The organism is Priestia sp. YIM B13490 (genome assembly GCF_042787735.1).
GTDB classification, from domain to species: Bacteria; Bacillota; Bacilli; order Bacillales; family Bacillaceae_H; genus Priestia; species Priestia megaterium.
Map to the genome: position 1 here is coordinate 115,344 of NZ_JBHZOT010000006.1, position 115,343 is coordinate 230,686.

The 115,343-nt window shown below is 38.3% G+C and carries 112 protein-coding genes (2 of these 112 cut by a window edge); 96 read left to right on the forward strand and 16 right to left on the reverse strand.

The features are described 5' to 3' along the window. From ACFX4R_RS18695 to ACFX4R_RS18720, 6 genes are all read left to right on the forward strand, one after another. Positions 1-674: the 3' portion of an acyl-CoA dehydrogenase gene (locus ACFX4R_RS18695; protein ID WP_377570062.1), read on the forward strand. The gene continues 454 nt to the left of window position 1, outside the view; 674 of the gene's 1,128 nt are visible here — the last part of the coding sequence; the start codon falls outside the window, past its left edge; it ends in the stop codon at positions 672-674. An 11-nt stretch (positions 675-685) separates the two neighbouring features. Then, positions 686-1,819, forward strand: coding sequence for an acyl-CoA dehydrogenase (locus ACFX4R_RS18700; RefSeq protein ID WP_013059833.1), 1,134 nt, complete (start codon positions 686-688; stop codon positions 1,817-1,819). Between the two features lie 27 nt (positions 1,820-1,846). Next, the gene (locus tag ACFX4R_RS18705) at positions 1,847-2,491 is read left to right on the forward strand and encodes a TetR/AcrR family transcriptional regulator (protein WP_013085484.1); all 645 of its coding nucleotides are present in this window, start codon (positions 1,847-1,849) and stop codon (positions 2,489-2,491) included. Then, positions 2,488-5,730 carry a fused isobutyryl-CoA mutase/GTPase IcmF gene (gene icmF / locus ACFX4R_RS18710; RefSeq protein ID WP_280560591.1) on the forward strand — a complete coding sequence of 1,081 codons (3,243 nt, stop codon included), beginning with the start codon at positions 2,488-2,490 and terminating at the stop codon, positions 5,728-5,730. The genes ACFX4R_RS18705 and icmF overlap by 4 nt, the downstream gene beginning before the upstream one ends. Positions 5,731-6,080: 350 nt before the next feature. After that, entirely contained in the window at positions 6,081-6,617 is a 537-nt protein-coding gene (gene rpoE, locus ACFX4R_RS18715; protein ID WP_043977497.1) for a DNA-directed RNA polymerase subunit delta, read from the forward strand. A gap of 320 nt (positions 6,618-6,937) precedes the next feature. Then, entirely contained in the window at positions 6,938-8,545 is a 1,608-nt protein-coding gene (locus ACFX4R_RS18720; RefSeq protein WP_043977495.1) for a CTP synthase, read from the forward strand. A gap of 39 nt (positions 8,546-8,584) precedes the next feature. On the opposite strand, the gene ACFX4R_RS18725 is transcribed toward ACFX4R_RS18720, so the two are convergent. Next, positions 8,585-9,115: a DUF2529 family protein gene (locus ACFX4R_RS18725; protein ID WP_043977494.1), complete on the reverse strand. Its 531-nt coding sequence runs from the start codon at positions 9,113-9,115 to the stop codon at positions 8,585-8,587. A 237-nt stretch (positions 9,116-9,352) separates the two neighbouring features. Here ACFX4R_RS18725 and ACFX4R_RS18730 point away from each other — a divergent pair, with 237 nt between their 5' ends. The 40 genes from ACFX4R_RS18730 to fabZ all read left to right on the forward strand — a co-directional run bounded on the left by ACFX4R_RS18730 (position 9,353) and on the right by fabZ (position 45,374). After that, positions 9,353-9,727, forward strand: a complete 375-nt coding sequence (locus tag ACFX4R_RS18730) for a response regulator (protein ID WP_377570123.1) — start codon at positions 9,353-9,355, stop codon at positions 9,725-9,727. Positions 9,728-9,951: 224 nt separating this feature from the next. Then, a complete protein-coding gene (locus tag ACFX4R_RS18735; RefSeq protein ID WP_013059826.1) occupies positions 9,952-10,809 on the forward strand; it encodes a class II fructose-bisphosphate aldolase in 858 nt (285 codons plus the stop codon). 137 nt (positions 10,810-10,946) lie between these two features. Further along, on the forward strand, positions 10,947-11,591 hold the full coding sequence (gene fsa / locus ACFX4R_RS18740; RefSeq protein WP_043977491.1) for a fructose-6-phosphate aldolase: 645 nt from the start codon (positions 10,947-10,949) through the stop codon (positions 11,589-11,591). 207 nt (positions 11,592-11,798) lie between these two features. Next, positions 11,799-13,085 carry a UDP-N-acetylglucosamine 1-carboxyvinyltransferase gene (locus ACFX4R_RS18745; RefSeq protein WP_013059824.1) on the forward strand — a complete coding sequence of 429 codons (1,287 nt, stop codon included), beginning with the start codon at positions 11,799-11,801 and terminating at the stop codon, positions 13,083-13,085. Between the two features lie 525 nt (positions 13,086-13,610). Then, the gene (rho, locus tag ACFX4R_RS18750; RefSeq protein ID WP_013059823.1) at positions 13,611-14,885 is read left to right on the forward strand and encodes a transcription termination factor Rho; all 1,275 of its coding nucleotides are present in this window, start codon (positions 13,611-13,613) and stop codon (positions 14,883-14,885) included. Positions 14,886-15,039: 154 nt separating this feature from the next. After that, positions 15,040-15,240: a 50S ribosomal protein L31 gene (gene rpmE / locus ACFX4R_RS18755; protein ID WP_013085477.1), complete on the forward strand. Its 201-nt coding sequence runs from the start codon at positions 15,040-15,042 to the stop codon at positions 15,238-15,240. A gap of 204 nt (positions 15,241-15,444) precedes the next feature. Then, on the forward strand, positions 15,445-16,059 hold the full coding sequence (locus ACFX4R_RS18760; protein ID WP_226897604.1) for a thymidine kinase: 615 nt from the start codon (positions 15,445-15,447) through the stop codon (positions 16,057-16,059). Positions 16,060-16,197: 138 nt separating this feature from the next. Beyond that, positions 16,198-17,265, forward strand: coding sequence for a peptide chain release factor 1 (gene prfA / locus ACFX4R_RS18765; protein WP_013059820.1), 1,068 nt, complete (start codon positions 16,198-16,200; stop codon positions 17,263-17,265). Beyond that, positions 17,265-18,116, forward strand: a complete 852-nt coding sequence (gene prmC / locus ACFX4R_RS18770) for a peptide chain release factor N(5)-glutamine methyltransferase (RefSeq protein ID WP_043977488.1) — start codon at positions 17,265-17,267, stop codon at positions 18,114-18,116. Before prfA ends, prmC begins: the two co-directional genes overlap by 1 nt. 121 nt (positions 18,117-18,237) lie before the next feature. Next, on the forward strand, positions 18,238-19,128 hold the full coding sequence (spoIIR, locus tag ACFX4R_RS18775; RefSeq protein WP_025752486.1) for a stage II sporulation protein R: 891 nt from the start codon (positions 18,238-18,240) through the stop codon (positions 19,126-19,128). An 85-nt stretch (positions 19,129-19,213) separates the two neighbouring features. After that, positions 19,214-19,660, forward strand: a complete 447-nt coding sequence (locus ACFX4R_RS18780; RefSeq protein ID WP_013059817.1) for a GNAT family N-acetyltransferase — start codon at positions 19,214-19,216, stop codon at positions 19,658-19,660. 192 nt (positions 19,661-19,852) lie between these two features. Beyond that, entirely contained in the window at positions 19,853-20,893 is a 1,041-nt protein-coding gene (locus tag ACFX4R_RS18785) for an L-threonylcarbamoyladenylate synthase (RefSeq protein WP_043977484.1), read from the forward strand. Between the two features lie 67 nt (positions 20,894-20,960). Further along, positions 20,961-21,521, forward strand: coding sequence for a manganese efflux pump MntP (locus ACFX4R_RS18790; RefSeq protein ID WP_013059815.1), 561 nt, complete (start codon positions 20,961-20,963; stop codon positions 21,519-21,521). A gap of 230 nt (positions 21,522-21,751) precedes the next feature. After that, positions 21,752-22,180 (forward strand): low molecular weight protein arginine phosphatase, encoded by a 429-nt coding sequence (locus ACFX4R_RS18795; RefSeq protein ID WP_025752493.1) that lies wholly within the window; start codon positions 21,752-21,754, stop codon positions 22,178-22,180. An 80-nt stretch (positions 22,181-22,260) separates the two neighbouring features. Next, positions 22,261-22,722: a ribose 5-phosphate isomerase B gene (gene rpiB, locus ACFX4R_RS18800; protein WP_013085468.1), complete on the forward strand. Its 462-nt coding sequence runs from the start codon at positions 22,261-22,263 to the stop codon at positions 22,720-22,722. A gap of 35 nt (positions 22,723-22,757) precedes the next feature. Continuing rightward, on the forward strand, positions 22,758-23,309 hold the full coding sequence (locus tag ACFX4R_RS18805; protein ID WP_372482335.1) for a TIGR01440 family protein: 552 nt from the start codon (positions 22,758-22,760) through the stop codon (positions 23,307-23,309). A 117-nt stretch (positions 23,310-23,426) separates the two neighbouring features. Next, the gene (locus ACFX4R_RS18810; protein ID WP_013059811.1) at positions 23,427-24,671 is read left to right on the forward strand and encodes a serine hydroxymethyltransferase; all 1,245 of its coding nucleotides are present in this window, start codon (positions 23,427-23,429) and stop codon (positions 24,669-24,671) included. 213 nt (positions 24,672-24,884) lie between these two features. Next, entirely contained in the window at positions 24,885-25,514 is a 630-nt protein-coding gene (gene upp / locus ACFX4R_RS18815) for a uracil phosphoribosyltransferase (protein WP_013059810.1), read from the forward strand. Between the two features lie 22 nt (positions 25,515-25,536). Next, positions 25,537-26,688 carry a non-hydrolyzing UDP-N-acetylglucosamine 2-epimerase gene (wecB, locus tag ACFX4R_RS18820; protein WP_237075075.1) on the forward strand — a complete coding sequence of 384 codons (1,152 nt, stop codon included), beginning with the start codon at positions 25,537-25,539 and terminating at the stop codon, positions 26,686-26,688. Positions 26,689-26,755: 67 nt separating this feature from the next. After that, the gene (locus ACFX4R_RS18825) at positions 26,756-28,951 is read left to right on the forward strand and encodes a S8 family serine peptidase (RefSeq protein WP_280560587.1); all 2,196 of its coding nucleotides are present in this window, start codon (positions 26,756-26,758) and stop codon (positions 28,949-28,951) included. A 297-nt stretch (positions 28,952-29,248) separates the two neighbouring features. After that, entirely contained in the window at positions 29,249-29,470 is a 222-nt protein-coding gene (locus tag ACFX4R_RS18830; protein ID WP_013085464.1) for an AtpZ/AtpI family protein, read from the forward strand. A gap of 6 nt (positions 29,471-29,476) precedes the next feature. After that, positions 29,477-29,848, forward strand: coding sequence for an ATP synthase subunit I (locus tag ACFX4R_RS18835; RefSeq protein WP_013059806.1), 372 nt, complete (start codon positions 29,477-29,479; stop codon positions 29,846-29,848). 18 nt (positions 29,849-29,866) lie between these two features. Further along, positions 29,867-30,577: a F0F1 ATP synthase subunit A gene (gene atpB, locus ACFX4R_RS18840; RefSeq protein ID WP_013059805.1), complete on the forward strand. Its 711-nt coding sequence runs from the start codon at positions 29,867-29,869 to the stop codon at positions 30,575-30,577. Positions 30,578-30,667: 90 nt separating this feature from the next. Next, positions 30,668-30,880: a F0F1 ATP synthase subunit C gene (atpE, locus tag ACFX4R_RS18845; RefSeq protein WP_013059804.1), complete on the forward strand. Its 213-nt coding sequence runs from the start codon at positions 30,668-30,670 to the stop codon at positions 30,878-30,880. Between the two features lie 102 nt (positions 30,881-30,982). After that, positions 30,983-31,501 (forward strand): F0F1 ATP synthase subunit B, encoded by a 519-nt coding sequence (locus ACFX4R_RS18850; RefSeq protein WP_013085463.1) that lies wholly within the window; start codon positions 30,983-30,985, stop codon positions 31,499-31,501. Next, the gene (locus tag ACFX4R_RS18855) at positions 31,498-32,043 is read left to right on the forward strand and encodes a F0F1 ATP synthase subunit delta (protein ID WP_013059802.1); all 546 of its coding nucleotides are present in this window, start codon (positions 31,498-31,500) and stop codon (positions 32,041-32,043) included. The genes ACFX4R_RS18850 and ACFX4R_RS18855 overlap by 4 nt, the downstream gene beginning before the upstream one ends. Positions 32,044-32,058: 15 nt before the next feature. Further along, positions 32,059-33,567, forward strand: coding sequence for a F0F1 ATP synthase subunit alpha (atpA, locus tag ACFX4R_RS18860; protein WP_013085461.1), 1,509 nt, complete (start codon positions 32,059-32,061; stop codon positions 33,565-33,567). A gap of 105 nt (positions 33,568-33,672) precedes the next feature. Further along, positions 33,673-34,530, forward strand: coding sequence for a F0F1 ATP synthase subunit gamma (locus tag ACFX4R_RS18865; RefSeq protein ID WP_013059800.1), 858 nt, complete (start codon positions 33,673-33,675; stop codon positions 34,528-34,530). Between the two features lie 36 nt (positions 34,531-34,566). Beyond that, a complete protein-coding gene (atpD, locus tag ACFX4R_RS18870) occupies positions 34,567-35,988 on the forward strand; it encodes a F0F1 ATP synthase subunit beta (protein WP_013059799.1) in 1,422 nt (473 codons plus the stop codon). Positions 35,989-36,014: 26 nt separating this feature from the next. Further along, positions 36,015-36,419 (forward strand): F0F1 ATP synthase subunit epsilon, encoded by a 405-nt coding sequence (locus tag ACFX4R_RS18875; RefSeq protein ID WP_013085460.1) that lies wholly within the window; start codon positions 36,015-36,017, stop codon positions 36,417-36,419. A 274-nt stretch (positions 36,420-36,693) separates the two neighbouring features. Next, on the forward strand, positions 36,694-36,930 hold the full coding sequence (locus ACFX4R_RS18880) for a DUF1146 family protein (protein WP_013059797.1): 237 nt from the start codon (positions 36,694-36,696) through the stop codon (positions 36,928-36,930). 160 nt (positions 36,931-37,090) lie between these two features. Further along, on the forward strand, positions 37,091-37,831 hold the full coding sequence (locus tag ACFX4R_RS18885) for a YwmB family TATA-box binding protein (RefSeq protein WP_013059796.1): 741 nt from the start codon (positions 37,091-37,093) through the stop codon (positions 37,829-37,831). 31 nt (positions 37,832-37,862) lie between these two features. Then, on the forward strand, positions 37,863-39,167 hold the full coding sequence (murA, locus tag ACFX4R_RS18890) for a UDP-N-acetylglucosamine 1-carboxyvinyltransferase (protein WP_013085458.1): 1,305 nt from the start codon (positions 37,863-37,865) through the stop codon (positions 39,165-39,167). 162 nt (positions 39,168-39,329) lie between these two features. Beyond that, a complete protein-coding gene (gene spoIID, locus ACFX4R_RS18895; protein WP_013059794.1) occupies positions 39,330-40,352 on the forward strand; it encodes a stage II sporulation protein D in 1,023 nt (340 codons plus the stop codon). A gap of 162 nt (positions 40,353-40,514) precedes the next feature. Continuing rightward, on the forward strand, positions 40,515-41,345 hold the full coding sequence (gene spoIIQ / locus ACFX4R_RS18900; RefSeq protein WP_016765919.1) for a stage II sporulation protein SpoIIQ: 831 nt from the start codon (positions 40,515-40,517) through the stop codon (positions 41,343-41,345). Positions 41,346-41,620: 275 nt separating this feature from the next. After that, positions 41,621-41,884, forward strand: a complete 264-nt coding sequence (gene spoIIID / locus ACFX4R_RS18905) for a sporulation transcriptional regulator SpoIIID (protein WP_013059792.1) — start codon at positions 41,621-41,623, stop codon at positions 41,882-41,884. 186 nt (positions 41,885-42,070) lie between these two features. Continuing rightward, on the forward strand, positions 42,071-43,072 hold the full coding sequence (gene mreB, locus ACFX4R_RS18910; protein WP_013085455.1) for a rod shape-determining protein: 1,002 nt from the start codon (positions 42,071-42,073) through the stop codon (positions 43,070-43,072). Between the two features lie 114 nt (positions 43,073-43,186). Beyond that, positions 43,187-44,011, forward strand: coding sequence for a flagellar hook-basal body protein (locus tag ACFX4R_RS18915; protein WP_162215097.1), 825 nt, complete (start codon positions 43,187-43,189; stop codon positions 44,009-44,011). Positions 44,012-44,034: 23 nt separating this feature from the next. After that, positions 44,035-44,856, forward strand: coding sequence for a flagellar hook-basal body protein (locus ACFX4R_RS18920; protein ID WP_043977466.1), 822 nt, complete (start codon positions 44,035-44,037; stop codon positions 44,854-44,856). Between the two features lie 83 nt (positions 44,857-44,939). Beyond that, the gene (fabZ, locus tag ACFX4R_RS18925) at positions 44,940-45,374 is read left to right on the forward strand and encodes a 3-hydroxyacyl-ACP dehydratase FabZ (RefSeq protein WP_013059788.1); all 435 of its coding nucleotides are present in this window, start codon (positions 44,940-44,942) and stop codon (positions 45,372-45,374) included. A 28-nt stretch (positions 45,375-45,402) separates the two neighbouring features. Here fabZ and ACFX4R_RS18930 read toward each other — a convergent pair whose 3' ends face one another. Both ACFX4R_RS18930 and ACFX4R_RS18935 read right to left on the reverse strand, forming a co-directional pair. Then, positions 45,403-45,825 (reverse strand): helix-turn-helix domain-containing protein, encoded by a 423-nt coding sequence (locus ACFX4R_RS18930; RefSeq protein ID WP_034648293.1) that lies wholly within the window; start codon positions 45,823-45,825, stop codon positions 45,403-45,405. Between the two features lie 523 nt (positions 45,826-46,348). Then, positions 46,349-46,786: a YwpF-like family protein gene (locus ACFX4R_RS18935; protein WP_014457773.1), complete on the reverse strand. Its 438-nt coding sequence runs from the start codon at positions 46,784-46,786 to the stop codon at positions 46,349-46,351. A 96-nt stretch (positions 46,787-46,882) separates the two neighbouring features. Here ACFX4R_RS18935 and ssb point away from each other — a divergent pair, with 96 nt between their 5' ends. Continuing rightward, entirely contained in the window at positions 46,883-47,245 is a 363-nt protein-coding gene (ssb, locus tag ACFX4R_RS18940) for a single-stranded DNA-binding protein (protein WP_016765913.1), read from the forward strand. Positions 47,246-47,781: 536 nt separating this feature from the next. Here ssb and ACFX4R_RS18945 read toward each other — a convergent pair. From ACFX4R_RS18945 to ACFX4R_RS18955, 3 genes are all read right to left on the reverse strand, one after another. Beyond that, entirely contained in the window at positions 47,782-48,828 is a 1,047-nt protein-coding gene (locus ACFX4R_RS18945; protein ID WP_237075071.1) for a C40 family peptidase, read from the reverse strand. Positions 48,829-49,125: 297 nt separating this feature from the next. After that, positions 49,126-51,756 carry a DEAD/DEAH box helicase gene (locus ACFX4R_RS18950; RefSeq protein ID WP_377570066.1) on the reverse strand — a complete coding sequence of 877 codons (2,631 nt, stop codon included), beginning with the start codon at positions 51,754-51,756 and terminating at the stop codon, positions 49,126-49,128. Next, positions 51,749-53,311 (reverse strand): hypothetical protein, encoded by a 1,563-nt coding sequence (locus tag ACFX4R_RS18955; protein ID WP_043977452.1) that lies wholly within the window; start codon positions 53,309-53,311, stop codon positions 51,749-51,751. The genes ACFX4R_RS18950 and ACFX4R_RS18955 overlap by 8 nt, the downstream gene beginning before the upstream one ends. Positions 53,312-53,552: 241 nt before the next feature. Between ACFX4R_RS18955 and galU the strand changes: the two genes are divergently transcribed. The 3 genes from galU (at position 53,553) to ACFX4R_RS18970 (ending at position 56,740) form a co-directional block, all read left to right on the forward strand. Then, the gene (gene galU, locus ACFX4R_RS18960) at positions 53,553-54,437 is read left to right on the forward strand and encodes a UTP--glucose-1-phosphate uridylyltransferase GalU (RefSeq protein ID WP_016765909.1); all 885 of its coding nucleotides are present in this window, start codon (positions 53,553-53,555) and stop codon (positions 54,435-54,437) included. Between the two features lie 245 nt (positions 54,438-54,682). Continuing rightward, on the forward strand, positions 54,683-55,966 hold the full coding sequence (locus ACFX4R_RS18965; protein ID WP_013059780.1) for a nucleotide sugar dehydrogenase: 1,284 nt from the start codon (positions 54,683-54,685) through the stop codon (positions 55,964-55,966). A 66-nt stretch (positions 55,967-56,032) separates the two neighbouring features. Next, positions 56,033-56,740: a WecB/TagA/CpsF family glycosyltransferase gene (locus ACFX4R_RS18970; protein ID WP_013059779.1), complete on the forward strand. Its 708-nt coding sequence runs from the start codon at positions 56,033-56,035 to the stop codon at positions 56,738-56,740. 36 nt (positions 56,741-56,776) lie between these two features. On the opposite strand, the gene ACFX4R_RS18975 is transcribed toward ACFX4R_RS18970, so the two are convergent. Further along, entirely contained in the window at positions 56,777-58,306 is a 1,530-nt protein-coding gene (locus ACFX4R_RS18975) for a flotillin lipid rafts scaffold protein FloT (protein WP_013085445.1), read from the reverse strand. A 20-nt stretch (positions 58,307-58,326) separates the two neighbouring features. Beyond that, the gene (locus ACFX4R_RS18980) at positions 58,327-58,860 is read right to left on the reverse strand and encodes an NfeD family membrane protein (RefSeq protein ID WP_013085444.1); all 534 of its coding nucleotides are present in this window, start codon (positions 58,858-58,860) and stop codon (positions 58,327-58,329) included. Between the two features lie 629 nt (positions 58,861-59,489). Between ACFX4R_RS18980 and ACFX4R_RS18985 the strand changes: the two genes are divergently transcribed. Next, a complete protein-coding gene (locus ACFX4R_RS18985; protein ID WP_013059776.1) occupies positions 59,490-60,542 on the forward strand; it encodes a glycosyltransferase family 4 protein in 1,053 nt (350 codons plus the stop codon). 38 nt (positions 60,543-60,580) lie between these two features. Here ACFX4R_RS18985 and ACFX4R_RS18990 read toward each other — a convergent pair whose 3' ends face one another. Both ACFX4R_RS18990 and ACFX4R_RS18995 read right to left on the reverse strand, forming a co-directional pair. Then, positions 60,581-61,579, reverse strand: a complete 999-nt coding sequence (locus ACFX4R_RS18990) for an LCP family protein (RefSeq protein ID WP_013059775.1) — start codon at positions 61,577-61,579, stop codon at positions 60,581-60,583. A 195-nt stretch (positions 61,580-61,774) separates the two neighbouring features. Continuing rightward, on the reverse strand, positions 61,775-62,410 hold the full coding sequence (locus ACFX4R_RS18995) for a YigZ family protein (protein ID WP_043977446.1): 636 nt from the start codon (positions 62,408-62,410) through the stop codon (positions 61,775-61,777). 439 nt (positions 62,411-62,849) lie between these two features. Here ACFX4R_RS18995 and ACFX4R_RS19000 point away from each other — a divergent pair, with 439 nt between their 5' ends. From ACFX4R_RS19000 to cudC, 15 genes are all read left to right on the forward strand, one after another. Continuing rightward, positions 62,850-63,998 carry a sensor histidine kinase gene (locus tag ACFX4R_RS19000; protein ID WP_013059773.1) on the forward strand — a complete coding sequence of 383 codons (1,149 nt, stop codon included), beginning with the start codon at positions 62,850-62,852 and terminating at the stop codon, positions 63,996-63,998. A 77-nt stretch (positions 63,999-64,075) separates the two neighbouring features. Beyond that, a complete protein-coding gene (locus ACFX4R_RS19005) occupies positions 64,076-64,759 on the forward strand; it encodes a response regulator (RefSeq protein WP_013059772.1) in 684 nt (227 codons plus the stop codon). A gap of 422 nt (positions 64,760-65,181) precedes the next feature. Beyond that, a complete protein-coding gene (fliS, locus tag ACFX4R_RS19010; RefSeq protein ID WP_237075099.1) occupies positions 65,182-65,613 on the forward strand; it encodes a flagellar export chaperone FliS in 432 nt (143 codons plus the stop codon). Positions 65,614-65,723: 110 nt separating this feature from the next. Beyond that, a complete protein-coding gene (locus tag ACFX4R_RS19015; RefSeq protein WP_043977443.1) occupies positions 65,724-66,161 on the forward strand; it encodes a YaaR family protein in 438 nt (145 codons plus the stop codon). A 106-nt stretch (positions 66,162-66,267) separates the two neighbouring features. Next, on the forward strand, positions 66,268-67,113 hold the full coding sequence (locus tag ACFX4R_RS19020) for a DegV family protein (RefSeq protein WP_043977440.1): 846 nt from the start codon (positions 66,268-66,270) through the stop codon (positions 67,111-67,113). A 97-nt stretch (positions 67,114-67,210) separates the two neighbouring features. Then, positions 67,211-68,701, forward strand: coding sequence for an ATP-dependent helicase ComFA (locus tag ACFX4R_RS19025; RefSeq protein WP_162215093.1), 1,491 nt, complete (start codon positions 67,211-67,213; stop codon positions 68,699-68,701). Positions 68,702-68,892: 191 nt separating this feature from the next. Continuing rightward, a complete protein-coding gene (locus ACFX4R_RS19030; protein WP_035335757.1) occupies positions 68,893-69,390 on the forward strand; it encodes a ComF family protein in 498 nt (165 codons plus the stop codon). Between the two features lie 61 nt (positions 69,391-69,451). Continuing rightward, the gene (locus tag ACFX4R_RS19035; RefSeq protein WP_162215092.1) at positions 69,452-69,865 is read left to right on the forward strand and encodes a TIGR03826 family flagellar region protein; all 414 of its coding nucleotides are present in this window, start codon (positions 69,452-69,454) and stop codon (positions 69,863-69,865) included. 159 nt (positions 69,866-70,024) lie between these two features. Continuing rightward, a complete protein-coding gene (gene flgM / locus ACFX4R_RS19040; RefSeq protein ID WP_014457790.1) occupies positions 70,025-70,279 on the forward strand; it encodes a flagellar biosynthesis anti-sigma factor FlgM in 255 nt (84 codons plus the stop codon). A gap of 21 nt (positions 70,280-70,300) precedes the next feature. Next, positions 70,301-70,762, forward strand: coding sequence for a flagellar protein FlgN (locus tag ACFX4R_RS19045; protein ID WP_377570125.1), 462 nt, complete (start codon positions 70,301-70,303; stop codon positions 70,760-70,762). 18 nt (positions 70,763-70,780) lie between these two features. Continuing rightward, positions 70,781-72,304 (forward strand): flagellar hook-associated protein FlgK, encoded by a 1,524-nt coding sequence (flgK, locus tag ACFX4R_RS19050; protein ID WP_377570070.1) that lies wholly within the window; start codon positions 70,781-70,783, stop codon positions 72,302-72,304. Positions 72,305-72,306: 2 nt separating this feature from the next. Further along, complete coding sequence (gene flgL / locus ACFX4R_RS19055; RefSeq protein WP_377570072.1) at positions 72,307-73,188, forward strand: flagellar hook-associated protein FlgL; 882 nt, start codon at positions 72,307-72,309, stop codon at positions 73,186-73,188. 81 nt (positions 73,189-73,269) lie between these two features. Further along, the gene (gene fliW, locus ACFX4R_RS19060) at positions 73,270-73,692 is read left to right on the forward strand and encodes a flagellar assembly protein FliW (RefSeq protein ID WP_043977425.1); all 423 of its coding nucleotides are present in this window, start codon (positions 73,270-73,272) and stop codon (positions 73,690-73,692) included. Positions 73,693-73,717: 25 nt separating this feature from the next. Then, positions 73,718-73,948, forward strand: coding sequence for a carbon storage regulator CsrA (csrA, locus tag ACFX4R_RS19065; RefSeq protein ID WP_013085431.1), 231 nt, complete (start codon positions 73,718-73,720; stop codon positions 73,946-73,948). A 228-nt stretch (positions 73,949-74,176) separates the two neighbouring features. Next, entirely contained in the window at positions 74,177-74,731 is a 555-nt protein-coding gene (cudC, locus tag ACFX4R_RS19070) for a choline uptake/conversion transcriptional regulator CudC (RefSeq protein ID WP_028409671.1), read from the forward strand. 42 nt (positions 74,732-74,773) lie between these two features. Here the strand turns inward: cudC and gbsB are convergent, their stop codons facing one another. Further along, a complete protein-coding gene (gene gbsB / locus ACFX4R_RS19075; protein WP_043977419.1) occupies positions 74,774-75,976 on the reverse strand; it encodes a choline dehydrogenase in 1,203 nt (400 codons plus the stop codon). 21 nt (positions 75,977-75,997) lie between these two features. Next, complete coding sequence (betB, locus tag ACFX4R_RS19080; RefSeq protein WP_176521338.1) at positions 75,998-77,488, reverse strand: betaine-aldehyde dehydrogenase; 1,491 nt, start codon at positions 77,486-77,488, stop codon at positions 75,998-76,000. Between the two features lie 628 nt (positions 77,489-78,116). Between betB and ACFX4R_RS19085 the strand changes: the two genes are divergently transcribed. Then, on the forward strand, positions 78,117-79,829 hold the full coding sequence (locus ACFX4R_RS19085) for a high affinity choline transporter 1 (RefSeq protein ID WP_043977414.1): 1,713 nt from the start codon (positions 78,117-78,119) through the stop codon (positions 79,827-79,829). Between the two features lie 37 nt (positions 79,830-79,866). On the opposite strand, the gene ACFX4R_RS19090 is transcribed toward ACFX4R_RS19085, so the two are convergent. Further along, positions 79,867-81,264 carry an amino acid permease gene (locus ACFX4R_RS19090; protein WP_043977411.1) on the reverse strand — a complete coding sequence of 466 codons (1,398 nt, stop codon included), beginning with the start codon at positions 81,262-81,264 and terminating at the stop codon, positions 79,867-79,869. A 325-nt stretch (positions 81,265-81,589) separates the two neighbouring features. Between ACFX4R_RS19090 and ACFX4R_RS19095 the strand changes: the two genes are divergently transcribed. The 5 genes from ACFX4R_RS19095 to hpf all read left to right on the forward strand — a co-directional run bounded on the left by ACFX4R_RS19095 (position 81,590) and on the right by hpf (position 85,778). Then, positions 81,590-82,276 carry a hypothetical protein gene (locus ACFX4R_RS19095; protein WP_309225837.1) on the forward strand — a complete coding sequence of 229 codons (687 nt, stop codon included), beginning with the start codon at positions 81,590-81,592 and terminating at the stop codon, positions 82,274-82,276. Positions 82,277-82,478: 202 nt separating this feature from the next. Continuing rightward, positions 82,479-84,278: a flagellar filament capping protein FliD gene (fliD, locus tag ACFX4R_RS19100; protein ID WP_377570076.1), complete on the forward strand. Its 1,800-nt coding sequence runs from the start codon at positions 82,479-82,481 to the stop codon at positions 84,276-84,278. Between the two features lie 16 nt (positions 84,279-84,294). Beyond that, positions 84,295-84,696 carry a flagellar export chaperone FliS gene (gene fliS / locus ACFX4R_RS19105; protein ID WP_025752547.1) on the forward strand — a complete coding sequence of 134 codons (402 nt, stop codon included), beginning with the start codon at positions 84,295-84,297 and terminating at the stop codon, positions 84,694-84,696. 2 nt (positions 84,697-84,698) lie between these two features. After that, positions 84,699-85,037, forward strand: coding sequence for a flagellar protein FliT (fliT, locus tag ACFX4R_RS19110; protein ID WP_377570078.1), 339 nt, complete (start codon positions 84,699-84,701; stop codon positions 85,035-85,037). Between the two features lie 189 nt (positions 85,038-85,226). Then, positions 85,227-85,778 (forward strand): ribosome hibernation-promoting factor, HPF/YfiA family, encoded by a 552-nt coding sequence (gene hpf, locus ACFX4R_RS19115; protein ID WP_013059750.1) that lies wholly within the window; start codon positions 85,227-85,229, stop codon positions 85,776-85,778. A 71-nt stretch (positions 85,779-85,849) separates the two neighbouring features. Here the strand turns inward: hpf and ACFX4R_RS19120 are convergent, their stop codons facing one another. After that, the gene (locus tag ACFX4R_RS19120; protein ID WP_043977398.1) at positions 85,850-86,254 is read right to left on the reverse strand and encodes a GNAT family N-acetyltransferase; all 405 of its coding nucleotides are present in this window, start codon (positions 86,252-86,254) and stop codon (positions 85,850-85,852) included. 226 nt (positions 86,255-86,480) lie between these two features. On the opposite strand from ACFX4R_RS19120, the gene secA reads away from it, so the two are divergent. From secA to cccB, 6 genes are all read left to right on the forward strand, one after another. Continuing rightward, complete coding sequence (secA, locus tag ACFX4R_RS19125) at positions 86,481-88,997, forward strand: preprotein translocase subunit SecA (RefSeq protein ID WP_016765888.1); 2,517 nt, start codon at positions 86,481-86,483, stop codon at positions 88,995-88,997. A 99-nt stretch (positions 88,998-89,096) separates the two neighbouring features. Continuing rightward, positions 89,097-90,195 (forward strand): peptide chain release factor 2 gene (gene prfB, locus ACFX4R_RS19130; RefSeq protein WP_114324550.1). Its coding sequence is split into 2 segments (ribosomal slippage): positions 89,097-89,159 and positions 89,161-90,195, totalling 1,098 coding nucleotides; the frame shifts between segments, so codons are not numbered across the junction. 289 nt (positions 90,196-90,484) lie between these two features. After that, on the forward strand, positions 90,485-92,233 hold the full coding sequence (locus tag ACFX4R_RS19135) for an alkaline phosphatase D family protein (RefSeq protein WP_377570127.1): 1,749 nt from the start codon (positions 90,485-90,487) through the stop codon (positions 92,231-92,233). 26 nt (positions 92,234-92,259) lie between these two features. After that, positions 92,260-92,478 carry a twin-arginine translocase TatA/TatE family subunit gene (locus ACFX4R_RS19140; protein ID WP_016765885.1) on the forward strand — a complete coding sequence of 73 codons (219 nt, stop codon included), beginning with the start codon at positions 92,260-92,262 and terminating at the stop codon, positions 92,476-92,478. 59 nt (positions 92,479-92,537) lie between these two features. After that, entirely contained in the window at positions 92,538-93,254 is a 717-nt protein-coding gene (gene tatC, locus ACFX4R_RS19145; protein ID WP_043977394.1) for a twin-arginine translocase subunit TatC, read from the forward strand. A gap of 124 nt (positions 93,255-93,378) precedes the next feature. Continuing rightward, positions 93,379-93,693, forward strand: coding sequence for a cytochrome c551 (cccB, locus tag ACFX4R_RS19150; protein ID WP_043977392.1), 315 nt, complete (start codon positions 93,379-93,381; stop codon positions 93,691-93,693). 25 nt (positions 93,694-93,718) lie between these two features. On the opposite strand, the gene ACFX4R_RS19155 is transcribed toward cccB, so the two are convergent. Next, positions 93,719-94,255 (reverse strand): flavodoxin family protein, encoded by a 537-nt coding sequence (locus ACFX4R_RS19155; RefSeq protein ID WP_377570082.1) that lies wholly within the window; start codon positions 94,253-94,255, stop codon positions 93,719-93,721. A gap of 339 nt (positions 94,256-94,594) precedes the next feature. On the opposite strand from ACFX4R_RS19155, the gene ftsE reads away from it, so the two are divergent. The 7 genes from ftsE to ACFX4R_RS19190 all read left to right on the forward strand — a co-directional run bounded on the left by ftsE (position 94,595) and on the right by ACFX4R_RS19190 (position 101,978). Then, positions 94,595-95,281 carry a cell division ATP-binding protein FtsE gene (gene ftsE, locus ACFX4R_RS19160; RefSeq protein WP_014457812.1) on the forward strand — a complete coding sequence of 229 codons (687 nt, stop codon included), beginning with the start codon at positions 94,595-94,597 and terminating at the stop codon, positions 95,279-95,281. Continuing rightward, complete coding sequence (gene ftsX, locus ACFX4R_RS19165; RefSeq protein ID WP_043977384.1) at positions 95,271-96,161, forward strand: permease-like cell division protein FtsX; 891 nt, start codon at positions 95,271-95,273, stop codon at positions 96,159-96,161. Before ftsE ends, ftsX begins: the two co-directional genes overlap by 11 nt. Positions 96,162-96,321: 160 nt before the next feature. Next, the gene (locus tag ACFX4R_RS19170) at positions 96,322-97,530 is read left to right on the forward strand and encodes a murein hydrolase activator EnvC family protein (RefSeq protein ID WP_377570084.1); all 1,209 of its coding nucleotides are present in this window, start codon (positions 96,322-96,324) and stop codon (positions 97,528-97,530) included. A gap of 173 nt (positions 97,531-97,703) precedes the next feature. After that, positions 97,704-99,143: a S41 family peptidase gene (locus ACFX4R_RS19175; RefSeq protein ID WP_013059738.1), complete on the forward strand. Its 1,440-nt coding sequence runs from the start codon at positions 97,704-97,706 to the stop codon at positions 99,141-99,143. Between the two features lie 163 nt (positions 99,144-99,306). Beyond that, positions 99,307-100,497 (forward strand): PDZ domain-containing protein, encoded by a 1,191-nt coding sequence (locus tag ACFX4R_RS19180; RefSeq protein WP_025752562.1) that lies wholly within the window; start codon positions 99,307-99,309, stop codon positions 100,495-100,497. 20 nt (positions 100,498-100,517) lie between these two features. Next, on the forward strand, positions 100,518-100,748 hold the full coding sequence (locus ACFX4R_RS19185) for a DUF2198 family protein (RefSeq protein WP_029711203.1): 231 nt from the start codon (positions 100,518-100,520) through the stop codon (positions 100,746-100,748). Positions 100,749-101,063: 315 nt separating this feature from the next. Further along, complete coding sequence (locus tag ACFX4R_RS19190; protein ID WP_043977377.1) at positions 101,064-101,978, forward strand: proline dehydrogenase family protein; 915 nt, start codon at positions 101,064-101,066, stop codon at positions 101,976-101,978. A gap of 64 nt (positions 101,979-102,042) precedes the next feature. On the opposite strand, the gene ACFX4R_RS19195 is transcribed toward ACFX4R_RS19190, so the two are convergent. Continuing rightward, on the reverse strand, positions 102,043-103,704 hold the full coding sequence (locus ACFX4R_RS19195) for a sigma-54 interaction domain-containing protein (protein WP_043977375.1): 1,662 nt from the start codon (positions 103,702-103,704) through the stop codon (positions 102,043-102,045). 335 nt (positions 103,705-104,039) lie between these two features. Between ACFX4R_RS19195 and uvrB the strand changes: the two genes are divergently transcribed. The 11 genes from uvrB to ACFX4R_RS19250 form a co-directional block, all read left to right on the forward strand. After that, positions 104,040-106,019 carry an excinuclease ABC subunit UvrB gene (uvrB, locus tag ACFX4R_RS19200; protein ID WP_075421536.1) on the forward strand — a complete coding sequence of 660 codons (1,980 nt, stop codon included), beginning with the start codon at positions 104,040-104,042 and terminating at the stop codon, positions 106,017-106,019. A 6-nt stretch (positions 106,020-106,025) separates the two neighbouring features. Next, a complete protein-coding gene (gene uvrA, locus ACFX4R_RS19205) occupies positions 106,026-108,902 on the forward strand; it encodes an excinuclease ABC subunit UvrA (protein ID WP_377570086.1) in 2,877 nt (958 codons plus the stop codon). 87 nt (positions 108,903-108,989) lie between these two features. Further along, positions 108,990-109,301 carry a hypothetical protein gene (locus ACFX4R_RS19210; RefSeq protein ID WP_013059730.1) on the forward strand — a complete coding sequence of 104 codons (312 nt, stop codon included), beginning with the start codon at positions 108,990-108,992 and terminating at the stop codon, positions 109,299-109,301. 38 nt (positions 109,302-109,339) lie between these two features. Continuing rightward, on the forward strand, positions 109,340-110,431 hold the full coding sequence (locus tag ACFX4R_RS19215) for a DUF4097 family beta strand repeat-containing protein (RefSeq protein ID WP_043977367.1): 1,092 nt from the start codon (positions 109,340-109,342) through the stop codon (positions 110,429-110,431). A 41-nt stretch (positions 110,432-110,472) separates the two neighbouring features. Then, positions 110,473-110,667, forward strand: a complete 195-nt coding sequence (locus ACFX4R_RS19220) for a PspC domain-containing protein (RefSeq protein ID WP_013059728.1) — start codon at positions 110,473-110,475, stop codon at positions 110,665-110,667. 2 nt (positions 110,668-110,669) lie between these two features. Further along, on the forward strand, positions 110,670-111,035 hold the full coding sequence (locus tag ACFX4R_RS19225; protein ID WP_013059727.1) for a phage holin family protein: 366 nt from the start codon (positions 110,670-110,672) through the stop codon (positions 111,033-111,035). Between the two features lie 188 nt (positions 111,036-111,223). Further along, positions 111,224-112,159, forward strand: coding sequence for an HPr(Ser) kinase/phosphatase (gene hprK / locus ACFX4R_RS19230; protein ID WP_013085404.1), 936 nt, complete (start codon positions 111,224-111,226; stop codon positions 112,157-112,159). A 16-nt stretch (positions 112,160-112,175) separates the two neighbouring features. After that, entirely contained in the window at positions 112,176-113,009 is an 834-nt protein-coding gene (gene lgt / locus ACFX4R_RS19235) for a prolipoprotein diacylglyceryl transferase (protein WP_013085403.1), read from the forward strand. 60 nt (positions 113,010-113,069) lie between these two features. Then, a complete protein-coding gene (gene ppaX, locus ACFX4R_RS19240; RefSeq protein ID WP_028409653.1) occupies positions 113,070-113,717 on the forward strand; it encodes a pyrophosphatase PpaX in 648 nt (215 codons plus the stop codon). After that, positions 113,714-114,241 carry an acyltransferase gene (locus tag ACFX4R_RS19245; RefSeq protein WP_097824890.1) on the forward strand — a complete coding sequence of 176 codons (528 nt, stop codon included), beginning with the start codon at positions 113,714-113,716 and terminating at the stop codon, positions 114,239-114,241. The genes ppaX and ACFX4R_RS19245 overlap by 4 nt, the downstream gene beginning before the upstream one ends. Before the next feature lie 175 nt (positions 114,242-114,416). Next, on the forward strand, positions 114,417-115,343 hold the 5' portion of the coding sequence (locus tag ACFX4R_RS19250) for an ATP phosphoribosyltransferase regulatory subunit (RefSeq protein ID WP_043977360.1). It continues 255 nt past the right edge of the window; 927 of the gene's 1,182 nt are visible here — the first part of the coding sequence; the start codon lies at positions 114,417-114,419; its stop codon lies off the right edge, out of view.

The window sequence follows — 115,343 nt, forward strand, 5'->3', positions numbered from 1 at the left end:
AGCTTTTCATTACAAACGGCGGCGAGGCGGATACGTATATTGTATTTGCTAAAACGAACCCCGAACGCGGGTCGAGAGGGATGAGCGCTTTTATCGTTGAAAAGACGATGGAAGGATTTTCAGTAGGAAAAGATGAACATAAGATGGGTCTTCACGGTTCTCGAACGGTTCAACTGCACTTTGAAAATGTGCAGGTGCCTGTAGAAAATCGTCTCGGAGAAGAAGGTGAAGGCTTTCGAATTGCGATGGCTAATTTAAATGCCGGAAGAATTGGTATTGCTGCTCAGGCGGTAGGAATTGCTGAAGGTGCGTTAACGGCAGCTAAAAACTATGCAAATGAACGATATCAATTCGGAAAACCGATTTTATCTCAGCAGGGTATTGCATTTAAGCTGGCTGATATGGAAACGGCTGTTGAATCAGCGAAGCTTTTAATGTATAGAGCGGCTTTTTTATATGATCAAAAACTTCCTTGTAAAAAAGAAGCCTCAATGGCGAAATTGTTTGCTTCCCAAACAGCGATGAATGTAGCAATCGATGCGATTCAAGTTTTGGGAGGCTATGGTTATATGAAAGATTATCCAGTAGAGAGGTATTTTCGCGATGCCAAAGTATGCGAAATCTACGAAGGTACAAGCGAAATTCAGCGCATCGTCATTAGCAATCAATTATAGGGGGAATAATCATGTTTTTTAAACTTTCAGAAGAACACGAAATGATTCGAAAAATGGTGCGGGACTTTGCCAAAAACGAAGTGGCTCCGACAGCTGCACAACGAGATGAAGAAGAACGTTTTGACAGAGGAATCTTTACGCAAATGGCTGATCTAGGATTAACAGGTATTCCATGGCCGGAGCAATACGGAGGAATTGGCAGTGACTATCTAGCTTATTGCATTGCTGTTGAAGAACTGTCTAGAGTATGTGCATCAACAGGCGTTACTTTGTCGGCTCATACTTCTCTTGCCGGCTGGCCAATCTATACATTCGGAACAGAAGAACAAAAACAAAAATACCTGAAACCTATGGCAACGGGTGAGAAAATAGGTGCTTATGGGTTAACCGAACCGAGTGCTGGATCAGACGCAGGAGGAATGAGAACGCTCGCTGTAAAAGACGGAGAAGATTATATTTTAAATGGTTCTAAAATCTTTATTACAAACGGCGGCGAAGCGGATATTTACGTCGTATTTGCTCGCATCGATCCCAATGAAAAACGCACGAGCGCTTTTATTATTGAAAAAGATATGCCGGGATTTTCAGTTGGTAAAAAAGAAAAGAAACTGGGCATTCGCTCTTCACCTACCACAGAAATTATTTTCGAAGACTGCCGTGTTCCAAAAGAAAATTTGCTGGGAAATGAAGGAGAAGGATTTAAAGTTGCGATGATGACACTAGATGGCGGCCGAAATGGCATTGCAGCGCAGGCTGTAGGAATTGCTCAAGGGGCGTTAGATGCGGCCGTAGCTTATGCCAAGGAACGTCAGCAATTTGGTAAGCCAATTATTTCTCAGCAAGGAATTGCGTTTAAGTTAGCCGACATGGCCACGAGTATAGAAGCTGCAAGACTGTTAACCTATCAAGCTGCTTGGTTGGAGTCCCAAGGGCTGCCATATGGCAAAGAATCAGCCATGTCAAAATTATATGCTGGGGATACAGCAATGAAAGTAACGACAGAAGCTGTTCAAGTATTTGGAGGATACGGTTATACAAAAGATTATCCAGTAGAACGTTTTATGAGAGATGCAAAAATCACGCAAATTTATGAAGGCACACAAGAGATTCAGCGTCTCGTCATTTCTAGGTATCTTGCTAAATAAAAAACTTGTTGTAGGAGAGGTGAAAAAATGAAAAAGAGAGAAGTTCTCACATCCATTAAAGATGAAAAGCTGATTGTAGAGCGTCGTAATCAAATGATTAAAGGGGCCGTCACGCTATTTAAGGAAAAAGGTTTTCACCGAACAACAACAAGGGAGATTGCCAAAGCCGCTGGGTTTAGCATTGGTACGCTTTACGAATATATTCAGTCTAAAGAAGATGTTTTATATCTTGTATGTGACAATATTTATGATGAAGTGAGAGAGCGATTAGAAGAGATGGTAGTGGATCGTTATACAATCTCTGAGCTTCAACAAGCGATTCAGCACTATTTTAAAGTTGTGGATGAGCTTCAAGATGAAGTATTAGTCATGTACCAAGAAGCGAAATCGCTGTCTAAAGATGCGCTTCCATATGTATTAAAAAAAGAGCTGGATATGGTTGAAATGTTTAAGGTTATTATCGAAGGCTGCGTAGAAAACAATCAATTTGCACTTACGGATAAAGAAATTTCGCTGTTTGCTCATCATTTATTTGTTCAAGGTCAGATGTGGGCATTTCGCAGATGGTGGCTACAAAAGCATTATTCATTAGAAGAATATACAAATATGCAGTTAGATTTTTTACTTAAAAATTTTTCATTTCAACAACTGTGTGAGGGGGAGACAGTTTGAATACAAGCAAAAGACCGCTTCGTTTTTTAACCGCTTCTAGCCTGTTTGACGGCCACGACGCGTCCATTAATATTATGAGACGAATTCTTCAAGCCAAGGGGGTAGAAGTCATTCACCTGGGGCATAACCGATCTGTTGAAGAAATTGTTAACGCTTCCATACAAGAGGATGTTCAGGGGATTGCCATTTCTTCTTATCAAGGCGGCCACGTAGAATATTTTAAGTATATGTATGATTTACTCCAAGAACAACAGGCTTCTCATATTAAAATTTATGGCGGAGGAGGAGGGGTCATTATTCCGAGTGAGATTCAAGAGCTTCATGATTACGGCATTTCTAAAATCTTTTCTCCGGAAGATGGACGAAAAATGGGGTTAGAAGGCATGATTCAATTCATGATCGATGATTGTTATTACACAAATCCCCCTGCACTGCCGAAGGATCGAACCTTAACGCCGGCTAATGACCGTTTAATTGCCCAGCTTATTACATGCGCTGAAAATGAAGCCTATGAATACACAAAAGAGCACGCAGCCGCTCTTGAAGAAATCCGAGAAAGTGTAATTGAAAGCGAGACGGATCAAAAAATACCGGTTATTGGAATCACAGGAACCGGAGGAGCGGGGAAAAGTTCGCTTACGGATGAATTAGTAAGAAGGTTTATTGAACATATTCCAGATATTCATGTAGCTGTTTTATCCGTCGATCCAACTAAACAAAAAACCGGAGGAGCGCTTCTTGGGGATCGAATTCGCATGAACATCGCAGCGTCTCCTCGTGTGTATATGAGAAGTTTGGCCACGCGCTCATCTGGACATGAGCTATCGGCGGCCATTCGAGATGGAATTGCCGTCGTGAAAAAAGCGGGTTTCGACATTATCATTGTCGAAACAAGCGGCATCGGGCAAGCTGATGCTCAAGTCAAAGATATTGCAAACGTCTCTCTTTATGTAATGACAAGCGAATTTGGCGCGCCGTCGCAGTTAGAAAAGATTGAAATGATTGATTACGCAGACTTTATTGTAATCAATAAATTTGAAAAAAAAGGTTCCGAAGACGCAAAAAAACAAGTGCAGCGTCAATATCAGCGTAATCATCAGCTGTTTGAAAATAATCTTTCTACCATGCCAATTTACGGAACAATTGCGAGTCAGTTCAACGACGGGGGAACAAATATTTTATTTGAAGATCTTGTAAATCATCTGCATCAAACATGCCGTACGTCTTGGCACGTAGAAAAATCATCAGAGCGCGTAAGTGAAAAGAAATATACCATCATTCCTAATGATCAACAGCAATATTTACAGGAGATTGTAAACAGCGTTCGCTCTTATCACCGCAATACGGATGTTCAAGTGCAAACAGCGCGTAAATTTTATCAGCTAGAGGGTGCTCTGGAAGAAGTGGAAACAGAAACAGCTAAGCAAGAGCTCACTCAGCTAAAGGAGAAATATCAAAAACAGCTAACGGCTGAATCAATTGAAAAGCTGGAAAATTGGCCGAAATTAAAAAGTCAGTACGGGCAAGAAGAACTTATTACAAAGATAAGAAATAAAGAAATTAAAACCTCTCTGCAAGTTGGTACCCTATCAGGACTGCGTATTCCGCGCGTGGCCCTTCCAAAAGTCGAAGAATACGGGGAAGTTCTTCGTTTTCTTTATAAAGAAAATGTGCCAGGTGCGTTTCCTTATACAGCAGGTGTTTTTCCGTTTAAACGAAAAGGAGAAGATCCTAAGCGCCAATTCGCAGGCGAAGGAACACCAGAACGAACGAATCGCCGCTTTCACTATTTGTCAAAAGATGATGAGGCCAAGCGTTTAAGTACAGCGTTTGATTCTGTAACGCTTTATGGAGAAAATCCGGATCCAAGGCCGGATATCTTCGGGAAAATTGGCGAAAGCGGCGTAAATGTCTGTACGCTTGATGATATGAAACTCTTGTATAAGGGATTTGATCTTTGCCATCCGTCGACTTCCGTTTCGATGACGATCAATGGGCCGGCTCCAATATTACTAGCTATGTTTATGAATACAGCTATCTGTCAGCAGGTGGAGAAGAAGGAAGAGGAGCTGAAGCGTCCTCTAACAGAAGAGGAATACGAGGACGTAAAATCGGGTACGTTGAAACAAGTGAGAGGAACCGTTCAAGCGGATATTTTAAAAGAAGATCAAGGGCAAAATACGTGTATTTTTTCCACGGAATTTGCATTAAAAATGATGGGAGATATTCAGCAGTACTTTATTGACGAGAAAGTGCGCAACTATTATTCTGTTTCTATTTCAGGCTATCATATAGCTGAAGCAGGGGCTAACCCGATTTCTCAGCTAGCTTTTACATTGGCCAACGGCTTTACGTACGTGGAATATTACTTGAGTCGAGGCATGCACATTGATGATTTTGCTCCTAATTTATCGTTTTTCTTTAGTAATGGACTTGACCCTGAATACACAGTTATTGGACGTGTAGCGAGAAGAATCTGGGCAATTGTGATGCGTGATAAATACGGCGCGAATGAACGCAGTCAAAAGCTTAAGTATCATATTCAAACATCCGGCCGATCGCTTCATGCACAGGAAATTAACTTTAATGATATACGTACGACGCTGCAAGCCTTAATGGCCCTTCATGACAACTGCAACTCTCTTCATACCAATGCGTATGATGAAGCAATTACAACGCCGACAGAGGAATCTGTACGAAGAGCGATGGCCATTCAATTAATCATTACAAAAGAGCATGGATTAACTAAAAATGAAAATCCACTACAGGGCTCTTTTATTATTGATGAACTAACAGACTTGGTAGAAGAAGCGGTATTGGCTGAGTTCCAACGCTTAAATGATCGAGGCGGCGTTTTAGGTGCGATGGAAATGCAGTATCAGCGAGGTAAGATTCAAGATGAATCGATGGAATATGAGATGCAAAAACATACGGGAGATTTACCTATTATAGGAGTAAATACGTATATTAATCCAAATGAAGAGGAAAATTCCTCAGTTGATGACATGCAGTTAGCCCGCGCATCAAAAGAAGAAAAAAATCATCAAATTAATCAGCTTCAGAAGTTTCAACAGCAGCATGAAGAAAAAAGAGAAGATGCGCTGAAAAGGTTAAAGAAAGCTGCAACAGAAGGAGAGAACATTTTCAAAGAGTTAATGGAGACCGTTAAAGTAGCTAGCTTAGGGGAAATTACGCGAGCTTTATATGAATGCGGTGGGCAATATCGCCGAAATATGTAATAATGTATCGTTAGTATATAGTGATATATTAAAAGCCGAGATGACCGTTTGTGGGTCATCTCGGCTTTTATAGACCTAACCCTAGCGGAGTCAGAATAACTGATGGTGAATTCCTTTTGATCAAAGGATGTTATTGGCGTATTAAATAGAATGTATTATAGTGATAAAATGTCTATTTTTTCGTTGTTTTATGCGAAATTCTCGAGAATTTTAGAAACGAGGCTAGCATAAATGTATTGAATTTGTTTATAATGAATGGTATGTATTTATTCGTTTCCATCATTTACACATATGATGAATTGATTTAATAGATTTTCAATATACATAGTCATAGAAAGGATGTGCCAGATTTGAGTTTAGCACAGTACTCAAAAACGGATCTAAAAGAAATGTCGATGATTGAGATTGCTTATGCACTTCTAGAAGAAAAAACAGATCGTCAAGCAATGTCATTCCAAGAAATTATTGCTGAAATTAAAGCAGCAGCTGAAATGTCAGATCAAGAATTAAAAACGAGATTAGCTCAGTTTTATACAGATATTAATATTGATGGTCGCTTTTTAACAGTAGGGGACAACCACTGGGGTCTTCGTGGATGGTATCCTTTTGACCAAGCTGAAGAAGAAGTTATTCCGGTTGCAAAACCTAAAAAGAAAAAAGCGAAAAAAGCTGTTGTTGAAGAAGTTGAAGATTTTGATGATTTAGAAGAAGATTTGGATTATGAAGATGTTGATGATCTAGACGAAGAAGAAGATTTTGAAGACATTGACGAGCTAGAAGAAGATGAAGAAGATCTTGCAGAAGACGATTTTGACGATTTAGAAGATGATCTAGACGATGATGAGGAAGACGAAGAAGAAGATTATGAGGACGAAAAAGAAAAATAATCCTTCTTGACTTTTTCAAGCGAAGTAGGTAGAATCTTTTTTGGGCTCTTTAAACAAGCATTTAAAAAGTTTTTATTTAAAATAGACTATTGCTCCCAATCCAGTTTTGGTATTGGGAGCAATTTTTTTATTTTATCTATCCATGTTTTACACCCCGATATGTTCTTATAAATCCTTGATAGAAACTTTCTTTTGGTTCTTGAACGTTTCACATTCATAAGGTTTCTTATAATTTCGCATGCACAATGAATGAATTGTGATTGTTTATGTGAAAACTTTTAATATTGTACAGTTCAAATTATTTAGAGGGGGAAGTATAGATGACAAAGTATATTTTCGTAACAGGCGGTGTTGTATCATCTCTAGGAAAAGGGATTACAGCAGCTTCTTTAGGCCGTTTATTAAAAAACCGTGGGTTGAACGTAACGATTCAAAAGTTTGATCCATACATTAATGTAGACCCAGGAACAATGAGTCCATACCAACACGGTGAGGTATTCGTAACGGATGACGGCGCGGAAACAGACTTAGACTTAGGTCACTATGAGCGTTTTATCGATATCAACTTAAATCGCTACAGCAACGTAACAACAGGTAAAGTATATTCAACAGTATTGAAAAAAGAGCGTCGCGGTGATTATTTAGGCGGAACAGTTCAGGTTATTCCGCACATCACAAATGAAATTAAAGAACGCGTTTTCCGTGCAGGTAAAGAAACAAACGCAGATGTTGTTATTACTGAAATCGGCGGAACGGTAGGAGATATTGAATCACTTCCTTTCCTAGAAGCTATTCGTCAAATCAAAAGTGATATTGGCCGTGACAATGTTATGTATATCCATTGTACACTTGTGCCATATTTAAAAGCTGCTGGTGAAATGAAAACAAAACCAACACAGCATAGTGTAAAAGAGTTACGTAGCTTAGGCATTCAGCCAAATGTTATCGTTGTTCGTACAGAAATGCCAATTTCTGAAGATATGAAAGACAAGCTAGCTTTATTCTGCGACATTGATCCAAAAGCGGTTATTGAGTGTGCAGACGCTGAAACATTATATGAAATTCCACTATCTTTACAAGAGCAGCACCTAGATCAAATCACATGCGATCACTTGAAATTAGATTGCAAAGAAGCAGAAATGACTGAGTGGAAAGCACTGGTTGAGAAAGTAAAAGGACTTTCAAATACGACAAAAATTGCATTGGTTGGTAAGTATGTAGAGCTTCAAGATGCTTATATTTCTGTCGTAGAAGCAATGAAACATGCTGGATATGCATTCGATGCAGATGTAAACATCAAGTGGGTAAATTCTGAATTTGTAACAAAAGAAAATGCTCAAGATTTACTTGGTGATGTAGATGGTATCTTAGTTCCAGGTGGATTTGGTGATCGTGGAATTGAAGGTAAAATTGTAGCAACACAATATGCACGTGAGCAAAAGGTTCCATTCTTAGGTATTTGCTTAGGTATGCAGCTGGCATCAGTTGAGTTTGCGCGTAATGTATTAGGCTTAGAAGGCGCACATTCAGCGGAAATTGCACCTGGAACAAATTATCCAATTATTGACTTGTTACCAGAACAAAAAGACGTAGAGGACCTAGGCGGTACATTGCGTTTAGGACTATACCCTTGTAAATTGTCTGAAGATACGCTTGCATATGAAGCATATCAAGATGAAGTGGTATATGAGCGTCATCGTCACCGTTATGAATTTAATAACGAATACCGTCAACAAATGGAAGAGAAAGGCTTTATCTTCTCTGGTACAAGCCCAGACGGCCGTTTAATTGAAATTGTAGAGCTAAAAGACCACCCATGGTTCTTGGCTTCACAATTCCACCCAGAGTTTACTTCTCGTCCAACAAGACCGCAACCATTGTTCAGAGAATTTATTCGTGCATCAATGGAGTCAGGCCAAAACAAATAAGTGAAATAAAAAACACGCTGTCTTTAGACAGCGTGTTTTTTATTCATATTCTTCTACGATTTCTTTTAATGTGAAAATTAAACCGTAGTACGCGTATAAAGCGACCATCATTGCTGGAAAACCAAATCTTGAGCCGTCTTCTCCAGGAATAAGCGGCTTTAACAATTTTGTATCAATATGAGCATCTGCGAGTGCTGTTAAAGAAGGTTCGGCTATCTCTTTAGGAACAGCAGCAATGCTAACAAATGGAATATCCCGTTTCTTTAAACGTTCAGCTATTTCCACTGCTTTATTATCTGTTGAAAATCGAGAGATAAGCAGTACGCGATCAACGCTAGTCAGCTGATCTAATTCATGTAAAGGCAAAGCTTTTGCCTGACTTAAAGGTTCTGCACTGCTTAGTGCTTCAAGCGTAATGGCGTGCATTTCTTCTACACCATAAATATAGATAAATCCTTCTCCGACAGAGGCCTGTGCTAAAATACGCGCGGCATCTTCAAATTGGAATTCTTCTTGTTCTTCAATTCGTTTAAAAAAACCTGAAAGTTGAGTTGTGAAAATTTTAAGCATAGAATCTCCCTTCGATTTAAGCGGCTAAAGCCGTCTATCTACACATTATAACGAAAAAAGCTATCTGTATTCTATCTTGAAATGAGCTACAATGAAAGTAAAGTGCAATGAAGTTGGATGGATGACAAAAAAAGCTATGTTTTGTAACAATTTCTCTAATAAGCAGGGATTTTTGTTTTAAAGGCGAAATACATATGTTAGTTTTGTCTGTAGAAGAGGAATATAAAAGGTGGGATTATATTGGCAGAGAAAATTTTAATTGTTGATGATCAGTATGGTATACGTATTTTATTAACGGAAGTGCTGCAAAAAGAAGGCTATACGACATTTCAAGCGGCGAACGGCTTCCAGGCGATTGATATTACAAAAGAGCAAGCACCGGATCTTGTCTTATTAGATATGAAAATTCCAGGAATGGATGGAATTGAAATTTTAAAAAAGTTAAAGCAGCACGATGAAACGATTAAAGTCATTATTATGACCGCTTATGGTGAATTGGATATGATTCAAGAAGCAAAAGATTTAGGAGCATTAACACACTTTGCAAAACCGTTTGATATTGATGAAATCCGAAAAGTTGTTAGGGAATATATACCAGTAAAGTCGAATTAAGGTTTTGGTAGGGTTTTCATCCTAACAAATTTTGAATATCAGCCTAAAAATGTTGCTGTTTTCATTGTTAGTTGGTATCCTAATTACTGTATTCATAATTCGACAATCTATTATGTAAAGATGCGCGTTGTTTCTACATGAAACACTCAATTCAAGAGCATACTATTTGAGTGTGCCTTTTGGTTAGCATCTAATCTAAGGTTGATTTTAAGGAGGATTTCAATATGCCTTTAGTATCAATGAAAGAAATGCTTATTACAGCAAAAGAACAAGGCTATGCAGTAGGTCAATTTAACTTAAATAACTTAGAGTTTACTCAAGCTATTCTTCAAGCAGCAAAAGAAGAAAACTCTCCAGTTATTCTTGGTGTATCTGAAGGTGCAGCACGCTACATGGGCGGTTTCAAAACTGTTGTAGCAATGGTTGAAGCTCTAATCGAAGATTACGACGTTCAAGTACCAGTTGCAATTCACTTAGACCACGGTTCAAGCTTTGAATCATGTGCAAAAGCAATCCATGCTGGATTCACTTCTGTAATGATCGATGCTTCTCACCACCCATTTGAAGAAAACATTGCAATTACTTCTAAAGTAGTTGAACTAGCTCACTTCCACGGAGTATCTGTAGAAGCAGAACTAGGAACTGTTGGTGGACAAGAAGACGACGTTATTGCTGAGGGCGTTATCTATGCAGATGCTAACGAGTGTGAAGAACTTGTTAACCGTACAGGTATCGATTGCTTAGCTCCAGCATTAGGATCAGTTCACGGACCATACAAAGGTGAACCAAACCTAGGTTTTGCTGAAATGAAAGAAATCGGAGATCGTACAGGCTTACCATTAGTTTTACATGGTGGAACTGGTATTCCAACAAAAGATATCCAAAAATCAGTTTCTTTAGGTACTGCTAAAATCAACGTAAACACTGAAAACCAAATTGCTTCAGCTAAAGCTGTTCGTGAAGTATTAGCTGCGCAACCTGAACAATATGATCCACGTAAATACTTAGGACCTGCTCGCGAAGCAATCAAAGAAACGGTTCAAGGTAAAATGCGTGAATTCGGTTCTTCTAACAAAGCATAATTTGAAATCTTCGGATTGCCTGTTTGCAGTTAGTTGAGTCTGAAAAATAAAACCGTCTTATTTTCATTGTAAGGCGGTTTTATTTTTACTATAATTTTCTTATCATTCTGAATACATAACACAGGGGGATGGCATTCATGAAGTTTTTTATTGATACAGCTAATTTAGACGAAATTAAGGAAGCGCATTCATTGGGTTTGTTAGCGGGGGTTACAACAAATCCTAGTTTAGTAGCTAAAGAGAACATCACGTTTGAAGATCGTCTTCGTGAAATTACAGAGTTCGTTGAAGGGTCTGTAAGTGCAGAAGTGATTGCGCTTGATGCAGCAGGCATGATTCGCGAAGGAAAAGAGCTTGCTGCGATTGCGCCGAATATCACAATCAAGGTACCGATGACTCCAGATGGCTTAAAAGCAGTAAAAGAATTTACTAGTTTAGGTATTAAGACAAACGTTACGCTTATTTTCTCAGCTAACCAAGCGTTAATGGCAGCAAGAGCAGGTGCTACTTACGTATCGCCTTTCTTAGGAAGATTAGACGATATTGGTTTTAATGGTCTCGATTTAATCTCAGATATCGCAGATATTTTTGCGATTCATGACATTCCATCAGAAATTATTGCAGCATCTATTCGTCATCCGATGCACGTAACAGAAGCTGCAAAAAATGGAGCACATATTGCGACAATTCCTTACAAAGTTTTAATGCAATTGTTCAAACATCCGTTAACAAACGCAGGAATTGAACAATTTTTGGCAGATTGGGAAAAACGAAATGTCTAAACATGTATAAATTTGTGTGGTGTTTACCATCCTGACAGGTGAATGCCATATTTTTCTTTTATCTTGTCGAAACTATACATGATTTTTTCATTTTCGTGTACACTAGTAGGTAATAGGAAAAATAACCATTCTTTTAGGTATTCTTTGTACCAAAATTTTCCTCAATTACTAGGTGAGAAACTTTCTTTCACTAGAAGGGAGCTATAAATGGAAAAGTTAAAAATACAAGGTGGCTTTACCTTAAGTGGATCCGTCCGCGTCAGTGGTGCTAAAAATAGTGCCGTTGCGCTTATTCCAGCAACAATTTTAGCCGAGTCACCTGTTACAATTGAAGGTCTGCCCGATATTTCAGACGTGCAGTTATTAGGGGATTTAGTTGAAGAAATTGGTGGGAAAGTAACTATTGATAACGACGAATTAACAGTAGATCCATCCGGAATGGTTGCAATGCCTTTACCGAACGGAAAAGTAAAAAAATTACGCGCTTCTTATTATTTAATGGGGGCGATGTTGGGACGCTTTAAAAAAGCGGTAGTTGGGCTTCCAGGAGGCTGTTACCTTGGTCCTAGACCAATCGATCAGCACATTAAAGGCTTTGAAGCTCTTGGCGCTAAAGTAACAAATGAACAAGGAGCTATTTACATTCGAGCTGAGGAACTGATTGGTGCTCGAATTTATTTAGACGTTGTTAGCGTAGGAGCAACAATCAATATTATGCTCGCTGCTGTAAGAGCAAAAGGGCGTACCGTTATTGAGAATGCTGCTAAAGAGCCTGAAATTATTGATGTAGCTACGTTGCTGACAAGTATGGGTGCCCGTATTAAAGGTGCAGGTACGGATGTTATTCGAATTGATGGAGTAGATCAATTAAAAGGATGCCGTCATTCCATCATTCCAGACCGAATTGAAGCAGGCACATATATGATCATGGGAGCGAGTATGGGAAAAGAAGTTGTTGTGGACAACGTTATCCCTCAGCATTTGGAGTCATTAACGGCTAAAATGCGTGAGATGGGTATTCATATCGAAACAAGCTCAGATCAGATTCTTGTAGCGACTCGTCAGCTATTGAAGCCCGTAGATATTAAGACGCTAGTATATCCAGGTTTTCCAACTGATTTACAGCAGCCATTTACGACGCTTCTAACAAGAGCGTCTGGTACAAGCGTTGTGACAGATACAATTTATGGTGCAAGGTTTAAGCATATTGATGAACTGAGACGAATGAATGCATCTGTTAAGGTAGAAGGGCGTTCTGCTATTATTAATGGTCCCATTCACTTACAAGGTGCACGTGTGAAAGCGTCGGACTTACGGGCAGGAGCAGCTCTCGTAACCGCTGGCTTAATGGCCAAAGGGATTACAGAGGTAACGGGTTTAGAGCACATTGACCGAGGTTACAGTCATTTAGTAGACAAGCTATCGGATTTAGGGGCAATGATTTGGCGTGAAGAGATGACTCAAGAGGAAATTGAGCAATTTCAAAATTCATAAAGGCAAATCGGTGCCACAGTCATGAAAGCAAAGTTTAGAAATGAGCTTTTTAATAAGCTACACAGGCGTAGGAGCGTTCTTCTATCTCTGTGTAGCTTATATATTTATGAATAGGGTAAATAGATAAAAAGGGAAGCTAAAAGGTAAATTTCACTTCTTATTTTAACGTCCAGTTTATTTCCTTTAATGTGAAATTATGAAAAGGTTTTCCTCGCTTCTCGTAAGCTATTAAATTTCCTTTTTTTTATTCATCTTCTAAAGTAAAAAAAGATTGATTAAAAAGATAGAAAAAGGTTAGAATATAAATTGCTACGTTAAATTTATCAAGATAATATAAATGGTTTTATGTCGGAATTATTCTTCTAAAAGTGTATAGTTAATCAATTGATTCTACTTATTATACTTCAAAGGTTATATTCTCCATTTTCACAGATTTATTCCATCCATATCATCTCTCAATTTTATATTTGAATTTAATATGGGAGGAACGGTTAAAAATTATTCATTATAAAGCGTGGTGTCCTAATGAACTTAACATTATCCAGTTTAGAAAATATGAAATTAAAAGAGCTGTATGAACATGCTCGTGAGTATAAAGTTTCGTACTATAGTAAATTAACGAAAAAAGAACTTGTCTTTGCTATTTTAAAGGCTCAAGCTGAACAAGATGGGCTTTTATTTATGGAAGGCGTTCTTGAAATTATTCAATCAGAAGGATTCGGTTTCTTACGACCAATTAACTATTCACCGAGTTCAGAAGATATTTATATCTCAGCTTCACAAATTCGTCGCTTCGATCTGCGTAATGGAGACAAGGTATCGGGGAAAGTTCGTCCTCCAAAAGAAAATGAGCGCTACTACGGATTATTACATGTAGAAGCAGTAAACGGAGAAGATCCGGAAACGTCAAAAGATCGCGTACATTTTCCAGCGCTAACGCCAATTTATCCAAATGAACAAATGCTGCTAGAAACTCAGCCAAGAAGTTTCTCTACGCGTATTATTGACTTGATTTCACCAATTGGATTTGGGCAAAGGGGACTAATTGTCGCACCGCCAAAAGCAGGTAAAACGATGCTATTAAAAGAAATTGCCAATAGCATTACAACGAATCATCCTGATGCAGAATTGATTGTTCTTCTTATTGATGAGCGTCCTGAGGAAGTGACGGACATTGAGCGTTCGGTTGACGGTGATGTTGTCAGTTCTACATTTGACGAAGTGCCAGAAAACCACATTAAAGTAGCGGAACTTGTACTTGAACGTGCGATGAGATTAGTTGAACACAAAAAAGATGTTGTCATTTTGATGGACAGCATCACAAGACTTGCTCGTGCTTATAACTTAGTTATTCCACCGAGCGGTCGTACACTATCAGGGGGTATTGACCCGGCTGCTTTTCACCGTCCAAAACGATTCTTTGGAGCGGCTCGTAACATTGAAGATGGAGGCAGCTTAACCATTCTGGCAACAGCCTTAATTGATACAGGCTCTCGTATGGATGATGTTATTTATGAAGAGTTTAAAGGTACAGGTAACATGGAACTGCATCTAGATCGTTCACTAGCTGAAAAACGTATCTTCCCTGCGATTGACATTCGTCGCTCAGGCACACGTAAAGAAGAGCTGTTAATTCCAAAAGAGCATTTAGACCATCTATGGGCAATTCGTAAATCAATGGCAGATGCTCCTGATTTTGCAGAAAAATTCTTAAAACGTTTACGTCAAACAAAGACAAATGAAGAGTTCTTCTCGATGTTAACGGAAGAGAAAAAAACACTTCTAGCAAATAAACGATAAGTTATAAAACATGTGGTTGCAAAAGCATACAACCCTTGTTATAATTTCATCATGTGTGTTGATAAAGTACACAGTGAAATAGTTATTATTTCATCACTATCTTTATCAATAAACTCTGTTTCAGAATGATTCAGGGCGGAAGGAGATGAAACGAATGAAAACAGGAATTCATCCAAACTATAAAACAGTTATGGTTAAATGTACTTGCGGAAACGAATTTGAAAGTGGTTCTGTAAAAGAAGAGATCCGCGTTGAGACTTGTTCTGAATGTCACCCATTCTACACTGGTCGTCAAAAATTCGCTGAAGCTGGTGGCCGTGTTGATCGCTTCAACAAAAAATACGGTCTTAAATAATCACATTGTCGAAACAAACAGGCAAGTAGCTTAACTTCTTGCCTGTTTTTTTGCTTATAAAAGTAGAAAAACAGTGTCTGCTTGATAAAAAAGTGGGTACTTTATCATAGGAATAAGATCTACATAGAAGACGTAGATTAAGTTAGTAGCGGTTCGCTCAGAAACGGAACGAGAAGAAGGGAGAGTCCCGCAGTGGTGTACGTAATGAAACAAAGCGGTTGGATAGAAGTAATTTGTGGCAGTATGTTTTCAGGGAAATCAGAAGAGTTAATTCGACGTGTGCGCCGCACGCAGTTTGCTAAACAAAAAGCACAAGTGTTCAAGCCTGCAATCGATAATCGATATAGCGAAGAAGCGGTCGTTTCACATAATGGTACATCTGTTATGGCTTATTCAATCTCGGCATCGCGCGATATTTTAAAGCGAGTAGATGAAGAGACAGACGTAGTAGCGATAGATGAAGTACAGTTTTTTGACACAGATATTTTAGAAATTGTTCAATCTTTAGCGGATCAAGGCTTTCGTGTGATTGTAGCGGGGTTAGATCAAGACTTCAAAGGTGAACCTTTTGGACAAATGCCGCAGTTAATGGCTATTGCAGAGTCGGTAACAAAGCTACAGGCTGTGTGCGCTTCATGTGGCTCTCCTGCGAGCCGTACACAGCGTTTGATTAACGGTGAGCCTGCTTCTTATGACGACCCTATTATTTTAGTCGGTGCGTCTGAATCGTACGAACCAAGATGTCGTCATTGCCACGTTGTGCAAAAGTCTAAAGGACAAGCTGTGTCTGTGGACTCAAGCGAAATGGTCGAAAAATAAAGCAAGAATTTTATGATGATAAAAACAGAACGCGCAGTTCTGTTTTTTTGTTCATATACGTGTATTAACAAGGTTTTGACTCTATTTTAAAGCTATACTATAATTACAATGTTATGGATAAAGAATGAGGTGAATGACGTGTTTGATCGTTTAGAAGCGGTAGAGGCGCGCTATGAGAAGTTAAACGAACTTCTGAGTGACCCTGAGATCGTAAACAACCCCTCTAAGTTGAGAGAATATTCGAAGGAACAATCAGATATACAACAAACGGTAGCGGCTTATCAGGAATACAAAGATGTAAAAGAGCAGTTATCAGAAGCGAAAACGATGCTTGAAGATAAGCTTGATGCAGATATGCGTGACATGGTAAAAGAAGAAATTGCCGAGTTAGAAACGCAGCAAGAAGAGCTAGTTGAAAAGCTACGTATTTTATTAATTCCAAAAGATCCAAACGATGATAAAAACGTAATCATGGAGGTTCGTGGAGCGGCTGGTGGAGATGAAGCAGCATTATTCGCAGCTAATTTGTACCGAATGTATTCGCGCTTTGCTGAATCACAAGGCTGGAAAACAGAAGTAATGGAAGCAACGACTACTGGAGTAGGCGGTTATAAAGAAATTATCTTTATGATTAACGGTAAAGGTGCGTACTCAAAGATGAAATTTGAAAACGGTGCACACCGTGTTCAACGAGTTCCTGAAACAGAATCAGGCGGTCGTATTCATACATCTACAGCAACGGTAGCATGTCTTCCTGAAGCGGAAGAAGTCGAAGTGGACATTCATGAAAAAGACATCCGTGTAGATACATTTGCTTCAAGTGGACCTGGTGGCCAAAGTGTTAATACGACGATGTCAGCCGTTCGTTTAACGCATTTACCAACAAATACAGTGGTATCATGTCAAGATGAAAAGTCTCAAATTAAAAATAAAGAAAAAGCAATGAAAGTATTGCGCGCTCGCGTGTACGATAAGTTCCAGCGAGAAGCACAAGCAGAGTACGATGCAACGCGCAAACAAGCAGTTGGATCCGGAGATCGCTCCGAGCGTATCCGTACGTATAACTTCCCGCAAAATCGCGTAACGGACCACCGTATTGGTCTGACGATTCAAAAGCTAGATCAAATCTTAGAAGGCAAGCTTGATGAAATTATCGATGCATTAGTCATGGAAGACCAAGCGCGCCGAATGGAAGATTCGAACTAATGAAAGTATTTGAAGCCCTTAAGTGGGCTTCTTCTTTTTTGAAAGAGGCAAAGCGAGATGAAAACGCGGGAGAACTCTTGCTTCGCCATCACTTGCAGATGACGAGAACTCATTTGCTAGGTGCTCTGCAGGAAGAACTAGAAGAAGAAATTCTAAAAAGATTTGAACAAGATGTCCATGCTCATAAAGCAGGTATGCCTGTACAATATCTAATCGGGACAGAAGAATTTTACGGGCGTTCATTTATTGTAAACGAACATGTATTAATTCCAAGACCCGAAACGGAAGAGCTGGTATACGGAATGATTTCTCGAATAAAAAAAGAATTTCAACACCAGCCTATTGAGCTTGTAGATATTGGAACGGGAAGTGGGGCAATTGCTATCACTTTAGCTTTGGAGGTTGACAGAGTGGAAGTTACAGCAACAGATATAGCTATAGAATCTTTAAGCGTAGCCAAAGAAAATGCTCAAAACCTGGACGCTGCTGTCACGTTTATACAGGGAGATCTATTACAACCATTTCTATTATCGAATCAGAAATTTGATGTAATTGTGTCTAATCCGCCTTATATTCCAGCAGATGATGAGTTGTCCACAGTGGTAAAAGATCATGAGCCAAACCGAGCTCTTTTTGGTGGAAAAGATGGCCTGGATTTTTATCGGCGTTTCATGGAAGAGTTGCCATATGTGACGAAGTCAAATAGTATTATTGGATTTGAAGTCGGGGCCGGACAGACAAAAGATGTAGCTGAGATGCTGCAAAAAACGTTTCCGACAGCTTTTGTAGAATGTGTATATGATATTAATGGAAAAGATCGAATGGTTTTTGCACAACTTCGCGAGAACTAAAAAAATCAGAGGGAATGATTTTCCCTTTGATTTTTGAAAATCATGCATTTTTTTACTAAATTACTAGTTTAAGATATCTTGCTTTCGGCCATACTGTTCCTATGAAAGGGCGGTGGCCGAAATGAAGAAATATGCTATCATTTATTTTATTTTATTAATTATTGGAGCAAATGCTCAACTTATATATACACATAACCAAGTGCAGGCAGATCAGCCTGCAGTCATTCCAGACGAGGCAATTCGACTGCGCATTTTAGCAAACAGCGACGGTGAAAAAGACCAGTACGTAAAACGTCTGATTCGTGACCGCGTGAACGAACAAATCACAGAATGGGTAAAAGATTTAACATCTGTAACTGTAGCTCGAAAAACAATTAAAGAAAATTTGCCGGCGCTTGAAACAATTGCGAAAGAAGTGCTAAAAGAAGAAGGCGTAAATGAATCTGTTCATGTTAAATTCGGAAAAGTAGAGTTTCCTACTAAGTTGTACGGTCAGTTTTTATATCCAGCAGGTGAGTATGAAGCCGTGCTTATTACTCTTGGCAAAGGAGAGGGAGCAAACTGGTGGTGCGTACTATTTCCTCCTTTATGCTTCTTAGATTTCTCAAACGGTGAAGCGGTAAAAGCGCCGGAGCCATCTGAAGAAGAGCCAAAGGAAGAAAAAGAGAAACCAGCAGCTTCTGAATCAAAATCTGCAGACAAAACAGATGACAAATCGGCTGAAAGTAAAGAGCCCGCAGTGAAAACAGAAATTCAATCTGCAACTATTACATCAGATTCTATTGAGCAGAAAGCTGAGGAATCTTCTCAACCAACAGTATCTTCTAAAGAAGCAATTGCAAAAGATACAAGCACAGTAAAGGAAGAAACAAGTGCTAAGGCTGAAAAAAAGGAAAGTAAAGAAGCTGAAAAGTCTATTTCATCTAAGAAAAAAGCTGATTCTAAATCAAAAGAAGATTCTGTAGAAGTTAAGTTTTTTGTAGTAGAATGGGTATCGTCAGTATTTAATTAATAGAATCATTAAAAATAAAATTCAGTTCTACTTTTTTTAATCATCTCATAGATTTGTTACTAGAAAACAAGTTGAGGTGATTAAAATGAGAGAACAATTAAAAATTGCCAGTGAAAATGATTATATTCGAATTCAGCAGTTTTTACAAAAAGCGGGCATCAGCACAGCAGGTGTGGAAGAGCATATTCATCAATTTGTCATAATGGAAAATGAAGAAGGCGAGCTGCTAGCAACAGTTGGGTTTGAAAAAGAAGGTGTGGATGGAATTCTCCGCTCCCTTGTCGTGTCTCCTTCTTTAATGCAATCTGATATTCTGCTGCTATTTAAAAGCATCGTCCAGCTGGCTCAAAAGCATGGCGTGAAGCAACTATATTTACTAACAAATAAGGCATCTTCTCTACATTTTTTTCAAATGATGAATTTTCAGCAAACATCTTACAGTGCACTGCCTGAGTTGTTAAAAGAACATTCTTATTTAAAAAAGTTACCAAACCCTCAGGATGTCTATGTGATGTTTTATGCAGCTAGTTAAAAGAAAATGTGGATAAATCATTTTAAAGGGGTATCCACAATGTTATTCACAAAAATATGAGCTTTATCCACATTTTGTGGATAAAGCTTGTTTGTTGATATAATGAATGCAGGTATTTTACTATCTATGATACATATTGTACTTTTAAAGTAAAAAAAACCTAGATATAGAAAGAAAAAGGAGTTGAAGAAGATGGAAACTAAGTTATGGGTTGTGGATAATTTTACGAACGAAAAAGATATTTATCCACAGATAGAAGAAGCAGCAGATTTGCTGCGCAATCACGAAGTGGTTGCTTTTCCTACAGAGACGGTGTATGGATTAGGAGGAGATGCAACATCGGATAAAGCTGTGGATAAAATTTTTGCAGCGAAAGGACGTCCTAGTGATAACCCTCTTATTGTTCATATTGGAGATAAAGAGCAGCTTCATACATTTGTAGAGTCGATTCCTTCAAAAGCAGAGAAAGTGATCGATGCTTTTTGGCCGGGTCCTCTTACAGTAATATTACCCAAAAAAGATCGAGTTTCAGATAAGGTTACGGCTGGTTTAAGCAGCATTGCAGTGAGAATGCCATCACATCCAGTAGCCCTCGCATTATTAAAAAAAGTGGCTTTGCCTATCGCAGCTCCTAGTGCAAACCTTTCCGGCAAGCCGAGTCCCACTCTAGCTCATCATGTGATGAATGATTTAGAAGGGCGTATTAGCGGAGTTGTAGACGGAGGAGCAACAGGGGTAGGAGTAGAGTCGACTGTCCTTGATTGTACCGAAGAGATTCCTATCATTTTACGTCCGGGCGGCATTACTCAGAAAGAGTTGGAAAATGTCATTGGTCCCGTAAAAGTAGATCGAGCGTTACTAAGTGATAAAGAAGCGCCAAAATCTCCAGGTATGAAATACACGCATTACGCACCTGATGCACCGCTTGTCATTGTTGACGGCAGTTCAGATTTTTTCCAATCTATTATCGATCGCTATAAAGATCAGGGTAAGCGAGTAGGGGTATTAACGACATCTGAACATGAAGATGCGTATAAAGCGGATGCGGTTATCACATGTGGATCTCGTTCAAATTTAGAGACGGTTGCTAGCCACTTATACGAGTCGCTTCGTTCATTTAATGAGTGTGACGTAGATGTTATCGTTAGTGAAAGTTTTTCTGAAGAAGGAGTCGGTCATGCCGTTATGAACCGATTAATGAAAGCTGCAGGACATCACGTGATTAAGCAATAAAATTCATCTTCTAAACCTTTTCGAATGTGCATATTTTGAAATAGGAGCACGTCCGAGGAGGGTAAAGATGAATGTATCTCAGTTAATTAGTGAAATGATCACGTTAGTCATTATGGCGTTTGCCTTAGGAATGGATGCTTTCTCAGTTGGTTTGGGAATGGGATTAATTCGTTTACGCTTTCGCCAAATTTTCTACATTGGTGTTGTTATCGGTGTATTTCATATTTGGATGCCGCTGTTAGGCATGTTTATTGGACGACTTTTGTCTGATAAACTTGGAATGTTTGCTACCTATGGCGGTGGAATTTTATTGTTGATTCTTGGGGCGCAGATGATTTATTCCTCCTTTAAGCATGACGATACGCCGTTTATCAAACCAGTTGGCTTTGGACTGTTATTTTTTGCGCTCAGCGTGAGTCTAGATAGTTTTTCTGTTGGACTTAGCTTAGGTATTTTTGGGGCAAGAACGTTTTTGACCATTATTGTTTTTGGCGTAGTGAGTATGCTATTAACTTGGTTAGGACTGCTGTTAGGCAGAAGAGTACAAGGTTGGCTTGGTTCATATAGTGAGGCACTGGGCGGGAGCATTTTATTAGCTTTTGGAATCAAATTGTTACTACCTTTTTAACTATATATAAATAGGTAAAGGATCATGACCATGCAGGTTATGGTCTTTTTTTGCTTCTTTTGGATTGCAGTGATAAAAGAAGGAAAGCGAAGTCGTTTTTTCGAGGTGCATGAAGCGATAATGGATAAAAAATACCCGAAAAAGCTAACTGGATTTATGCAGGCAATAGAGATACAATAGGGTGGAATATCAACATAGTCGAACATAGTGAAAGCAAGGGAGGATGTATCTTGAAAAACATCTTATTTGTATGTACAGGAAACACGTGCCGCAGCCCTATGGCAGAAGCGTTGCTCAAAGCTAAAGAGATAGATGGAATAAACGTGAAGTCTGCAGGCGTATTCGCTTCAAATGGAAGTGAAGCTTCTGTTCATGCACAAGTTGCCCTTCACCAGAAAGGCATAGCTTGTTCTCATGCTTCGGCAGCATTAACGGAAGAACAATTGATGTGGGCTACTTATATTTTTACGATGACGGAGCAGCATAAAATGCTGATTTTGAACCAAGCTCCATACGTAAGTGATAAATTATTTACGCTAAAAGAATTTGCCGACGAGCAAGGTGAAGTATCTGATCCGTTTGGCGGATCATTACAGACGTACGAACAGACTTTAGAAGAGTTAGAGCGTATGATTAACAAAATAGTCGACAAATTATAAAAGGTCCCATAAATTTTTGCTGACTTAAAATGAACAGAAATTTAATATAAGACGAAGGTACGTATGAGGAGGAAACAAAGATGAAAGTAGCTATTGCATCTGACCACGGCGGTATAAATTTGCGACAGGAAATTATCTCTTTAATGGAAGAATTAAATATTGAATATGTGGATTTAGGGTGTGAATGCACAGCGTCCGTAGACTATCCGGATTATGCACTTCCCGTTGCTCAAAAAGTGGCGAGCCAAGAAGTAAGCCGAGGCATTCTTATTTGTGGAACAGGCATCGGTATGAGTATAGCAGCTAATAAAGTAAAAGGAATTCGCTGTGCTCTAGTGCATGATACGTTCAGTGCAAAAGCGACAAGAGAACATAATGATAGCAACATTTTGGCAATGGGTGAACGTGTCATTGGGCCGGGACTTGCACGTGAAATTGCGAAAATTTGGTTAATGACAGAATTTGAAGGCGGCCGACATGAAAATCGCGTGAATAAAATTAAACAGTATGAGCAGCAAAGTGATGCAACATTAACTGTATAATGTGAACGTATTCAATGAAAGAAAGGAAGAAAAACGTGTCTGAACTTACGAAATGGAAAGAGCAGTTGGAAACAGTTTTATCTGATTTTTTAGCACAAGTGCAGTTGTCTTCAGAACATACACTTGTCATTGGATGCAGTACAAGCGAGGTAATTGGTGAAAAAATAGGAACCGCAGGCGCAATGGAAGTCGCAGAAATGATTTTTGATGCGCTATCAGATTTTCGAAAAAAGACGGGTGTTCACTTAGCATTTCAATGCTGTGAACATCTCAATCGAGCACTGGTAGTAGAAAGAGAATTAGCTCGCAAAGAGCGTTTAGAAATGGTTAGTGTTGTGCCTATTCATAAAGCAGGCGGAGCGATGGCTACACAGGCCTATGGCCAGCTTAAAGATCCTGTTTTGGTAGAGTTTATTAAAGCTGATGCCGGTATTGATATTGGAGATACATTCATTGGTATGCATTTAAAGCATGTCGCAGTACCCGTTCGTTGTAAGTTAAACGCAGTTGGACACGCTCATGTTACTTTAGCAAAGACGCGTCCAAAACTAATTGGTGGAATGAGAGCGTTTTACGAACTTTCGTAATTAAATATATTAAAATAATACACATTTTTTCTTTTTTATTCTAAATAAATCATGTTACAATGTAGTTGAATCAACAAATAACGAACATTGCGAATACGAAATGAGGAGAGGATTTTGATGGAGAAACAACTAATGCAACAAGATCCAGCAGTTTATAATGCGATCAAGGATGAATTACAAAGACAACGTACTAAGATTGAGCTAATTGCTTCAGAAAACTTTGTAACAACAGCGGTAATGGAAGCACAAGGTTCAGTTTTAACAAATAAATATGCTGAAGGCTATCCAGCTAAACGTTACTACGGCGGTTGTGAACACGTAGACGTAGTAGAAGACTTAGCTCGTGATCGTGCAAAAGAAATTTTCGGAGCAGAGCACGTGAATGTTCAACCTCACTCAGGTGCACAAGCAAACATGGCTGTATATTTCACAGTTTTAGAGGCTGGAGACACAGTACTTGGTATGAATTTATCGCACGGCGGTCACTTAACGCACGGAAGTCCTGTTAACTTTAGTGGTGTTCAGTACAATTTCATCGAATATGGCGTAGATCGTGAAACACATCGCATTAACTACGATGATGTATTAGAAAAAGCTCGTACACATAAACCAAAATTAATTGTGGCTGGTGCAAGCGCATATCCACGCGCAATCGACTTCAAGCGTTTCCGTGAAATCGCTGATGAAGTAGGCGCTTATTTAATGGTAGACATGGCTCACATTGCTGGTCTAGTAGCTGCAGGACTTCATCAAAATCCTGTGCCACATGCTCATTTCGTTACAACTACAACACATAAAACACTGCGCGGACCACGCGGCGGTATGATTTTATGTAAAGAAGAATTTGCGAAAAAGATTGATAAGTCAATCTTCCCTGGTATTCAAGGTGGTCCATTGATGCACGTTATCGCTGCAAAAGCAGTAGCATTTGGTGAAGCATTACAAGATGAATTTAAGCACTATGCTCAAAATATCATCGACAATGCTAATCGTTTAGCAGAAGGATTAAAGAAAGAAGGATTTGCTCTTGTATCTGAAGGAACAGACAATCACCTTGTGTTAATCGACGTAAGTTCAATGAATTTGACAGGTAAAGTAGCTGAAAAAGCACTTGATGATGTAGGTATTACAACAAACAAAAATACAATTCCTTACGATGAGCAAAGCCCATTTGTAACAAGCGGTATCCGTATTGGTACAGCTGCGGTTACAACTCGCGGATTTGGCTTAGAAGAGATGGATGAAATTGCTTCTATCATCGGATTAACGCTTAAAAATATTGAAGATGAAGAAAAGCTAGCTGAAGCTAAAACACGCGTTGAAGCTTTAACAAGCAAGTTTGAAATGTATAAATCACTGTAAGAGAGACAGGCCTTTGTGCCTGTTTTTTTATGGAGAAAGTGGTAGCAATTCAATCATTTTTTGAATAATGCTTGAACTCAAAAACTTTTTTCTGTAAAATGAATGCAATGTATAAATTTAATTAGCAAGAGATATGTTTTTACTAGTACGTACCATTCAATTCGTTGAATGGTATTTTAATGTGTACATCTTTATATATAAGGAGAGATATCAATGGGCAAAGTATACGTATTTGATCACCCGCTTATTCAACACAAATTAACTTACATACGCGATGTAAAAACGGGAACGAAAGAGTTTCGTGAATTAGTTGATGAAGTGGCAAGCTTAATGGCTTTTGAAGCGACACGTGATTTACCGCTAGAAGACGTTGAAATTGAAACACCGGTTTGCAAAACAAAGTCAAAAGTTATTGCAGGGAAAAAGCTTGGTATCGTTCCAATTCTTCGTGCTGGTATCGGCATGGTAGATGGATTTTTAAAACTAATGCCAGCTGCTAAAGTTGGACACGTTGGCTTATATCGTGATCCAGAAACATTACAGCCTGTTGAATATTATGTAAAGCTGCCTAATGATGTAGAAGAGCGTGACTTTATTGTAGTAGATCCTATGCTTGCAACAGGAGGGTCAGCTGTAGAAGCAATCAACTCTCTTAAAAAAAGAGGCGCTAAAAACATTAAATTTATGTGTTTAATTGCTGCTCCTGAAGGCGTGGAAATCGTAAAAGAAGCACACCCTGACGTAGATATTTACATTGCGGCATTAGATGAAAAATTAAATGACCATGGATATATTGTTCCAGGTTTAGGTGATGCAGGGGATCGTTTATTCGGTACAAAATAATTTGTAGATTCGGGTGATGAACATGAAGCAGCCAATTAAAGTAATGACGATATTCGGGACAAGACCAGAAGCAATTAAAATGGCCCCTCTAGTGCTAGAGCTTAAAAAGCGACCTGAGGAGTTCGAAGCGATTGTGACGGTAACGGCTCAGCACCGTGAAATGTTAGACCAAGTATTGAGCATTTTTGACATTCAGCCTGACTATGACCTTAACATTATGAAAGATCGCCAAACTCTTATGGACGTAACGACCAGAGGATTAGAAGGTTTGGACGACGTAATGAAAAAAGTAAAGCCGGACATCGTACTTGTACACGGCGATACAACTACGACGTTTATTGCCGGACTAGCAGCTTTTTATAATCAAATTCAGGTGGGACATGTTGAAGCAGGTTTGCGCACATGGAATAAATATTCTCCATATCCGGAAGAAATGAACCGTCAGCTTACAGGCGTTCTTGCTGATATGCACTTTGCTCCGACAGATAAGTCTGCAGCTAATTTGCAAGCAGAGAATAAAAAAGAAGAGCGAATCTTTGTGACTGGAAACACAGCTATCGATGCGTTAAAAACGACAGTAAAAGAGACATATGAGCATGAAGTGTTAACGAAATTGGGAGATGATCGTCTTATTTTATTAACGGCGCATCGCCGCGAAAATTTAGGCGAACCAATGAAAAACATGTTCCGTGCGGTTAAACGTATTGTGGATGAACATGAAGATGTGCAAGTTGTGTATCCTGTTCATTTGAATCCGGTAGTTAGAGAAACAGCAAACGATATCTTAGGAAATGACCCACGCATTCATTTAATTGAACCGTTAGATGTAATTGACTTCCATAACTTCGCTGAGCGCGCTCATATTATTTTGACAGATTCGGGCGGTGTTCAAGAAGAAGCTCCTTCATTAGGCGTACCTGTATTGGTACTTCGTGATACAACAGAGCGACCGGAAGGAATTGAAGCAGGAACGCTCAAACTAGCAGGAACGGAAGAAGAAACAATTTATACGCTAGCAAAAGAGCTGTTAATAGATGAAGACGTATATAAGCAAATGTCACAAGCATCGAATCCTTACGGAGATGGCTTAGCTTCTAAACGTATTTGTGATGCTATTAGCTACTATTTCAACCGCCGGGAAAAAAGACCGGAAGCTTTTAATCCGCTTTCGTAAGATTTCTAAACACCTTTCACATGAAAAGTGTCTCTTTGAGACACGATAGTGTGAGAGGTGTTTTTTTATGTGGATTAAATGGTTAATGCTTAGCTTTATATTAGGGAGCGGGGGAGGGCAAACGTCGCTCAATCCGACATTTCCTTCTATAAAACAAGAAATGAATCATCAGGAAAAATCAATAATTGTCATGGTTGAAAAAGAAAAATTCGCGGAATTTAAAAGTCAGCTACAAAAAAATTATCCTAATATAAAGATTAAGAGCGAGTTTCACACGGTATTTACAGGACTTTCATTAAACGGCTCCATCTCGGATTTGGAAAAACTATCTCATAATCCTTCTATTATTGGTTCACATTCTATTAAAAACTACCAGGTTGCAGAAGAAAATAGTGTAACCTTCATTGGCTCAGAACAGGTAAGAGGCTTATTTGATACTCATAATCAGCGCTTAACAGGAAAAGGGATCAAAGTAGGCGTCATCGATACGGGTGTTGATTATTCTCATCCCGATTTAAAACAAACCTACAGGGGAGGGTATGATGTAATAGATAAAGATTATGAGCCGATGGAAACCACTCGGGAGCAAGGAGAGCCTACTCTGCATGGCACTCATGTAGCCGGTATTATTGCAGCAAATGGAAATATTAAAGGTGTAGCACCTCAGGCGGAGATCTACGCATACCGAGCTCTTGGACCTGGTGGAGCTGGAACGTCTGAAAGTGTTATTCTAGCTATCGAAAAAGCAATTCAAGATGATGTAGATATTATTAATTTATCATTAGGAAATGATGTGAATGGCCCTGATTTACCAACAAGCTTAGCGTTAGATCGAGCTGTTGAAAAAGGAATTGTAACGGTTACATCCAGCGGCAATTCAGGTCCAGGTTTATGGACCGTGGGCTCTCCAGGTACAGCGGGAAAAGCTATTTCGGTTGGCGCTTCTGTTTCCCCGACAACAGTTCAATTTCTAACAATTGGATTTAACAAAGAAAAAATTATGATGGCGCCAGTAGAAGGGTCTCGTCCATGGACGTTTAATCAAACGCTGCGTGTAATAAATGAAGAATACTTCAAAGAAGAGCAAAAGCATGCGTTGGGTAACGTCATTTTGCTAAAAGCAGAAGGAAATGTGGTTGAAAAAAAGATTAAACAAGCTGAACAGGCAGGAGCAAAAGCCGTTATTTTATATAGTCCGACTGAAAAAAGCATAATCGGTAAACTACAAGAATCAGTAAATATTCCAGTGATATGGGTAAGTAAAAAAAACGGTGATACCATTAATCAATACATTCAGTCTCAACAACCATACTTACGCACTGGCAAGCAAGTGGTGCAAGACTTGCTCACATCTTTCAGTTCAAGAGGACCTGTAACGACTACTTGGGGAATCAAGCCGGACGTCGTCGCACCTGGTTACTTCATTAATAGTACAGTTCCTGGGGGATATGAACGCATGCATGGAACAAGTATGGCTGCGCCCCATGTAGCTGGAGCGTGCGCTCTTATTTTACAAGCTCACCCGAACTGGTCTCCTGAACAAGTCAAAGCTTCATTGATGAACACAAGTAAAGTAATGCAGCAGCTAAATGGTCAAACGTATCGCGTATATGAACAAGGAGCCGGGAGAATTCAAATAGCAAAAGCTGTCACAGCAGACTCTTTATTTTATCCATCTTCTTTATCTTTCGGTATTTTTACGCGCCCATCAAAGAAAGTCTTATCATTTAAAATTGATAACCAGTCTGATAAAGCAAAAACGTATCGCTTGAACGTTCCGAAAAGGGATGAAGGAGTGAATTGGGATGTTCCATTACCCGTCACGGTGCAGCCCCATCAGACAAAAGAAATAGCTGTCACTTTATCGGTGCAGCCCCGTTTTAAAAATAAAGGTATATATGACGGATATTTGGAAATAAATGATTCACGTGAAACATTTTCGCTTCCTTATATGTACATGGTTAGCATTCCAGATTATCCCCGTGTCATGGGATTGCAAGTAGCAGCGGAAAAAGAGAAAAATACGTATAGCTATGAACTGTTTTTGCCTGAAGGAGCAGATGAGTTAGGCGTTGCTCTTTTTGATAAGCAGTCTTTACAGTTTATATCGTATTTAGATGTTGACGTTGATGTAGAAAGAGGCATGAGAAAACGGAAAATAACGATCGATGAATCGCTTGTACCGGGAGCGTACCAAATATTTGCATTTGTGAAAAAGCATAGACAAGAGCATGTTGTAAACAGTACAATAACGATTGAATGAACCTCTTTAAATGTTTTCATTTGAAGAGGTTTTATGTGTGGCAGAAATGTGAACAATAAGAAGAGATTGTGAAGTTTTTAGCTTAAACACATTGACATTAAATATACGCTATTGTATGCTTACAGGGAATATAAATGATAAGGTTTTCAACCTGTGAAAACCGTTGATATTTCTGCGTATTTTATTAGCTGTTTTTACCTTTTTTAGCAATTTTTTTTGCCTTTCTATCATATATTGAGCTATAAAAACGATAGAGAATTCGGAAAAAAGAAAATTTTGCAAAAGGGGTATGAGCTTATGAAAGATCGCAACCGTCATCCTTTGCAAGCGATGGCATTAGTGTCAATCATTCTATCACAGTTAGCAGGTTCAGTCTTAATTGGCTTATTCTCTGGAAGATGGGCTGATCAATGGCTTGACACCGAACCACTTTTTTTGATTTTAGGCCTTCTTTCAGGGCTAGCAGCAGGTGTTTTTATGATGCTGCGGACAGTCCACCATTTTTTTTCAGGAGATTAATAATTCATGCAGGATTTGCAGCACGTTTTTCCAAGACTTCGTTCATACATATTGTATTTGTTAGCATTATACGTTCTCGGCTGGGGATTTACAAGTTATAAGGCTGTTTTTGCAGGTTTAATTTTAGGAACCGCCCTGAGTTTGTATAATTTGTGGAACTTAGTAAGAAAGTTTGAGCAGTTTGGACAGGCGTTGGATGAGGGGAAAAAGCCCCGTTCAATTGGGACTGTTGTAAGATTTGCAACAGCTGCTCTCGCAGTTGTGATTACCATCTCTTATCCAAAAACCTTTCATATTATTAGTGTAGTTGTGGGATTAATGACGTATTACGTTGTCATTATCATAGATTTAGTTGTTCAAAATATGCGTAGAAGATAGAAAGAGAGGTGAACACAGTTGGGTCATGAATCACCAACTATAGAGTTTCTAGGCCTTACTTTTAGTCAAAGTAACTTGCTTATGGTTACCGTAGCTTCTGTTATTGTATTCTTAATTGCAGTTTTATGTACTCGTACTCTTGCTATGAAGCCAAGCGGTGCACAAAACTTTATTGAATGGGTCTTAGATTTTGTTAAAGGACTCGTTAATAGCAATATGGATTGGAAAACAGGTGGCCGCTTTTTGACGCTAGGTGTAACTTTACTTATGTACATTTTTGTGTCAAATATGTTGGGTCTTCCATTTGCCATCGTGATTGACCATAACTTATGGTGGAAATCGCCAACCGCTGATCCAGCAATTACGCTGACGTTAGCCGTTATGGTAGTTGTACTATCACATTACTATGGTATTAAAATGCGAGGGTTCTCTGCATACACGAAAGATTACTTCAAGCCAATGGCATTTTTATTCCCGCTTAAGATTATCGAGGAGTTTGCCAATACGTTAACGCTTGGCCTTCGTCTTTACGGTAATATTTATGCTGGGGAAATTTTGTTAAGCTTGCTAGCTGGTTTAGCAACAACAGGCTTCCTAGGTACAATTGGAGCTGCTATTCCAATGCTTTTATGGCAAGGATTTAGTATTTTTGTAGGCGCAATTCAGGCCTTCATTTTCACAATGTTAACGATGGTTTATTTATCTCACAAAGTGAGTAGCGACCATTAATTTATAAAGCTTTGTTCAAGTAATACCCAATTTGGACAAAACAAAACTTAGTTAAACAAAATCATATATATTAAGGGAGGACTTTATAAAATGGGTTTAATAGCATCTGCAATTGCGATTGGTTTAGCGGCACTAGGTGCTGGTATTGGTAACGGTCTTATCGTTTCTAAGACGATTGAAGGCACAGCTCGCCAACCAGAAGCACGTGGTACATTAACTTCAATGATGTTCGTTGGGGTTGCCTTAGTTGAGGCGCTTCCAATTATCGCCGTAGTTATTGCATTCATGGTACAAGGTAAATAATAATGTGTTACATGTGGCGAAGATCATTCAAAAGAACCTTCGCCATTACTTTATGTCTTTAATAAGTAAATTATATATGTGGAGTCTCTGAAGGGAGTGAACATGGCCGTGTCGAACATGTTTGTGTTAGGAGCAGCAGGCATTAATGGTGGAGATATTCTTTTCCAATTAGTGATGTTCCTTATCCTACTTGCGTTACTTCAAAAATTCGCGTTTGGTCCTGTAATGGGAATCATGAAAAAACGTGAAGAGCATATTGCCGGTGAGATTGATGAAGCAGAAAAGCAAAATGAGGAAGCGAAGAAGCTTGTTGAAGAGCAGCGTGAAATCTTAAAGCAATCTCGTCAAGAAGTGCAAGTAATGATGGAAAACGCTAGAAAGTCTGCAGAAGATAAAAAAGAAGAAATCATTGCGGCAGCACGCGAAGAGTCTGAGCGTCTAAAAGCTGCAGCAAAACAAGAAATCGAACAGCAAAAAGATCAAGCAGTTGCTGCGTTACGTGAGCAAGTTGCTTCATTATCTGTTTTAATTGCGTCGAAAGTTATTGAAAAAGAACTTTCTGAACAAGATCAAGAGAAGTTAATTCATGAATATATCCAAGAAGTAGGGGATGTACGATGAGTCAACCAGCTGTAGCCAAGCGCTATGCACTAGCTCTTTTTCAATTAGCAACAGAAAAACAGATGATCGATGAAATGCAAGACCAGCTACAAATCGTTGAAGAGGTGTTTGCTAAAACACCTGAATTAATGGATGTATTAACTCATCCAAAAATTACAATTGAGCGAAAAAAACAGTTTGTAAGTGAGGCATTTGCTGAACTTTCACCAACTGTTCAACATACGGTTCTTCTATTATTAGAGCGTCACCGCATTCAAATTGTTAGCGAGATGGTAAAAGAGTATCGTTTCCTAGCGAACGAAGTACGTGGCGTGGCAGATGCAACTGTTTATTCTGTCAAACCTTTAAGTGCAGATGAGAAAAGAGCAATCTCACAATCATTTGCTTCTAAAGTTGGAAAACATACGTTAAATATTTCAAATATAGTAGATAAAAGCCTAATCGGCGGCGTGAAGCTTCGCATTGGTAATCGTATCTATGATGGCAGCATTAGCAGCAAATTAGAAACGATCCACCGAGGACTTCTTGCACACAGATCGTAGATAGGGGTGAAATTCATGAGCATCAAAGCTGAAGAAATTAGTGCGCTGATCAAGCAGCAAATTGAAAACTATCAGTCTGAGATTAAAGTGAGTGATGTAGGTACTGTTATCCAAGTTGGGGACGGTATCGCACGTGCTCATGGCCTCGACAATGTCATGGCTGGAGAACTGGTTGAATTTTCAAATGGTGTCATGGGAATGGCACAAAACTTAGAAGAAAACAATGTAGGTATCATTATTTTAGGACCATATACGGAAATTCGTGAAGGTGACGAAGTTCGCCGTACAGGACGCATCATGGAAGTTCCAGTAGGGGAGCAGTTAATCGGTCGTGTTGTTAACTCATTAGGTCAGCCAGTAGACGGCTTAGGCCCAGTAGAAACAACAAAAACACGTCCAATTGAAGGTGCTGCACCTGGCGTTATGGATCGTAAATCAGTACATGAGCCGCTTCAAACAGGTATCAAGGCGATTGACGCACTTGTGCCGATCGGTCGTGGACAGCGTGAGTTAATTATCGGTGACCGTCAAACGGGTAAAACATCGGTAGCAATCGATACAATCTTAAACCAAAAAGATCAAGATATGGTATGTATCTATGTAGCGATTGGCCAAAAAGAATCAACAGTTCGTAACGTAGTAGAGACATTACGTAAACACGGTGCTCTAGATTACACAATCGTTGTAACAGCATCAGCTTCACAACCAGCTCCACTATTATTCTTAGCGCCATATGCTGGGGTAACAATGGGTGAAGAGTTTATGTATAACGGTAAGCACGTACTTGTTATTTACGATGACTTAACAAAACAAGCATCAGCTTATCGTGAACTTTCATTACTATTACGCCGTCCTCCAGGTCGTGAAGCGTATCCAGGGGATGTATTCTATCTGCACTCTCGTTTATTAGAGCGTGCGGCAAAGTTATCGGACGCAAAAGGTGGAGGTTCATTAACAGCTCTTCCATTTATTGAAACGCAAGCAGGAGACGTATCTGCTTATATCCCAACGAACGTAATTTCGATTACAGACGGACAAATTTTCTTACAGTCAGATCTATTCTTCTCAGGCGTGCGTCCTGCGATTAATGCTGGTCTTTCTGTATCACGTGTAGGGGGATCTGCACAAATTAAAGCGATGAAAAAGGTAGCAGGTACACTGCGTCTAGACCTTGCATCTTATCGTGAGCTTGAATCGTTTGCTCAGTTCGGTTCTGATCTTGACCAAGCAACTCAAGCAAAATTAAATCGAGGAGCGCGTACAGTTGAAATCTTAAAACAAGGTTTACACAAACCGCTTCGCGTAGAAAAACAAGTAGCTGTGCTTTACGCATTAACAAAAGGCTTCTTAGATGATGTTCCGGTATCAGATATTACGCGCTTTGAAGACGAGTACTTAACATGGTTAGAGTCAAACCGTAAAGAAGTACTTGAATCAATCCGTACAACTGGTGGACTTCCTGAAGCTGGCGTATTCGAATCAGCACTTGAAGAATTCAAGAAAACATTTATTGCATCTGAATAATATATTGTCAGCATGGTATGTTAAGACAATCTTTCAATAAGGTGAAGGTGAACATTTGTTCACCTTTCATACCACGTGATCTTCTAAAACAAGGTGGTGAAACCTTTGGCATCATTACGTGATATACAAACTCGAATCACATCGACGAAAAAAACGAGCCAGATTACGAAAGCAATGGAAATGGTTTCAGCTGCAAAGCTGAATAGAGCGGAACAAAATGCAAAATCGTTTGTTCCATACATGGAAAAAATTCAAGAAGTAGTCTCAAGCGTAGCCCTAGGCAGCAGAGGCGCTTCACATCCAATGCTAACTGCGCGCAGTGTGAAGAAGACTGGTTACATCGTAATCACTTCAGATCGCGGTCTAGCAGGAGCATATAACAGTAATATTTTGCGAAAAGTATCTCAAGCTATTGAAGAACGCCATCAATCACCTGATGAATACGGTGTGATTGCAATTGGACGAGTAGGGAGAGATTTCTTCGTGAAACGCGGCATTCCGGTTTTGCTTGAAATCACAGGCTTAGCAGATCAGCCAGCTTTTGCTGACATTCAAGGAATCGCTTCACAAACAGTTCAAATGTTTGCAGACGGTACGTTTGATGAACTTTACTTATACTACAATCACTTTATCAATACGATTTCACAAGAAGTGACGGAGAAGAAGCTATTGCCTCTAACAGATCTTCAACCTTCTGGTAAACTTGTTGGTTATGAATTTGAACCATCACAAGAAGAGATTTTAGAAGTATTACTTCCTCAGTATGCAGAGAGTTTAATTTACGGCGGCCTACTTGATGGAAAAGCAAGTGAGCATGCTGCTCGTATGACAGCGATGAAAAGTGCAACAGACAACGCAAAAGATCTTATCAATAATCTTACATTGTCATATAACCGTGCACGTCAAGCGGCAATTACCCAGGAAATTACGGAAATTGTTGGCGGAGCGGCAGCGTTAGAATAGAAAGTTTAATGGAAAAGCAAGTTAGGAGGGAACACGATGACAAAAGGACGCGTTACTCAAATCATGGGTCCAGTTGTAGACGTAAAGTTTGACAACGGACACCTTCCGGCAATTTATAACGCCCTTAAAATTTCACATAAACCGAGCAGTGCAAGTGAAGTTGCAATCGAATTAACATTAGAAGTTGCGATTCACTTAGGTGATAACACAGTTCGTACAGTAGCAATGTCATCCACTGACGGCTTAGTTCGTGGATTAGAAGTAGAAGATACAGGTGCAGCAATCTCAGTACCAGTTGGTGACGTTACGTTAGGTCGTGTATTTAACGTATTAGGTGAAAAAATCGACTTAGACGCCCCAATCGATGCAGGTGCACGTCGTGATCCAATCCACCGTCAAGCACCAAAGTTCGAAAATCTATCTACACAAGCTGAAATTCTTGAAACAGGTATTAAAGTAGTAGACTTATTAGCTCCTTACATTAAAGGTGGAAAAATCGGTCTATTCGGTGGTGCCGGTGTAGGTAAAACAGTATTGATTCAAGAATTAATCAATAACATTGCTCAAGAGCACGGCGGTATTTCAGTATTCGCTGGTGTAGGTGAGCGTACGCGTGAAGGTAATGACTTATACCATGAAATGACAGATTCTGGTGTTATTAAGAAGACGGCTATGGTATTTGGCCAAATGAATGAGCCACCTGGTGCACGTCAACGTGTTGCATTAACAGGATTAACAATGGCAGAATACTTCCGTGACGAACAAGGTCAAGACGTATTATTCTTTATTGATAATATCTTCCGTTTCACACAAGCGGGTTCAGAAGTATCAGCATTACTTGGCCGTATGCCATCAGCAGTAGGTTATCAGCCAACATTAGCGACAGAAATGGGTCAGCTTCAAGAGCGTATCACGTCAACAAGCGTAGGTTCTGTAACATCGATTCAAGCGATTTACGTACCAGCCGATGACTATACGGATCCAGCTCCAGCGACAACATTTGCTCACTTAGATGCAACAACAAACTTAGAGCGTAAATTATCAGAGATGGGTATTTACCCTGCGGTAGATCCATTAGCATCTACATCTCGCGCTTTATCTCCTGAAATTGTTGGAGAAGAGCACTATGCAATTGCGCGTCAAGTTCAACAAACGTTACAGCGTTATAAAGAGTTACAAGATATCATTGCAATCCTAGGTATGGATGAGTTATCTGATGAAGATAAACTTGTTGTACAACGTGCTCGTCGCGTTCAATTCTTCTTGTCTCAAAACTTCCACGTAGCAGAACAATTTACAGGTCAAAAAGGTTCTTATGTTCCTGTAAAAGAAACTGTTAAAGGATTTAAAGAGATCTTGGAAGGTAAATACGATCATTTACCTGAAGATGCGTTCCGTTTAGTTGGTCGCATTGAAGAAGTTATTGAAAATGCGAAACGTATGGGAGTAGAAGTTTAATTTAAGGGACATAGGAGGTTTTTTAAATGAAGACAATCCATGTCAGTGTAGTGACTCCTGATGGCCCAGTTTACGAATCAGAAGTGGAAATGGTAAGTACCCGAGCACAGAGTGGTGAGCTTGGTATTTTACATGGCCATATTCCGATGGTTGCTCCTTTACAAATTGGAGCCGTCCGCTTGAAGAAAGCAAGCAGTACAGAACTTGTGGCTGTTAGCGGAGGATTTCTTGAAGTAAGACCTGACAAAGTAACAATTCTTGCACAGGCTGCTGAAACAGCTGAAGAGATTGACATAGCTCGTGCAGAAGAAGCGAAAAAGCGCGCTGAAATGCGCCTTGATAGCAAACAAGATGACGTTGATGTTAAGCGTGCTGAAATTGCCTTAAAACGGGCAGTCAATCGTTTAGATATTAGTCAACGTAAGTTCTAAAAAAAGCCCTCTCAAACGAATGAGAGGGCTTTTTTGCTCTATTATACAAAAAGGGAAGAGCAAATAGGATTGATCTATGATTATATATTCCATTTAACTAAGCGCATCTATCTTCTTTATTTTGCTCAATAGTGGAAAAGGATCTTAAAATAGGGAATAAAATAAATGTTTTTCATGTTACCGTTTACGAATTTGCATAAGTGTGCTTTAATATGAAAAGAAGAGACGATGATCGTCTCTTCTTTTCATATGGTGTTTAAAAGGAGTGCTTTTATTGTTTGGAGGAATTGAACAGCAAACGTTACTAACCATGATTTCACATTTGATTTTTATTGTGATTACTTGGTATGCTTTGCAAGGCTTTCAAATTGAAAAGCTGATGAAACCTAATCATGTGTTTCAAGCAAAATTAATGCTTATTTTATTGACCATTACGATTTCATCAACAGTAAGTAATTTCTTTTTGGATTATTTATTTTGGTCACAGCGCATTCCCTCATTTTTTCAATGATTGGCAAGCTATGAGTCTATGATAAAATAGGCGTTCATTCATTGAAGATATACGAATTTATACGCTAATGTATGTCGCTATGTCTAAATATGACGACCCTTTTCATGTATGTATCATCGCCTTCTGGAAAGACTGATGAGTACGGAGAGGGAGTGGCGAAATGTTTAAAAAAATTAGTGTCTTTTTGGCTATTTTCATTACTGGCTTATTCGTATATCATGGAAGTTATGTGAGCAATGCCCAAAACAATGAAACTACTATTGAGAAGATTGTTCACACCTTAAATAAGCAGCATGTTTCGTTAACTGAAGTATCGTTGTATGCAAGAGAAGAAGTAAAAGCTGTTACTGACCAAAAAACCTTTTATTCGCAAGCTAAAAGTATTAAAAGTAATTTTAGAGGTTTTAAATGGGAAGTGAAGAGGGAAAGAGACCTATGGAAAGCAATAGGTACACGCAAAAGTGAAGATGTGAACGAAGTCATTCTGTTAACTTATGCGATCGATGAACACAGCAATGCGTACATATCGTATCATGTAACGGGACAAGGTTTGAAAGAAAAAAATATGACCCATTTTCAAAATGTATTTCAGACAAATTATGAAAAAATTTTCCTATCAGAACCCATAATTTTCTCTTGTGCAACTGGGGAAATCAATGATAAGATGGAAAGTGTTTTGTCTGTTGAAATTCAAGACCTATTACGAGCTTTCAATGCTAAACCAGTGGAATCTCTAGTGGAAGAGTCATTTACCTCTGTTTCAGCATATACTGGACTGTGGAAAGAAGCTCTTCAAACGAAAAAGCAGGAAATGAACTTACAAATTGCATTACGCAAGACAAGAATGGGCGGTCAAACAACCATAGTTGTTGGCACACCTATCATTACGTCTGAATATTAATATAGAGAAAATGGACGCGGAGGGGAATACCTTGGAAAAAATCATCGTCCGCGGTGGAAATAGATTAAGCGGTACAGTTAAAGTTGAAGGAGCAAAAAACGCCGTTTTACCTATTATCACTGCAACCTTATTAGCTAGTGAAGGAAAAACAATTCTAAATGATGTACCAGCTCTCTCCGATGTATTTACGATTGGCGAAGTTTTAAGACATCTGAATGCAGAAGTAGATTTTGAAACAAATCGTGTAGTTGTAGATGCATCAAGAGAGTTAAAAACAGATGCACCTTTTGAATATGTAAGAAAAATGCGCGCTTCAGTACTTGTAATGGGTCCTTTATTGGCGCGTACAGGTGAGGCTCGTGTAGCTTTACCTGGCGGATGTGCAATTGGATCAAGACCGATTGATCAGCATCTTAAAGGCTTTGAAGCAATGGGTGCTAAAGTTCAAGTAGGAAATGGTTTTATTGATGCAAAAGTTGAAGGAAGACTAAAAGGTGCTAAAATTTATTTAGACTTCCCAAGTGTAGGCGCCACAGAAAATATTATGATGGCAGCAGCATTAGCGGAAGGCACTACAATTATGGAAAACGTAGCAAAAGAACCTGAGATTGTCGATTTAGCAAACTTCTTAAACGCAATGGGCGCTAAAGTTCGCGGTGCAGGAACTGGTACGATCCGTATTGAAGGTGTTAATAAATTATATGGTGCAGAACATGCAATTATTCCAGATCGTATCGAAGCTGGAACATTCATGGTAGCAGCAGCTATTACAGGTGGAAACGTACTTGTACGCGGTGCAGTAGCAGAGCACATCAGTTCACTTGTTGCTAAAATGGAAGAAATGGGTGTTGAAATTACTGAAGAAGGCGACGGCTTACGTGTTGTAGGACCTGAAAAGCTAAAATCAGTAGATATTAAAACAATGCCTCATCCAGGGTTCCCTACAGATATGCAATCTCAAATGATGGCATTATTATTAGCAGCAGAAGGCACAAGTATGATTACAGAAACAGTTTTTGAAAACCGCTTTATGCACGTAGAAGAGTTTCGCCGCATGAACGCTGATATTAAAATTGAAGGACGCTCTGTTATTATTAACGGACCTACTCAACTACAAGGCGCTGAAGTAGCAGCAACAGATCTTCGTGCAGCAGCAGCGTTAACATTAGCAGGACTTGTAGCAGACGGCTATACGCGTGTAACGGAATTAAAACACCTTGATCGTGGTTATGTAAATTTCCACAATAAATTAGCCGCTTTGGGTGCTGATATTGAACGTGTAAATGACGAAACAAAGCAAGTAGAACAAACTCAACAGGCTTCAGACGTCAAGTAAATATGTCATAAAAAAAGCATCTCATAGCGAGATGCTTTTTTTGTCGTTGGACGACCCTTATGGCCGGTTTGCTGTCATAAAAGGTTGTCCACCTCCATACATATGGGATATAGGGATATAGGTGTTCCTTGTCAAAATAATAGATATGGAGGCTAGGCGTTCATGAAACAAGCAAAGCCAATCGTCGTACTAGGAGTCATCTTTTTTTTCGTTGTGTTACTCATCCCAACACTTCTCGTTGTTCCTTTTACTGAAAAGACAGATGGAAAGCTACATGAAAATGTCAAACAGACCCCAAAAACCGAAAAACTACAAAAAGTGACAGCGTCTCCTCTTGACGTCAGTGTTTATCGTACGGAAACGAAAAAAGTAGAAAAACTGCCGCTCGAAGACTATCTTGTAGGGGTAGTAGCAGCTGAAATGCCTGCTACTTTTGAGCTTGAAGCACTTAAGGCTCAAAGTTTGGCAGCCAGAACCTATATTGTGCAAACTATGATGAATGGAAATAGTCATCTTCCCCAAGGAGCGGATGTGACTGATACCGTAGAGTACCAAGTATATTTAAATAAAGATGAGCTAAGAAGCAGATGGAACAAAGACTATGATTGGAAAATCAAAAAAATTCAAGAAGCAGTGAAGGACACCCAAGGTCAAATTCTTACGTATAAAAATAAGCCAATTAATGCTACGTTCTTTTCTACCAGCAATGGTTACACTGAAAACTCAGAAGCGTATTGGAAGAATTCCATTCCTTATCTAAAAAGTGTAGCTAGTCCATGGGATAAAAAGTCCCCTGAATTTACAAATCAGAAAGTAATGTCTGTTGCTAGCTTTGAACAGAGGCTTGGAGTGAAATTAACAAACAGTGGATCAGTAGGTGAAATCGTCTCTAGAACGCCGGGGCAGCGCGTAGATTACGTAAAGATAAACGGTAAAGAACTGTCGGGAAAAGATGTTCGGGAAAAACTGGGTTTATCGTCAGCCGACTTTCATTGGACAAAAAAAGGTAATGAAATTATCATCAACACAAAAGGATATGGACATGGTATTGGGATGAGTCAGTACGGAGCAAATGGTATGGCACTAGAAGGAAAAACCTATAAAGATATTGTTACTCATTATTATACAGGTGTTGCGATTACCCCTAACGATCAGTTTGTTGCACAATTGACAGCTAAACGCTAATTCAAAGACCCTTATAGCAGGGTCTTTTTTTATGTTTTTCACTTTTTTTAAATAAAATGTATATTTTAGATTCATCTGTTGAAAAATAATCGAAAAAAATTTTTTATCGCTGTGTATATATTCATTCAATTGTGTTCAGACTGATTGCTGAGGTGATGATATATGAGAGAGGAAGAAAAGAAACGTACTTCTCCAAAATCGAAAGTTCAAAAATTAGTTAGAAAGCGTTGGGTGTTCCCGGCTATCTATTTAGCGAGTGCAGCAATTATTCTTACAGCAGTCCTTTGGTTTCAAGCTAATGGAAACGATATTAGCAAAGAAGACAAAAGCGGCTATAGCCAAGACGGTACGGCTTATCGAGACGACGCTGTAGAGGTAAATGCTTCGCTTGAAAATTTAAAAATGCCAGTTGCTAGTGAAGCATCAGCTATCGTGAAAAAGCCTTTCTACGACGATCAAGCATCTGAAAAACAGCAAGAAGAAGCACTAGTTTTCTACAACAATACGTATCATCCAAACACAGGTGTTGACTTAGCTGTTAAGGGAGATAAATCATTTGATGTTGTAGCAGCAGCTAGCGGTACAGTAACAAAAGCAACAAAAGATCCTTTACTAGGTTATGTAGTAGAAATTGATCACAAAGATGGTTTAGTCACACAGTATCAATCTCTTGAGAAAGCTGATGTAGAAGTAGGAGATATTGTTAAACAAGGCCAAACGATCGCAAAAGCTGGAAAAAGCTTATATAATCAAGAAGCAAAAACACATGTACATTTTGAAGTTCGTAAAGATGGTGTAGCAATTAATCCAAGCAGTTATTTTGGAAAATCTGTTAGTTCTATCAAAGAAGTCAAAGCAGCTGAAGTAACAGAACCAAAAGACGACTCTTCTTCTGAAGAATCAAAGGATAGCGAAAAATCATCTGATGAAAAGACTAAAGAAGATAAAGATTCAAAACACCCTTCAACAGATACGTCTAAACCAAATGCATAAGGCAAGACCCTAAATACGAAAAGAAGCTGGATAAAATCGAGCTTCTTTTTTTATGAATTTTTCTAAAATGAGATGCATTATGTTAAAAAAGTAAATAAAAAACACTAAATTTTCAAAAAAATATAAGAAATCACTTGTCCTTACTGACTTTTCTAGCATATATCTGCACACAAGCTAATAAACTGTTACAAACCTATAAAGAGAATGTTAGAAAAGGGATAATATATACATTCCCTTGGATACTTCTCATATCCAATTTGGGGAGGGCGAGTAGTGTGCACGATTACATCAAAGAGAGAACTATCAAGATTGGAAAGTATATTGTAGAAACAAAGAAAACAGTTCGTGTAATTGCGAAAGAATTTGGCGTTTCGAAAAGTACTGTCCATAAAGATTTAACAGAGCGTCTACCAGAAATAAATCCTGAGTTAGCAAATGAAGTAAAAGAAATTCTTGATTATCATAAATCTATTCGGCATTTGCGTGGAGGAGAAGCAACAAAATTAAAGTACAAAAAGGAAGAAGAAACTGTAAAATGAAAAAATGCCCAATATTGCCTTTTTTATAGAGGTAGTATAGGGCATTTTATTTTTTGGATAAAATAGGTATATAATAAATATTTTTGCTAATAACAACATACATATACAAATTGTGATAAAATAGTAAATTAGGAAAAAAGAATGGTTATCATGCAAAGATATGTAAATAGAAGGAGGATTTAAGGTATGTTAGCAAAAGACATTGGTATCGATTTAGGTACAGCTAACGTCTTAATTCACGTTAAAGGCAAAGGAATTGTGTTAAATGAACCGTCTGTTGTGGCGATTGATAAAAATACAAATAGAGTGCTAGCAGTAGGGGAAGAAGCGAGACGTATGGTAGGAAGAACGCCCAGTAATATTATTGCCATTCGTCCCTTAAAAGATGGTGTTATCGCTGACTTCGAAATTACAGAGTCTATGCTCAAACACTTTATTAACAAATTAAATGTAAAAGGTTTTTTATCCAAGCCTCGCATTTTAATTTGTTGTCCAACAAATATTACCTCTGTTGAACAAAAAGCCATTCGCGAAGCTGCTGAAAAGAGCGGTGGAAAAACCATTTATTTGGAAGAAGAACCAAAAGTCGCGGCAATTGGCGCTGGAATGGATATCTTTCAGCCGAGCGGAAATATGGTCGTAGATATTGGTGGAGGTACAACCGATGTGGCCGTCCTTTCAATGGGCGATATCGTAACAGCAGCTTCTATTAAGATGGCTGGTGATCGTTTTGATGCCGAAATTTTGCAGTACATTAAGCAAAAATATAAGCTCTTAATCGGAGAGCGTACAGCAGAAGAAATTAAAGTGAAAATTGGTACGGTGTTTCCTAAAGCTCGTAATGAAGAGCTGGACATTCGAGGGCGAGATATGGTTTCAGGCCTACCTCGTACGATTACTGTTTATTCTGAAGAAGTAGAGGAGGCACTTAGAGAGTCTGTCAGCGTCATTGTACAAGCTTCGAAAAGTGTATTAGAGCGTACACCTCCTGAACTTTCTGCCGATATTATAGACAGAGGCGTTATTTTAACTGGTGGTGGAGCATTGCTTCACGGTATGGATCAGCTGTTAGCGGAAGAATTAAAGGTGCCTGTGCTAATTGCAGAAAATCCAATGGGTTGTGTAGCTGTTGGAACAGGTATTATGCTCGATAATATTGATAAACTATCTCGTCGCAATATTGTTTAAATAAATGAAGACTCCTCTATTGGCTCGTTTCATACAGAGGAGTCTCTTCTTTTATCTATTATACTCTGTGAGCTGGCTATAACGAGCAACGTTTACTTGTAAGGAGGATGAAGTATGTTTAAAGGGTTTTACACGGCAGCGGCGGGTATGCTGTCTCAACAGCGTCAAACTGACTTATTAACGAATAACATAGCAAATGCTAATACGCCAGGATTTAAAGCAGATCAAGGTACGTTAAAGGCATTTCCTGATATGTTGCTGCAGCGAATGGAATCTGAAGATTTACCTACTGACCGTAGCATCTCTGTTCAGAACAAAAAAGAAATAGGTACGATTAATACGGGCGTGTATATGCAAGAAACAGTTCCAAATTTTACACAAGGTGATCTTCAGCAAACGTCTCAATCAACTGATATTGCATTGATGGAGCAAAATATGCCTACAAAAGAGGGCGGACTATTTTTTGTGGTACAAAGCCCTGATAATACGCCTCAATATACAAGAAACAGTAATTTTACATTAGGTCAGGAAGGGTTTTTAACTACGTCTACCGGAGCTTATGTATTAAATACAAATAATCAACCAATTCAACTAAAAAGTGAAAACTTTACAGTTGATTCACAAGGTAACGTAACGGAAAATAATCAGCAGGTCGCACAAATCGATATTGCTTATGCTAGTGACTTACAAACGATTAAAAAGGCAGGGAATGGATTGTATGAAACGCTGAACAATCAGCCTTTGCCTTCAGCAAGAAATAATCCAGGCATTTCTTATCAGTTAAAGCAAGGATTTGTTGAACGTTCCAATGTAGATGCTGCTCAAAGTATGACTGATTTACTAACGGCTTACAGAGCTTTTGAGGCAAATCAAAAAATAATGCAAGCTTACGATAGAAGCATGGATAAAGCGGCAAATGAAATTGGGCGTGTGCGCTAAAAGCAACAGGGGAGATGAGAAGGATGAACCGTACAATGATAACAGCGGCCAATACGATGGGACAGCTGCAGCAGCAGCTTGATGTCATTGGTCATAATCTATCTAATACAAATACGACAGGATATAAAGCGAGAGATGCTTCATTTAATGATATGCTGTATCAACAAGTAAACAATCAAGAAGATAAGGGAACAGAAAAGCGGCTTACGCCAGCTGGAATTTGGCAAGGCACAGGCGCTTATTTAGATCAAACGAGCTTGAATATGACGCAAGGTGCTTTTCAGAATACAGATAAACTATTAGATGTAGCTGCATCAAATCCAAACGTTTATTTTCAAGTTGCCGTAAACGATTCCCAACAGCCTGTACAATATACGAGAGATGGTTCTTTTCATCTTAGCCCTGAAGGCCCGAACAATGTTAAATTAGTAAACGGTTCTGGTCAGGATGTGCTGGGAGAAAATGGTCAAGCTATTATTTTCAGTAACGCGTTCAAAGATATACAAATTGATGGAAGTGGAACGATAACGGTTACTATGAATAAGGGTGTTGACCAGTTTACACTTGGATTAACAAATGTCCAAAAGCCTCAGGTGCTCGAAGCTAAAGGAGAAAATCTATTTGCCTTTCCAGCAGGGATGAACCAACCGAATATGTTTACAGATTTGACTGGAAAAGCTCGAGAAACAGCAGGCGTAGAGCAAGGGAAATTGGAACAGTCAAATGTAGATTTGAGTAAAGAACTTACTGATATGTCCATTGCTCAACGTGCGTATCAATTTAATTCCCGCTCTATTTCAATTGCAGATCAAATGATGGGCTTAGTTAATGGAATCAGAGCTTAAGCAAGTAGTTGCTTCTCAATTGAGCATTCTGTATATTGATAATAGTATCGTATGTTACATGCGGTTTGAAAGGAGACTTATTTATGCTTGATATTGAACAAATTAAAGAAATTATTCCACACCGATATCCATTTTTATTGGTCGATCGTATTTTAGAAGTGGAAGAGGGAAAAAAAGCAGTTGGTTTAAAAAACGTATCTGCCAATGAAGAATTTTTTAACGGGCATTTCCCTGACTATCCTGTGATGCCAGGGGTTTTAATTGTAGAAGCTTTGGCTCAGGTAGGAGCAGTAGCTATGCTAAAAAAAGAAGAAAATCAAGGACGTTTAGCATTTTTTGCAGGCATTGACAACTGCCGCTTTAAAAAGCAAGTAAGACCTGGTGATCAACTGCGTTTAGAGGTTGAAATTGTACGTGCGCGTGGATCTATTGGCAAAGGAAAAGGTATCGCAACTGTAGATGGAGAGTTAGTCTGCGAAACAGATATTATGTTTGCTTTAGGCGATAAAAAAGAATAGTACATAAGAGCTGCTGATGCAGCTTTTTTTATTGGCGCTGCAAAGCAGAAAAAAGTTTCTTTAATAAAGGTATAATATCCGTTAGCAACTCTTTTTGAAGTGTTGGTGACAGAGATGAAAATTGTAAGAGCACGTGTTTCAATAAGGGCTGTTTATCTATGAGGGTTAAAATGGTCTCGTCGTGTGAATCCGATTCACATTTTCTTGTTAAGTAAAGAAGTTGGAAGTCATGTAAATGATCTTGTTTATAAGAGGAAGGCTCAATAAGTTGGTCCAGCGTAATTTGAAAACAATTACATAGAGATAAAAAATCAAAAATGGAAGGCGTTTGTTTTGAACATTCCCATTTTGAAATAGTTGTACGAGAAACATTCAACTGATTTGCTAATTCTTCTTGTGAAAATCCTCCTTTTAGTCTGAACTGCTTAATTCTTTCTCCAAAATCCTTCATATGCATCACCTGATTTCGTAAAGATAAATATATGTCTTATTGTTCGAATGTAGTTCATATTCTTTGTAATATGCTAAATTCGCACAATATGAAACATATACACTTTAACTTCTGCAATAAAGGGAATAAAACCTGTTTTTATTTCTTTTTTTTCTCTAAAAAGATTCATTTTTTTGCCTGGATATAAAAAAAAGAACAAAAATAAAGGTTTTTATAGTAAAAAAATCCTATTTTTTGTTCGGTATATTGAAAAAAATGGTTGAATAACGGGGAAAAATGCATTAATATACGAATTACAAAGAAAAAGGAGTGAAAAAATGACAAATTTTTATTTGAAAAGGCAAGGCGCTCGCATAAGAGATAATCGCTTCAAACGTTCTAATTGTGCTCATTTATTTTTAGGAAAAAAAGAAAGGTACCTCTCCAGTCAGTTCTCTTTTCTTTACCCTTCTCATGCACCAACGAAAAAGACCGCAAACAATAATCCTCTCTTTTAAATCCAGACACCTTGAGATGACTTGACTTATTTTTTAGATGTACTTTTTATCGGTCTGTTTCGAAGCTGCAGTTTGAACTGTTGAAGTAAATCTTGACCTGATAACCCTTGGTTAATTAAATCCTCTAAGAGCATTTCAGCATAATGAAGTCTCCGTTCTTTTAAAACACCTTTCATCAACAAACTAATACGATTTTCACCAATTGAAGTAATGGAAGCCACGGTAGCTATAAAGGTAGCCGGATCATTTGTTTCTTTCGTAATTTTAGCTTCTACCGTCATTTTTTGTTTATCTTTCAACAAAACATGAAATTCATCGTACCATTTCTTATCGATAACTGCTTCTAAAATCCAGTTATTTTCGCCGTCTTCTTTATTAATAATAAGGCCATTAGTGAGTGAGACAGACTGACGCTTTTCTTGATCATCAACCAATTGAAATGACACAAGTTTAAATGTTTTCATTGATGTTTCCTCCTTTACGTAAATAGTAGGTTATCCATATTATAACATGAATGAGCTTAAAGATTCCCATTATTCAATCAGTTGGAGTGGTAGACTATGATTAACCATATTGTTCTTGTAGGAAGACTGACAAAAAAACCTGAGCTTAGATATACCCATGAAGGGATTGCAGTATCTACTATTACTTTAGCAATTAATCGAACGTTTCGAAATGTTGAAGGTGAATATGATGCTGATTTTGTCAACATTACTCTGTGGAGAAAAAATGCAGAAAATACGGCTGCTTACTGTGATAAAGGAGCGGTTGTAGGTGTAGTAGGGCGTGTACAAACGCGCACATTTGAAAATAATCTTCAGCAACGAGTATATATGACCGACGTTGTGGCTGATGCTGTTAAGTTTTTAAGTGGAAAGCCATCCGGTTTTTCTTCATTTGATTCAAATCAACAAGAAGAATAAAGTTATCTAGTATGAAAGGGGGTGATTAGTTCAGCTAAGGTTTTAATTCCTCTTATCTATCATAATAGAAGATAGATCCTTTTTAAGAGCAAGGCTCTTTCTATGTTATCAAGAGAGAAAATTAAAGTATTCACTATCCCCGAACTATTCCTCTATTTCAGCCGTTAAATCATTTAACGGTTTTTTTCTGTATATAAGAGATTGAGACATAACTGAATTAATGCAATCTAAAGACAAACAAATGGGATGAGCTAGTATGGATCATTTGTTACACCACTGTTGATTTCCGTGCAAGGCTTCGCTTTCCGCGGACGGCTGATGAGCCTCCTCGTCACTTGCGCGCGGTTTCATCTATTCTGCTTTTCTCCCAGGAGTCTTCGCTTTGCCCTCCGCTCAACAGCTAGAAGCACCTACATATATGAAACCTACGTCGACCCTACCAATGAAAAAATCCGAACGAGTTTGATTCTCCATCAAGAATCAAACTCGTTCGGATCTTCCCTCAACTAAAATACTTTTGTTTCAGCTTCTATCAATTATTTAGAAAATCTTTTTGCACCTAAGTAGCGCTTGCTCCAGTAGCTGTTATCTAAGCTTGCAATGGTTACACCCGTAGAAGATCCAGCATGAATAAATTGACGATTACCAAGGTAAATGCCCATATGTGTAGGACCGCTAGAATATGTATTAAAAAACACTAAGTCTCCAGGCTGTGGATTACTGACGGGTGTTGATACACTCCAATAACCAGCCGTCGTATAGCGCGTTGTAGAAATTTGTTGTTTCGTTACGTAATAAATGAATCCGCTGCAGTCAAAACCAGAAGGAGTTGTGCCACCCCATTTGTAAGGAACACCTATATAACGTTTTGCATCTGAAATCATTTGCGATACATTTAATGTTCCGTTAGAAGTTGAAGGTGTGGATGTACTTGGTTTTGTTGTTGGCGTAGTTGTTTGGCTGCTTTTTGATACCTTTAATTGTTGATTTACATAAATCGTATTAGACGTTAATCCGTTTACTTGTTTTAGCTCACTCACGCTCATGTGAAATGTCGAAGCTATTTTAGATAGGCTATCTCCACGCTGAACTTTGTAAGTTCCGTTTGCATCCTTAGAAGGAGTTTCTGCTGGTTTACTCGTAGTTGGAGTCGATGCGCTATTGCTTCCATTTACTTTTAACGTTTGGTTAATATAAATAATGTTAGAAGAAAGAGCGTTCAAACGTTTTAATTCTTCTACGCTCATATTAAAACGAGTAGCAACTTTCCAAAGGGTATCGCCGCTTTGAACTTTATAAGTCGAACCAGTAGCAGGAGCTGAAGGCTTTTCTTCCTTATTAGATGGTTGAGAGGTTGAAGCAGAAGGAATCGATAACGTTTGTCCTATGTGAATTGTATTTGAAGATAACTTATTTACGCTTTTTAAAGCTTCTACCGTTGTATGGTATTTGGTAGATAATGACCAAAGTGTATCTCCAGCTTTTACTTGAACAGTTGAAGCAGATGCTTCAGCTGAAGCTTGATATAAGAATGTCCCGCCAACAATGGCGCCTAGAGATAAAGCGAGCTGCCTTTTTTTCATTAATAAATCCCCCTAATTATGTAAATGTTCCGTGTTTATTTTTCCAATATGTCTATTAAATTACAAAAATATTATATGTATAAATATGCTGGAATTTAAAGAGAAAGTAAAGGGCCTTTTTCGCTATAAAAATACCTTTTTATTCAAAAAAAGCTATTTATTGCGTTTTTTGTATCTTTATCAGTAGCTGGAGATTGATTTACACTTATTTTTTTGTGTCGAATGATCTAATAAAAAAAGAGGACAAGTAAAAAAGTCCTCTTTTTAGTAACGTTGTAACACATTTTATAATTTTTCTTATTCATTTCTGTATGCAAGAAGCTCTTGTAGTTCTTTATTAGAAAGTTCTGTTACCCATTGATCTCCTTGGATGAGTTCATTGTTTAGATGTTGTTTTTGATTGATTACTTCATCAATTTTTTCTTCAATCGTTCCTCTTGTAATAAACTTATGAACATGAACAAATTTATTCTGCCCAATTCGATGGGCGCGATCGGTTGCTTGGTTTTCAACGGCTGGGTTCCACCATCGGTCAAAATGAATAACGTGATTTGCAGCTGTTAAATTCAATCCAGTTCCACCTGCGCGAAGAGAAAGGATAAAGATGGCTTTTTTCCTTGCTTGAAATTGAGCAACCATTGCATCTCGTTGTTCTTTTGACAAACTCCCGTGAAGGAATAAAACTGGCTCGTTGATTTCTTTTTCTAAGGTTCTTTGCAGCATGAGTCCTGTTTCAATATACTGAGTAAAGATTAAACAGCTTTCTTGCTGTGTGCGAATGCTCTCTACGAGTTCAATAATTTTTTGACTTTTATGAGATCGCCGTACCGTTTGTTTAGCTGTACTTTCCTTTAAGTACAAAGCTGGATGGTTGCATAATAATTTTAGCTTATTTAGTGTTTGCAAAATCATGCCTTTTCGTTCAAATCCTGTTTTTTCCTTTGTTTCTTGAAGCATTCCTTGAACTAGCTCCTGGTAAAGTGAAGCTTGTTCCGCTGTCAGCGGGATATATTCTTTTTGTTCTTGTTTATCAGGCAGTGAGCGGGCGATGTTTTTATCTTGTTTTGTTCTTCTCAATAAGAAAGGCTGAATGAGTGCTTTAAGCTCAACAGTTCGTTCAGGTTTCTCGCCTTTTTCAATGCCTGCTACAAATCGGTTTTTAAATGAATTGATTGTTCCTAAGTAACCAGGATTGATGAATTCAAATAATGACCATAGTTCCAGCAGACGGTTTTCAATTGGAGTTCCAGTAAGTGCAATTTTGTGTCTTCCTTGCAGCTGACGGATAGCTCTCGCCTGTTTAGTCTGCGGGTTTTTAACATGTTGTGCTTCGTCTAAGGAAATGCTGTTCCACATAAACCCTTTCAACAATTCGGCATCCAAAAGAGCAACTTGATAAGTCGTGATCACAACGTCAGTACTTTCACATATCTTCTCAAATGCGTATCCGCTGGTTCTTTTCGGCCCGTAATGAACATGAACACGAAGAGAAGGGGCAAATTTCTGTAATTCTTTTTCCCAGTTTCCAATTAAAGAAGTTGGGCAAACGATAAGAGAAGGAGAGCTATGTAACGGATGAATATTTGTTAAATAACTAATTAATTGAATGGTTTTACCTAGCCCCATGTCATCTGCTAGACATCCTCCTAAGTTAAACTTTCTCAAAAACATGAGCCAATTCAAACCTTGCTGCTGATAAGGTCTTAATGTACCTTTAAATTCAGAGGGAGGCAGCACTTCCGGCAGCCGTTCTAAATCCGTTAAGGATGTAATAAATGATTGAAAGGAAGCGGGTAGTTGGAACTCAACTTTTACCTCTTCTTCATCGGTTTTACTGTCTGCCATGTAGGTTAGCTTCGTTTTTAAAATTTCATGAATTGAGACGCCTTTTTTACTAGCTTCTTTAACAATTTTCTGCGCTTGTTTAATTAATCTAGAATCCAGTTGAATCCACTGTCCGTTAATAGATAATAATCGGCGTTTTTGTTCGACTAATTTCCGAAACTCTTCTTCTGAGAAAGTTTGATCGCCAATAGAAAATGACCAGCGGAAGCTGCTGATAGCTTGTTTACCAAATAATGCAGATGAAGTATTTTCTATAGTGCCAGATACTTTGATGGTGGCTTTTTTTAATGATTCCCACCAGCTTGGCAAATGGATAGAGACACCTTGTTTAATCAATGCTGCACTATCTTGAGTTAGAAATTCCCATACTTCCTCATCTGTTAGGACAGACTGAATAAAAGCTCCTTTTTGGTATAAAGTAGGAGCCAATGCTTTCCATCGTTCGTGTTCGTAAGCGATATATGATTCGTAGTGGTTCCACTCTTTAGGAAGCGTTCTTCCAAGTATAAAAGGTTCTTTGGCTTCATCGTGGGGAATCACGAATGTTTCAGCCGTCCATACATCTCCATCGGTCGTTGGCTCTACAATACGCAATGAAAGGTCAAAGGGAGGATTATAGCTCTCGCCTTCTATGCTTATTAAAAAGTCCTTTCCTTCTTTTTTTAACAAGTTCTCTTTAATTTGTGCTCGCCACTCTTGCTCATCAGCTTGTGAAAGCGATCCAGTCATTTGTTTTTTTAAAGGAAGAGAATGAAATTTCCCTTTGATAATCCTCTTTGCCATATCGACTGCAATTTGCTGATAAGCTTCCGCTGAAGCGGACAAAGCCGGTTTCAACACATGCTGTTGAATAGGTAATTGTATGAAAGTGAACATTTGCCATGCAGAAAGAAGAATTCCTTTTTTCCCATTAATCTCAACCTGTGTGGCTTCGCTTCCGTAATAGGTCTGTTCATGCCATAGAAACAGCGCATCTTTCCATGTATCAGGGAGCAAAATTTGGCCGCTAGGTGATACACAGTAGAGAAAAAAGTCACCGTGTACAGGTTCGACTTCAAGTGTTAAATGAAACAAATCAAACATTCAGTAAATCTCCTTTTTCTAATAGTTGTTGAAACGAGCGCTGTTTCTTTGTTTTTATCGCTAATTCTTCCATATAATGTTCCCATAGTAGAGAGCGATTCATTTGTAGATAAAGTCTCTTTAATTCTTGTAAGTAGATATAGGCTTCTTGATAACTGCTTTTCTTTTTTTCATAAATCAGCTTTGAAATCATTTGATGATAAAGAGGAATAACCAGCTTTTCATCTTTTTGTTTTAAGGCTTCTATCGTTTGCTCGTCATATTTGATGCTGTCATATTGAAGAAGCACCTGTAATTCAACCCACTTTTTCAATTGGTCAGAAGCATATAGAAAATCACTGTATTCAATAAAACTATAGGGAAGTAACGTTTGCAATGCTTCAGTATACAAAGTTTGATCGTTCGTTAAGTCTTTATAGTGCTCAAATAAATTTACAATCATGGAGACCATGTTTCGGCTTCCTTGATAAGTAGTCGGAACGGTGCGTACGTAATCTCCTATATAGGTCATTATATAAGAGCCCCACTGAGCAAAGCGGTCAGTTTCTTTTTCATGCAATAAATCATTTAACCAAGGAATAAGATAGGGAATCATTTGTAGTGTTTCATCGCTCAAACGTTCTTTTGCTTCGCCATCTTTTTCTTGAAGGAATAAAAGATAGGAAAGAGCTGTATTGTTTATAAAAGAACCGTACTTAGCTTTTAATTTGCTTTCCTCAATTTTTCGCCACTTTTCTAACGTGAAGATTTTTTGCCAAATAACGCGATAAATCTCAATACGTTCATATTGTAAAGGCATATCTTTATGCAATAATTCTCGGATGTATGGAATGCTGTCCTCTATAATAGATAATGCATCTCCATCGTATTTCATTTGCTTTAACGAATCAGCGGTAGCATAAATTTCATTTGTTATTTTGTAGACGTGACTATATACGAATGATTCCTCGATGTTAGTAGAAAGCTGATGTGCCTGTAATTGAGCTGATAGTTTATAGAATGTATGAACCGCTCCATACATACAAAATAAAGCATAAAGCAATGGGTGCTCAGGAGCCTTTTTCACTAAAGCACGGTAATAGTACTGATAATATTCATGATAAATGGAACGGTCATTTTCGTTCCGCCCCTGCATAAAAAGCGTATACTGCTCCTCAAAAGTTTGTCTCCACTCTTGAAAAGTTGCCTTCGGCTTTTTTAACACTTGTTTGGCAGATAGCATAGTCAAAGCTGCTTTTTCATGGTTTCGCCATTCTTTGAATAGAGGCGCAAGCGGTTCTATTAATGAGTACATATAAAAAAACGCTGCAAAGCAGTGTTCACAAAATCCGTTATGCTGACAAGAACAGGTACTTTCAGGGAGCAACTGCTTGTTTAGTTCCACATAAAACGAATCGATTTTAACGTTTAATATCTGTTCATCATTGTGCAAAATGAAGAATGAATGGGTACGGTAAAGGTCTAGCCCTGCTTGGGCATTTGTGCGATAGCGTGCATCACTGTACGGGAAATGCTGTATAAATTGGTGCTGTAAGTGATCTGAAAACGAACTCATAATCCCATTCCTTTCTATACATAAGTGGAGCATAAAATTATATTTATAAGTGATTAATTTTCTTTTCATTATAAATGATAAAAATAGAATTATACAAAATCTTTTGTTATGATAAAGCAGAATCCAACATGACTCTTTATAAAAAGAAATGGATTCAACATGACTTTGTGTACATACTCAATCGCAGACTTACTATACTATAACCAATAAGCACGATTGACATTGACAGGAGGAAAAGTAAGTGAAAATTCGTAAAGCTATTATTCCAGCAGCTGGATTAGGGACACGCTTTTTGCCGGCTACAAAAGCACAGCCTAAAGAAATGCTGCCAATTGTAGATAAACCAACGATTCAATACATTGTGGAAGAAGCAGTAGCATCAGGTATTGAAGATATTTTAATTGTAAGCGGTCGCGGAAAACGAGCAATTGAAGACCATTTTGATAAATCATATGAGTTAGAAGAAACATTGGCTGCAAAGGAAAAGTGGGACATGCTCGAAGAAGTGCAGGGGATTTCGAATTTGGCTAATGTTCACTACATTCGTCAAAAGGAACCTAAAGGATTAGGTCATGCCATTCACTGTGCAAGAAGTTTTATCGGAGATGAACCTTTTGCTGTTATGCTAGGCGATGATGTAGTTCAATCAGAAACACCTTGTTTGAAACAGTTAATGAACGTATACGAAAAATATGAATGCGCTGTAGTTGGTGTACAGGAGGTGCCTAGAAAAGAAACTTCAAAGTACGGAATTGTAGGTCCTAAAGGAGAGCCTCTTGAAAAAGGGTTATTAGACGTAGAAACGCTCGTTGAAAAACCGAATCCAGAAGAGGCCCCTTCAGGCTATGCAATTATGGGGCGCTATATTTTAACACCGGAAATTTTTGATATCTTGAGCAGAGAAGAGATTGGCGCAGGAGGAGAAATTCAATTAACAGATGCTATTTTACGTCTGAATGAATTCCAACGTGTTCTTGCTTACTATTTTGAAGGAAAGCGTTATGATGTTGGAGATAAATTTGGATTCATTAAAGCAACAATTGATTTAGCTTTGCAAAGAGAACCGCTGCGAGAAGAGTTAGTGAGCTATTTTAGAGAAATTGTCGAAAAAGAAGGGCATATGTAAAATATATTTACTAAGGGAACTATTGGGAATCAAGGAGATTTTCAATAGTTCTTTTGGGTTAGAGCTCGTTGTACAAAAGATGGTTATATCGTTTATTGATGAATTCTCATAAAATGTTACATAATAATAAGTAAAAGAAATTATTTCATGTTTTTATATAAATGCTATCATGAAATGACATTTTTCGATATAATATCAGATAGGTTTTATTTATTAAGCATGTCATATAAAGGAGATTTTCTGCAATGACAAAGAAATTGTGTGTAGTTGGTTTAGGATATATAGGTTTACCGACAGCTGTTATGTTTGCCAATCACGGCTTATATGTACATGGTGTCGACGTAAATGAAAAAGCAGTAGAATTAATTAAAAATAAGCAACTTCATATAGAAGAAAACGGCTTACAAGAACGTTTAGAATCAGCAGTTGACAACGGCCACTTCACGGTAGGCACAACAGCTGAAGAGGCGGATATTTTTATTATTGCTGTACCATCACCAATTAATGAAGATAAAACGGCAAACTTGAACTATGTTCGAGAAGCGACAAAATCGATTGTTCCTTACGTTCGTAAAGGAAATTTAGTAATTTTAGAATCCACAGTTCCTCCGCGTACAGTAGAAGACGTTATGCTACCTGTGCTAAAAGAAACGGGTTTAGAATTAGGCAGTGAGTTATTTGTTTCTCATTCACCTGAACGCGTTATTCCAGGAAAAGTATTTGAGGAATTAGTAAATAATGACCGTATTGTCGGTGGTATTAACGAAGAGTCTAGTCGTTTGACTGTTGAGCTTTATAAAACATTTGTAAAAGGAAATATTCACGTAACGGATGCTACAACAGCTGAAATGGTGAAAGTAATCGAAAACACATATCGTGATGTGAACATTGCGTTTGCAAATGAGCTGGCAAAAATCAGTGAAAAAATTGGTGTGAATGCGTGGGAAGCGATTAAGTTAGCGAACTATCATCCACGTGTAAACATTCATTTACCAGGTCCTGGTGTAGGCGGCCACTGTATTGCTGTTGACCCTTGGTTCTTAACGGAGCTTCAGCCAGAACTAGCAAAAATTATTTCTCTTTCTCGTCATACAAATGATTCAATGCCTGAATATACAGCATTGAAAACGAAAAGCCTACTAGATGAAAAGGGCATTCAACATGGACGTGTAGCTGTTTTAGGTTTAGCTTTTAAAGGAAATATTGACGATATGCGTGAAAGTCCATCAACGGATGTACTTCATCATTTAGAAAAACTGGGCGTTGATTACACAGCATTTGATCCTCATATCAAAGAGAATAAAATCGAACGTCAGACGCAAAGTTTGGATGAAGCTGTTGCACATGCGGATGTGATTCTTATTTTAACAGATCATAATGAGTTCAAAGAGCTTCTTCCATCAGCTGTTGAAAATCACATGCGTACAAAAGTTATTTTTGATACGAAAAACTGCATTCAGCGTGATCAATGGAAAGCAGCAGGCTTTGACGTAGTGTTACTTGGTGATTCAAAAGTTTCTACTTTATAAAAAGACGGGCTGAACAGCCTGTCTTTCGTTTGTAAAAAACTAAAAAATCAACATACGGGTGATTTAATGAAGGAAAACATCTTAGGAATAGACGTTTGTAGCGACACGTACGATGAGCTAGCGGTAAAGTTACTTCAGGATATAGATAAAGGCCGAAAATCATTTATTGTAGCAATCAACCCTGAAAAAATTATGAAAGCACAAGAAGACAGGGAATTAAAGTCACTATTAAATCAAGCGACTTATCAAATTCCAGATGGGATCGGTGTGATTTTAGCTTCAAAGCTCAAAAAGGGACGTATTCGTGAGCGTGTAACGGGTATTGATATGATGCTGAAGCTGTGTAAAGAAGCAACGAATAACGGTAAAAGAATTTTTTTATACGGAGCCAAGCCTGGAATTGCAGATGAAGCCAAAGCTAAGTTGGAAGAGATGTTTCCAGGGATTTTAATTGTTGGAACATTAAATGGCTATGAAAAAAATGAAGAAGTTATTGAACGTACGATTAATGATTCAGGAGCAGAAATTGTTTTTGTGGCTTTAGGCAGTCCAGCCCAAGAAAATTGGATTATTGCTCATAAAGAGAAACTTAATCCTTCTGTTTATCAAGGCGTAGGGGGCTCGTTCGATGTTATTTCAGGACGATTGAACCGAGCACCTGCTGTTTTTCAAAAGTTTGGTTTAGAGTGGCTTTATCGACTGTTAAAAGAACCATGGAGATGGAAGCGTCAGTTAGAATTACCTAGGTTTCTTCTTCGAGTGTTAAGAGGTTAAAAAAGCATGCGGATATAATCCGCATGCTTTTTATTTTTAGATATCTTCTTTCTTGTTTTGCTGCTTGATTTCATCCGTTAGTTCGTGCAAGCTTTGTCGCACATTTCCTTTTCCAGAAAAGTTTTCAATCAATTCCTTCACATCTATACCTGAGGATGCTTTCAGCGATTCTTGAAGAGAAGACATTAAGTTTGTTGCATAGCCAGTCACTTTATTAGCTCCGCTGTTTTCACCGTTGCTACCTGTATCCACAACCGTAATTTTGTCGATATTTGCTAAAGGACTTGCAACTTGTTTTGCATATTCAGGAAGCATCTTGATAATCATATCTAAAATAGCCGCTTGACCGAACTGCTCGAATGCTTCAGCTACTTTTTGTTTAGCTTCAGCTTCAGCTAAACCTTTTAAGCGGATAATTTCAGCTTCAGATTCACCTTGGGCACGCTGAGCTTCAGCCTTTGCTAAACCATCAATTCGAACGCGTTCAGCTTCAGCTTTAGCCATTGCTTCAATTCGATATTTGTTGGCGTCTGCTTCAGCAAGCTGTTTTGCTTTTTCAGCTTCTGCGGATTGCTCAACAGAGTAACGATCTGCATCTGCTTTCTTTTTTACTTCAGAATCGTATTGACGCTCACGACGAAGAATTTCTTTTTCTTCTAACTCAATTTGTTTCTGACGTTCAATGATGCGGATTTGCATTTCTTGTTCTGTTACATCTTGTTTCGCGCGAGCTGTTTCTAGATCATATGCTTGGTCAGCACGAGCTTTGGCAATATCTTGTTCGCGACGATATTCAGCGGTTTTTAACTGATTCATTTTTTCAGCTTCCGCGATTTCTGTATTTCGCTCAAGCTCCGCTTTTTGGGCATCTTTATGAGCCTCAGCACGCTTGATTCTTGTTTCTTTTTCAGCTTCCGCTGTTGCAATGTCAGCATCTCGCTTAACTTGAGCAATACGAGGTTTCCCTAGAGATTCTAGATAGCCGTTCTTATCCCGAACGTCTTTAATTGTAAACGATACAATAATTAATCCCATTTTAGCCAAATCTTGTGAAGCTACGCGCTGTACTTCTTGAGAGAATTTTTCACGGTTTTTATAAATTTCTTCTACCGTCATAGAACCAAGAATCGAGCGAAGGTGACCTTCTAAGACTTCTCTAGCTTCGGTTTCGCGATCTTCTTTTGCTTTGCCTAAAAACTGCTCAGCGGCCGTTGCAATTTCTGAAATAGAACCTCCAATTTTGATGATTGATACCCCATCAGCCATAACAGGAACACCTTGTTCTGTATATACTTCAGGTGTAGATACTTCCAGTTTGCTTGACAGCAAGCTCAGAGGCTCAGCCTGCTGAAAAACTGGCAGCACAAACGTACCCCCTCCGCGAACAATTTTAATGCGGTTTCCGGATTCATCGACATGCACGTTTTTATTTCCCAGATAGCTTCCTGTTACAATTAACGCTTCATCTGGACCTGCTGTACGGTATTTTGTAATAAATACGGCAATCAGCGCAATTAATAAAAAAACAACAATTCCAACGACAACTAATATAGGTGTTGAAAACATAAAACTCCCCCTAATACTATTTATAATGAGTGATTGGTCATAACTTCTTCATAAATCACAACGAGTGCGTTGCCCCTTTGTATATCTACAACAAGCACTTTGCTGCCTAAAGGTATAGCAGTGTTTTTAAAGCTGGCAGCGGGTTTAGAGATAGTGCCGCTAACCCCTTCGATAAATACTTCTCCATAACCATCTGCAGGAACGGAAGTAATAATGGTACCAAGTCTTCCTTTTAACGAATCTTCAGTAAAAGCAAGAGATTCTTCAGCCGATGATAAAGGAATCAATACAAAAACGTTGAGCAAAATAACGAGGAGAAGGGCAATAAGAGCGGAAATCGAAATAATCCAATAATTTTGCAATGACGTATAGGCGAACAAATATCCACTGGCACTAAAGAATGTTAAAAAAGAAAAAAGAAGAGTGGGGTTAAAAAAAGGTATCGCTTCAGATAATCCATCTAACAAATCGCTAAATAAAATGTATAAGAAGGTGAGACTTCCGCAGATAATTAATCCATACAAATACACTGTTTGAACAGATAGACCGAACATAGTTCATTCAACACCCCCTTTATGTAAGATGATTGATGCTGTTCCTACTATGTATTACGAACCCCATCAAAAAAAGTTTCATTTTTTTGATAAAATTCCTTTTTTTGTTTAATTTTATCTCTATCCATTTCACTATATTTTAACTTTTAAATGATATAAGATAAGGACAACGATTCAGTGAATGTGGTTTGAAATAGTGGATATGCATAGGTCAAAAGTTTGTTCATATAATGAGTGGGGCCATGTGAAATAAAAATAAAGGTTTAAATATGCTTAATAAAAAGGAAAAAGAGTTAGAGATGACGAATAAATTAGACGAAAAGGGGGGAGTTCGCTTATATTTTAATAAAGTATAGTAAAGAAAATGTTCTACATAAAATAACCACATAAGAATAAAGTAAATCAGCTGTTTATACACCAAAAAATACAGTTCTTTTCTATTGATAGTTTGTAAATGTGCTAATTTTTGAGAATAAATTTCTATTTAAGTAGTAGAATCATTGTGATATAATCCATTTTGGGAATAAGTAAGTAATTATTGTTATACGCAATTTGAAATACTATCCAATTATATAAAGTTGGATACATTTTTTATGGTTTTGGTTAACATAAACCTGAGGAGGGTCTCCATGCTATATTTGACCTTGTTTATTTGTTTTATTACATCTATTCTGATCACTCCGCTGGTTAAGAAGCTGGCGTTTAAAATAGGTGCAACAGATAAACCAAATCAACGAAAAGTTCATCAAAAAATTATGCCTCGCCTTGGAGGCTTGGCGATATTTTTTAGTTTTCTTATTGGATACCTCGTTTTACAGCCTGACAGTAAATATGCGCTGCCGATTTTAATCGGAAGCATCATTATCATCATTACCGGTGTCTTAGATGATATGATTGAGCTATCCGCTAAAATCAAATTAGGCGGTCAGCTAGTAGCGACATTAATTGTTGTTGTATACGGTGGAGTCCAAATTGACTTCATTAACTTGCCGTTTGGCGGAAAATTAGAATTCGGAATGTTAAGTATTCCAATTACGGTATTATGGATTGTAGGAATTACCAATGCTATTAATTTAATTGATGGATTGGATGGATTAGCTGCCGGCGTTTCCTCTATTGTATTGATTACCATCTCGGGTATGGCTATTATGATGGGCAATGTGTTTGTGACAAGCATGGGTTTCATCGTATTGGGAAGTACGCTCGGATTTTTATTTTACAACTTTCACCCCGCTAAGATTTTTATGGGTGATACAGGAGCACTATTTTTAGGCTATATGATTTCTGTATTGTCTCTGTTAGGATTTAAAAATGTAGCGGTTATTTCCTTCATTGTTCCAGTTATTATTTTAGGGGTACCAATTTCAGATACGTTCTTTGCTATTATTCGCCGAATCGTAAAAAATCAACCGCTATCGGCTCCTGATAAATCTCATTTGCATCATTGCTTGTTGCGCTTAGGGTACAGCCATAGACAAACGGTTTTAATTATTTATGGAATGAGTGCGATATTTGGTTTAGCGGCAGTTATCTTCTCAAAGGTACAAACAATGTGGGGGTCTTTTCTTGTACTAGCTATCCTCCTTGTAGCGATTGAAATTATCGTTGAAAAAATAGGACTAGTTGATAAGACATATAGGCCAATTCTCAACATGGTTCGTGGACTTCGTTTAAAAAATTAATTAAAAAGACCTCTTGGATATCCAAGAGGTCTTTTTAATTATTCTGTTGTATCTGAAGTTGATTCAATGCCTAAATGCTTGCGGAGCTTTTCACTTACTTTTTCCACTGAATCATTGTCTAGTTTAAAGTAGTACACGCCGTTAATTTTTTCATCGCTGCCGTCTAAGTTAATGGTTTCGATGTCTACTTTTTTCGAAGCATAATCATAAAACGAAAGCATTTCACCGAACATTAAATTCGTTTTCATATTATCGCCAACAGCTTCGATAAGATTTCCATATTTATTTAGTGATCCAATGGAAGCAGCTTTTTTAATCATAGCTTCAATCAACTGCTGTTGTCTTTTTCCTCGCTCAATATCGTTGTCTTGTTTTCGTGTTCGAGCAACAGCTAACGCTTCTTCGCCATTTAAATGTTGATTTCCTGGTTTTAAGACAATAGCATTATGACGATCTTTTGAGTCCTTTTCACTCATCGCATAAGGTACATCAAAATCGATTCCCCCAAGTGAGTCTACAATGTCTGTGAAAGCTTTAAAATTCACTTTAACATAGTAATCAACAGGGACATTAAACAGCTGTTCTACCGTTTCTACAGTTGCTTTTGGACCTCCGTAAGCATGCGCATGAGTAATTTTATCTTTTCTGTTCACTTCAGGTATATAAACCCGCGAATCTCGAGGTATGCTTACAAGCTTTACGGTTTTATTGGTTTCGTTAAAGGTCGCCAAAATTAAAGCATCCGTACGGGCTGATTTTCCGAATTTCCTGGTTTCACTATCATCTACGCCCATAAATAAAATGGATATATCATCTTTTTTGGGATCGATTTTACGATCACGCATAGGAGAGTTATCGCGATCTCCGAGTCCTTCATAAGAATCAGAAGCTACTGTTTTAGCTTTAACAAACAAATAAGAGCCATAAGCGGTTGCAGAAAGCCCTAAAATAAGGATAGGTAACAGAAAAAATGTAAAAAGCCTTCGTTTTCTTTTCCGTTTGTTTACTCTTTTTTGAAAACGTCTATATTGAGCCATACGGTTTCTCCTTTTATTCGTATATTCGAACACTTATTGTGACACTTAGTATGTGTTATAAATTGGAATGTATGAATCAAACTCGTCAAAGCTATGCATCTGTACGAGGTTTTTACTCATTGACAAGTAGCGCAACCATCAGAATAGTTGCGCTATTTATCAATTGTACAATGTTTTTTAATAAGAGTAAATAATTCATTCTACATCTTGTTCTAAATAGGTCGTCTCACCTGCTCGAATATCTGCTTGGCCGTTTGTTAGCTCGGTCATCCATTCAGTAAATGCTTCTGTTTGAGCTTCCTCTACAAATGTTTCAATCTCTACCATATCTGCGTAGTGGATTTCTTTTAATAGATAAACGGAACTGCGAAGCTCATTTTCTAATTTTCCAAGCCATGTATAGTCGATGGTTGTGTGCATAACTGCCATGAGAGTTCGTTTGACTGTACCTAGTTCATTTAACGCTTCGGAAACAGATTTCCCATATGCGCGCACCAAGCCACCTGCGCCCAATTTAATGCCTCCGAAATAGCGCGTAACGACGACCACCGTATCTTTTAAGCCTCTTTTTTTAAGCACTTCTAACATTGGTACGCCTGCTGTTCCACTTGGTTCTCCATCATCGTTTGCTTTTTGAAATTGATCTCGTTCTCCAATTAGGTAAGCTGAACAGTTATGAGTAGCGTTCCAGTGCTGTTTTTTAATGTCTTGAATAAATTGCTGAGCTTCTTCCTCAGTTGTTACACGTTTCATATGACAAATGAATCTAGATTTTTGAATAGTGATTTCATGTGAACCTTCTTGTTTTACGGTATAATATTGTGATAACAATCAAAAAATCCTCCTTAGCGTTATAAATAGAAGAAAAACGGGTATTTACGTACTGTTTACTTGCTATTAGTATAAAATGTTTATGAAAAGACATCAATTAATCAAATTCAACATCACTTGAACAAGCTATACAGAATATACGTTATAATAAAAGAGTGTGCAGGCTTGTATAGCTAAATAATGAAATGGTTTAAACAGGCAGTTAGTCACTGTTGAAGAGTGAGCGTAAATGGTAATCTATTCAAATAACGCGAGTCAAGCGTCGATTGATGTCGAGTTTGAGGGTACTAAAAACAACCGTTACTTTTTGGATATAAAAAGTCAGATAGGGAGAAAATATGGATCTTATCCTCACAATTCAGATAGGTCATACGAATACTATATATAGCATGAACGTATAGACATTTCTCCGAATGTGAGTATAGTTTGGGGTGAGTAAATGTCGAAACATAAATTAACAAGTAAGGCACTTGATGAAATTTTTGAGAAGATTATTGGCACAGTGGGAGATAGTAAAAATGAAGTCTATCGTCTTTCTGAAGATGCCAGACAAGAATATCAGCAAATAAAAGAAGAGTTAGAAGTGTTAAAAGGGAAAGTTCTTGAGACGATAGAGCAAGGCGATAAATTGGAAACTCAGGCAAGGTTGGCTCGAAAGCGTTTGTCTGATGTGAGCCGACATTTTCAAATTTATTCAGAGCCTGAAGTAAAAGACGCTTATGAAAAAGCACACGAATTACAAACCAAGCTGCTGATGAATCAGCAAAGCGAATATCAGCTGCGTAATCGTCGAGATGAACTAGAAAGACGCTTGCTTACATTAGAAGAAACGATTAAACGTGCAGATCACCTAGTAGGTCAAATTTCCGTTGTGTTAAATTATTTAACAAGTGATTTAAAACAAGTAGGGGAAATAGTAGAAGATGCCATTCAAAAAGAGTATTTTGGCTTTCGGATTATTGAAGCTCAGGAAGAGGAACGGAAACGTTTGTCAAGAGAGATTCATGACGGCCCAGCTCAAATGCTTGCAAATGTTATGATGAGATCGGAATTAATTGACCGAATTTACCGGGAACGTAGTGCAAAAGAAGCAATGGAGGAAATTCGAGATTTACGAAAAATGGTTCGTTCTGCCCTATACGAAGTGCGTCGAATTATATATGATTTAAGACCGATGGCACTTGACGACTTAGGTCTAATTCCGACGCTGCGTAAATATCTTGATACAATCGAAGATTATAACGAGGGCAAGCCTCGGATTACGTTTATTTCCATTGGACAAGAGAAGCGAACTGCTTCAAAATTAGAAGTAGCACTGTTTCGTCTAGTGCAAGAAGCTGTAACGAACGCATTAAAACATGCAGACGCGACGGAAATCCAAGTGAAGATAGAGTTCAACAATGAACACGCTATTTTGCTTGTCAAAGATGACGGCTGCGGTTTTAATCAAGAAGAGAAAAAAGAGAATTCGTTCGGCTTAATAGGAATGAAAGAGCGTGTTGATTTGTTAGATGGGACTATTTCTGTTCATTCGAAAATTAACCAAGGCACGCTTGTTATGATTAAAGTACCGATTATAGCCGCTTAAAAAGGCAGAGATATGTATATAAATAGGGGTCAATATAGAGTAAAACATTTGTTGTTCGATTTGGGGAGGAATCAAACATGCAGACAAGAATTATCATAATCGACGATCACCAATTATTCCGTGAAGGAGTAAAAAGAATTTTAGATTTCGAAAAAGATTTTGAAGTAGTTGCAGAAGGTGACGACGGTAGCGAAGTTATTGACCTTGTAGAAGAACATCAACCTGATGTTGTAATCATGGATATTAACATGCCGGCTGTAAATGGTGTAGAAGCTACGAAAAAGCTTGTAGAAGTAAATCCGGATGCTAAAGTTATTATCTTATCTATCCATGATGATGAGACATATGTAACTCACGCCTTACAAACAGGTGCACGAGGCTATCTGCTAAAAGAAATGGATGCAGATGCGTTAATTGAGGCGGTGAAAGTAGTTGCAGAAGGTGGTTCATATTTACACCCGAAAGTAACGCATAGTTTAGTAAAAGAGTACCGTCGACTAGCAGCTCAAGGACAATCGTCTTCTTATCCGCACGAACCAATTGAGATTCGCCGTCCACTACATTTGTTAACACGTCGTGAGTGCGAAGTGCTACAACTGTTAGCTGATGGTAAAAGTAACCGAGGAATCGGAGAAGCATTATATATTAGTGAAAAAACCGTTAAAAACCATGTGAGTAATATTTTGCAAAAAATGAATGTAAATGATCGTACTCAAGCTGTTGTTGTGGCAATCAAAAACGGTTGGGTAGAAGTAAGATAAGTTCAAAAGTCCGATATACAACTAGGTATATCGGACTTTTTTTTTCTTTTTATAAATTTTTTTGAAATTGTAGGTAAAAAGTCATGTTTAATGAGAGAGTAAAACAACCGATAAGTTAAGGGGAGAAAATATCTTTTAGGAAGGAAAAGGGTGATACCTTTACACATTTACTCGTCCTTTAACTTCGCTTAAGCATAAAGGAAATCTTAAGGATTCTACAACCTTCGACGAAAGCATTCATACCTCAAAATAATGTCCATCAAGTTGATGCATGCTCTTGTAAAAAAAGGTCTTTAATACATTCAGATACATATGAGGTCTTAGAAGAATTTATTCAAACCTCAACTGGTGTCCTTTAAAAATTTATAAGTTAGCTTTTAGTGAAATAAATAGAAAACTGATTTAAAGAAGACAAGAAGGTGATGAAGCTGAATTGTATAACGGAAGAATTAATCTATCATAAATCTCCGCAAGAGCTAACAGCTATGATGTATGAAAAATTTATTCAAAATATTGATGAAGCTGTTATAGCAATTCAACACAGCGATTATTTTACAGCGAATGAAAAAATTAAACAGTGCAACGATATTTTATATCGGCTAGGAATTGGCTTAACATATCAAGCAGGTATCATTGCAGAGCAGTTAGATACCCTGTACAACTATATGTCTGAGCGATTAATTATGGCTAATTTTAAAAAAGATACGTTTATTTTATATGAAGTTCAACAAATGATGAAGAAGCTTTCTAACGCTTGGAATGAAGTGTTAAAAGCGACGCCTAAAGTTACCTCTTCGCTCCGAAAAAACAAGCTGTCTTCTTATGAACAGCACATAAGCATCACTATTAGCTAAAGGGTAATCATCATATCCACGCATCAGATGCCTCTCGAAACTTTCAGCTAGCACATCTAAAAGTCTAAATTGAATGGAGTGTATACTAACAGAGAAAGGAGAGATACATAGTGGAGGTACAGCGAATTAACAGTCTTTCTTCTTCCATGAATCTCATTAGAGAAAAAGAAGTAAGTGGTTCGGTTTCATTTACAGGAGTAATGGCCAAGAAACAAAAAGAACTAACCTATGAACATTTAACTCAAGTGATAAATAAAGTTGAAGAACAGGGAAAGCAGTTAGTGAAAAGTCAAACTATTGATTCTTTGAGGAAATATAAGACGCTTGTGAAGCAGTTTATGAACGAAGTCGTTAAAAATGGCTTTGAACTTCATGAAGAAAGAGGATTTAATCATAGAGGAACGACTAAAGTATATAAGTTAGTGAAAGAAGTGGATACGAAACTAGTTGACTTGACAAATGATATCCTTCAAAAAGAAAAAGACAGTTTAAATTTACTCAAGCGGGTTGGAGAAATTCAAGGTTTGTTAATTAATATGTATACGTAAGGGAGCTTTTACTAATAGGTAAACCTCTCGTTACATGCATTTTAATCCTAAATGTTGTAGAATAGAGTGAAATTATTTTATATAACAAAGGATGGATCCCTATCTTATGAAAACAGCAATTATTACAGATAGTACCGCCTATATATCAGAGGAAATTCGATCAAACTATCATATACATATGGTGCCGCTAAGCGTTATTTTCGGTGAAGAAACATATCGTGAAGAAGTAGATATGACTGCAGATCAATATTTTGAAAAAATTAAAGAAGCAAAAAATCTTCCAACCACTTCTCAGCCTGCTATCGGAGAATTTGTAGAGTTGTTTGAACAGTTAAAACGAGATCAATTCGATGCTGCTATCGTTATTACGTTATCTAGTGGAATTAGCGGAACGTATCAGGGTGCTTTGACGGCAGGTAGCATGGTAGAAGACTTTGACGTGCACGTATTTGATTCAGAAATCAGCTGTATGGTTCAAGGCTTTTATGCGATTGAAGGAGCCGAGATGGTTCAATTAAATAAACATCCTGACGAAATCATTGCGCGTTTTGAAGAGATGAAACTATCAATGCGTGCGTATTTTATGGTAGATGATTTATCTCACTTGCAGCGTGGAGGTCGCCTAAATGCTGCTCAGGCTATTATCGGCAGTCTGCTTCAAGTAAAGCCAGTGCTACATTTTGAATCTAAAAAAATTGTTCCGTTTGAAAAAATTCGTACGCGTAAGCGAGCGTTAAAACGAATCACGGAGCTTCTTGATGAGGATGCAAAAGAAAATGTACCTATGAAAGCTGTAGTTATTCATTCTAATCGTGAAAGTGAAGCAAAAGAAATTCAACGAGACTTAGAACAAGAATATCCTCATATTGAATGGAGTCTTTCTTATTTTGGCGCTGTGATTGGCACGCATTTAGGTGAAGGTGCCATCGGTATAGGGTGGTATAAAAAGTAATCGAAAACCAAATCATTTGATTTGGTTTTTTTGCAGGAAAAAGCACCTTTTTTTGCGTATATAGATGTGTACGATAAACATCGAAAGGAATGAAGATATGCTTTTTACTGTTAAACAAGAATTGCTAAATCCCGTTCAAGTACCTAGCCCAGCTGCTTTTCCTCTCTCAAAAATCGATACGTGGAGAACTCCGCCTTTAAATCCTTCATACCCCTACTCTTTAGATCTTCAGCGCTCTCTAAGCGGAAAGCAGCTTCTACTAACTCAGACTCCCTATCCTTTATCTCTCATTCATGAACATTATCTAAACGGATATATTTCCTATCAAAAAGCACTTACCCAGAAAGAAAATGGATATAAATGCAACCGGTGTGGAAGTGATAGCCCCTTTTATTTTGCTTCATTTCCATGCAGTAGATGTCACCAGGAGTGCTACTATTGCCGAGCATGTATTGTGATGGGGAAAGTAAGTGAGTGCACACCTTTTATAAACTGGGAAGGACCAACAAGTAATGTTCTGCCAAAAAGCAGCGTGATGAATTGGAAAGGGATGCTGTCTAAAGCTCAAGAACTTGCTTCAAATGAACTCATTCAAGCTATAAAAAAAGATGAAGAGCTGTTAATTTGGGCTGTTTGCGGAGCAGGAAAAACGGAAATTTTATTTAAAGGTATTGAAGCAGCGTTGAACAGCGGAAAGAAAGTCTGTATTGCTACTCCAAGAACAGATGTAGTTATTGAGTTAAAGCCAAGAATTCAATCGGCATTCCCAGATATGTCTGTGCTGGCTATGTATGGAGGCAGCGAAGACCGTTTTCATGAATCCTCTCTTATTATTTCCACCACTCATCAACTTCTGCATTATTATCAAGCATTCGATGTGTTGATTATTGACGAAGTAGATGCATTTCCGTATTCGACGGAGCCTATGCTGCACTATGCTGTTGCAAAAGCAGCTAAACACGCTGCATCAAAGATTTATTTAACAGCGACTCCAAATGAATCATTAAAAAAAGACGTTGAGCAAGGGAAAAAACAAGTAGTCAAAATTCCAGCCCGCTATCATCGAATGCTTATTCCTGTTCCTCGGTTTGAATGGTGTGGCAATTGGAAGAAAAAAATGAAAACAGATACTTTGCCTGCTAATGTTGAGAAATGGCTGAAAAAAAGAATAAATGAAGGAAAACAATGCTTTATTTTCGTCCCGCAAATTAAGTGGATTGCTCCGATCACAGACATGATTAGGAAGCTGACGGAAAAGGTAGACGGTGTCCATGCTGAAGATTCCCAGCGAAAAGAAAAAGTAATGAAATTTAGAGAAGGGCAGCTCGTTATTTTAGTAACGACAACAATATTAGAGCGAGGCATAACGGTTCCCAATATAGATGTTGCAGTATTGGGAGCAGAAGAAACGATTTTTACTGAAAGTGCTCTTGTTCAGATTTCAGGAAGAGTGGGGAGGAGTGCTCAATTTCCAACGGGAGACGTGGTCTTTTTTCATTATGGGCAGTCTCTGTCTATGCGAAAAGCAAAAGAGCATATTGAATATATGAATGCTCTAGCTTATAAGGAAGGGCTGGTTGATCGATGACAATATGCCTGATTTGTTTTGAACCTCTTGTCTCTTCTTTCGATTGGAGGTCATTGTTAAAACCTTCTTCAACGGACAGAATTTGCACTGTTTGCTTGCAAAAATGTCCCATCATCACCAGTAGCATTTGCAGGGGATGCGGCCGTTCTCTTGCAGACCTCGCTTCTTCTCATTATGAGCTAGACACATGTATGGACTGTCAGAAATGGAATGATGCTTCTTTTTTCAACCGTTCTCTTTATACGTACAATGATTTTATGCAAAGCATAATAGAACGTTTTAAATTTCAAGGAGATTATGAAATTATCCAAGCATTCAAGGAGCAGTGGTATAAGTTCTATAAAAAAGAATGTAATCCAAAAGCTATACTAGTTCCTATACCTTTAACGGACGAGAGATTATATGAGAGAGGGTTTAACCAATCTTTAGCGCTAGCTGAACTGATCAGTGACAACATAGAAATGCCTCTTGTTCGCTGTTCAGGAACAAAGCAATCAAAGAAAAATAGGCGAAGTCGGCTGGCAGAAAGACTGGAATTTAAAGTAGTCAATTCCTCAATGGTTACGAATCAAGAATTTCTCTTGATTGATGATATTTATACAACAGGAGCAACCGTGCGCCAAGCGGCAAATTGTTTGCAGGAAGCTGGGGCACGTTCAGTTCGTTCACTCACTTTAATTCGTGCATGAAGATGTATAATTTAAAACTTTGACCGATAGTAAAATAAAAAACAAATGAGGAGTTTCGAATATGGGAACGTTAGATAATTGCAGGGAATGCGGTCATTTATTTGTAAAAAGTGGATCAATAAACATATGTAAATCATGTTTTGACAAAGAAGAAGCTCTGTTTCAACGTGTTTCTTCATTCTTGAAGAAGAGAGCAAATCGTACAGCAACGACTTACGAAGTAATGAAAGAAACGGGCGTTTCAGATTCGTTAATTCATCAATTTATTCGACAAGGTCGATTAGTGCTAATGAACTTTCCAAACATAAGCTATCCATGCATGCAATGCAACGCTCAGATTCGAGAAGGTAAACTCTGTCATTCATGCTCTCAAGAAATTAAACATGGGTTAGAAAAGCATAATCGTGAGATAATTCGTTCAAATGAAGAGCCGACGCGTCCCACCTATCGTTCTAACGAAAGGAAAAAAGAGTAAAAGTGTGCGGAGTGTTTGCAGATTCTCTATCTATAGACCTATGTTTAAGGTGGACTGTGAAAATGGTCTCAACTTCCTTGCCGATGCTAAAGGTTTAGGCGGAAATTCCGATATAATGAATAGAGATAACGGATACAAATATAAAAAGAGGTGAGAGAGATGAAGATTAACCCGTCGAACTTATTTGGAATAAATCCGTACAAAAAACAATCAGAAAAAACAGAACAGGTCTCTAAAAAGAATCCACAAGATCAGATTCATATTTCATCTGAGGCGAAGAAACTTCAGGGAAATGAACCATCTCCAGAAAGACTTGAAAAATTGGAGAAACTAAAACAGCAAATTAACAGCGGAACATACGAAATTAACGGAAAAGAAATTGCTAAAAGTATTGTAGATTTCTATAAAAAATAAAAGGACTGACATTGATTGAACGTGCAAGAAATTCAAACGATACTAGAAAAACAAGTAACGCTTCACAAAAGTTTGTCTGTTATTGTTAAAGAGAAAACGAACTTTATTATTAAACAAGATGTAAAGGCATTGACGGCTTCTTTGCAAAAAGAGCAATCTCATATAGCTGCTATTTCTGCACTGGAAACAAAACGTATAGAGGCGATGGAAAAAAGCGGACATACTGCTCACTCCATTGAAGAAATGGCAGCCTCATTCTCTGAGTACTCCATCTTGATACCCTTTCAAAAACAGCTAATAGATATAATTCAAGATATAAAGTATGCAAATGACTTAAACAATCAGCTGCTCACACAGTCTTTGCAGCTGATTCATACCGAACTAGACCTTCTTGTTCCATCGAAACGAGAGGATTCGTTCAATTACACAAAAACAAATAATAGATCGTTTCAGTCCAACTCTATTTTTAATTCGAAGGCATAAAGAACGGAGGAAAGCAGAATGAGTTCAACATTTCATGGTTTGCAGGTGGCTAAACGAGGAATGGATGCCCAACAAGCAGCTCTTTACACAATTGGCCATAATGTATCTAATGCAAATACGCCGGGCTATACGCGTCAGCGAGTAAGTTTAGAAACGTTCCCAGCTTATCCAGCCCCAGGGATGAATCAGACTGGAACTGCGGGCCAAATAGGAATGGGAGTAGAAGCCAGCACGGTAGAGCGAATACGTGATACATTTTTAGATACCCAGTATCGAGATGAAACCATTAAAGTGGGGTATTGGGATGCGCGCGCTGGCGCTCTTGAAAAAATGGAGGAAATTATGAATGAACCTACTGAAGATGGACTTTCAGCTGTTTTTAATCAATTCTTTGAGTCCATTCAAGATGTAGCTTCACACCCTTCAGAAGCAGGAGCCAGGTCTGTTATGATTGAACGAGCTGAAGCAGTAGGCGATACTTTCTCTTATTTATCTACTTCTTTAAAAACGGTTCAAGGTGATTTACAAAACGAGCGTGACGTAGCGGTAACACAAGTGAATTCTTTGTTAGAGCAAATAAGTAATGTGAACCAACAAATACAAAGCGTAGAACCGAATGGCTATTTGCCTAATGATTTGTATGATGAAAGAGATCGGCTGCTAGATGAGATTTCTAAATTTATGCCGGTTTCTTTAGAGTATACAAAAAGCAGCGGGAACGCTTCTGCAACGTCAGAAGGAGTGGTAACGGTTCAGCTTCAAACGTCTCAGGGGGCTATTACTCTTTTAGATGGGAAAACTCATCAAGTAAATGCCATCAGTTTGAAAACAAATCAAGATTCCTATGTGACGGAAATTCATATAGGGGATCAGATACGGAACCCTGAGTCATTTCCTCAAGGAAAACTTAAAGGGTTAATTGAGGCTTCTGGATATATAGATAATAGTGGTAATAAAACAGGTGTTTACGCTTCAATGATTGATGATTTAGATGAAATGGCATATGAATTTGTAAATTGGTTTAATGATAAGCACCAACAAGGTGTCACGCTAGATGGTGATCCTGGTATGTCCTTTTTTAATGAGATTTCTCAGAAAGAAGGGGCTGCAACTGGAATTGTTATTGCTGATAAAATTAAACAAAAAACAAACAATATTGCTGCTGCTTCTTCGGCCTCCTCTGGGGATGATGGAACTGGCCGCAAAGGAGATGGAAAAAATGCTCAGCTATTGTCTCAATTTCGTCAAAAGGTGCTTATTAATTCCGGGAATCAAGCTGTTTCCCTAGATGGCTTTTATCAATCTGTTATTGGCCAAATGTCAGTAGATGCCCAACAAGCCAACCGCTTAAAAAGTAATTCAGAAACCCTTCAGGGAGCTGTAGAGCAAAGGCGCCAGTCTACCAGTGCAGTTTCATTAGATGAAGAGATGACCAATATGATTCAGTTTCAGCATGCATATAACGCTAGTGCCCGTATGGTGACTATGATTGATGAAATGCTTGATAAAATTGTAAACGGTCTTGGAACTGGAGGAAGGTAAAGATGCGCGTCACACAAGGAATGTTAGCGGCTAATTCGTTAAAACAGATTAGCAATAGCTATAATAAGCTGGAAACACTTCAAAACCAATTATCGACTGGAAAGAAAATTACTCGTCCTTCTGATGACCCGGTAGTGGCTACTAAAGGAATGGCTTATCGTTCGAATCTTTCTGAAGTAAATCAATATAAACGTAATTTAACAGAAGCACAGTCTTGGTTTGATAGTTCAGAATCAGGACTTGAACAAGTCAATTCCATTCTTCAGCACACTAAGGAGCTGGTCGTGCAAGGGTTAAACGGTACGAATGAAAGTGATGACCGCCAAGCGATTGCACGTGAAATCGAACAGTTAAAGCTGGATTATATGCAAGTGGGCAATACGCAGGTGGCAGGAAACTATATCTTTAACGGTGTAAATGTAGGAGCACCGCCTATAAGTGAGAATGAAAGCGGTATGATAGAATCGAAAATTAACCTGGATCCTTTTTCAGTTGAAGTATCAAAAGGTATCCAGCTGAGAGTCAATATTCATCCTGAAAACATTTTTGGACAAGGAGCATTCGACTTAATGAAGAATGTTCAAACAGCTTTTGAACAAAACGATGTAAACTCACTAAAAGATCTCTCTACACAGGTAGACACGCAGCTGTCTACGCTATTAGCGGAGCGATCTGAATTGGGAGCAAGGAGCAATCGGCTTGAGCTGATCGAAAACCGCCTTGATTCACAGGAAATTACGGCTACTAAGATGCTTTCAAATAATGAAGATGCAGATATTGAAAAAGTCATTACGGATTTAACCGTACAAGAAAGCGTGCATCGTGCTGCTTTGGGAGTAGGAGCTCAAATTATTCAGCCTACGCTGCTAGATTTCTTGCGTTAAAAAGTTCCTTCTAAACAGAAGGAGCTTTTTTATAATGAAAAAAGATAACAAGAAAAAATCAATTAGCAAAGGTGTGATGAGATGAAAATTTCAACAAGCTATCATGGAGATATAGAAATAGATAATCAGCAAACACTGACATTCAATCAAGGGATTCCAGGTTTTTTGGAAGAAACTGAGTTCGTTATTTTACCACTTCCAGAAGCCGAAGCTTTCCAAGTTCTGCAGTCTATTCAAACCAAAGAATTAGCTTTTATTATCACGGATCCATTTCAGTTTTTTTTAGATTATGATTTTCACCTAGAACCTCAGGAAATCGAAAAGCTTCAATTACAACAAGCGGAAGATGCAGCTGTTTACGTATTGCTTACGATGTCAGATTCTATGGAAAAGATAACGGCTAATTTGCAGGCTCCTGTTATTATTAATACAAAGCAACAGCTTGCTAAGCAAGTGATTTTAATGAATACAGCTTACGAAACGAAGCACAGGTTATTTGAGTAAGAGGAATAAGATAAGGAGTGAGTCCATGCTTGTTTTAACACGAAAGTTAAATGAAACAATCAAAATAGGTGATGAAATTGAAGTGACCGTCCTTGCAGTTAATGGTGATCAAGTAAAGTTAGGAATTCAAGCTCCAAAATCTGTAGATATTCATAGACAAGAGATTTATGAAGAAATACGTAACGAAAATAAAAGTGCTTCTCAAATTACATTACATGCTATTGATATGCTGAAACAATTACCGAAAAAGAAATAAAACGATCGGTTTGAAAATAATCAAAAATATACGGTATAAATAATATCTAAATCGGGAAAGATAAACATATAGTATTCCCCACTATGTCTTAAGCCTTTCTCTTTAAGAGAAAGGCTTCTTTTTTATCAAAAAAATTGAACTGAATTTCTGTTTTTTTCCTTTTTATCGTGTATCATTAAATTTATTAAGTATAATTCAAATGAATTTAACAAAAGAGGAGAAGAGTAAATGAGTGATGTTCAAGAGTATCATGATTTATTAAAAGAAGCAGAAGATGTAGTTGTCAGCGCTTTAGCTGATACGATGGATTTATATGGGGTCACACCTTCAGTAGGAAGGCTGTATGGTATGCTTTATTTTATGGATGAGCCTGTTACATTAGATCAAATGAGTGAAGAATTGGGTATGAGTAAACCAACGATGAGTACATCCATTCGTTCACTGCAAAATATTGATATGGTCCACAAAGTGTGGAAAAAAGGTGTTCGAAAAGACTTATATGAAGCAGAAAAAGATTTTTCTAAGTCCTTTTTTTCCTTTTTCTGTAAGAAGTGGCAAAGAGAAATTTCAGTTAATTTAGAGGCAATCGAAGAAGCGGAAAACAAGCTGCAGATTCTCTTAAATGATGAAGATGTGCCTGAGGAGATCGCAGTAAAAGCAAAGCGGAATTTAGCGCAGATTATAGAGTCCAAACATTATTATCATTTCTTGAAAAAAGTAGTGAAAGTTTTTGACGACCGAAGAATCATCGATATTTTAAATGAAGAATTAGCGAAAGAGTAAATAAAAAAGGCTGTTGAAAAATCAACAGCCTTTTTATCATTTTTATACAGTTAATGGTGTAGCTTCGAAGCAGCGATTATAAATCCATTCGTAACTTTTTACAGTTAAATCACGAGGGTTACCAACTGTTTGTGGATCATTAAATGCTTCTTGAGCTAAGCGAGAAACCGCTTCTTTTGGAACACCTTGTTCTTCTAAAGAAGGGATTTGTACATCTTTAACTAGTTGATATACTTCACGAACAGCTGCTTGAGCTGCTTCTTCAAGCGTTAATTCGTGTGTATTAACTCCTAAAGCTTGAGCTATGCGCGCAAATTTTTCAGGCTCGCCCATCCAGTTATATTCCATTACAGGACCTAGCATTGCTGCTACGCAAGGGCCATGGGCAATTGGATAAATGCCTCCTAATGTTTGAGCCATCGCGTGAGCTGCTCCTGCAGATTCACTTCCATATGAAAGGCCAGCAAGCATAGCTGCATGCGCCATTCCATAGCGTGCTTCGATATCCTGTCCATTTGCAACTGCACGTCGTAAGTATTTTCCAACGTACTCAATAGCCAACAAAGCAACAGAGTCTGTCATTGGTTGTGCAAAATGACATGTATAACATTCAATTGCATGAGCTAATGCGTCAATTCCTGTACCGGCCGTAATATGTGAAGGCATAGATACGTGAAGTTCTGGATCAATAATTGTTAAGTGGGCAGCAATTAAAGGTCCACCTGTATTAAACTTAAACTCACGAACAGGATCCGTAATGACAGCCCATTGTGTGACTTCACTTCCTGTACCCGCAGTTGTAGGAATGGTTGTTAAAGGAGGGATACGTTTTGTTAAAGGTTTTTTTCCTTCAGCTGCTTCATAATCTAAGACGGGAGCATTATGAGCTACTTCTACACCAATAGCTTTTGCCGTATCCATTGAGCTTCCGCCTCCAACAGCTACTAGTCCGTTGCATCCATTTTCTTTGTACATTTTTGTGCCGTTTGCTACCACGTGAATAGAAGGGTTGGCTTCTACTTGATCAAATAGAATAACGTCTACGTCCGCTTCTTTTAAACTAGCGATTACAGGATCTGCTAAACCTACTTTTTTTACACCAGGATCTGTTACTAGTAAAACCTTAGATACACCTAGGTTTTTTACTTCTTCTCCAGTATGCTTAACAGCACCAATTCCATGTTTTACAACCGTTGGCATCTCAAAACTTTTTAAACGTTCCATTCTTTCAAATCGCATAAACATCTTTACATTCCCCCTTGAATTTTATTGAAACCAGCGCATTGGCTGTGGATTTGTATTCGTATAAATATGTTTAATTTCCGTATATTCTTCTAGCCCAATGTGGCTAAGCTCTCTTCCAATCCCAGATTGCTTATAACCTCCCCAAGGAGCCTGCGGGAAGTAGGGATGATAATCGTTAATCCAAGTTGTTCCCATACGGAGTGCTTTCACTACACGTTCAGCTCGATTCATATCACTTGTCCAAACGGCTCCAGCTAATCCATAGATTGTATCGTTAGCAAGTGCCACCGCTTCTTCTTCAGTACTGAAGCGCTCAATGGTCATAATTGGACCAAATGACTCTTCTTGGACAACTTTCATATCTCCATGACAGTCTGTAAAAATAGTTGGTTCAATGAATAAACCTTTTTGTAAAGACTCTTGAGTTGGACGTTTGCCTCCTAAAATAAGGGAAGCACCTTCTTGTTTCCCAAGTTCAATGTAATGTTCCACTTTAGCTAGGTGTTCTTTTGAGATGACGGGTCCCATTTGAGTGGCCTCATCCATGCCGTCTCCTAGCTTAATTTTTTTGGCTTGTTCAATAACTGCTGAAACAAATTTATCGTGAATATCATCTTGAACGAGTAATCTCGCACCAGCTGAACAAACTTGACCGGCATGAAAGAAGACCGCATTTAATGCATAGTCAACCGCAGTGTCAAAGTCAGCGTCAGCAAAGACGATATTCGGATTTTTCCCACCGAGTTCAAGAGCGATTTTTTTAAAGTTGCCTGCGGCAGCCTGCATGACTTTACGTCCAGATACACCGCCGCCTGTAAAGGAAACTAAATCTACTAAGTGACTTTCTGCCATTTCTTGTCCAACGGTCGCACCCGGGCCGAGTACAATGTTAATGACGCCTGATGGAAAGCCAACTCTTTCAAAAATTTTCATCATATGAATAGTTGTTAAAGGGGTGATTTCGCTTGGTTTAATAACAATTGTATTCCCAGCAGCAAGTGCCGGAGCCAATTTCCAAGAGGCTTGCAATAAAGGGTAATTCCAAGGAGTAATTTGGCTGCATACACCTACAGGTTCGCGGACAACGCGGCTAACAGAATCGGGATTAGGTGACTCAATCATCTGTCCACCATCTTTATCTGCTAATCCAGCATAGTATTGAAAGACATCAGCAATTCCATCCATGTCTGCCAGGCTTTCAACGAGGGTTTTTCCAGTATTCAAGGTTTCAAGTTTAGCGAGTTCTTCACGATCATTACGAATTTCTTCCGCTACTTTAAATAGTAAAGAACCTCTTTGGGCCGCTGTAAATTTAGACCATTCACCTGCATCAAAAGCTTTTCTAGCTGCTTCAATAGCTTCTACAGTATCAGCACGATTTCCTTCTGTAACGACAGCGATAACCTCTTGGTTAAAAGGATTTATAATCTCTCTTTTCTCGCCGCTGCGTGCTTCAACCCATTCGCCGTTTATGTGCATTTTTTCAAGCGTAAGTGTTTGTTCCAATAGCATCGACCTCCAAATAATAGAATTTGTTAAATTTATATTTAACGTTCTTAACAATTCGAATTATAGCATCGGTTATTTAATTTAGTCAAACCCAAAAACCCCAAATGTTCAGAATTTATTAGATTATCTTCTCTGGAAGAGACTAATCATTCGGATATTAAGAAAAAATTTAACAAAAAGTAATAAAAAATCACTGATTGCTATGTCCCTTGATACAAAAGGTTTTTTTATGTACGAGCTATGAGAATATTATTCTTTTTTTATATGAAAACACTCAAACTTTTTTGACAATATCCTAAACATTCAGATATATTAACCATAGTACTATATCTGCTTGCATACAAACCTCGAGAAACAAAGGATTTTGAATGTGGAAATTAAGAAAGGAGTTTAGATAGAAGATGAAAATAATTATGAGTTCTTAGCAAAATAATAAAAAAAATAAATTTAAATTATTTTAATATAATTATATAAACGTAATTTCTCCCCTTCGCATTGGTATTTATAATCCAACTATTTATATTTTATTCTGAAAAATCTATTTTTAGGTTTAATTGTATGCTGGTAGGAAAAAGGAATAGAGGACAATTATGTCTTTAGATTTCTTTATCAATTTAAAGGATGTGAGACGATGCAAAATGCTAAAAAGCCATTTCGTTCAGACACACAACAAGCCAGGCCTGAAAAGTCGAATGAGACTTCTGACTTTTCAGGGAAATCAAGCAGGAACAACCGTCTACTAACCCCCTTATGGACAACTATTATAGGATTTTCCATCTTTATGGTTGTCGCATTTATCTATTCTCTCTATAATCCAGATCTCTATTGGCCAGGCCTCATTTTAATGTTCATTATGTATGGTGTTATTTATTTTATTGGTGCTCGAGCCGCTGCAAGTAAAAAAGGAAAATCAGATGATATGCTTGTTGCAGGAAGATCTATGCCGCTATGGATTTCAATGTTCACAATGACCGCCACTTGGGTAGGTGGAGGGTATATTGCTGGAACGGCCGAAACCGTTTATTCCTCAGGGCTGACATGGACTCAAGCGCCATGGTGTTATTCAATCAGCTTGATTTTAGGCGGTATCTTTTTTGCTAGAAAGATGAGAAGGTTTGAGTTTATGACAATGCTCGATCCTCTAGAATCTCGTTTTGGTAAGAAAATGGCTACGGTTCTTTATTTTCCAGCTATACTGGGAGAACTGTTTTGGAGCGCAGCTATCTTAACTGCTTTAGGAACGACATTCGGTGTGATTTTAGGCCTCAGTTTTTCAATTTCCATCATTCTTTCCGCACTTATTGCCATTGCATACACCGTGATTGGCGGCTTGTGGGCAGTAGCACATACCGATATCTTACAGCTTTCTATTATGTTTTTAGGACTATTTCTGGTGCTTCCCTTTGCATTTTCGAATACGGGAGGGGTGGGAGCCGTTTTTTCTACTTATTCAGAAGGCATGACTGGTTCTCTTCATTTATTTCCTCCAATAAAAGGCTGGGAAGATCCGAAATGGGGAAATACATATTGGCAATGGTGGGATAGCACATTTTTACTTATTTTTGGTGGTATTCCATGGCAGATTTATTTTCAGCGCGTGTTATCTGCTAAAAACGAAAAAGCAGCAATGTGGCTATCTATTACAGCCGGCATCTTTTGCGCGTTAGCGGCCCTGCCTCCAACTTTAATAGGAATGATAGGTTATAGTGCAGACTGGTCTTCATTTGGAGCGTCAAGCCCTGAGAGCGCGTCCATGATTTTAACGTATGTATTTAAATACCTAACGCCCGATTTAGTAGGAGCGATTGCACTTGGAGGACTAGCTGCTGCCGTTATGGCTGCAGTAGCGGCTTCGTTGCTTTCAGCGTCGGGGATGGCAGCCTGGAACGTGTATCGTCCGATTGTAAAACCAAATGCGACACAGGCGCAGTTAGATAAAGTTATTAAACGTTCTATCATTATCATTGGAACGGGAGCAACTCTAATTGCTTTGAACTCTGAGAGTGTCTACTCTTTATGGTATTTATCAGGGGACCTCGTGTATTGTATACTTTTTCCGCAGTTGGTTTGTGCTTTATTCTTTAAAGGAGCTAACTGGTACGGATCTTTGGCTGGGTTTATTGTGTCTCTTGTTCTTCGAATAGGTGGAGGAGAACCGATGCTTCATTTAAAAGCGCTGCTTCCGTATCCGATGATTGAAGACGGAGTGGTCATGTTTCCGTTTCGCACATTTGCGATGATAGGCGGGTTGTTAACTATTTTTATCGTTTCCTACGCGACGCGACGTATTTGCCCTCCTCAGCCGCTTCGAAATCTTCATCGTGACATATCGGTTGAGAAATAATCAAAAGCAAAATAAAAAAGCCGCATCTGCGGCTTTTTTATTTTGCAATATTTTCTGACTCGGAAAATTGATCGTCAGGTCGCTTGTTGTTTGTTTTTTTGATGAACGAGTATGAAAGAAGAACCACAGCGGTTAATCCAAGAGTTAAGAAAAACTGTGAGCGCATCGAATCAATAAATGCCATTGATAAGAAGATCACTGTAATAATAGCAATTGTTACGTATGTTAAATACGGGAACAACCACATTTTCATCCCTTTAATTGGCTGGTTTGCTCGATTCATTTTCTTACGCAGGCGTAAATGAGAAATAGCGATAGCTAAGTATACAATAAGAGCAATGGCTCCTGATGCATTAACTAAGAATAAAAAGAGTTTATCCGGCGAAACGAAGCTAAAGATAGCACATACATATGCAGCAGCTGTGCTAATCCATACAGCTCTTGCCGGCACGCCTGATTTGCTTACTTTTGCTAAAGCGCGAGGAGCTTGTCCTTTTTGAGCTAATGACAAAATCATTCGTGAGTTCGTGTACAAAGCAGAGTTTAAGCAAGACAAAACGGATACTAATACGACTAAATTCATAATTTGTGCAGCTGCTGGAATATTGACCATTTCTAACATTGTTACATATGGACTTTTTAGTAAATCAGCTGAGTTCCAAGGTAAAAGAGTTACTAAAATAGCAACTGAACCAATATAGAAAATTAAAATTCGCCATACGACACTGCGAATAGCAGTTGTGATAGCTTTTGCTGGGTTTTCTGATTCACTAGCTGCAATAGCCGCAATTTCAGCCCCGAAATAAGAGAAAATAACGGTAATAACTCCCAAAAAGATAGAGTTCGTACCTTTTGGCATAAAGCCTCCGTGGCCCGTTAAATTAGCTAGACCAGGTGAAGATGTACCTGGGATTAATCCGAAAATAATAGCTAAACCGATTCCCATAAAAGCAACGATTGCCACAATTTTAATCATAGCAAACCAATATTCAAATTCTCCAAATGATTTGACAGAGAACAAGTTTGTTAAAGTTAATGCAAAGGTTAAGATTAAGCTCAAAAGCCAAATTGGTACGGAAGGGAGCCATTCATGAACAATTGCTCCTCCTGCAGTGGCTTCAATCGCAATTACAATTAGCCAGAAAAACCAGTAAAGCCATCCGACAGCATAACCTGCCCACGCGCCAATTCCTTGCTGAGCATATGTTGCGAATGAGCCTTTATCTGGGTTTACCATAGCCATTTCACCGAGCATACGCATCAATAGAACGACTAGCAGTCCGGCTGCTGCATATGAAACTACTGCTGCTGGGCCTGTTGCATTAATAACGGATCCGCTTCCTACAAATAAGCCGGCTCCGATAATACCTGCAATGGAAATCATGGAAACGTGACGTTGCTTTAACTTTCCGTGTGATTCTGTTTTGTTTCCCATCGTATTCACTCCTTTAAAATTATCGAAAGACTATTAGAAAATAAAGTAAATTCTGAAAATATAAATAGAAATTCCTCCCCTTACCTTTATAATAAGCAAGAAGTGTGCCAATTATCAAATTCCTATAAAAATCGACTTTAAGTTACTAAAATTGTCGATTTTTAAGTCGGAATAGACTCGATTTATTCATTGTAGACTTATTCGCCGTTTGGGATGTCTGGTATATACGTACATTTTATACAAATTTTCGACATACATCTTATTTATCTTGTATGATAAAAGAGAAATTTGTATTATATTCCAAGAAGAATGTTTGAGAGGGTGCGTGTGTTTGAGAAAATTTATAGCTGTTATTTTTCTATTTATTATCCTTTTAGTTGGGTTGTACTTTTTCGTTAGTCCAGTCAGAAATATTGAAAAACTTGATCAGACTGCTTCATTATCTTCACTGGCACAAGAAAAGTCCGCTCATGCGACGTCGCTAGAACTGAACGGAGGCGCTCCTATTTTAGGATACCGATTAAGCGAGAGCGATGTTAATGATTATTTGCGCAGCTACCTTTACGAAAATGATGAAACGGTTGACGGAGCAGAAGCCGAGTTGCTTCCAAAACATATAAAATTGTATATTAATAAACATGTAGTATCTTTTATGGAATCACAGTTTGTAGTTGACGTAACACCAAATGCCGAAAATGGAAAGCTTGTTTTAAAGGTGAATAGCGTGCATTTAGGAAGAATGCCGATTCCGATGTCTCTTGTATGGGATCGCTTAAATATTGATAAGGATTCTGATGTCACGGTCGATAAAGAAATGAATGAAATTACTCTGCTCAATAATTTGCCAGACTCCATTTCGTTTGAGCAAGCAGATACAACGGATGAATATATAAATTTATCTGCCTCTGTAACCATTGATTCGTTACGAGATATTATAAATCTAGCACCATACCTTATTCCTAAGGATATTCAAAGAAATTTATCCCAGAAACTGAACTTGCTTGGCCAATAATAAAAAGCTCACTTATTGTAGAAAAATAAGTGAGCTTTTTCTATCTTGCATCATTTGACCTATGAAAAAAATGTTTGTTTTACCGATACAAAATAGAGAAGTGTTGAACCTATGAACGAATAAGAAGATTCGAAAAAATACACTCATATTTCATGGCTAACAGTTGATGAATAGATGAATAAAAAAACGGTGGTGATGGTAAGTGGTAAGAGTAAGTGGGTTAGCAAGCGGAATGGATATTGATCAAATCGTCAGTGATTTAATGAAGGCTGAACGTATGCCTATTGATAAAATGAAAAAACAAAAGCAAACGTTAGAGTGGCAGCGAGATGATTATCGCTCTATGAACTTGCTGTTATCAGAATTTAATAATCTCGCTTTTAATATGACCTTGCAGTCTTCTTATTCATCCAAAACGGTATCTTCATCGGATGAGACGAAAGTAAAAGCAGCAGCTACTTCCTCAGCAGCAAATGCCTCTTATACTCTTTCAAACGTGACAATGGCGACTGCTGCGCAGAGTATTAGCACTAGTATTGATTCTAGTATGGATCCGACGAAAAGCTTGTGGTCTCAACGCGGGTCGATGGATTCAAGTGTGTGGACTGAGAAAACAGTGGAACAAGCTGCCATAACATTAAGTGCGGATACTAGTACAGTGAAATTAGCTAAAGGTGCTATTTCTGCTGTAAATCAGAATACAGGCACTTTAAACTCTATATCTGTTACCACGGATGGTACAAGTAAAGAGTATAAAGTGACAATAGGAACAAAGGTGGAAACATTAAGTTCTGATGAAGTTTTCATTAACGAAGACACAGGTGAAATGACATTTGGTACCACACTAACAAGCGGCAGTACAATTGAAGCATTTTCGTATCAGCAAAATGTATTGAAGTTTTCTATTACAACTTATGACAGCAACGGTAAAGCAACGGGTGATAATACAGATGGAAGTACGCCATTTGAATTTGACGGTTCTACCTCATTAAACACCCTTCTCACACAAATCAGCAATTCAAAAGTAGGCATTTCAGCCTTTTTCGATGAAGGAACAAATAAAGTTGTCATGACTCGTAAAGATACAGGAAATTTATCTTCTGCTGATAGTGCGGATGGTTCAAACATGGTTTTTTCAGGAGGATTTTTGACGGGCTTTTTACAGCTCGCCGGTGATGCCAAAGGAACAGACGCAAAATTTACGCTAAACGGTCTAGAAACAACTCGTAAGTCCAATACATTTACAACGGGAGGCGTTACCTATACCCTTCAAAACAATTTCACAGGAGATGTACGCGTTAACGTAAGCAATGATACGCAAAAAGTATTTGATACAATTAAAGATTTCGTGACCAAATACAATGAACTGATTGAAAAGATTAACGGAAAGATTACGGAAGAAAGAGACCGGGACTATCAGCCTTTGACTGATGAAGAAAGAGAAAAACTAACGGACAAACAAGCTGAGCAGTGGGATGATAAGGCGAAAAGCGGTTTGTTAAAAGGAGACTCAATTTTATCAAGCGGTCTAAACCAAATGCGTTCTAACTGGTATGCCTCTGTATCAGGAGTGAGCGGAGGATTTTCGCAGCTAACCGACATTGGCATTTCAACTAGCGCAAACTATAGCGATCGAGGCAAGCTAGTCATAGAAGGGGACGGAACTAAATTAAAAGAAGCAATTGAAAAAGATCCGCAGTCTGTGATGGATTTATTTATGAAAAGTGGAAGTACAACAAGTGAAAAAGGGATTGTACGACGTTTACGAGATACGATTACTCAAACCGTATCCAAAGTTGAGCAGCGCGCTGGCCGTTCAACATGGACAAGTGAACAATTTTTGCTTGGGCGGAATTTAAAAAGCGTAAATAGCCAAATCACTAGTTTTGAAAGCAGGCTCACACAAGTAGAGGACCGGTATTATCGTCAGTTTACAGCAATGGAAAAAGCCATTCAAAATGCAAATGCTCAAAGCGCGCAGTTATCGCAATATTTTAGTTAAAAAGGAGTGAACGTTTATGGCAGCAAATAATCCATATCAAGCGTATCAGCAAGGAGCTGTTCAGACTGCTTCACCAGGAGAGTTAACGCTTATGCTGTATAACGGGTGTTTAAAATTTATCAAACTTGCACGAACAGGCATACAGGAAAAAAATATTGAACTGAAAAATACGAATCTGTTAAAAGCACAAAATATTATTCAAGAATTAATGATTACCCTTGATACAAACGTGCAAGTTGCTAAGTCTATGATGGCTATGTATGACTATATTAACCAGTGTTTAATTGAAGCAAATACAAAAAATGACACAGCAAGCTTGGATGAAGCGGAACAATATGTAACAGAATTCCGCGATACATGGAAGCAAGTTGTGCAGCTTCACCGCCAGCAAGTCCATGGAAGCGGCGGTCAAGCATAAATATGATTAACGACCTATATCAGCTAACTGATGAGATTTATCGGCTTATTCAAACATTTTCTGACAAAAATCGAGAAGAAGGCATTCAAAAGTTAGAGTATCTTCTATTAAAAAGACGTGACCTCATAGAGAAACTGCCGCCAAAAAGTAGGGATAATGAATCGATTGGTAAGAAAATTGTCGAAATGAATAAGGGAATTGATCAAAAGCTTATCTTAATTCGGCATCAAATTATGGTAGATCTCCGTTTGCTAAAAGCGAAAAAAAAGCATAGTAACAGCTATGTAAACCCTTACGAAACAAAAACGTTTGATGGAATGTTTTACGATAAAAAAAATTAATCCTGCGTAAAAAAATACAACCCTTCTTCTTATGAAGAAGGTCTATTTTTTTGGTTTTTTCATAAACTTTTCTCAGGTTCCATAAATTTTCACTAAATTTTCAAAAAATTTTAATAGTTTAGGAAGGGATTGTGTCGGGTATTGTAGAATTGTAGAGGTATAGCAATGGATTAAAGGAGGAGTTCGAACATGATGTATAACATTCGCGGTGAAAACATTGAGGTGACTCCAGCAATTAGGGAATACGTAGAGAAAAAGCTTGGTAAGTTAGAGCGTTATTTCGACGAAACACCAACTGCTGACGTAAATGTAAACTTAAAAGTCTACAATAACGATCAAAAAATAGAAGTCACAATCCCAATGAATGATCTCGTATTGAGAGCTGAAGAGACACACAGTGATTTATACGCAGCTGTCGATCTTGTCCTAGATAAATTAGAGCGTCAAATTCGTAAACATAAAACAAAAGTAAATCGAAAAATGCGTGAAAAAGGCGCTGAGAAGTATCTGTTCGCAGCATTAGAAAGTGAAGCGAACGTAGCAGTTGCAACTGAAGAAGATGAATTAGAGCTAGTTCGTACAAAACGATTTAACTTAAAGCCAATGGATAGTGAAGAGGCTATTTTGCAAATGAATATGTTAGGACATAGTTTCTTTGTGTTTACAAACGCTGAGACCAACATTACAAACGTTGTATATCGAAGAAAAGATGGACGATATGGATTGATTGAACCAAACTAAGATTATAGGCTCTCTTAAACAAGAGCAGTAAAGTAAAAGCAGCGTGCCTCCGCACGCTGCTTTTTAGCTGCTTAAAAAAATAGTTCCATCACTACATAGCGCGTAGAAGATTTGGTGAATACACGCGTGGTTTCTTTCATGTTGAATGCCTGATAAAAAGAGACTTTATTTTCTCGTGCGTTACACCAGATCTTTCGTACCCCAAGGTTCTTAGCTTTGAGAAAAACCTCCTCTAGTAGACGACTGCCATATCCTTTTCCTTGTTCTTCTTTGAGAGTAGCAAATTTTCGAAATTGAGCTTCATTACCTGTTATAAATAAGGAAACAACTGATTTTAACTCTCCTTCTTCAAACAGTCCATAGTGAATGCCCAATGGATCATCTTTCAGCTGAATATAACTGAAATCTTTATCAGGCCACATGACGGTATGTCGGACTTCCCAAGCTTGTTCTTTTGTAATCGATTGAACATTCATTCTACATTCCCCTTTTTTATTGTAAGAGTGAGGCAGGGGAAATCACAATAGAAAATAACTTGTTAATAGAGTAGTACTAGTAAAGAGACAGACGAAAAAGGGTACAAGTTGCTACTTGTTTAGCTGCAATGTTACAATTTTACTCAGAATGTTTTATAATGAAAGATACAGATATGAATGAAAATAGTATAAAATGTACTGATTATAAATAGAGGAGCGTTTTAATATGCTTGGATTATTTAAAAAAGTGTTTGACGGCAATCAGCGCCAAATCGGCCGTTTAGAAAAAATGGCGGACCAAATTGATGCGTTAGGTCCTGAAATAGCGTCTTTAACAGACGATCAGCTTCGTGAAAAAACGGCTGAATTTCAACAACGCTACCAAAATGGCGAATCGCTCGATAACCTATTAGATGAAGCTTTTGCGGTTGTACGTGAAGCAGCGAAACGTGTGTTAGGCATGTATCCGTACAAAGTTCAGCTAATGGGGGGTATTTCTCTGCATGAAGGGAATATCTCGGAAATGAAAACGGGTGAAGGTAAAACGTTGACAGCTACTATGCCTGTATACTTAAACGCCATTACAGGAAAAGGTGTACATGTAGTAACAGTCAATGAATACTTAGCGAGCCGTGATGCTAGTGAAATGGGTCGTTTATATGAATTCCTAGGCTTGAAAGTAGGTTTAAATTTAAACCATTTAACGCGTGAAGAAAAGCAAGAAGCATATGCAGCGGATATTACGTATAGTACAAATAATGAACTCGGATTTGACTATTTACGTGATAACATGGTGCTTTACAAAGAACAAATGGTTCAACGTCCGCTTCATTTTGCCGTAATCGATGAAGTTGACTCTATCTTAATTGATGAAGCACGTACGCCGCTTATTATATCCGGCAGCGCGCAGAAATCGACTGCTCTTTATATTCAAGCTAATGCATTCGTTCGCACGCTTGATAAAGAAACCGATTTTACTTTTGATATCAAAACAAAAAGCGTTCAGCTAACCGAAGAAGGTATGTCAAAAGCAGAGCGCGCATTTGGCATTGAAAACTTATTTGATATTTCACACGTAGCGCTAAACCATCACATCAACCAAGCGCTTAAAGCACATGTAACGATGCAAAATGATGTGGATTACGTAATTGATGAAGATCAGGTCGTAATCGTTGACCAATTTACTGGTCGTTTAATGAAAGGAAGACGTTTTAGCGACGGCTTGCATCAAGCTATCGAAGCTAAAGAGAATGTTGAGATTCAAAATGAAAGCATGACGTTAGCTACGATCACATTCCAAAACTACTTCCGTATGTATGAAAAATTATCAGGTATGACGGGTACAGCTAAAACGGAAGAAGAAGAATTCCGTAATATTTACAATATGCACGTTGTTGTTATTCCGACAAACAAGCCAATTTCACGTGATGATAAAGCAGATTTAATTTATAAGTCAATGGAAGGCAAGTTTAATGCGGTAGTAGAAGATATTGCCGAGCGCCACGCAAAAGGACAGCCTGTTCTTGTTGGTACAGTTGCGATTGAAACATCTGAAATTTTATCAGCTTTATTAAAGAAAAAAGGCATTCCCCATCACGTTTTAAATGCAAAACAGCATGAGCGTGAAGCGGATATTATCGAAAATGCGGGTCACAAAGGTGCGGTAACAATCGCAACAAATATGGCCGGTCGTGGTACGGATATCAAACTAGGTGAAGGTGTCGTTGAAGCTGGAGGCCTTGCTGTAATTGGTACAGAGCGTCATGAATCACGCCGTATTGATAATCAGCTTCGCGGACGTGCTGGACGTCAAGGGGATCCAGGGGTATCTCAATTCTATCTATCCATGGAAGATGAATTAATGCGCCGATTTGGTTCAGATAATATGATGGCAATGATGGATCGCCTTGGTATGGATGACTCACAGCCAATTCAAAGTAAAATTGTAACAAGAGCTGTTGAATCCGCTCAAAAACGCGTTGAAGGTAATAACTTCGATGCGCGTAAACAATTGCTTCAATATGATGACGTGCTTCGTCAACAGCGTGAAGTTATTTACAAACAGCGCTTTGAAGTACTTGATTCAGACAACCTGCGTGCGATTGTAGAACGTATGATTGAATCAACTCTACAGCGTGTGGTTGAAGTAAACACACCGCGTGAAGAATTAGAAGAAGAATGGAATTTACAAGCGATTATTGATTACGTAAATGCTAATGTTCTTGAGGAAGGTGAAGTCACAGAAGAAGATCTTCGTCGTAAAGAGCCTGAAGAAATGGTAGAACTGCTGGTAGATCATGCAAAAGCTCGTTATAATGAAAAAGAAGAGCAGCTCCCTGAAGAACAAATGCGTGAATTTGAAAAAGTTGTTGTTCTTAGAGCAGTTGATTCTAAATGGATGGATCATATCGATACGATGGATCAGCTTCGCCAAGGTATCCACCTTCGTGCGTACGGCCAAACAGATCCTCTTCGCGAATACCAAATGGAAGGTTTTGCGATGTTTGAAAATATGATTGCAAGCATTGAAGAAGAAGTGACGAAGTATATCATGAAAGCAGAAATTAACAACAACCTTGAGCGTCAAGAGGTAGCGCAAGGTCAGGCGGCTGTTCATCCAAAAGAAGGAGACGCGCCGGCTAAGAAGAAGCCAAAAGTAAATGCAATAGAAGTTGGCCGAAATGATCCTTGTATCTGCGGAAGTGGCAAAAAGTATAAAAACTGCTGCGGTAAAGAATCATAAAGTAAGAGTCAATTAGTATAGAATGAATTAGTACAGGAAGGAAATGAGTCTTCTCATTTCCTTCCTGTGCGTCAAAAATAAAATAGAGGTGTTCAACTCATGGATTTAGTAGAAATTAAGCAAGAACTTGACAAAACAGCTAAGCGATTAGCGGACTTTAGGGGGTCTCTTTGACCTCGATACAAAACAAGCTCGTATCGATGAATTAGATGAGACTATGGCTGATCCAAATTTTTGGAATGACCAGCAGGCAGCTCAGACTGTTATTAATGAAGCCAATGGTTTGAAAGATGCAGTAAATCAATTTAACCACTTGGATGAAACATATGAAAATTTACAAGTGTCTCATGAACTTGTAAAAGAAGAATACGATGAAGATTTAGCAGAAGAACTAGTTAGTGAATTAAAAGAGCTTATATCAGGCATGAATGACTTTGAATTACAGCTGCTTTTAAGCGAGCCGTATGATAAAAATAATGCCATTTTGGAACTGCACCCAGGTGCTGGTGGAACAGAATCACAGGATTGGGGTTCAATGTTACTACGTATGTATACGCGCTGGGCGGAGAAAAAAGGTTTCAAAGTAGAAACGCTTGATTACTTACCTGGAGATGAAGCTGGTATTAAAAGTGTAACGCTTTTAATTAAAGGTCATAATGCGTATGGGTATTTAAAAGCTGAAAAAGGCGTTCATCGTCTCGTTCGTATTTCTCCGTTTGATTCATCAGGCCGTCGTCATACATCATTCGTATCGTGCGACATAATGCCGGAATTTAATGATGAAATTTCAATTGATATTCGTACGGAAGATTTGAAGGTTGATACGTATCGTGCAAGCGGTGCCGGAGGTCAGCATATCAATACAACAGATTCAGCTGTTCGTATTACTCACCTCCCAACTAATGTAGTCGTATCTTGTCAGACGGAACGTTCACAAATTAAAAACCGTGAGCAAGCAATGAAAATGTTAAAATCTAAGCTGTATCAATTAGAAATTGAAAAGCAGCAAGAACAGCTAGCTGAAATTCGCGGAGAACAAAAAGATATTGGGTGGGGAAGTCAAATTCGTTCGTACGTATTCCATCCGTATTCATTAGTAAAAGATCACCGTACAAATACGGAAGTCGGAAACACGCAAAGCGTAATGGATGGAGATCTAGATCCATTTATCGATGCGTATTTACGTTCTCATATTTAATCAAAAGGCAGCATACTTAGGTATGCTGCCTTTTTTTAGTTGTTGGACTTTGTAAAATTTGGATGAAGAAAAACGAGCGTAAAGAACTATTGTTAAAAAGAAAATTAAGAAAATGTAGAAATTTAAAGGTTGCTGTCGTCAGTTCACTTATTTTGTCAATGAAATAAAATGGTTAAAAATACCTGTTTTGCAGTAAGTGCTTCTTTACAATCCTTTATATTCCTTTTACAAACAGTATTTATAATTTGAGTTAAATCATGAGGAAGGGGCATGTGCAGTGGAAAATAAATTGTTAAACGAATTAATAGAGCAAGTGAAACAAAATAGCTTTTCTTCGAGTAAAGGGTTTGATAGACGGCGTTTTTTACAAGGAGCTGGAAAAGTAGCGGGAGTATCACTTGGCTTAACAATTGCTCAGTCTGTTGGTTTAAATGCAGTAGAAGTTTCAGCTGCAGCGCCTAAATTTTCAAGTTATCCGTTCACTCTAGGCGTCGCATCAGGAGACCCTTTAGCAGATAGCATTGTTCTTTGGACAAGATTAGCACCAGACCCGTTGAATGGCGGGGGAATGCCTAATCAACCTATTCCGGTAAAATGGGAGCTTAGTGAAGATGAAGACTTTCATCGAATTGTCAAACGAGGAACAGAAGTGGCTAGACCTGAACTTGCTCATTCGGTTCACGTTGATGTAAAAGGATTGAAGCCGAGTCATATTTATTATTATCGATTTAAAAGCGGCCATGAGTTAAGCCCGGTTGGAAAAACAAAAACACTTCCTTCAGCAAATGCAGAAGTAGCCAGTATGACGTTTGCATTTGCTTCGTGTCAGCAATATGAACATGGGTACTTTACAGCCTATGAGCATATGGTTAAAGAACAATTAGATTTTGTCGTTCATTTGGGCGATTACATCTATGAATATGGACCAAACGAGTACGTGGCTGCAAGCGGAAACGTTCGTACTCACAGCAGCGCAGAAATTCAAACGCTGCAAGATTATCGAAACAGGCATGCTCAGTACAGGTCAGATGCCAATTTGAAGTCTGCTCACGCTGTTTTTCCATGGATTGTGACGTGGGATGACCATGAAGTAGAAAACAATTATGCAAATGTAATTCCTGAAAAAGGACAATCAGTAGAAGCATTTATTCAACGCCGTGCGGCAGCTTATCAAGCTTATTACGAACACATGCCTTTGCGTCAAACATCCTTGCCTCACGGAGCGGATATGAGATTATATCGTGACTTTTCATATGGGAAACTAGCTTCTTTTCAAGTGTTGGATACGCGTCAATACAGAGACGATCAAGCGAACGGAGACGGAACAAAGCCGCAAACGCCAGAATCTCTTGATCCCAAACGTACGCTATTGGGGAATGAACAAGAAAAATGGCTGTTTACTAATCTTGAAAAGTCAGCGTGTCATTGGAACGTACTGGCTCAACAAATTTTCTTTGCGCCAAGAAAATTTGGAACGGCTGCTAAGCCTACATACAGCATGGATGCATGGGATGGGTATACGGCGAATCGTCAGCGCGTCATTGATTTTATTGAAAAGAAAAAGTTGGACAACGTCATTGTACTAACTGGAGATGTACACGCTAACTGGGCTTCTAACTTATACGCGGATTTTGCTAACCTTAATTCAAGAATTATTGGTGCAGAGTTCATCGGCACCTCCATCACTTCCGGAGGGAACGGAGCAGATAAACGAGCAGACACGGATAAAATTTTAAGTCAAAATCCACACCTCACATTTTTTAATGATTATAGAGGATATGTAAGGTGTACGGTAACTCCTGATATATGGCAAGCCGATTATCGCGTTGTGCCTTTTGTAACAGAGCCTGGTGCAGAAATTTCAACTCGAGCTTCCTTTCAATATAAAAAAGATGGAAAAGGTATGACGGAAGTTGAAGTAAATAACGTGCCGCGTGGACTAAAGATTTCTAAGGAAGTAGAGGAAGATCGTATGCGGGCACACGGGAAAGCACATGAAAAACAAGAGTTGAAAAAGAAAGAAAAAGTTCAGCAGTAAACTAAGTAAGAAAAAGGAGGTCAAGTATGTTTTCTAATATTGGAATCCCTGGTTTGGTTATTATTTTAGTCATTGCGTTAATAATTTTTGGACCGTCTAAGCTGCCGGAAGTTGGACGAGCGTTTGGACGAACATTAACTGAATTTAAAGGAGCAGCAAAAGGGCTCGTATCAGATGATGAAAGTGTTAAAGAAAAGCAGACCGCAACCGTTTCTGAACAAAAAGGGAATGAATCCACATCGTAAGTAAGGAAATAGACGAGGAAACTCGTCTATTTCTACTTGTGAGAAAGGAGAGAAAGACAATGGGAGAAATGAGCCTGATGGAGCACCTTGAAGAATTGCGTGTTCGTATTATTAAAACACTTTGTGCATTTGTAGTTTTACTTATTGTCAGTTTTGTATTTGTGCAAGATATTTATCAGTGGCTAGTAAAAGATTTGGACGGCAAGCTTGCGGTACTTGGACCAAGTGAAATCGTATGGATTTATATGATGATTGCATTTGTTTTTGCGCTTGCTTTTACACTTCCAGTAGCTGCTTATCAAGTATTTCGGTTTGTTTCACCTGGTTTAAAAAAGGAAGAATATAAGGTTCTGATTACCTTCATTCCATTCTTTTTTCTTTTGTTTGTAAGCGGGCTGGGGTTTGGTTATTTTATTTTATTTCCAATGGTTTTAGCATTTTTAACGGGCTTGTCGAATGATCAGTTTTCACTGATGTTTACGGCTGAGCATTATTTTCGTTTTATGCTTAATCTTTGTTTACCGTTTGGGTTTTTATTTGAAATGCCTTTAGTTGTTCTATTCTTAACGCGCCTAGGGGTTCTAAATCCATTAAGGTTAGCTAGAGCAAGGAAGCTATCATATTTTGCTTTAATTGTGATATCCGTACTTATTACTCCTCCTGATTTTATTTCGGATATTGTAGTCATTGTTCCGCTTCTGCTTTTATATGAGCTCAGTGTGACAATTTCACGCGTAGTATACAAAAAACGTTTAGGAAACGAATCAATTGCTTAATCGTATACATAAGTGTGATGAGAGAATTCATGAAATTGAAACAAAGTCCTTGTAAACAGAGTGTTTTAAACATTCTGGAGTAGGTTATAATAGAGTGAAAACTCTACAGCAAGGGGGAGAAGGCTTGAAAAAAGTATTACTGACGTTAACAATCGGTCTAGCGCTTGTTTTGTCTGCGTGCGGCGGAGGAAGCTCTAAAAATGAATCTGCTGGTGAATCTTCAGCGAGTGCAGAAGACATTGTGAAGAAAAACTGTACAGGCTGTCACGGAGTAGATTTAGGAGGAGCGAATGGGCCAAGCTTGCAGCATGTAGGCAGCAAGCACTCAGAAGCTGAAATTCAAAACATTATTAACAATGGTCAAGGCGGTATGCCAAAAGGACTAATCAATGAAGAAGATGCAAAAAAAGTTGCTGCTTGGCTGGCAAAGAAAAAATAAGACGGGTATCCGTCTTATTTTTGTGTTAAAGCTGCTTTAATTCTTGATTTAAGACAATGGCTTGCTTTTGAGCTTTGACATCTTTTGTTATGTCTCCAGGTGCATTTGCTTCTCCAATGATGTATCCGCTAAAGGAAGAGCCAATAAAATCGACAATGTATTGAAATTGCATAATAAGAGGAAGAGCTTTTATAGATGCACCTGTGCCCCCCACTACTAATACATACACGCGCTTATTTTTCATTTGTTCTTTAAAGTTGATTGTCGAATCTCTAAGACTTTCAGACCAACGATCCATAAAGTTCTTCATTAATCCGCTCATACCGTACCAGTAAAGAGGCGTAACAAATAAAATAGTGTCGTACGCTGCCATCTTTTTCGCTATATCATAATAATCATCTTGTTGATTGGTAAATCCAAGTTCATCGTGACGCATATCAGTAATAGGGTTAATGGTATGCCGGCGCAAGTAAACTTCTTCCGTATTGATATCTTTTAACACTACTTTAGCTAATTCCTCCGTATTTCCGTTTTCTCTTGAACTTCCATAAATGGTGATCATGTTATCTCTCCTCATCGTTTTTCTTATTTATCATACCTTGTTTGTGAAAAAAGTAGACATGAATGTGCTTTGTCTAACGATATTCGTAAAAAAATGCACAGCAAAAAACAACAGAATTAAAAATAAGGATAAATTCTCATACCTTGCTAAAAATATCCTACTTATGTCATATTTGAAATAAAAATGTAATATTTTTGGGGCTTATTTTCACGAAGAGTGATGTTATAATGAGAAAGCGCGTGAGAAGAGTCGAATTTTTGGTTTGAATTGTAGAGTTTTGTCGTATTTTGACAAGTTTTACATAGTATTAAAATAACACACTTGATTAGGTGATTACTTATGATTGAAATGCAAAATGTATATAAAACGTATCCGAACGGTGTAAAAGCAATCAATGGCATTAGCATCAAGATTAATCAAGGTGAGTTTGCTTATATCGTAGGACCAAGTGGAGCAGGAAAATCCACTTTTATTAAAATGATGTATCGTGAAGAAAAGCCTTCTTCAGGAAATATCATTGTAAACGGTGCAAATGTAGCAAAAATAAAAGATAGCAAAGTTCCTATCTTTAGACGTCATATTGGTGTAGTCTTTCAAGATTTCAAGCTGCTTCCAAAATTAACGGTCTATGAAAACATTGCTTTTGCACTAGAAGTAATTGAGCAAAGTCCCGAAGAAATTAAAAAGCGAGTGCTAGAGGTGCTAGAGCTTGTTAAGTTAAAGGGTAAAATGGATTCTTTCCCTGATGAACTATCTGGAGGAGAGCAGCAGCGTGTGTCTATTGCGCGTTCAATTGTGAATAGTCCTAAGGTTGTCATCGCCGACGAACCGACAGGGAATCTTGATCCGGAGACTTCGTGGGAAATTATGGATATCTTTGAGGAGATTAATAAACGCGGTACGACTATTTTAATGGCAACGCATAACCGTGAAATTGTAAATACAATTCGAAAGCGCGTAATTGCGATTGAAAATGGAAATGTTGTGCGCGATGAAGTAAGAGGTGAATACGGATATGAAGGCTAGGACATTCGGTCGCCACTTACGTGAAGGATCTAAAAGTTTAGGAAGAAACGGCTGGATGACATTCGCATCTGCAAGTGCTGTTACCGTGACGCTCTTGCTTGTAGGCGTATTTTTTATGTTGATGATGAATTTAAACCACATTGCCAAATTGATTGAAAATGATGTGGAAATTCGCGTTCACGTTGATGCTGCAGCTACAGCAGAGGATCGAAAAGCAATGAAAGAAAAGCTAGATGCAATTAAGCAAGTTGATACGGTGACGTTTTCTTCTAAAGATAAAGAGTTAAAAGATTTAATTAATAGTATGGGTGATGAAGGACAAGCTTTTGAACCGTTTGAACAGCAAAACCCATTAAATGATGTATTTGTTGTTAAAACAAAAGAGCCGACTGATGTCGCAAAAGTAGCTAAACAAATTGAGAAATATCCGTATGCAGCAAAAGTTCAATACGGACAAGATCAAGTTGAAAAGTTATTTAAAGTGCTGAAAGTAGCTCGTAATATCGGAGTAGTGCTGATTTTAGGGCTTCTATTTACAGCAATGTTCCTAATTTCAAATACAATTAAAATTACGATTGTAGCTCGCCGTGAAGAGATTGAAATTATGCGCTTAGTTGGAGCCACGAACTCCTTTATTCGCTGGCCGTTCTTTATTGAAGGTCTGTTTTTAGGAGTGCTTGGTTCTATTGTGCCAATTGCAGTTATTATCGGTGTGTACAGCGTTTTATATAATGAAGTTCAACCTAAGTTTGATGGATTCTTTGAACTTTTACCTGCCTTTCCATTCGTGCTTCAAGTGTCGCTATTATTACTAGTGATCGGCGGTCTAATTGGGATGTGGGGAAGTACATTATCCATCCGTAAGTTCTTGCGAAAATAAGAATAGATTTTTAACATAATAGATTACAACAACCTCACATTTGATGTTTATCAAATGTGAGGTTGTTGTGTAATTACACATAAAAATAGAAAAAAGTGCTAATGGGGGTCTTGCTAATGCCCGTTTATACGGGGAAATATGTGCAGATGGGGAGAAACAAATGACACGTAAGACATTAGTAATGACAGCAGCAGTTTTAGTTGGACTAAGTGCGGTTTGGATAGGTAATGAAAAAATTGCTTATGCACAAAGTGCCAGCACTACTAAACTCAGTGATTTAGAGAAAAAAAGTGATGATGTGAACCAAAATATTAATCAAAATAAAGAGAAATTAAAAGAGGTTCAAGAAAAGCAAAAAAACGAAGAAGCTGAGATTGCGCGCTTGGATTCAGAAGTCGGACAAACGAATGCAGATATCCGCAGCCATGAATCTGAAGTAGAAAAAGCAAAGCAAGACATCGAGAAGCTGAAAAGCGAGATTGACGTTGTAAAAAAAAGAATTGAAAAACGAAATGAGCTATTAAAAAAACGTGCTCGTGCTTTACAAGAAAATGGCGGGTCTGTGGATTACATAGATGTACTGCTAGGCTCTGAAAGCTTCGGAGACTTTATTAGCAGAGTGAGCGCGGTTTCGACAATTGTAGGGGCTGACCGTGATTTGTTAATGCAGCATGAAGCCGATAAAAAGGCAAAAGAAGAGAAAGAAACAAAAGTTCAAAACAAGCTAACGGAAGTAAGTCAAGCGCTTGAAGAACTTAAAAATCTTCGTGCGCAGCTGCAAAGACAAGTGGATGAAAAGAATCAGCTCATGCAAACGCTCAAAGATCAGGAAAAAGAATTTAATGAAGAAGCCGTTGGATTAGAAGAGCAAGCTTCTATTTTAGCTGATCAAAAAAATGCAGCACAAGCTCAACAGCAAGAAATTGAAAAAGCCGGGGCAACAGAGGAGGCACCCCCTGTTACAAGCGGGTCGTTTATGAGGCCGGCAAAGGGCCCGGTAACATCTCATTTTGGGTATCGAGAAACGTTTGGAAGAGGACACTACGGTATTGATATTGGAAAGCGAGGAGAAAGTGTGCCAGTTGTAGCCGCAGCAAGCGGAAAGGTAATTAGAGCATATCATTCTTCTTCTTTTGGTAATGCCGTATTTATTCGTCACAATGTAGAAGGTCAGACGTGGGTTACAGTTTATGCTCATTTAGAGAGCTACAGCGTCTCAAGCGGTCAATCTATCAATAAAGGTCAACAATTAGGTTATATAGGGAACACAGGACGTTCGTTTGGTGCTCACCTGCATTTTGAATTGCATAAAGGCGATTGGAAAGGTAAAAGTTCCGCTGTAAACCCTGAAAGTTATATTAAATTTTAAGTTCCTAGCATACGTGGTACAAGCTCAACATATAGTTTAACAAAAAGGCATCGCACTTGATTTGTGTGGTGCCTTTTGCTACAAATAACACATGCATCCTTTTTATTACATAGTTTTGGTTGTATCTATTATAATAAGAAGAGATGGCTTAAGGTTGAGGAGGATGAAAGAACTTGAATCGGAAAATCGTTGCACTATTAATGGCACTCTCCTTAGTTGTTGGAGCAGCAGGTACATATTTTGGCATTCAGTATGCAAATGCTGGAACGGTCAGTACCCCCCTTACAACTTCTTCAAATGATAGTAAAGTGGAAAAGGAAGAGCTAGACAAAATCAAGCAAGCTTATGAACTGATATCTTCAAAATATTACAAAGATGTAGATGACAAAAAATTATTAGATGGCGCAATCCAAGGAATGGTACAAACCTTAGGAGACCCTCACTCATCTTACATGGATAAGAAAACGGCACAGCAATTCACGCAGTCTCTTGATTCATCGTTTGAGGGAATTGGCGCTGAAGTAAGCATGGTAGATGGAAAAGTAACAATCGTAGCTCCGTTTAAACAATCTCCTGCGGAAAAAGCAGGATTAAAACCAAATGATCAGATTTTAAAGATCGATGGTAAAAGTATCGCGGGTCTGGAATTGAATGAAGCAGTATTAAAAATTCGCGGTAAAAAAGGCTCTACCGTGACATTAGATGTTCAACGACCGGGCGTGAAAGAAACGATGAAAGTAAAAGTTGTAAGAGATGAGATTCCAATTGAAACCGTCTATTCTTCTGTTAAAAATGTAAACAATAAAAAAATTGGCTACATGGAAATTACATCATTCTCTGAATCAACGGGAGACGAATTTACGAAACAGTTGAAAAAACTTGAAAATAAAAATATCGATGGCTTAGTTCTAGACGTTCGGGGAAATCCTGGTGGCTATTTAACGAGCGTTGAAAAAATGCTTGATAAATTAGTAACGAATAAAAAGCCATATATCCAAATTGAAGATCGTAACGGTGAACGTCAAAAAGTGGTTTCTTCAATGAAAAAGCAAAAGGATTATCCAATTGTGGCCTTGATTGATGGAGGGAGTGCATCCGCTTCTGAAATTCTTGCCGGGGCATTAAAAGAAGCAGGAGGATACAAGCTAGTCGGTGAAAAATCCTACGGAAAAGGAACCGTTCAACAAGCTGTTCCAATGGAAGACGGCAGTAATTTAAAATTAACGTTCTATAAATGGCTAACGCCTGATGGAAACTGGATTAACGAAAAAGGTATAAAACCAACAGTAGAGGTCAAGCAGCCAGATTATTATTATGCAAATCCAATTCAAGTTGATAAAAAGCCATTAACACGTGATATGACAGGTGACCAAGTGAAGAATGCTCAAGTGATGCTAAAAGGCCTTGGCTTTGAACCTGGACGTACAGACGGATATTTTAGTAAAGAGACAGAAACAGCTGTAACTGCATTCCAAAAAGCCAATAAGCAAAAAGCTACAGGTGAAATCGATGAAGATACAGCAGCGCTTTTACAAACAAAACTTCTAGAAAAAATTAAATCAAAAGATGAAGATCGTCAGCTTCAAACGGCTTTAAAGCTAGCTAGTCAATAAGAAGTAGAAAAAGTTCCGTGCTTTTCCAAAGCACGGAACTTTTTTAGTAAAAACAACATTGTCGGTTAGTGATGCATTTTGATAAAATAAAGAAGCCTATGATACATAACAATCAATCGTAAATGTTGTAATAAAAATGTAAAAAATTACAGGTGGTGAAAAAATGGATTTTGCATTAGAGCTCTTAAAAGGTATCGGGCGTTTGTTTTTACATCCGCTAACTTATCTATTTCTGCTCGTCTCGTTTTTTGTAGGTCTTTCTCGCGTCAAGAGAGAGCGTCAGAATTTTCATGTTCGCGTGTTTGATTTTATTTTAGAAGCAAAATATTTATTTTTTCCAGGTATCATTATTGGGTTGATTTTATCCGTTGTTACCGTGTTGCTAGGTGTCTATGTATCTATAGGAATGATTGTACTTGTAGCTGTTTTAACTTTTATCATAAGCGGCCCTTGGACGTTTAAATGGCTTTCTCCTTCTTACACCGTAGGACTGGCTGTGCTTGCAACCTTGCTTATTCCGGCATCTGGTTTCGGTGAAGGATTTATTCAAACGTGGTCTGTGCAAGCTCATAACGCAGATTTACCTTCTCTGACTATTTTAATGTCTCTGCTTGTATTAGCAGAAGGATATTTAATTTGGAAATTTGGAGCAAAAGGTACGTCTCCAGCCATTGTGAAAAGTAAAAGAGGGCAGGAAATTGGAGCTCATTACTCTCAAAAATTATGGGTTGTCCCGCTTTTTGTCTTAATTCCAGGCAGCGCCATTACGTCTGTGTTTCCATGGTGGCCTGTGTTATCTATTGACGGAACATCATTTAGCCTGTTTTTTGTTCCTTTTGCTATCGGTTTTTATCAGCGAATTCAAAGTATGGTGCCGTTTAAATCTATTGAATTTACTGGTAAGCGTGTATTAGCATTAGGCGTAGGATTAACGATCATTACGATTGCTGCTATTTTTTATCCTCTTGCCGCTGTAGCTGTTGTTATTCTAGCGATCATAGGAAGAGAGTGGATTCGTTTGCAGCAGCGTCGAAGCGATGAAAAAGCGCCCGCACTGTTTACTAAGCGTACACAAGGTTTGGTTGTATTAGGAATCATCCCTCATTCTCCGGCAGAGAAAATGGGTTTGAAAGTAGGAGAAGTGATTATTAAGGTAAATGGAATCGCTGTATCTGAAGTCCATAAATTTTATGAAGCATTACAAGTTAATAACCGTGCTTTTTGTAAGCTGGAAGTTATTGACGAAAATGGAGAAGTTCGCTTTACTCAGCGAGCATTGTATGACAACGAACATCATGAACTAGGTATTTTGTTTGTACACAATTATACAAAACGTGATTCACAAGCTGGTTAAAAGACGGATAAAAAGGAGAAATGTTTGTGGAAGTCAAAACGATTGCCGCAGTTTTTCTACCCGCCATATTGCTTGTTCTGTTTGCTAGAGTAACATATAACTTATATGTTGCCACAGCGCTGACGCTTTTGTTGATAGCTGTTTCTGTATATAAAGGGTACGCAGATTATCCGCTTATTATTTTAATAGATTTACTTTCAGCAGCCATCGGTTTTATATATGCAAAAAGCATGCTAGCAGCTGGAAAATAAAGATTATTGGTTTGATGATAAGTTAATCGCTTATTATTAAACTGTACACAAAAGCTCTCTGCACAACGTGGAGAGCTTTTGTGTGTAAAAAAGTGAGTTAGAACTTATAACAATATTGTTTCGGTTCATTTAATGAGCGAGTATAATCAAATCAATTAGACAAATATGTTTATATTTAAAATATCTTAAACACTTATGTATAAATTTATTTAAATAAGTGTACAGAAATGTGAGAAGGGTATAGAAAAATAAAAATATTAATCTGAAAATTTAGTTTATTTTTGATTTTAAAAAATAAAAGGAGGTTTAGGATTGATGGAAGTATTAATGAGAACGATGTTTCAGTCGCTTGGCAAAAATCATTCAATAAACAAATTAGCTAAAAAGTATGGATTGAGGATGGGAGCAGCTCGTTTTGTTGCTGGAGACTCAACCGAATCAGCAATTCACACATCTAAGGAGCTTAACAATAGTGGAAAAGTTGTTACACTGGATCATTTAGGAGAATTTGTTTTTACAGAAGAGGAAGCCAGGTTGTCTACTGCCATGTGCATTCAGACACTAGAAGCCATTGCAGAATCGGGCGTTCAATCAAATTTATCATTAAAGATGACTTCTTTAGGATTGGATATTAGCAAAGAGCTTTGTATGGAAAATATGCGCAGAATTCTACACACGGCCAGAATGAATAATATTTTTGTTCGAATTGATATGGAAGACTACTTGCACTGCCAAATCTCCCTTGATATGTATAAAGAATTACGCAAAGAATTTGATAATGTTGGAATTGTGATTCAAGCGTATCTTCATCGTACAGAACAAGATATGAATGACTTACATCAATATCAAGCTAATTTACGTCTAGTAAAAGGAGCTTATAAAGAATCACCAGAAGTATCATTTCCAGAAAAGAAAGACGTAGATGAAAACTATAAAAAAATCATTAAAATGCATTTATTAAATGGTCACTATACAGCTGTAGCAAGTCATGATGAAGAAATGATTCAGTACACAAAACGATTAGTAAGAGAAAATGGTATTTCAAATGACCAATTTGAGTTCCAAATGCTTTATGGAATTTGCGTAGAGCTGCAGGACCGTCTAGTAAAAGAAGGATATAAAGTAAGGGTGTATGTTCCTTACGGAATTGATTGGTTTGGTTATTTCATGAGACGCCTAGCCGAACGCCCCGCCAATGTATGGTTCGTATTAAAAAATTTCTCCAAATAAGTTCAGTCAAAGAAACATAAAAAATTCGACACAAGTACCCTGAGCTTCGTGTCGAATTTTTTGATTAGTTTAGTCCGTATTCTTTGATTTTGTTGTAAAGGGTGCCGCGTGAAATGCCAAGCAAATCTGCTGCTGCACTTTTGTTTCCATAGGTTTTTTGAAGAGTCTCTTCTATTAGCCTAGCTTCTTGAAGAGAATCTTCTTCTTTTTGAACTTCTGTGAAAGAACTTGCATCCTTCAGATTGTCAGGAAGGTGCGTAAGGGTAATCAACGACTGATCACTTAGAAAAATCATTCGTTCAATCGTATTTCTCAGCTCGCGAATATTGCCTGGCCAATCGTATTGCATAAAGGCTTCGAGAACTTCAGAGCTAATGAAAGGAGCCTTCTTTTTATACTTCTTGCTGAATTCCTGTACAAATTGCTGTGTCAATGCTTCGATGTCTTCTTTATGGTCTCGAAGCGGCGGAATTATAATGTTAATGACGGTCAGCAAATAGTAAAGATTTTCATGGAATTCACCGGCTTTTAGCAACTCTTCCAAAGGCGTCGTGGTAGAGGCTACAATTCGGGTTTGAACTTGAATTTCTTCCGTGCCTCCAACGTGATAAAAGGATCGTTCTTCCAAGTAACGCAGAAACTTAACTTGAATTTCAAGAGGCATTTTATCAATTTCTTCAATAAATAACGTCCCGTTGTGAGCCTGCTCCAGTTTTCCCGCAATGGTTGTTGGATCTTCTGAAAAGACATCTTTTTGATGACCAAAGAGCTCAATTTCCAGGAGTCCCGATGGAATAGTGGCGCAATTTAAAGATAAAAAAGGTTCTTTATGTTTGGCTCCACCGTAGTGGATGGCCTGAGCCAGCATTTCTTTCCCAGAACCAGGTTCTCCTGTTAATAAAATAGGCATATCTGTAGATGCCACTTTTTTGGCAATGTCAACGGCTTGCTTAATTTCAGGACTGATACCCGCGAAAGAAGAAAATGGATTATCTTTTGGAATGAGAAGAGACACATCAATTTCTTCATTTAATCTTACAATATTGGTAATGTCATGTTCAGTTGCGACTCCACCTATGACTCGATTGTTTCTTATAATAGGAGATGCATTGATGAGCACGTGAGTTTGTTCATTAGGACGATGATACGTTCCGCGTACAGGGCGCCCTTCATTTAGAATCGTATGTAGAATGATGGATTCATCTTTGAAATGCTCTCCGATTTTTCTACCAATAATATCATCTCTCTGAATCTTATACGTATGTTCCGCAGCAGTATTCCACAAGATTACATTTCCTTCATTATCGACCGCTGTCACTGCATCATTAATGGTTTCTGCCAATGTATCAAAATAGGAAGCTAATATCTCATTTTGGCTATGCAAATGTGTAATCCACTGCGAAGGTGTTACAAGTCCTATTGTGGTTTCTTGGTTTTCTGCTTGAATGAGGACTGGTCTGTTCCAGTTTGTGTTGGCTTGTAAATTGGCTAACGTAGAAGTAGAAGATGAAGGCCAATTTGTATCCGCTATTACTTTTTTTATGGACGATGCCTCGTCATGACCTGTTAACAGGTATCGTTCATCTTTTTGTATTACATAAAAGGTACTTGCTGTGACTACGACGAAGTCATAGTTTGAAAGTTCAGATGTCACTTTAGCTAAAGAAGTTGATTCTTCAACTGTTATAAAGGAGTTATTTATAAGAACTTGATCAACGCTTGCCATACTAAACCCCTCTCAGTACATATTTTTTATACTGTATCATAATTTAGAAATTGGCGCAAAAGCCTATCTTTTTCAAACAATAACGAAGCTTACTTTCTTTTATTGCTTTCATCTAAAGAGTTGTATTCCCTTCGAAAAGGGTAGTATAAGAATTTAGTGGGTAATAAAGTAACAGGGTAAAAAATAAAAACAAACAAACACTATATAAGATTAATACTCATTAGTTTCATTTATGATTATAAAGTGATAAAATACGAATATCAGTTCGTGTTTTCGGTTTTTACATATCGTAATAAAAATAGATAAAACAAGAAAATAGAAACGGAGGCCTTCATTTGAAAGATCAGTTTGAATTAGTATCCCCATATCAACCGCAGGGTGATCAGCCAAAGGCAATTGAAAAGATCGTGAAAGGAATTAAAGAGGGTAAGCAGCATCAAGTTTTGTTAGGTGCTACAGGAACGGGAAAAACTTTCACCATGTCTAATGTTATTAAGGAAATAAATAAGCCGACACTAATTATGGCTCATAACAAAACGCTTGCTGGTCAATTGTACAGTGAGTTTAAAGAGTTTTTTCCTAATAATGCAGTCGAATACTTTGTCAGTTACTACGATTACTATCAGCCTGAAGCCTATGTACCTCAAACAGATACATTTATTGAAAAAGATGCAAGCATTAATGATGAAATTGATAAACTTCGTCACTCGGCAACTTCTTCTCTTTTTGAACGAAAAGATGTCATTATTATTGCCAGCGTATCCTGTATTTATGGCTTAGGGTCTCCGGAAGAATACAAAGAAATGGTCGTATCTCTTCGAGTAGGAATGGAAAAAGAGCGTAATCAGCTGCTTCGTACGCTAGTAGATGTACAGTACGAAAGAAATGATATTGACTTTAAGCGCGGAACGTTTCGCGTTCGCGGTGATGTTGTGGAGATTTTCCCTGTGTCTCGAGATGAACACTGTATTCGCGTCGAGTTTTTCGGCGATGAAATTGACCGCATCCGAGAAGTTGACGCTCTAACAGGAGAAATCATTGGTGATCGTGAACATGTAGCTATCTTCCCGGCATCTCACTTTGTCACGAGAGAAGAAAAAATGCGTGTTGCCATTCAAAATATTGAAAAAGAACTAGAAGAACAGCTAGAGAAGCTAAAAGAAGCAGGCAAGCTTTTAGAAGCGCAGCGCTTGGAGCAACGCACGCGCTACGACCTAGAAATGATGAGAGAAATGGGCTTTTGTTCGGGAATCGAGAACTACTCTCGTCATTTAACGCTTCGTCCCGCTGGTTCTACACCTTATACACTGCTGGACTTCTTCCCTGAAGATTTCCTTCTTGTTGTGGATGAATCACACGTTACGATTCCTCAAGTTAGAGGAATGTACAATGGGGACCAAGCGCGTAAACAAGTGTTAGTGGACCATGGTTTCCGCTTGCCTTCCGCATTAGATAACCGCCCGCTTAAATTTGATGAATTTGAACAGCATATTAACCAAATTGTTCATGTTTCCGCAACACCAGGTCCTTATGAACTTGAGAAGGCACCTGATGTGATTGAACAAATTATCCGTCCAACGGGATTATTGGATCCAAATATTGAAGTTCGACCAATTGAAGGGCAGATTGATGATTTAATTGGAGAAATTCACGACCGGATTAAGCGAAATGAACGAGTACTCGTTACGACGTTAACAAAGAAAATGTCCGAGGATTTAACGAACTACTTAAAAGAAATCGGCATTAAAGTTCAATATCTTCACTCTGAAGTGAAGACGCTCGAGCGTATTGAAATTATCCGAGAGCTGCGGCTTGGAAAGTACGATGTGCTTGTAGGAATTAACTTACTTCGTGAAGGTTTAGATATTCCGGAAGTTTCGTTAGTAACCATATTAGACGCGGATAAAGAAGGATTCTTGCGTTCAGAACGATCGCTTATTCAAACCATCGGACGTGCTGCACGAAATGCTAATGGACATGTCATTATGTATGCAGATCGCATCACAAACTCCATGAACATTGCTATCAATGAGACCAAGCGTCGTAGAAGTATTCAAGAAGCTTACAATGAAGAGCATGGTATTACACCGACAACGATTCAAAAAGAAGTTCGAGGCTCAATTCGTGCAACAGTAGTAGCAGAAGATACAGAAACGTATGAAGAAGCACCGGCATTTGATAAGCTCAACAAAAAAGAAAAAGCAAAGCTCGTAGAAGAAATGGAACAAGAAATGAAAGAAGCAGCCAAAGCGCTTAACTTTGAACGCGCAGCTGAGCTTCGTGACTTGATTCTAGAATTAAAAGCGGAAGGGTGATAAAACATGGCGATGGAAAAAATCGTGGTAAAAGGTGCACGAGCCCACAATTTGAAAAATATCGATATTGAAATCCCGCGAGACAAATTAGTAGTATTAACGGGGTTATCAGGTTCTGGTAAATCTTCTTTAGCTTTCGATACAATCTATGCAGAAGGACAAAGACGTTATGTCGAGTCGCTTTCGGCATATGCAAGACAGTTTTTAGGTCAAATGGATAAGCCCGATGTAGATTCAATCGAAGGATTGTCGCCTGCTATTTCAATCGATCAAAAAACAACGAGCCGAAACCCTCGTTCAACCGTCGGAACTGTGACCGAAATCTATGACTATTTGCGCCTTTTGTTTGCTCGTGTAGGAAAGCCGATTTGTCCTAATCATGGAATTGAAATTACATCTCAAACGATTGAGCAAATGGTAGATAGAATTTTAGAGTACCCTGAACGTACAAAGCTTCAAGTACTGGCACCTGTGGTATCTGGCCGAAAAGGTACCCACGTAAAAGTGTTAGAAGATATTAAAAAGGAAGGGTACGTTCGCATTCGAGTAGACGGAGAAATGCGTGAAATAACAGAAGAAATTGAACTGGAAAAAAACAAAAAGCACTCCATTGAAGTAGTAATTGATCGCGTTGTTGTAAAAGAAGGTGTAGCCGCTCGTTTGTCGGACTCTTTGGAATCAGCTCTTCGCCTCGGAGAAGGGAAAGTAATTATTGATGTGATAGGTGAAGAAGAACTGCTTTTTAGTGAGCATCATGCTTGTCCAAAATGTGGTTTCTCCATTGGAGAACTTGAGCCCCGCATGTTTTCATTTAATAGTCCGTACGGGGCGTGTCCAACGTGTGACGGGTTAGGAACGAAATTGGAAGTGGACAAAGATTTAGTTATTCCTAACTATGACTTAACGCTTCGTCAGCACGCAATTGCACCTTGGGAGCCAACAAGTTCTCAATACTATCCGCAGCTGCTTGAAGCCGTATGTACACATTACGGCATCGATATGGGCGTGCCGGTGCGAGATATCCCGGAACATTTATTTGATAAAGTATTATATGGCAGCGGTAAAGAAAAAATTTACTTTCGCTATGAAAATGATTTTGGCCAAGTAAGAGAAAATCATATCGAATTTGAAGGCGTGCTTCGGAATGTAGAGCGCCGTTATCATGAAACAAGTTCAGATTATATCCGTGAGCAAATGGAAAAGTACATGGCTCAGCAAGCTTGCCCAAAATGTAAAGGAAATCGCTTAAAACGCGAAAGCTTAGCGGTGCTTATTGACGAAAAGCATATAGGAGATACAACCCGCTTCTCAGTAAAAGAAGCATATGATTTTTTTGAAAGTCTCAGCCTATCTGAAAAAGACATGAAGATTGCGGATATGATACTGCGTGAAATTCGTGAGCGTCTAAGCTTTCTCATTAACGTGGGGCTTGATTACCTAACATTAAACCGCTCTGCTGGAACTCTCTCGGGAGGAGAAGCACAGCGGATCCGTTTAGCTACTCAAATTGGTTCTCGTTTAACGGGGGTTCTTTATATTTTAGATGAACCTTCTATCGGTCTTCATCAGCGTGACAATGATCGCTTAATTCGCACGATGCAAGATATGCGCGATATTGGAAATACGTTGATTGTTGTAGAACATGACGAAGATACGATGATGGCAGCTGATTATTTAATTGATATCGGACCAGGAGCCGGTGTACACGGAGGTGCTGTTGTTTCTCAAGGTGCGCCTCAGGAAGTGATGAAGGATGAAAACTCTTTAACGGGTCAATATCTATCAGGAGAGAAGTTTATTCCTCTTCCAGCGGAAAGACGGTCAATAGATAAAGATCGGATGATTGAAATTATAGGAGCAAAAGAAAATAATTTAAAAAATGTAAAAGCAAAGCTTCCGTTAGGTATGTTCACGGCTGTTACAGGTGTATCTGGATCAGGTAAGAGTACGCTGGTAAATGATATCCTTCATAAATCATTGGCGCAAAAGCTGCATAAAGCAAAAAGCAAAGCAGGAGAACATAAAGAAATCAAAGGCATTGAACACTTAGATAAAGTCATCGATATTGATCAGTCTCCCATAGGCCGTACGCCTCGTTCGAACCCTGCAACTTATACAGGCGTATTCGATGACATCCGAGATGTATTTGCCCAAACAAACGAAGCAAAAGTGCGCGGATATAAAAAAGGCCGTTTTAGCTTTAACGTGAAAGGCGGCCGCTGTGAAGCTTGTCGAGGAGACGGTATTATCAAGATTGAAATGCATTTCTTGCCAGATGTATACGTCCCTTGTGAAGTCTGCCACGGCAAACGATATAACCGTGAAACTTTAGAAGTGAAATACAAAGATCAAAACATTTCAGATGTGTTGGATATGACCGTTGAAGACGCGCTTCACTTCTTTGAAAACATTCCAAAGATTAAGCGGAAGCTACAGACAATTTACGATGTAGGACTTGGCTATATCACCCTTGGACAGCCGGCTACTACTTTATCCGGTGGAGAGGCACAGCGTGTAAAATTAGCTTCAGAGCTTCACCGCCGCTCAACAGGAAGAACGCTGTACATTTTAGACGAACCGACTACCGGTCTTCATGTCGATGATATTGCACGATTATTAAAAGTGCTCCAGCGTTTAGTTGAAAATGGAGATACGGTTTTAGTGATCGAACATAATTTAGACGTCATCAAAGCAGCTGATTACCTGCTTGATTTAGGGCCTGAAGGTGGAGATAAAGGCGGACAAATTGTGGCTACGGGTACGCCAGAAGAAGTGGCAAAAGTAAAAGAATCCTATACGGGTCATTATTTGAACCCAATTTTAGAACGTGACCGCAAGCGTATGGAGAAAAAAGTTGAAAAAGCAGAGGCATTAACTCGTTAAAAGACACCAGCATTGGTGTCTTTTTTATAAAGAATGAAACTTTTTAACTCATTAAACCGTAATACATGATATAAGGAGCTGATTATTATGGAAGGAAATCGCATACTATCTTCCTTAAATTATTTTAGCGTTTTCTTTGCACCATTTTTATTACCTATTATTATTTATTTTGTTGTTCATAACATAGAAGTAAAGAAACATGCAAAAACTGCATTTTTGTCACATTTATTACCTATCGCTACAGCGATCTTGTTCTTATTTTTCTTGCTTCCTGCTCTTACTGGCTCTAGTGGAACGGTATTTATTCTTTTAATTGTAGCTTTAGTTGTTGTTTCTTTAGTTAATGTTGTTGTGTTTGTATGGAATATTGTAAAAGGGATACAAATATTAAGCAGATAAAAGTTAAATGACTAAAACGTAAAGAGGAGATGGAAGGTATGAGTGAAAAGCGTAAACAAATTTTACAGATGGTAGAAGAAGGGAAACTTAGCGTAGATGAGGCTTTAACTTTGCTGAATTCATTGGAAAAAGACTCAGCTAATGATTCTTCCTATGCTACGCCTGATAAAGCTGAGCTATCCCCTTATGTAGGAGGAAAACAGAAAAAAACGTACGCTTCTAAGTCATCTCAAAGCTCTTTAAAGGAAAAATTATTTACATTTGTAGATCAAACGGTAAAAAAAGTAAAAGAAGGAGATTTAGATTTTAACTTTGGTCCTTCGATTGACGTTCAGCACATCTTTCAACAATCAGAAGCATATATTCAAGAGATTGACGTAGATTTAGCAAATGGAAGCGTCCAACTCCGACCTTGGGGAAGTACAGAAGTACGAATAGAGTGTGAAGCTGCTATCTACAAAGTAGAGAATTCGGATGAAGCACGCCGCACTTTCTTGCAGCATACGGCGTTTTCCATTGAAAATGGCAAATTGCGCTTTTCAATTCAGCAAAAGCAAATGAAAGTGAAAGCGATTATTTATATTCCAGAAATGGAATATGAACGCGTCAAGCTCCGTATGTTTAATGGTTCAATCGATGGGGAAAGACTAAGCGTACGAGACCTGAAAGCCAAAACAGCTAATGGTACCATCCGCTTTTACGATGTGAACAGCCATTCTCTCGAAATGGAGACATCAAACGGGCACATGGAACTTTCTCGAATACTCGCTTCGAAATGTGAGCTTGAAACAATCAATGGAACGGTTAAATTTGATGGAGATACAAAAAAGATTGATGTTCAGACATTTAACGGAGATATTGATACGTATTTAAAAGGAGAGCGCATTGAAAAAGCATTTTTCAAAACGACTACAGGAAGCATTACGCTCTATACGCCGCCTCATCTCTCCGTTGATGGAGATTTGAAATCTAACTTTGGGAATTTTACGTGTACACTTCCTGAGATGGAAATAGTAGATGAAAAAAAAGAAACGGTGATGAAACAACTTCGTTTCAAAGCAAATGTCGCTTCGCCCAAAGGCTATAAATTGTTAGCTGAATCCAAAACGGGCTCAATTGTTATAAAATAGAAAACGCTTGTTTTAGTAAAAAAACAAAGGAGATGATTAACGTGCGAAAGTTGTATCGTTCGCGAACAAATCGCAAGCTTGCGGGTGTTATCGGCGGTATTTCTCAGTATATCGGAATAGATGCTTCACTACTCCGCGTATTGTTTATCATCAGTTTATTTTTTACAGTAGGTACTCCGGTCATCTTATATATGATTTTTGTGTTTTTAGTTCCAAATGAAGAAGGAGATTTCTAAAAATGTTATTGCGTGGAATCATTAGTATTTTAATCAATGCCCTCGTATTAATCGTAATTGCAGGTTATATCGACACTTTCCACTTGGAATCAGTCAGTGCAGCTATTATCGCGAGCTTGATTCTATCTATTTTGAACGTGTTTGTTAAGCCGATTTTAATTTTACTTACCCTGCCGGTGACATTTCTTACGCTTGGGCTGTTTTTATTCGTCATTAATGCCATTACGCTGATGATTACACAAAGTGTTATGGGAGATTCTTTTAATATTGACGGGTTTGGTACAGCGCTTTTAGCCTCAGTAATTATGTCGCTTTTAAATGCGCTTATTCAACGAGTGATTGTTGAACCGCTTCAAAATAGAAGATAACTTTCTTGCAATATTTAATTTTCTAAAAAAGATGGTAAGGTGATGCAGCCTATGCCATCTTTTTTTTCTTTTCTTTCCGTATTAATGATAAAATAAAATGGCTAGAACCAAACGCGACATAAAAGCGAGAGTTGGATATACTGTAGACATGAACAGGTATATGACTGTTCATAAAAGGAGGATGCACGGTGGTTAAAGTACGTACAAAAGACATCATTGAGAAATTTAAATTAGAACTTATTAGCGGAGAAGAAGGAATCGACCGCCCTATTTCAACAAGTGATATTTCACGTCCAGGTATTGAAATGGCAGGTTATTTTACATATTACCCAGCAGAACGTATCCAGCTGTTAGGTAAAACAGAACTATCATTTTTTAAACAATTAGATGATGAACAAAAAAAAGTTCGAATGGAAAAGATGTGTACAGATATCACGCCGGCTATCATTGTTTCGCGCGAAATGGATGTACCGAAAGAACTTATCGAAGCTTCAGAGCGTGAATCAGTTCCTGTGCTGCGTTCAAGCTTTAAAACAACGCGACTTTCCAGCCATTTAACGAATTTTCTTGAAAGCCGGCTAGCACCTACTACTGCCATGCACGGCGTATTAGTCGATATATACGGAATTGGTGTATTAATCATGGGAAAAAGCGGCGTTGGTAAAAGTGAAACAGCTCTAGAGCTTGTTAAGAGGGGACATCGTCTAGTAGCCGATGACTGTGTGGAAATCCGTCAAGAAGATCAAGACACGCTTGTAGGAAATGCGCCTGGTTTAATCGAGCATTTGCTTGAAATTCGAGGACTAGGGATCATCAATGTGATGACGCTATTCGGCGCAGGAGCTGTACGAAGCTATAAGCGAATTTCACTTGTTATTCAGTTAGAGACATGGGATCAGCAGAAACATTATGATCGCCTTGGTTTAGAAGAAGATAAAATGAAAATTATTGATACAGACGTTACAAAAATTACATTGCCAGTACGTCCGGGACGAAACTTAGCTGTTATCATTGAAGTGGCGGCAATGAACTTCCGCTTAAAGCGTATGGGTATTAACGCAGCAGAACAATTTTCTGCACGTCTAACAGATGTAATTGAAGAAGGAGATCGTGAAGATTTATAAGAAAGGGTGTTAACTTGTGGAAGCAACTATTCAGCCGTTAGATCGCGTTTTCCTTGAAATTGGCCCTCTAACGGTCTACTGGTACGGCGTAATTATCGGTGCAGGTGTTCTATTAGGTCTTTATATTGCGACAAGAGAAAGTGTAAGAAGAGGCTTATCAAAAGATACATTTGTTGATCTTATCTTATTTGCTGTGCCAATAGCTATTATTTGTGCACGAATTTATTATGTATCCTTTGAATGGGGATACTATTCAAAGCATTTAAATGAAATACCTCAGATTTGGCAAGGTGGGATTGCCATTCATGGGGGCTTAATCGGAGGCGTATTAACTGCCATTGTGTATTCGAAAGTAAAAAAAATTTCATTTTGGAAGTTGGCTGATATTGCTGCGCCTAGTTTAATCCTTGGCCAAGCCATTGGGCGCTGGGGAAACTTTATGAATCAAGAGGCACATGGGGGCCCGGTTACCCGTGCTTTTTTAGAAGGGTTGCACCTTCCAAATTTTATCATTAACCAAATGTATATTAACGGTACATACTACCATCCTACGTTTTTATACGAATCATTATGGGATTTTGCCGGATTTATCCTGTTGATGGTACTTCGCCGCACCAGTCTGCGAAAAGGAGAAATTTTCTTATCTTATTTAATCTGGTACTCAGTTGGACGCTTCTTTGTAGAAGGGCTTCGCACGGATAGTTTAATGCTGACGCATACACTCAGAATCGCTCAAGTTGTTTCACTCGCACTGATTGTAATAGCCATTATTTTAATTATTGTCCGCCGCGTGACGGGCATGAGTAAACAGAAATACTTAGAGAATGAAGAAGCACAATCTAAGGCGTAAATGAAGAAAAGCTACAAGATTTACACAAACTTGATTTGACGCAAGGGAAGGAAATGAATAATGACGATTAATACGGTTTTGTTTGATTTAGACGGTACGTTAATTGATACAAATGAATTAATTATTGCTTCGTTTACTCATACGCTTAATCACTATTATCCTGAACAATATACTCGTGAAGATATTTTACAGTTTATGGGACCTCCTTTATACGACACGTTTGTAGAAATGGATAAAACGAAAGTAAACGAAATGATTGAGATGTATCGCACGCATAATCTAGCTAATCATGATTTGCTTGTTAAAGAATTTGAAGGCGTACTTGAAACAGTTAAATGGCTGCACGAGCAGAATTATAAATTAGGCATTGTCACAACAAAGCAAAGAAATACGGTCATGATGGGGCTTAAGTTAACAAAGTTAGACCAGTTCTTTGATACGATTGTTGCAATTGAAGACGTAACAAATGCAAAGCCGCATCCTGAGCCAGTAGAAAAAGCACTGAAGCTGCTTAATGCTAAACCTGAAGAAGCGCTGATGGTGGGAGATAACCATCATGACATCGTTTCTGGCCAAAGAGCTTATACGAAAACAGCTGGAGTTGCTTGGAGCGCAAAAGGAAGAGATCATATCGCTTCTTATAATCCTGATATTATTTTAGAGAATATGACGGATTTAATTGATATATTAAAAGGAGAACGTCAGTGAGAAAAACGACGCGCTATCCGGTTAAAGGAGCTAATTCCCTTTGGCATGTCTATAAGACCGTGCCTTTTTGGAAAGTAGTGCGCAACTTCCTAATCATTCAATGCGCTCGCTATACGCCTTTTCTTTCGATGAAAAACTGGCTGTACAAAGCGTGCCTAGGGATGAAAGTAGGACCTCAAACATCCTTTGCCCTTATGGTGATGCTCGATATTATGTTTCCTGAAAAAATACAAGTAGGACGCAATACGGTTATCGGATACAATACAACTATTCTCGCTCATGAATATCTGATAACGGAATATCGTCTTGGAGATGTCATCATTGGGGATGAAGTGATGATTGGAGCAAATAGCACCATCCTTCCAGGCGTAACAATCGGCAACGGAGCGGTTGTAGCGGCTGGAACGGTGGTTCATAAAGATGTAGCACCCGGTTTCTTTGTTGGAGGTAACCCTATGCGTGTCATCTATACAAAAGAAGAAATGGAAAAGCGCAAGGAAGCAGAGCCTAAAGCCACAACTTAGCAAGAACTAAGCTGTGGTTTTTTTTGTAAATTTGAACAGCTGGCGGTTGACGGCTGACTTTATCGGGTGTAAACTATCAATAACTTTAATTTGTTATTCCGCTAATACATTAGCGTGATAAAGCGAAATCAACCTATCAATAATAGATAAAATCAAGCTTAAAGGACGTGTCGGAATGTCAAAGTTATTTATGTTTGAAAAACCCCTTGGAATGAGAGATACCCTGCCAGCTCTTTTTGAAAGAAAAAAACAAGTTCGCAATCAGCTGGCAGATGAAATCAGCAGCTGGGGCTATCAATATATGGCAACGCCTACTGTGGAATACTACGAGACGGTAGGAAGCGCATCAGCTATTTTAGATCAACAATTGTTTAAACTTTTAGATAAAGAAGGGCATACGCTTGTGCTGCGACCGGATGTAACAACGCCATTTGCACGTGTGGCCGCTTCAAAACTTTTAAATAATTCTCCTTTGCGCTTAGCTTATGAAGCAAATGTATTCCGAGCTCAGCAGCGTGAGGGCGGCCGCCCGGCGGAGTTTGAACAAATAGGCGTTGAGCTAATTGGAGACGCTACGATGAGCAGCGATGCTGAAGTGATTGCTCTCATGATCGGCGCGTTAAAAAGAGCGGGACTTAAATCATTTAAAGTGGCAATTGGCCACATCGGGTTTGTTAATTCGCTTTTTTTAGAAATTGTCGGAAATGAAGAACGTGCTAACGTGCTTCGCCGCTTTTTATATGAGAAAAATTACGTGGGTTATCGTAATCATGTAAAAGATTTGAATCTATCTTCTATTGATAAACAGCGTCTCCTTCAGCTGCTTAACCTGCGCGGAGATGAAAAGAAGATTGAAGAAGCGGTTGAACTAGTTGAAAACGAAGCTGGTAAAAAAGCAGCCGGTGATTTGAAAAAGCTATGGAATATGCTTGATGCGTACGGTGTAACGGATGAAATTAAAATTGATTTTAACTTAGTCAGTCATATGAGCTATTACACAGGTATTTTATTTGAAGTCTTTGCTGAAAACGTTGGTTTCCATATCGGTAATGGAGGACGTTATGACCAGCTTCTTGAAAAATTTGCGTCTAAAACACCAGCT

Bases quoted from the DNA above. Each gene is read 5' to 3' on its own strand.
- ACFX4R_RS18700 (WP_013059833.1), top strand. From the start codon at position 686: ATGTTTTTTAAACTTTCAGAAGAACACGAAATGATTCGAAAAATGGTG.
- ACFX4R_RS18705 (WP_013085484.1), top strand. From the start codon at position 1,847: ATGAAAAAGAGAGAAGTTCTCACATCCATTAAAGATGAAAAGCTGATT.
- ACFX4R_RS18720 (WP_043977495.1), top strand. From the start codon at position 6,938: ATGACAAAGTATATTTTCGTAACAGGCGGTGTTGTATCATCTCTAGGA.
- ACFX4R_RS18725 (WP_043977494.1), bottom strand. From the start codon at position 9,115: ATGCTTAAAATTTTCACAACTCAACTTTCAGGTTTTTTTAAACGAATT.
- ACFX4R_RS18735 (WP_013059826.1), top strand. From the start codon at position 9,952: ATGCCTTTAGTATCAATGAAAGAAATGCTTATTACAGCAAAAGAACAA.
- fsa (WP_043977491.1), top strand. From the start codon at position 10,947: ATGAAGTTTTTTATTGATACAGCTAATTTAGACGAAATTAAGGAAGCG.
- ACFX4R_RS18745 (WP_013059824.1), top strand. From the start codon at position 11,799: ATGGAAAAGTTAAAAATACAAGGTGGCTTTACCTTAAGTGGATCCGTC.
- rho (WP_013059823.1), top strand. From the start codon at position 13,611: ATGAACTTAACATTATCCAGTTTAGAAAATATGAAATTAAAAGAGCTG.
- rpmE (WP_013085477.1), top strand. From the start codon at position 15,040: ATGAAAACAGGAATTCATCCAAACTATAAAACAGTTATGGTTAAATGT.
- ACFX4R_RS18760 (WP_226897604.1), top strand. From the start codon at position 15,445: ATGAAACAAAGCGGTTGGATAGAAGTAATTTGTGGCAGTATGTTTTCA.
- prmC (WP_043977488.1), top strand. From the start codon at position 17,265: ATGAAAGTATTTGAAGCCCTTAAGTGGGCTTCTTCTTTTTTGAAAGAG.
- spoIIR (WP_025752486.1), top strand. From the start codon at position 18,238: ATGAAGAAATATGCTATCATTTATTTTATTTTATTAATTATTGGAGCA.
- ACFX4R_RS18780 (WP_013059817.1), top strand. From the start codon at position 19,214: ATGAGAGAACAATTAAAAATTGCCAGTGAAAATGATTATATTCGAATT.
- ACFX4R_RS18785 (WP_043977484.1), top strand. From the start codon at position 19,853: ATGGAAACTAAGTTATGGGTTGTGGATAATTTTACGAACGAAAAAGAT.
- ACFX4R_RS18790 (WP_013059815.1), top strand. From the start codon at position 20,961: ATGAATGTATCTCAGTTAATTAGTGAAATGATCACGTTAGTCATTATG.
- rpiB (WP_013085468.1), top strand. From the start codon at position 22,261: ATGAAAGTAGCTATTGCATCTGACCACGGCGGTATAAATTTGCGACAG.
- ACFX4R_RS18810 (WP_013059811.1), top strand. From the start codon at position 23,427: ATGGAGAAACAACTAATGCAACAAGATCCAGCAGTTTATAATGCGATC.
- upp (WP_013059810.1), top strand. From the start codon at position 24,885: ATGGGCAAAGTATACGTATTTGATCACCCGCTTATTCAACACAAATTA.
- wecB (WP_237075075.1), top strand. From the start codon at position 25,537: ATGAAGCAGCCAATTAAAGTAATGACGATATTCGGGACAAGACCAGAA.
- ACFX4R_RS18825 (WP_280560587.1), top strand. From the start codon at position 26,756: ATGTGGATTAAATGGTTAATGCTTAGCTTTATATTAGGGAGCGGGGGA.
- ACFX4R_RS18830 (WP_013085464.1), top strand. From the start codon at position 29,249: ATGAAAGATCGCAACCGTCATCCTTTGCAAGCGATGGCATTAGTGTCA.
- ACFX4R_RS18835 (WP_013059806.1), top strand. From the start codon at position 29,477: ATGCAGGATTTGCAGCACGTTTTTCCAAGACTTCGTTCATACATATTG.
- atpE (WP_013059804.1), top strand. From the start codon at position 30,668: ATGGGTTTAATAGCATCTGCAATTGCGATTGGTTTAGCGGCACTAGGT.
- ACFX4R_RS18850 (WP_013085463.1), top strand. From the start codon at position 30,983: ATGGCCGTGTCGAACATGTTTGTGTTAGGAGCAGCAGGCATTAATGGT.
- ACFX4R_RS18855 (WP_013059802.1), top strand. From the start codon at position 31,498: ATGAGTCAACCAGCTGTAGCCAAGCGCTATGCACTAGCTCTTTTTCAA.
- atpA (WP_013085461.1), top strand. From the start codon at position 32,059: ATGAGCATCAAAGCTGAAGAAATTAGTGCGCTGATCAAGCAGCAAATT.
- atpD (WP_013059799.1), top strand. From the start codon at position 34,567: ATGACAAAAGGACGCGTTACTCAAATCATGGGTCCAGTTGTAGACGTA.
- ACFX4R_RS18875 (WP_013085460.1), top strand. From the start codon at position 36,015: ATGAAGACAATCCATGTCAGTGTAGTGACTCCTGATGGCCCAGTTTAC.
- ACFX4R_RS18885 (WP_013059796.1), top strand. From the start codon at position 37,091: ATGTTTAAAAAAATTAGTGTCTTTTTGGCTATTTTCATTACTGGCTTA.
- spoIID (WP_013059794.1), top strand. From the start codon at position 39,330: ATGAAACAAGCAAAGCCAATCGTCGTACTAGGAGTCATCTTTTTTTTC.
- spoIIQ (WP_016765919.1), top strand. From the start codon at position 40,515: ATGAGAGAGGAAGAAAAGAAACGTACTTCTCCAAAATCGAAAGTTCAA.
- mreB (WP_013085455.1), top strand. From the start codon at position 42,071: ATGTTAGCAAAAGACATTGGTATCGATTTAGGTACAGCTAACGTCTTA.
- ACFX4R_RS18915 (WP_162215097.1), top strand. From the start codon at position 43,187: ATGTTTAAAGGGTTTTACACGGCAGCGGCGGGTATGCTGTCTCAACAG.
- ACFX4R_RS18920 (WP_043977466.1), top strand. From the start codon at position 44,035: ATGAACCGTACAATGATAACAGCGGCCAATACGATGGGACAGCTGCAG.
- fabZ (WP_013059788.1), top strand. From the start codon at position 44,940: ATGCTTGATATTGAACAAATTAAAGAAATTATTCCACACCGATATCCA.
- ACFX4R_RS18930 (WP_034648293.1), bottom strand. From the start codon at position 45,825: ATGAAGGATTTTGGAGAAAGAATTAAGCAGTTCAGACTAAAAGGAGGA.
- ACFX4R_RS18935 (WP_014457773.1), bottom strand. From the start codon at position 46,786: ATGAAAACATTTAAACTTGTGTCATTTCAATTGGTTGATGATCAAGAA.
- ssb (WP_016765913.1), top strand. From the start codon at position 46,883: ATGATTAACCATATTGTTCTTGTAGGAAGACTGACAAAAAAACCTGAG.
- ACFX4R_RS18945 (WP_237075071.1), bottom strand. From the start codon at position 48,828: ATGAAAAAAAGGCAGCTCGCTTTATCTCTAGGCGCCATTGTTGGCGGG.
- ACFX4R_RS18950 (WP_377570066.1), bottom strand. From the start codon at position 51,756: ATGTTTGATTTGTTTCATTTAACACTTGAAGTCGAACCTGTACACGGT.
- ACFX4R_RS18955 (WP_043977452.1), bottom strand. From the start codon at position 53,311: ATGAGTTCGTTTTCAGATCACTTACAGCACCAATTTATACAGCATTTC.
- ACFX4R_RS18965 (WP_013059780.1), top strand. From the start codon at position 54,683: ATGACAAAGAAATTGTGTGTAGTTGGTTTAGGATATATAGGTTTACCG.
- ACFX4R_RS18970 (WP_013059779.1), top strand. From the start codon at position 56,033: ATGAAGGAAAACATCTTAGGAATAGACGTTTGTAGCGACACGTACGAT.
- ACFX4R_RS18975 (WP_013085445.1), bottom strand. From the start codon at position 58,306: ATGTTTTCAACACCTATATTAGTTGTCGTTGGAATTGTTGTTTTTTTA.
- ACFX4R_RS18980 (WP_013085444.1), bottom strand. From the start codon at position 58,860: ATGTTCGGTCTATCTGTTCAAACAGTGTATTTGTATGGATTAATTATC.
- ACFX4R_RS18985 (WP_013059776.1), top strand. From the start codon at position 59,490: ATGCTATATTTGACCTTGTTTATTTGTTTTATTACATCTATTCTGATC.
- ACFX4R_RS18990 (WP_013059775.1), bottom strand. From the start codon at position 61,579: ATGGCTCAATATAGACGTTTTCAAAAAAGAGTAAACAAACGGAAAAGA.
- ACFX4R_RS19000 (WP_013059773.1), top strand. From the start codon at position 62,850: ATGTCGAAACATAAATTAACAAGTAAGGCACTTGATGAAATTTTTGAG.
- ACFX4R_RS19005 (WP_013059772.1), top strand. From the start codon at position 64,076: ATGCAGACAAGAATTATCATAATCGACGATCACCAATTATTCCGTGAA.
- fliS (WP_237075099.1), top strand. From the start codon at position 65,182: ATGAAGCTGAATTGTATAACGGAAGAATTAATCTATCATAAATCTCCG.
- ACFX4R_RS19020 (WP_043977440.1), top strand. From the start codon at position 66,268: ATGAAAACAGCAATTATTACAGATAGTACCGCCTATATATCAGAGGAA.
- ACFX4R_RS19025 (WP_162215093.1), top strand. From the start codon at position 67,211: ATGCTTTTTACTGTTAAACAAGAATTGCTAAATCCCGTTCAAGTACCT.
- ACFX4R_RS19030 (WP_035335757.1), top strand. From the start codon at position 68,893: ATGGACTGTCAGAAATGGAATGATGCTTCTTTTTTCAACCGTTCTCTT.
- ACFX4R_RS19035 (WP_162215092.1), top strand. From the start codon at position 69,452: ATGGGAACGTTAGATAATTGCAGGGAATGCGGTCATTTATTTGTAAAA.
- flgM (WP_014457790.1), top strand. From the start codon at position 70,025: ATGAAGATTAACCCGTCGAACTTATTTGGAATAAATCCGTACAAAAAA.
- flgK (WP_377570070.1), top strand. From the start codon at position 70,781: ATGAGTTCAACATTTCATGGTTTGCAGGTGGCTAAACGAGGAATGGAT.
- flgL (WP_377570072.1), top strand. From the start codon at position 72,307: ATGCGCGTCACACAAGGAATGTTAGCGGCTAATTCGTTAAAACAGATT.
- fliW (WP_043977425.1), top strand. From the start codon at position 73,270: ATGAAAATTTCAACAAGCTATCATGGAGATATAGAAATAGATAATCAG.
- csrA (WP_013085431.1), top strand. From the start codon at position 73,718: ATGCTTGTTTTAACACGAAAGTTAAATGAAACAATCAAAATAGGTGAT.
- cudC (WP_028409671.1), top strand. From the start codon at position 74,177: ATGAGTGATGTTCAAGAGTATCATGATTTATTAAAAGAAGCAGAAGAT.
- gbsB (WP_043977419.1), bottom strand. From the start codon at position 75,976: ATGTTTATGCGATTTGAAAGAATGGAACGTTTAAAAAGTTTTGAGATG.
- betB (WP_176521338.1), bottom strand. From the start codon at position 77,488: ATGCTATTGGAACAAACACTTACGCTTGAAAAAATGCACATAAACGGC.
- ACFX4R_RS19085 (WP_043977414.1), top strand. From the start codon at position 78,117: ATGCAAAATGCTAAAAAGCCATTTCGTTCAGACACACAACAAGCCAGG.
- ACFX4R_RS19090 (WP_043977411.1), bottom strand. From the start codon at position 81,264: ATGGGAAACAAAACAGAATCACACGGAAAGTTAAAGCAACGTCACGTT.
- fliS (WP_025752547.1), top strand. From the start codon at position 84,295: ATGGCAGCAAATAATCCATATCAAGCGTATCAGCAAGGAGCTGTTCAG.
- fliT (WP_377570078.1), top strand. From the start codon at position 84,699: ATGATTAACGACCTATATCAGCTAACTGATGAGATTTATCGGCTTATT.
- hpf (WP_013059750.1), top strand. From the start codon at position 85,227: ATGATGTATAACATTCGCGGTGAAAACATTGAGGTGACTCCAGCAATT.
- ACFX4R_RS19120 (WP_043977398.1), bottom strand. From the start codon at position 86,254: ATGAATGTTCAATCGATTACAAAAGAACAAGCTTGGGAAGTCCGACAT.
- secA (WP_016765888.1), top strand. From the start codon at position 86,481: ATGCTTGGATTATTTAAAAAAGTGTTTGACGGCAATCAGCGCCAAATC.
- ACFX4R_RS19140 (WP_016765885.1), top strand. From the start codon at position 92,260: ATGTTTTCTAATATTGGAATCCCTGGTTTGGTTATTATTTTAGTCATT.
- tatC (WP_043977394.1), top strand. From the start codon at position 92,538: ATGGGAGAAATGAGCCTGATGGAGCACCTTGAAGAATTGCGTGTTCGT.
- ACFX4R_RS19155 (WP_377570082.1), bottom strand. From the start codon at position 94,255: ATGATCACCATTTATGGAAGTTCAAGAGAAAACGGAAATACGGAGGAA.
- ftsE (WP_014457812.1), top strand. From the start codon at position 94,595: ATGATTGAAATGCAAAATGTATATAAAACGTATCCGAACGGTGTAAAA.
- ftsX (WP_043977384.1), top strand. From the start codon at position 95,271: ATGAAGGCTAGGACATTCGGTCGCCACTTACGTGAAGGATCTAAAAGT.
- ACFX4R_RS19170 (WP_377570084.1), top strand. From the start codon at position 96,322: ATGACACGTAAGACATTAGTAATGACAGCAGCAGTTTTAGTTGGACTA.
- ACFX4R_RS19180 (WP_025752562.1), top strand. From the start codon at position 99,307: ATGGATTTTGCATTAGAGCTCTTAAAAGGTATCGGGCGTTTGTTTTTA.
- ACFX4R_RS19185 (WP_029711203.1), top strand. From the start codon at position 100,518: ATGTTTGTGGAAGTCAAAACGATTGCCGCAGTTTTTCTACCCGCCATA.
- ACFX4R_RS19190 (WP_043977377.1), top strand. From the start codon at position 101,064: ATGGAAGTATTAATGAGAACGATGTTTCAGTCGCTTGGCAAAAATCAT.
- ACFX4R_RS19195 (WP_043977375.1), bottom strand. From the start codon at position 103,704: ATGGCAAGCGTTGATCAAGTTCTTATAAATAACTCCTTTATAACAGTT.
- uvrA (WP_377570086.1), top strand. From the start codon at position 106,026: ATGGCGATGGAAAAAATCGTGGTAAAAGGTGCACGAGCCCACAATTTG.
- ACFX4R_RS19210 (WP_013059730.1), top strand. From the start codon at position 108,990: ATGGAAGGAAATCGCATACTATCTTCCTTAAATTATTTTAGCGTTTTC.
- ACFX4R_RS19215 (WP_043977367.1), top strand. From the start codon at position 109,340: ATGAGTGAAAAGCGTAAACAAATTTTACAGATGGTAGAAGAAGGGAAA.
- ACFX4R_RS19225 (WP_013059727.1), top strand. From the start codon at position 110,670: ATGTTATTGCGTGGAATCATTAGTATTTTAATCAATGCCCTCGTATTA.
- ppaX (WP_028409653.1), top strand. From the start codon at position 113,070: ATGACGATTAATACGGTTTTGTTTGATTTAGACGGTACGTTAATTGAT.